At 68.7% G+C, this 112,800-nt stretch carries 97 protein-coding genes (2 of these 97 only partly in view); 50 read left to right on the plus strand and 47 right to left on the minus strand.

Annotated features, from left to right (window positions below):
* The 3 genes from cobN to AAN986_RS04385 form a co-directional block, all read left to right on the plus strand.
* Window positions 1-1,061, plus strand: partial view of a cobaltochelatase subunit CobN gene (gene cobN / locus AAN986_RS04375; protein ID WP_047219593.1) — the final stretch only. It extends 2,758 nt beyond the left edge of the window; the window shows 1,061 of its 3,819 coding nt (coding positions 2,759-3,819); the start codon falls outside the window, past its left edge; it ends in the stop codon at window positions 1,059-1,061.
* On the plus strand, window positions 1,058-2,191 hold the full coding sequence (locus AAN986_RS04380) for an AAA family ATPase (protein ID WP_349335580.1): 1,134 nt from the start codon (window positions 1,058-1,060) through the stop codon (window positions 2,189-2,191). The genes cobN and AAN986_RS04380 overlap by 4 nt, the downstream gene beginning before the upstream one ends.
* Window positions 2,192-2,400: 209 nt before the next feature.
* Complete coding sequence (locus tag AAN986_RS04385) at window positions 2,401-2,862, plus strand: VWA domain-containing protein (protein ID WP_235434683.1); 462 nt, start codon at window positions 2,401-2,403, stop codon at window positions 2,860-2,862.
* 18 nt (window positions 2,863-2,880) lie between these two features.
* On the opposite strand, the gene AAN986_RS04390 is transcribed toward AAN986_RS04385, so the two are convergent.
* Together AAN986_RS04390 and AAN986_RS04395 are read right to left on the minus strand one after the other, a co-directional pair.
* Window positions 2,881-3,954, minus strand: coding sequence for an ATP-binding protein (locus AAN986_RS04390; RefSeq protein ID WP_016448780.1), 1,074 nt, complete (start codon window positions 3,952-3,954; stop codon window positions 2,881-2,883).
* Window positions 3,951-4,685 carry a response regulator gene (locus tag AAN986_RS04395; RefSeq protein ID WP_016448779.1) on the minus strand — a complete coding sequence of 245 codons (735 nt, stop codon included), beginning with the start codon at window positions 4,683-4,685 and terminating at the stop codon, window positions 3,951-3,953. The genes AAN986_RS04390 and AAN986_RS04395 overlap by 4 nt, the downstream gene beginning before the upstream one ends.
* Window positions 4,686-5,065: 380 nt before the next feature.
* Between AAN986_RS04395 and AAN986_RS04400 the strand changes: the two genes are divergently transcribed.
* Both AAN986_RS04400 and AAN986_RS04405 read left to right on the plus strand, forming a co-directional pair.
* Window positions 5,066-8,206 (plus strand): efflux RND transporter permease subunit, encoded by a 3,141-nt coding sequence (locus AAN986_RS04400; protein WP_047218895.1) that lies wholly within the window; start codon window positions 5,066-5,068, stop codon window positions 8,204-8,206.
* Window positions 8,207-8,581: 375 nt separating this feature from the next.
* Window positions 8,582-10,201, plus strand: coding sequence for an ABC-F family ATP-binding cassette domain-containing protein (locus tag AAN986_RS04405; protein ID WP_047218894.1), 1,620 nt, complete (start codon window positions 8,582-8,584; stop codon window positions 10,199-10,201).
* Here AAN986_RS04405 and AAN986_RS04410 read toward each other — a convergent pair.
* Window positions 10,198-10,905: a Crp/Fnr family transcriptional regulator gene (locus AAN986_RS04410; protein WP_047218899.1), complete on the minus strand. Its 708-nt coding sequence runs from the start codon at window positions 10,903-10,905 to the stop codon at window positions 10,198-10,200. The two genes, AAN986_RS04405 and AAN986_RS04410, sit on opposite strands and share 4 nt — an antisense overlap.
* A 116-nt stretch (window positions 10,906-11,021) precedes the next feature.
* Between AAN986_RS04410 and AAN986_RS04415 the strand changes: the two genes are divergently transcribed.
* The 3 genes from AAN986_RS04415 (at window position 11,022) to AAN986_RS04425 (ending at window position 13,613) form a co-directional block, all read left to right on the plus strand.
* Window positions 11,022-12,674: an adenylate/guanylate cyclase domain-containing protein gene (locus tag AAN986_RS04415; protein WP_047218893.1), complete on the plus strand. Its 1,653-nt coding sequence runs from the start codon at window positions 11,022-11,024 to the stop codon at window positions 12,672-12,674.
* A 137-nt stretch (window positions 12,675-12,811) separates the two neighbouring features.
* Window positions 12,812-13,183 carry a DUF4148 domain-containing protein gene (locus tag AAN986_RS04420; RefSeq protein WP_047218892.1) on the plus strand — a complete coding sequence of 124 codons (372 nt, stop codon included), beginning with the start codon at window positions 12,812-12,814 and terminating at the stop codon, window positions 13,181-13,183.
* A gap of 7 nt (window positions 13,184-13,190) precedes the next feature.
* The gene (locus AAN986_RS04425) at window positions 13,191-13,613 is read left to right on the plus strand and encodes a DoxX family protein (protein WP_047218891.1); all 423 of its coding nucleotides are present in this window, start codon (window positions 13,191-13,193) and stop codon (window positions 13,611-13,613) included.
* A gap of 166 nt (window positions 13,614-13,779) precedes the next feature.
* Here the strand turns inward: AAN986_RS04425 and AAN986_RS04430 are convergent, their stop codons facing one another.
* From AAN986_RS04430 to AAN986_RS04445, 4 genes are all read right to left on the minus strand, one after another.
* On the minus strand, window positions 13,780-14,454 hold the full coding sequence (locus AAN986_RS04430; RefSeq protein WP_012207532.1) for a GntR family transcriptional regulator: 675 nt from the start codon (window positions 14,452-14,454) through the stop codon (window positions 13,780-13,782).
* Between the two features lie 70 nt (window positions 14,455-14,524).
* Entirely contained in the window at window positions 14,525-15,580 is a 1,056-nt protein-coding gene (locus AAN986_RS04435; protein ID WP_016454394.1) for a GntG family PLP-dependent aldolase, read from the minus strand.
* Complete coding sequence (locus tag AAN986_RS04440; RefSeq protein WP_047218890.1) at window positions 15,580-16,581, minus strand: tripartite tricarboxylate transporter substrate binding protein; 1,002 nt, start codon at window positions 16,579-16,581, stop codon at window positions 15,580-15,582. The genes AAN986_RS04435 and AAN986_RS04440 overlap by 1 nt, the downstream gene beginning before the upstream one ends.
* A gap of 68 nt (window positions 16,582-16,649) precedes the next feature.
* On the minus strand, window positions 16,650-17,816 hold the full coding sequence (locus AAN986_RS04445) for an ABC transporter substrate-binding protein (RefSeq protein WP_047218889.1): 1,167 nt from the start codon (window positions 17,814-17,816) through the stop codon (window positions 16,650-16,652).
* 406 nt (window positions 17,817-18,222) lie between these two features.
* On the opposite strand from AAN986_RS04445, the gene AAN986_RS04450 reads away from it, so the two are divergent.
* From AAN986_RS04450 to AAN986_RS04475, 6 genes are read left to right on the plus strand one after another with little or no spacing between them, the layout of a single operon-like run.
* Window positions 18,223-18,972 carry a DUF969 domain-containing protein gene (locus tag AAN986_RS04450; RefSeq protein ID WP_016448769.1) on the plus strand — a complete coding sequence of 250 codons (750 nt, stop codon included), beginning with the start codon at window positions 18,223-18,225 and terminating at the stop codon, window positions 18,970-18,972.
* Window position 18,973: 1 nt separating this feature from the next.
* Window positions 18,974-19,927 (plus strand): DUF979 domain-containing protein, encoded by a 954-nt coding sequence (locus AAN986_RS04455; protein ID WP_016454392.1) that lies wholly within the window; start codon window positions 18,974-18,976, stop codon window positions 19,925-19,927.
* Window positions 19,928-19,943: 16 nt separating this feature from the next.
* Window positions 19,944-20,612: a pyroglutamyl-peptidase I gene (gene pcp / locus AAN986_RS04460; RefSeq protein WP_016454391.1), complete on the plus strand. Its 669-nt coding sequence runs from the start codon at window positions 19,944-19,946 to the stop codon at window positions 20,610-20,612.
* Between the two features lie 33 nt (window positions 20,613-20,645).
* The gene (locus tag AAN986_RS04465) at window positions 20,646-21,404 is read left to right on the plus strand and encodes a 5-oxoprolinase subunit PxpA (protein WP_016454390.1); all 759 of its coding nucleotides are present in this window, start codon (window positions 20,646-20,648) and stop codon (window positions 21,402-21,404) included.
* Window positions 21,405-21,413: 9 nt separating this feature from the next.
* Window positions 21,414-23,021 (plus strand): urea amidolyase family protein, encoded by a 1,608-nt coding sequence (locus tag AAN986_RS04470; protein ID WP_047218898.1) that lies wholly within the window; start codon window positions 21,414-21,416, stop codon window positions 23,019-23,021.
* A gap of 10 nt (window positions 23,022-23,031) precedes the next feature.
* A complete protein-coding gene (locus AAN986_RS04475; protein WP_043791818.1) occupies window positions 23,032-24,759 on the plus strand; it encodes a biotin carboxylase N-terminal domain-containing protein in 1,728 nt (575 codons plus the stop codon).
* 710 nt (window positions 24,760-25,469) lie between these two features.
* Here the strand turns inward: AAN986_RS04475 and AAN986_RS04480 are convergent.
* Window positions 25,470-27,380, minus strand: coding sequence for a 5'-nucleotidase C-terminal domain-containing protein (locus AAN986_RS04480; protein ID WP_047218888.1), 1,911 nt, complete (start codon window positions 27,378-27,380; stop codon window positions 25,470-25,472).
* 149 nt (window positions 27,381-27,529) lie between these two features.
* On the opposite strand from AAN986_RS04480, the gene AAN986_RS04485 reads away from it, so the two are divergent.
* Complete coding sequence (locus tag AAN986_RS04485) at window positions 27,530-30,049, plus strand: heavy metal translocating P-type ATPase (RefSeq protein ID WP_047218887.1); 2,520 nt, start codon at window positions 27,530-27,532, stop codon at window positions 30,047-30,049.
* Between the two features lie 13 nt (window positions 30,050-30,062).
* Here AAN986_RS04485 and AAN986_RS04490 read toward each other — a convergent pair whose 3' ends face one another.
* From AAN986_RS04490 to AAN986_RS04500, 3 genes are all read right to left on the minus strand, one after another.
* Complete coding sequence (locus tag AAN986_RS04490; protein ID WP_012207520.1) at window positions 30,063-30,767, minus strand: riboflavin synthase; 705 nt, start codon at window positions 30,765-30,767, stop codon at window positions 30,063-30,065.
* A 100-nt stretch (window positions 30,768-30,867) separates the two neighbouring features.
* The gene (locus AAN986_RS04495) at window positions 30,868-31,743 is read right to left on the minus strand and encodes a hypothetical protein (RefSeq protein WP_043823815.1); all 876 of its coding nucleotides are present in this window, start codon (window positions 31,741-31,743) and stop codon (window positions 30,868-30,870) included.
* Between the two features lie 155 nt (window positions 31,744-31,898).
* On the minus strand, window positions 31,899-32,048 hold the full coding sequence (locus tag AAN986_RS04500; RefSeq protein WP_164474686.1) for a hypothetical protein: 150 nt from the start codon (window positions 32,046-32,048) through the stop codon (window positions 31,899-31,901).
* A gap of 196 nt (window positions 32,049-32,244) precedes the next feature.
* Here AAN986_RS04500 and AAN986_RS04505 point away from each other — a divergent pair, with 196 nt between their 5' ends.
* From AAN986_RS04505 to AAN986_RS04515, 3 genes are read left to right on the plus strand one after another with little or no spacing between them, the layout of a single operon-like run.
* Window positions 32,245-32,928 carry a DUF2760 domain-containing protein gene (locus AAN986_RS04505; protein ID WP_047218886.1) on the plus strand — a complete coding sequence of 228 codons (684 nt, stop codon included), beginning with the start codon at window positions 32,245-32,247 and terminating at the stop codon, window positions 32,926-32,928.
* Window positions 32,929-32,930: 2 nt separating this feature from the next.
* Window positions 32,931-34,796: an Hsp70 family protein gene (locus tag AAN986_RS04510; protein WP_047218885.1), complete on the plus strand. Its 1,866-nt coding sequence runs from the start codon at window positions 32,931-32,933 to the stop codon at window positions 34,794-34,796.
* 58 nt (window positions 34,797-34,854) lie between these two features.
* Window positions 34,855-37,707 (plus strand): Hsp70 family protein, encoded by a 2,853-nt coding sequence (locus tag AAN986_RS04515; RefSeq protein WP_206424542.1) that lies wholly within the window; start codon window positions 34,855-34,857, stop codon window positions 37,705-37,707.
* Between the two features lie 80 nt (window positions 37,708-37,787).
* Here the strand turns inward: AAN986_RS04515 and AAN986_RS04520 are convergent, their stop codons facing one another.
* On the minus strand, window positions 37,788-39,701 hold the full coding sequence (locus AAN986_RS04520; RefSeq protein ID WP_047218883.1) for a trypsin-like peptidase domain-containing protein: 1,914 nt from the start codon (window positions 39,699-39,701) through the stop codon (window positions 37,788-37,790).
* Between the two features lie 203 nt (window positions 39,702-39,904).
* Between AAN986_RS04520 and AAN986_RS04525 the strand changes: the two genes are divergently transcribed.
* On the plus strand, window positions 39,905-41,347 hold the full coding sequence (locus AAN986_RS04525) for an NAD-dependent succinate-semialdehyde dehydrogenase (RefSeq protein WP_349335581.1): 1,443 nt from the start codon (window positions 39,905-39,907) through the stop codon (window positions 41,345-41,347).
* Window positions 41,348-41,391: 44 nt separating this feature from the next.
* Here AAN986_RS04525 and AAN986_RS04530 read toward each other — a convergent pair whose 3' ends face one another.
* The 4 genes from AAN986_RS04530 to AAN986_RS04545 all read right to left on the minus strand — a co-directional run bounded on the left by AAN986_RS04530 (window position 41,392) and on the right by AAN986_RS04545 (window position 45,689).
* A complete protein-coding gene (locus tag AAN986_RS04530; RefSeq protein ID WP_047218881.1) occupies window positions 41,392-41,913 on the minus strand; it encodes a GNAT family N-acetyltransferase in 522 nt (173 codons plus the stop codon).
* Window positions 41,914-42,004: 91 nt separating this feature from the next.
* Complete coding sequence (locus AAN986_RS04535) at window positions 42,005-43,990, minus strand: FUSC family protein (RefSeq protein WP_047218880.1); 1,986 nt, start codon at window positions 43,988-43,990, stop codon at window positions 42,005-42,007.
* Window positions 43,987-44,448, minus strand: a complete 462-nt coding sequence (locus AAN986_RS04540) for a MarR family transcriptional regulator (protein WP_012207511.1) — start codon at window positions 44,446-44,448, stop codon at window positions 43,987-43,989. Before AAN986_RS04540 ends, AAN986_RS04535 begins: the two co-directional genes overlap by 4 nt.
* A gap of 155 nt (window positions 44,449-44,603) precedes the next feature.
* Complete coding sequence (locus AAN986_RS04545) at window positions 44,604-45,689, minus strand: YeiH family protein (RefSeq protein ID WP_013800637.1); 1,086 nt, start codon at window positions 45,687-45,689, stop codon at window positions 44,604-44,606.
* Between the two features lie 132 nt (window positions 45,690-45,821).
* Here AAN986_RS04545 and AAN986_RS04550 point away from each other — a divergent pair, with 132 nt between their 5' ends.
* On the plus strand, window positions 45,822-46,727 hold the full coding sequence (locus tag AAN986_RS04550) for a LysR family transcriptional regulator (protein WP_047218879.1): 906 nt from the start codon (window positions 45,822-45,824) through the stop codon (window positions 46,725-46,727).
* A 6-nt stretch (window positions 46,728-46,733) separates the two neighbouring features.
* Here AAN986_RS04550 and AAN986_RS04555 read toward each other — a convergent pair whose 3' ends face one another.
* The 3 genes from AAN986_RS04555 to cphA (AAN986_RS04565) all read right to left on the minus strand — a co-directional run bounded on the left by AAN986_RS04555 (window position 46,734) and on the right by cphA (AAN986_RS04565) (window position 52,059).
* Window positions 46,734-47,216: a CreA family protein gene (locus AAN986_RS04555; RefSeq protein WP_180318779.1), complete on the minus strand. Its 483-nt coding sequence runs from the start codon at window positions 47,214-47,216 to the stop codon at window positions 46,734-46,736.
* A 1-nt stretch (window position 47,217) separates the two neighbouring features.
* Entirely contained in the window at window positions 47,218-49,791 is a 2,574-nt protein-coding gene (gene cphA / locus AAN986_RS04560) for a cyanophycin synthetase (RefSeq protein WP_349335582.1), read from the minus strand.
* Between the two features lie 66 nt (window positions 49,792-49,857).
* Window positions 49,858-52,059 (minus strand): cyanophycin synthetase, encoded by a 2,202-nt coding sequence (gene cphA / locus AAN986_RS04565; RefSeq protein ID WP_016450863.1) that lies wholly within the window; start codon window positions 52,057-52,059, stop codon window positions 49,858-49,860.
* Window positions 52,060-52,277: 218 nt separating this feature from the next.
* On the opposite strand from cphA (AAN986_RS04565), the gene AAN986_RS04570 reads away from it, so the two are divergent.
* From AAN986_RS04570 to AAN986_RS04580, 3 genes are all read left to right on the plus strand, one after another.
* Window positions 52,278-54,572: an ABC transporter ATP-binding protein gene (locus AAN986_RS04570; RefSeq protein WP_016448747.1), complete on the plus strand. Its 2,295-nt coding sequence runs from the start codon at window positions 52,278-52,280 to the stop codon at window positions 54,570-54,572.
* A 3-nt stretch (window positions 54,573-54,575) separates the two neighbouring features.
* Window positions 54,576-55,079, plus strand: a complete 504-nt coding sequence (locus AAN986_RS04575; protein WP_016448746.1) for a DUF1854 domain-containing protein — start codon at window positions 54,576-54,578, stop codon at window positions 55,077-55,079.
* Window positions 55,080-55,234: 155 nt separating this feature from the next.
* On the plus strand, window positions 55,235-55,669 hold the full coding sequence (locus tag AAN986_RS04580; RefSeq protein WP_016450864.1) for a hypothetical protein: 435 nt from the start codon (window positions 55,235-55,237) through the stop codon (window positions 55,667-55,669).
* A 24-nt stretch (window positions 55,670-55,693) separates the two neighbouring features.
* Here the strand turns inward: AAN986_RS04580 and AAN986_RS04585 are convergent, their stop codons facing one another.
* The 17 genes from AAN986_RS04585 to gspG all read right to left on the minus strand — a co-directional run bounded on the left by AAN986_RS04585 (window position 55,694) and on the right by gspG (window position 70,845).
* A complete protein-coding gene (locus AAN986_RS04585) occupies window positions 55,694-56,167 on the minus strand; it encodes an EF-hand domain-containing protein (protein WP_133072741.1) in 474 nt (157 codons plus the stop codon).
* 62 nt (window positions 56,168-56,229) lie between these two features.
* The gene (locus AAN986_RS04590) at window positions 56,230-57,150 is read right to left on the minus strand and encodes a 5'-nucleotidase (protein ID WP_016450866.1); all 921 of its coding nucleotides are present in this window, start codon (window positions 57,148-57,150) and stop codon (window positions 56,230-56,232) included.
* A gap of 16 nt (window positions 57,151-57,166) precedes the next feature.
* On the minus strand, window positions 57,167-58,393 hold the full coding sequence (gspF, locus tag AAN986_RS04595) for a type II secretion system inner membrane protein GspF (RefSeq protein WP_013800646.1): 1,227 nt from the start codon (window positions 58,391-58,393) through the stop codon (window positions 57,167-57,169).
* 142 nt (window positions 58,394-58,535) lie between these two features.
* The gene (locus AAN986_RS04600; RefSeq protein WP_016448741.1) at window positions 58,536-59,180 is read right to left on the minus strand and encodes a glutathione S-transferase family protein; all 645 of its coding nucleotides are present in this window, start codon (window positions 59,178-59,180) and stop codon (window positions 58,536-58,538) included.
* A gap of 88 nt (window positions 59,181-59,268) precedes the next feature.
* Window positions 59,269-59,958 (minus strand): YafY family protein, encoded by a 690-nt coding sequence (locus AAN986_RS04605; RefSeq protein ID WP_013800648.1) that lies wholly within the window; start codon window positions 59,956-59,958, stop codon window positions 59,269-59,271.
* 4 nt (window positions 59,959-59,962) lie between these two features.
* On the minus strand, window positions 59,963-60,964 hold the full coding sequence (locus AAN986_RS04610; RefSeq protein ID WP_047218874.1) for an LLM class flavin-dependent oxidoreductase: 1,002 nt from the start codon (window positions 60,962-60,964) through the stop codon (window positions 59,963-59,965).
* A gap of 85 nt (window positions 60,965-61,049) precedes the next feature.
* The gene (locus AAN986_RS04615) at window positions 61,050-61,334 is read right to left on the minus strand and encodes a hypothetical protein (protein ID WP_223275171.1); all 285 of its coding nucleotides are present in this window, start codon (window positions 61,332-61,334) and stop codon (window positions 61,050-61,052) included.
* Between the two features lie 63 nt (window positions 61,335-61,397).
* Window positions 61,398-62,759, minus strand: a complete 1,362-nt coding sequence (locus AAN986_RS04620; RefSeq protein ID WP_047218873.1) for an ATPase, T2SS/T4P/T4SS family — start codon at window positions 62,757-62,759, stop codon at window positions 61,398-61,400.
* A gap of 14 nt (window positions 62,760-62,773) precedes the next feature.
* Window positions 62,774-65,140: a type II secretion system secretin GspD gene (gene gspD, locus AAN986_RS04625; RefSeq protein ID WP_349335583.1), complete on the minus strand. Its 2,367-nt coding sequence runs from the start codon at window positions 65,138-65,140 to the stop codon at window positions 62,774-62,776.
* A gap of 3 nt (window positions 65,141-65,143) precedes the next feature.
* The gene (gspN, locus tag AAN986_RS04630) at window positions 65,144-65,947 is read right to left on the minus strand and encodes a type II secretion system protein N (protein WP_016450868.1); all 804 of its coding nucleotides are present in this window, start codon (window positions 65,945-65,947) and stop codon (window positions 65,144-65,146) included.
* 2 nt (window positions 65,948-65,949) lie between these two features.
* Window positions 65,950-66,492 carry a type II secretion system protein GspM gene (gspM, locus tag AAN986_RS04635; protein WP_047218871.1) on the minus strand — a complete coding sequence of 181 codons (543 nt, stop codon included), beginning with the start codon at window positions 66,490-66,492 and terminating at the stop codon, window positions 65,950-65,952.
* Window positions 66,489-67,733: a type II secretion system protein GspL gene (gspL, locus tag AAN986_RS04640; protein ID WP_047218870.1), complete on the minus strand. Its 1,245-nt coding sequence runs from the start codon at window positions 67,731-67,733 to the stop codon at window positions 66,489-66,491. Before gspL ends, gspM begins: the two co-directional genes overlap by 4 nt.
* 44 nt (window positions 67,734-67,777) lie before the next feature.
* Window positions 67,778-68,755 (minus strand): type II secretion system minor pseudopilin GspK, encoded by a 978-nt coding sequence (gene gspK / locus AAN986_RS04645; RefSeq protein ID WP_016448733.1) that lies wholly within the window; start codon window positions 68,753-68,755, stop codon window positions 67,778-67,780.
* A complete protein-coding gene (locus AAN986_RS04650; protein ID WP_047218869.1) occupies window positions 68,752-69,459 on the minus strand; it encodes a prepilin-type N-terminal cleavage/methylation domain-containing protein in 708 nt (235 codons plus the stop codon). Before AAN986_RS04650 ends, gspK begins: the two co-directional genes overlap by 4 nt.
* Window positions 69,460-69,858, minus strand: a complete 399-nt coding sequence (gspI, locus tag AAN986_RS04655) for a type II secretion system minor pseudopilin GspI (protein ID WP_016448731.1) — start codon at window positions 69,856-69,858, stop codon at window positions 69,460-69,462.
* Window positions 69,855-70,310, minus strand: coding sequence for a GspH/FimT family pseudopilin (locus tag AAN986_RS04660; protein WP_034364466.1), 456 nt, complete (start codon window positions 70,308-70,310; stop codon window positions 69,855-69,857). Before AAN986_RS04660 ends, gspI begins: the two co-directional genes overlap by 4 nt.
* Window positions 70,311-70,392: 82 nt before the next feature.
* Window positions 70,393-70,845 (minus strand): type II secretion system major pseudopilin GspG, encoded by a 453-nt coding sequence (gspG, locus tag AAN986_RS04665; protein ID WP_174538848.1) that lies wholly within the window; start codon window positions 70,843-70,845, stop codon window positions 70,393-70,395.
* A 46-nt stretch (window positions 70,846-70,891) separates the two neighbouring features.
* On the opposite strand from gspG, the gene AAN986_RS04670 reads away from it, so the two are divergent.
* The gene (locus AAN986_RS04670) at window positions 70,892-71,365 is read left to right on the plus strand and encodes a type II secretion system protein N (protein WP_349335584.1); all 474 of its coding nucleotides are present in this window, start codon (window positions 70,892-70,894) and stop codon (window positions 71,363-71,365) included.
* Between the two features lie 6 nt (window positions 71,366-71,371).
* Here the strand turns inward: AAN986_RS04670 and AAN986_RS04675 are convergent, their stop codons facing one another.
* Genes AAN986_RS04675 through ilvA form a run of 3 tightly spaced genes read right to left on the minus strand, consistent with a single transcriptional unit; the run spans window position 71,372 to window position 74,359 of the window.
* Entirely contained in the window at window positions 71,372-71,974 is a 603-nt protein-coding gene (locus tag AAN986_RS04675; protein ID WP_047218867.1) for a histidine phosphatase family protein, read from the minus strand.
* Complete coding sequence (locus tag AAN986_RS04680; protein ID WP_047218866.1) at window positions 71,971-72,783, minus strand: adenosylcobinamide-GDP ribazoletransferase; 813 nt, start codon at window positions 72,781-72,783, stop codon at window positions 71,971-71,973. Before AAN986_RS04680 ends, AAN986_RS04675 begins: the two co-directional genes overlap by 4 nt.
* Window positions 72,784-72,805: 22 nt before the next feature.
* Window positions 72,806-74,359: a threonine ammonia-lyase, biosynthetic gene (gene ilvA, locus AAN986_RS04685; RefSeq protein WP_047218865.1), complete on the minus strand. Its 1,554-nt coding sequence runs from the start codon at window positions 74,357-74,359 to the stop codon at window positions 72,806-72,808.
* 366 nt (window positions 74,360-74,725) lie between these two features.
* On the opposite strand from ilvA, the gene AAN986_RS04690 reads away from it, so the two are divergent.
* Window positions 74,726-75,178 (plus strand): OsmC family protein, encoded by a 453-nt coding sequence (locus AAN986_RS04690; RefSeq protein WP_016448724.1) that lies wholly within the window; start codon window positions 74,726-74,728, stop codon window positions 75,176-75,178.
* Between the two features lie 118 nt (window positions 75,179-75,296).
* Here the strand turns inward: AAN986_RS04690 and coq7 are convergent, their stop codons facing one another.
* The gene (gene coq7 / locus AAN986_RS04695) at window positions 75,297-75,914 is read right to left on the minus strand and encodes a 2-polyprenyl-3-methyl-6-methoxy-1,4-benzoquinone monooxygenase (RefSeq protein ID WP_016448723.1); all 618 of its coding nucleotides are present in this window, start codon (window positions 75,912-75,914) and stop codon (window positions 75,297-75,299) included.
* A gap of 331 nt (window positions 75,915-76,245) precedes the next feature.
* Here coq7 and AAN986_RS04700 point away from each other — a divergent pair, with 331 nt between their 5' ends.
* From AAN986_RS04700 to AAN986_RS04710, 3 genes are all read left to right on the plus strand, one after another.
* Window positions 76,246-77,301 (plus strand): porin, encoded by a 1,056-nt coding sequence (locus AAN986_RS04700; RefSeq protein ID WP_016448722.1) that lies wholly within the window; start codon window positions 76,246-76,248, stop codon window positions 77,299-77,301.
* 182 nt (window positions 77,302-77,483) lie between these two features.
* Window positions 77,484-78,632, plus strand: coding sequence for a porin (locus tag AAN986_RS04705; RefSeq protein ID WP_016448721.1), 1,149 nt, complete (start codon window positions 77,484-77,486; stop codon window positions 78,630-78,632).
* A gap of 134 nt (window positions 78,633-78,766) precedes the next feature.
* Complete coding sequence (locus AAN986_RS04710) at window positions 78,767-79,993, plus strand: M20 aminoacylase family protein (RefSeq protein WP_016448720.1); 1,227 nt, start codon at window positions 78,767-78,769, stop codon at window positions 79,991-79,993.
* A gap of 15 nt (window positions 79,994-80,008) precedes the next feature.
* On the opposite strand, the gene AAN986_RS04715 is transcribed toward AAN986_RS04710, so the two are convergent.
* Window positions 80,009-80,611, minus strand: coding sequence for a TetR/AcrR family transcriptional regulator (locus AAN986_RS04715; protein WP_016448719.1), 603 nt, complete (start codon window positions 80,609-80,611; stop codon window positions 80,009-80,011).
* A 205-nt stretch (window positions 80,612-80,816) separates the two neighbouring features.
* Between AAN986_RS04715 and fabF the strand changes: the two genes are divergently transcribed.
* A complete protein-coding gene (gene fabF / locus AAN986_RS04720) occupies window positions 80,817-82,103 on the plus strand; it encodes a beta-ketoacyl-ACP synthase II (RefSeq protein WP_047218864.1) in 1,287 nt (428 codons plus the stop codon).
* Between the two features lie 27 nt (window positions 82,104-82,130).
* Here fabF and AAN986_RS04725 read toward each other — a convergent pair whose 3' ends face one another.
* Window positions 82,131-82,976, minus strand: a complete 846-nt coding sequence (locus tag AAN986_RS04725; protein ID WP_016448717.1) for an SIS domain-containing protein — start codon at window positions 82,974-82,976, stop codon at window positions 82,131-82,133.
* Between the two features lie 208 nt (window positions 82,977-83,184).
* Between AAN986_RS04725 and tal the strand changes: the two genes are divergently transcribed.
* The 3 genes from tal (at window position 83,185) to AAN986_RS04740 (ending at window position 86,893) form a co-directional block, all read left to right on the plus strand.
* The gene (tal, locus tag AAN986_RS04730) at window positions 83,185-84,138 is read left to right on the plus strand and encodes a transaldolase (RefSeq protein ID WP_046988172.1); all 954 of its coding nucleotides are present in this window, start codon (window positions 83,185-83,187) and stop codon (window positions 84,136-84,138) included.
* Window positions 84,139-84,142: 4 nt separating this feature from the next.
* Complete coding sequence (gene pgi, locus AAN986_RS04735; protein ID WP_047218863.1) at window positions 84,143-85,762, plus strand: glucose-6-phosphate isomerase; 1,620 nt, start codon at window positions 84,143-84,145, stop codon at window positions 85,760-85,762.
* A gap of 231 nt (window positions 85,763-85,993) precedes the next feature.
* Window positions 85,994-86,893, plus strand: a complete 900-nt coding sequence (locus AAN986_RS04740) for a transporter substrate-binding domain-containing protein (protein ID WP_016448714.1) — start codon at window positions 85,994-85,996, stop codon at window positions 86,891-86,893.
* Between the two features lie 18 nt (window positions 86,894-86,911).
* Here AAN986_RS04740 and AAN986_RS04745 read toward each other — a convergent pair whose 3' ends face one another.
* Complete coding sequence (locus AAN986_RS04745) at window positions 86,912-88,423, minus strand: PLP-dependent aminotransferase family protein (protein ID WP_047218862.1); 1,512 nt, start codon at window positions 88,421-88,423, stop codon at window positions 86,912-86,914.
* 242 nt (window positions 88,424-88,665) lie between these two features.
* Between AAN986_RS04745 and AAN986_RS04750 the strand changes: the two genes are divergently transcribed.
* Genes AAN986_RS04750 through AAN986_RS04780 form a run of 7 tightly spaced genes read left to right on the plus strand, consistent with a single transcriptional unit; the run spans window position 88,666 to window position 96,876 of the window.
* Complete coding sequence (locus tag AAN986_RS04750) at window positions 88,666-90,267, plus strand: ABC transporter substrate-binding protein (protein WP_349335585.1); 1,602 nt, start codon at window positions 88,666-88,668, stop codon at window positions 90,265-90,267.
* A gap of 17 nt (window positions 90,268-90,284) precedes the next feature.
* Window positions 90,285-91,262, plus strand: coding sequence for an ABC transporter permease (locus AAN986_RS04755; RefSeq protein ID WP_047218860.1), 978 nt, complete (start codon window positions 90,285-90,287; stop codon window positions 91,260-91,262).
* Window positions 91,263-91,266: 4 nt separating this feature from the next.
* Window positions 91,267-92,175 carry an ABC transporter permease gene (locus AAN986_RS04760; protein WP_047218859.1) on the plus strand — a complete coding sequence of 303 codons (909 nt, stop codon included), beginning with the start codon at window positions 91,267-91,269 and terminating at the stop codon, window positions 92,173-92,175.
* Window positions 92,175-93,203 carry an ABC transporter ATP-binding protein gene (locus tag AAN986_RS04765; protein ID WP_047218858.1) on the plus strand — a complete coding sequence of 343 codons (1,029 nt, stop codon included), beginning with the start codon at window positions 92,175-92,177 and terminating at the stop codon, window positions 93,201-93,203. The genes AAN986_RS04760 and AAN986_RS04765 overlap by 1 nt, the downstream gene beginning before the upstream one ends.
* Window positions 93,200-94,222 (plus strand): oligopeptide/dipeptide ABC transporter ATP-binding protein, encoded by a 1,023-nt coding sequence (locus AAN986_RS04770; protein ID WP_016450885.1) that lies wholly within the window; start codon window positions 93,200-93,202, stop codon window positions 94,220-94,222. The genes AAN986_RS04765 and AAN986_RS04770 overlap by 4 nt, the downstream gene beginning before the upstream one ends.
* Before the next feature lie 19 nt (window positions 94,223-94,241).
* Window positions 94,242-95,906, plus strand: coding sequence for an amidohydrolase (locus tag AAN986_RS04775; protein WP_047217175.1), 1,665 nt, complete (start codon window positions 94,242-94,244; stop codon window positions 95,904-95,906).
* A gap of 1 nt (window position 95,907) precedes the next feature.
* Window positions 95,908-96,876: a GTP-binding protein gene (locus tag AAN986_RS04780; RefSeq protein WP_047217174.1), complete on the plus strand. Its 969-nt coding sequence runs from the start codon at window positions 95,908-95,910 to the stop codon at window positions 96,874-96,876.
* Here AAN986_RS04780 and AAN986_RS04785 read toward each other — a convergent pair.
* Window positions 96,851-97,771, minus strand: coding sequence for a LysR family transcriptional regulator (locus tag AAN986_RS04785; RefSeq protein WP_012207461.1), 921 nt, complete (start codon window positions 97,769-97,771; stop codon window positions 96,851-96,853). The two genes, AAN986_RS04780 and AAN986_RS04785, sit on opposite strands and share 26 nt — an antisense overlap.
* A 166-nt stretch (window positions 97,772-97,937) precedes the next feature.
* Here AAN986_RS04785 and AAN986_RS04790 point away from each other — a divergent pair, with 166 nt between their 5' ends.
* Window positions 97,938-99,353: a VOC family protein gene (locus AAN986_RS04790; protein ID WP_047217173.1), complete on the plus strand. Its 1,416-nt coding sequence runs from the start codon at window positions 97,938-97,940 to the stop codon at window positions 99,351-99,353.
* A gap of 123 nt (window positions 99,354-99,476) precedes the next feature.
* Entirely contained in the window at window positions 99,477-100,754 is a 1,278-nt protein-coding gene (locus AAN986_RS04795) for a PLP-dependent aminotransferase family protein (protein WP_349335586.1), read from the plus strand.
* 108 nt (window positions 100,755-100,862) lie between these two features.
* Here the strand turns inward: AAN986_RS04795 and groL are convergent, their stop codons facing one another.
* Window positions 100,863-102,506: a chaperonin GroEL gene (gene groL, locus AAN986_RS04800; RefSeq protein WP_016445455.1), complete on the minus strand. Its 1,644-nt coding sequence runs from the start codon at window positions 102,504-102,506 to the stop codon at window positions 100,863-100,865.
* A 48-nt stretch (window positions 102,507-102,554) separates the two neighbouring features.
* Window positions 102,555-102,845, minus strand: a complete 291-nt coding sequence (gene groES / locus AAN986_RS04805; protein ID WP_016445456.1) for a co-chaperone GroES — start codon at window positions 102,843-102,845, stop codon at window positions 102,555-102,557.
* A gap of 946 nt (window positions 102,846-103,791) precedes the next feature.
* Here groES and AAN986_RS04810 point away from each other — a divergent pair.
* The 8 genes from AAN986_RS04810 to arsC all read left to right on the plus strand — a co-directional run bounded on the left by AAN986_RS04810 (window position 103,792) and on the right by arsC (window position 111,767).
* A complete protein-coding gene (locus AAN986_RS04810; protein WP_016445457.1) occupies window positions 103,792-104,313 on the plus strand; it encodes a sigma-70 family RNA polymerase sigma factor in 522 nt (173 codons plus the stop codon).
* The gene (locus AAN986_RS04815; protein WP_047217172.1) at window positions 104,310-105,311 is read left to right on the plus strand and encodes a FecR domain-containing protein; all 1,002 of its coding nucleotides are present in this window, start codon (window positions 104,310-104,312) and stop codon (window positions 105,309-105,311) included. Before AAN986_RS04810 ends, AAN986_RS04815 begins: the two co-directional genes overlap by 4 nt.
* Before the next feature lie 181 nt (window positions 105,312-105,492).
* On the plus strand, window positions 105,493-107,928 hold the full coding sequence (locus tag AAN986_RS04820) for a TonB-dependent siderophore receptor (RefSeq protein ID WP_349335587.1): 2,436 nt from the start codon (window positions 105,493-105,495) through the stop codon (window positions 107,926-107,928).
* A 689-nt stretch (window positions 107,929-108,617) separates the two neighbouring features.
* The gene (locus AAN986_RS04825) at window positions 108,618-108,941 is read left to right on the plus strand and encodes a helix-turn-helix domain-containing protein (protein WP_016445460.1); all 324 of its coding nucleotides are present in this window, start codon (window positions 108,618-108,620) and stop codon (window positions 108,939-108,941) included.
* A gap of 12 nt (window positions 108,942-108,953) precedes the next feature.
* A complete protein-coding gene (locus tag AAN986_RS04830) occupies window positions 108,954-109,454 on the plus strand; it encodes an ArsI/CadI family heavy metal resistance metalloenzyme (RefSeq protein WP_026062733.1) in 501 nt (166 codons plus the stop codon).
* 6 nt (window positions 109,455-109,460) lie between these two features.
* On the plus strand, window positions 109,461-109,967 hold the full coding sequence (locus AAN986_RS04835; protein ID WP_016445462.1) for an arsenate reductase ArsC: 507 nt from the start codon (window positions 109,461-109,463) through the stop codon (window positions 109,965-109,967).
* 54 nt (window positions 109,968-110,021) lie between these two features.
* A complete protein-coding gene (locus tag AAN986_RS04840; protein WP_016445463.1) occupies window positions 110,022-111,311 on the plus strand; it encodes an arsenic transporter in 1,290 nt (429 codons plus the stop codon).
* A gap of 24 nt (window positions 111,312-111,335) precedes the next feature.
* A complete protein-coding gene (gene arsC, locus AAN986_RS04845; protein ID WP_016450895.1) occupies window positions 111,336-111,767 on the plus strand; it encodes an arsenate reductase (glutaredoxin) in 432 nt (143 codons plus the stop codon).
* 101 nt (window positions 111,768-111,868) lie between these two features.
* Here arsC and AAN986_RS04850 read toward each other — a convergent pair whose 3' ends face one another.
* Window positions 111,869-112,447 (minus strand): TetR/AcrR family transcriptional regulator, encoded by a 579-nt coding sequence (locus tag AAN986_RS04850; RefSeq protein ID WP_047217170.1) that lies wholly within the window; start codon window positions 112,445-112,447, stop codon window positions 111,869-111,871.
* Window positions 112,448-112,531: 84 nt separating this feature from the next.
* Between AAN986_RS04850 and AAN986_RS04855 the strand changes: the two genes are divergently transcribed.
* Window positions 112,532-112,800, plus strand: partial view of a nuclear transport factor 2 family protein gene (locus AAN986_RS04855; RefSeq protein ID WP_016445466.1) — the 5' portion only. 199 nt of this gene lie beyond the right edge of the window; the window shows 269 of its 468 coding nt (coding positions 1-269); its start codon is at window positions 112,532-112,534; the stop codon falls past the right edge of the window.

The following is a 112,800-nucleotide window of genomic DNA, read 5'->3' on the forward strand; positions in this document are numbered from 1 at the left end:
CGGCCACCATGCGCACGGGCGGCGACGACATCGCCCAGGCCTTTGCGCTGATCGGCGTGCGCCCCAAATGGGCGCCCGGCAGCCAGCGCGTGGTGGACTTCGAGGTGGTGCCGCGCGTGGGCATGGGCCGGCCGCGCGTGGATGTGACGCTGCGCATCTCGGGCTTCTTCCGCGATGCCTTCCCGGGCGCCGTACAGATGTTCGACGCGGCCGTGCAGGCCGTGGCCGCGCTGGACGAAGACGCCGAGGACAACCCCATACGCGCGCGCATCCTGGCCGAGGCCGAGCAGCTGCAGGCGCAGGGCATGGACGCCGTGCAGGCCCGCCTGCAGGCCGGCTGGCGCGTGTTCGGCGCGCCGCCCGGCCACTACGGCTCGGGCCTGGGCGGACTGTTCCAGAGCGGCGACTGGCAGGGCGATGCCGACCTGGCCCAGGCCTACCTGGGCTGGAGCCAGCATGCCTACGGCCAGGACGCCGAGGGCGTGCCCGCAGGCGATGCGCTGCGCCGCCGCCTGGGCGAGCTCGACGTGGTGGCCCACAACCAGGACAGCCGCGAGCACGACATCCTCGACTCGGGCGACTACTTCCAGTTCCAGGGCGGCATGGCCTCGGCCGTGCGCCACCTCTCGGGCCGCCAGCCCGCGCTCTACCACGGCGACCATGCCAACCCGGCCCAGCCGCGCGTGCGCTCGCTCAAGGAGGAGATTGCGCGCGTGGTGCGCTCGCGCGTCACCAATCCCAAGTGGATGGACGGCGCCAAGCGCCACGGCTACAAGGGCGCCTTCGAGATGGCGGCCACGGTGGACTATCTCTTCGGCTTCGACGCCACCACGCAGCAGGTGGGCGACCACCAGTACGCCCTGGTGGCCGATGCCTATGTGCTGGATGCGGCCACGCGCGACTTTCTCGTGCAGCACAATCCGCAGGCCCTGCGCGACATGCTGGAGCGCCTGCTCGAAGCCATGCAGCGCGGCCTGTGGGAGCAGCCCGGCGACTATCGCCAGCAGCTGGAAGACCTGCTGCTGGAACATGAAAACCACCTCGAAGGATTGCGCGCATGACCGCATCTCCTGACCTGGGCAGCGGCGCCCAGCCCGCGCTGCCGCCGCTGTTTCCCTTTGCCGCCATTGCCGGCCAGCCCCTGCTGTGCCAGGCGCTGCTGCTGGCCGCCATCGACCCGCAACTGGGCGGCGTGCTGATCGAGGGGCCGCGCGGCACGGCCAAGTCCACGGCCGCGCGCGCCCTGGCCGAGCTCATCGATGCCGCGCCCTTCGTCACGCTGCCGCTGGGTGCCTCGCTGGAGCATCTGGCCGGCTCGCTGGACCTGGGCCAGGCCATGGCCGGCCATGCGCTCAAATTCGCGCCCGGCCTGCTGGCGCGCGCCCATGGCGGCGTGCTCTATGTGGACGAGATCAACCTGCTGCCCGATGCCCTGGTCGATGTGCTGCTGGATGCGGCCGCCAGCGGCGTCAACGTGGTCGAGCGCGACGGCATCTCGCACCGCCATGCGGCGCGCTTCGTGCTGGTGGGCACCATGAACCCCGAGGAAGGCCAGCTGCGCCCGCAGCTGCTGGACCGCCTGGGCCTGTGCGTGCGCCTGGCCAATGTGCAGGATGCGGCCCAGCGCCAGGCCATCGTGCGTGCGCGGCTGCTGTTCGATGCCGACCCCGCAGCCTTCCGCGCCCGCCATGCAGACGCCCAGGCCGCGCTGGCCGCGCAGCTGCGCACGGCACGCGAGCGCCTGCAGCCGGCCGGCGCGCTGCCCTGGTCCGACGCGGTGCTGCAGGCCGCAGGCGCGCTGTGCATTGCCGCCCAGGTGGATGGCCTGCGGGCCGACCTGGTGCTGCTGCGTGCCGCACGCGCCTGGGCCGCCTGGCTGGGCGATGCCGAGGTCACGCCCGACCATGTGCAGGCCGTGGCTGAGCTGGTGCTGGTGCACCGCCGCAAGCCGGGGGCGCCGCAGCAGCAGCCATCCCCACAGCAGGCGCCATCGAATCCGCCTTCGCAGTCGCCGGCACAAAGCCGGCCACCTGCCCAGGCCACGGCCAACGGCGAAAGCGGCAGCCAACCCTCCGAGGCCGACTGGGGCGCCATGCCGCCCGAGCCCGTGGGCCTGCTGCGTGTCGCCGTGCCTTCGTTGCTGGCCCGCGAGGCCGCAAAGCCCGGAGCACCCGCCGCAAAAAAAGCCTGAGCCCTCGCGGCCCCGCGCCACAGGCAAGGGATGCGAGGGCGGGCCAGCAGGCGGCCAGCCAGCCCCGGCTGGCCCAGGCGCAAGGCGGGCCGCCCACCGGCAGCTGGGACTGGCCACGCACGCTGGCCGCGCGCGGCGCCCAGGCGCTGGCGCCCGAACATCTGCAGCGCCGCCGCGAGCCGCCGCAGGCCACGCGGCTGCATTGCTTTGTGCTCGATTGCTCGGCCTCCATGGCCGCCAGCGGCGCGCTGGCGCGGGCCAAGGGCGTGCTGCTGTCGCTGATGGAAGAGGCCTACCGCCGCCGCGAGCAGGTGGCGCTGATCTGCTTTGCGGGCACGCGCGTGGAATTGCGCCTGCCGCCGCGCAAGGCTGCGGCCTGGAATGACGACTGGATCGCGCCCATCGGCGGGGGCGGCGGCACGCCGCTGCAGGCGGCCGTGGAGCATGCGGGCCAGTTGCTGCAGCGCCATTGCGGCGCAGAGGCCTCCTGCCAGGGCTGGCTGTGGCTGCTCACCGACGGCCGCACGCGCGAGCGGCCCGCGCGGCCTGCGGCGGCGCAGGAGGCAGGCATCGTGGACTTCGAATCAGGCCGCGTGCGCCTGGGCCGGGCGGCTGCGCTGGCCGCCGCCTGGGACGCACGCCATGTGCGGGCCGATGATTTCGCAGGCTGATCTGCGGCTCTGACGAGGTCAGGCCGGCCAGCTCAGCTCGAACAGCGCGCCGCCGCGCTCGCCCGGCAGGCATTGCGCCCGCCCGCCATGGGCCTGGGCAATGGCCTGGACCACGGCCAGGCCCAGTCCGCTGCCCTTGCTGGCCCCCACGCCGGCGTTTTTGCGGCTGCGGGCGCCTTCGCCGCGCTGGAAGGCGTCGAAGATGCGCGGCGCAAGGTCCGCCGCCACGCCGGGGCCGCTGTCTTCCACGCGCACGGTGCACAGGCCCTGGCGCACGCGCGCGGCCACCAGCAGGGGGCCGGGCTGCGCATACAGCATGGCGTTCTCCAGCAGGGCCAGCAGGGCCTGGCGTATGCGCACGGGGTCGCAGACCACGGGCTGCTCGTCCAGCTCCAGCGCCAGTTGCAGGCCCGCCTGCTCCAGCGCCGGCCCCACGGCCAGGGTCACCGATCGCACCTCGCCGGCCAGGCAGGTCTGGCGCAGCTCCAGATGCAGGTGGCCGTTGTCCTGCAGGCCCAGCAGGCGCAGATCGTCAATCAGGCGGGTCAGCCCCTCGACCTGGGTCATCAGGCTGGCCAGCATGTCCTTGCTGGGCAGGAAGACGCCGTCGGACAGGCCTTGCAGCCGTCCGCTGAGGATGGTCACGGGCGTGCGCAGTTCATGGGCGATGGCCGCGCTCCAGAAGGCGCGCTCCTGCGCCATGCCTTCCAGGCGCTGGGCCAGGCTGTTGAAGTCGTGCACCAGCTGGGCGGCCTCGTGCAGCGCGCTGTCGTCGGTGTGCGCGCGCGCCGAGAGGTCGCCCTGGGCCAGCTGGCGCAGGCTGATGGCCACCGAGTCCAGCGAGGGCAGGATGCGCCGCGACAGCCGCGTGGCCACGAAGATGGCGATCAGCAGGGCGATGACCAGGGTCAGCAGCACCCAGGCCAGCTCCACGCTGGAGGGCATCCAGCCGTCGGAGACGCTGGCCGGGTGAAAGGTCAGCAGCAGTGCATAGAAGGCGTACGAACCCAGCACGCACAGCACGACCACGGCCAGCGTGACGGCCGACATGGTCAGCACCACCTGCCGGCGCAGGCCCGGCACTGCGCTCATGGGTCCATCCCCAGCCGGTAGCCCACGCTGCGCACGCTGTCGGGCATGCCCTGCAGGCCCAGGCCTTCGAGCTTCTTGCGCAGCTTGCTGATGTGGCTGTCCACGGTGCGTTCCAGCGTGTGGCCTTCGGGCAGGCAACTGAGCAGCAGCTCGGCGCGGCTGAACACGCGCCGGGGCGAACGCACCAGGCTGGCCAGCAGGTTGAATTCGGTCACGGTGAGTTCGGGCACATGCGTGGCGCCCTGCACCTGCACGCTGACCTCGCGGCTGTCCAGGTCCACGCGAAAGGGGCCGGCCTGCAGCAGCTTGGTATCGCGGAGCCGGCCCTGGCCGCAGCGGCGCAGCACGGCCTGCACGCGCGCCACGACCTCGGCCGCATTGAAGGGCTTGCCCACGTAGTCGTCCGCGCCAATGCGCAGGCCGATGAGCTTGTCCACGTCCTGGTTGAGGGCGGTGAGCATGATGACGGGCGTGTCGCCGCGCCGGCGGATTTCGGACAGCACCTGCCAGCCGTCGAGGCGTGGCATCTGCACGTCGAGAAGAACGAGATCGGGTTTCAAGTGGTGGTGCAGTTCAAGGGCCTGCTGGCCATCGGCGGCATGGACGGTGCGCAGGTCGCTGCGGGCCAGGTAGGCGCACAGGATGTCTGCGATCTCGGGCTCGTCCTCGGCAACGAGGATGAGCGATGTCGATGGCTGGAAAGGCAAGGGCTGGGCAATGATAGAAGCCATTTTGGGTCGCGGCGGCGGCTGTGTTCATCTCCATCGTTCTTCCACATTTCCCGGGCCGAAATGCCATCGAAAGAACGCAAGCTGTTTCCCTGTGCCGCCGCCATTGGCCGGCATGCGAAACAAAGCGATGAATATGAAGTCACAGCGGCAGTGCCGTATGAGCGGGTGGAGCGGTCAGCTTTTGCAGCGGCTCCCTGAGTGAATGGCCCTTGCGGCAACACGCCGCAGGCCGAAGCCGCACCGGCAGGAGTTTCCATCATCCCCATGCCTCCTGGCAATCTGGATTTGCATCCGGATGACCCCTCAGATGATTCGGCGCCAGGCGCCGTATTTTTTCCGCAGCGCGCCCTGGCGCGCATTGAAAACCAGACCTCGCGTCCATGCCACAGTTCTTCATTCACCGGCCCGTCTTTGCCTGGGTCATCGCGCTGTTCATCGTGCTGCTGGGCGTGCTCGCCATCCCGCAATTGCCGATATCGCGCTATCCCACGGTGGCGCCGCCCACGGTGAGCCTGTATGCCACCTACCCGGGCGCCACGCCCAAGACGCTCAATGATTCCGTGGTCTCGCTGATCGAGCGCGAGCTGTCCAGCGTCCGCCACCTGCTGTACTTCGAGTCCTCGGTGGACACCTCGGGCTCGGCCGAGATCAAGGCCACCTTCAAGCCCGGCACCAACCCGGAGCTGGCCCAGGTGGATGTGCAAAACCGCATCAAGGCCGTGGAGCCGCGCCTGCCGCAGGCCGTGCGCCAGAACGGGCTGCAGGTGGAGTCGGCCACGTCGAGCTTTCTGCTGCTGGTGGGCCTGATCTCGCCGGGCGGCGAGTTCGACGAGCTGGCACTCAATGACTACATGGCGCGCAACATCGTGGAGGAGCTGCGCCGCATCGAGGGCGTGGGCCGCGTGCAGCTGTTCGGTACCGAGCAGGCCATGCGCGTCTGGGTCGATCCGGCCAAGCTGATTTCCTACGGGCTGTCCATGGGCGACCTCACCCAGGCCATACAGCAGCAGAACATGCAGATCGCCCCGGGCCGCGTGGGCGATGCGCCGACCGCGCCGGGCCAGCGCGTGACCACGCCGCTGACGGTGCAGGGCCAGCTGACCTCGCCCGCGCAGTTCGCGGCCATCGTGCTGCGCGCCCATGCCGACGGCTCCCGCCTGGTGCTGGGCGACGTGGCGCGCGTGGAGCTGGGCGCGCAGTCCTATGCTTTCTCCAACCGCGAGGACGGCAAGCCCGCCACCAGTGCCGCCGTGCAGCTGTCGCCCGGTGCCAATGCCGTGCGCACGGCCGCTGCCGTGCAAAAGCGCATGGCCGAGCTGGCCTCCATCCTGCCGCAGGGCATGCAGCACACCATCTCGTTCAACACCGCGCCCTTCGTCAAGATCTCCATCGAGAAGGTGGTGCAGACCCTGGTCGAGGCCATGGTGCTGGTCTTCCTGGTGATGTACCTGTTCCTGCAGAACCTGCGCTACACGCTGATCCCGGCCATCGTGGCGCCCGTGGCGCTGCTGGGCACCTTCGCCGTGATGCTGGTGGCGGGCTTTTCCATCAACGTGCTGACCATGTTCGGCATGGTGCTGGCCATCGGCATCATCGTGGACGACGCCATCGTCGTGGTCGAGAACGTGGAGCGCCTGATGGCCGAGGAGGGCCTGTCGCCGCGCGATGCCACGCTCAAGGCCATGAAGGAGATCACGGGCGCCATCATCGGCATCACCCTGGTGCTGACGGCGGTGTTCATTCCCATGGCGTTCGCCAGCGGCTCGGTGGGCGTGATCTACCAGCAGTTCACGCTGTCCATGGCCGTGTCCATCCTGTTCTCGGCCTTCCTGGCCCTGAGCCTGACGCCGGCGCTGTGCGCCACCTTGCTCAAGCCGGTGGCGGCAGGCCACCATGAGAAGAAAGGCTTCTTCGGCTGGTTCAACCGCGGCTTCGAGCGGCTGACGAACCGCTACGAGGCCCATGTCACGGGCCTGGTGCGGCGCACGGGCCGCATGATGCTGCTGTTCGCGGCCATCGTGGCCATCCTGGTGTTTGCGCTGCGCCAGCTGCCCTCGGCCTTCCTGCCCGAGGAGGACCAGGGCTACTTCATGACCTCCATCCAGCTGCCGGCCGATGCCACGGCCGAGCGCACGCTGGACGTGGTCAAGCGCTATGAGGAGCATGTGGCGCAGCGCCCCGGCATCGCCTCCAGCATCTCGGTGCTGGGCTTCAGCTTCGCGGGCTCGGGCCCGAACGCGGCCATGGCCTTCACCACGCTCAAGGACTGGGACCAGCGCAACGGCGCCACGGCCGGCGAGGAAGTCTCGCTCGCGCAAAAGGCCATGGAACACGCGCCCGAGGGCGCCATCATGGTGCTGCAGCCCCCGGCCATCGATGAGCTGGGCACTTCCTCGGGCTTCACCATGTACCTGCAGGACCGCACGGGCCAGGGCCATGCCGCGCTCAAGTCGGCCACCGACCAGTTGCTGGCGCTGGCCGGCAGCAGCAGCGTGCTGGGCTCGGCCTACCAGGACAGCCTGCCTTCGGGCACCAGCGTGCGGCTGGAGATCGACCGCGAGAAGGCTCAGGCGCTGGGCGTGGGCTTTGCCGCCATCAGCGAGACGCTGTCCACGGCCATGGGCTCGCTGTACGTCAACGACTTCCCCAACGCCGGGCGCATGCAGCAGGTCATCGTGCAGGCCGACGCGCCCGCGCGCATGCAGATCGATGATGTGCTCCGGCTGAACGTGCGCAACGCTGCGGGCGGCATGGTGCCGCTGGCCGAGTTCGCCACGCCCGTGTGGTCCGAGACGCCGCTGCAGCTGGTGCGCTACCAGGGCTTCCTGGCGTCGCGCATCTCGGGCACGCCTGCGCCCGGCGCCTCCAGCGGCGCGGCCATGGCCGAGATGGAGCGGCTGGTGGCCCAGCTGCCGCCCGGCTTTGCCGTGGCCTGGACCGGCCAGTCGCTGCAGGAGCGCCAGTCGGCCGCGCAGGCGCCCCTGCTCATGGCCCTGTCCATGCTGGTGGTCTTCCTGGTGCTGGCCGCGCTGTACGAGAGCTGGTCCATCCCGCTGTCGGTGATGCTGGTCGTGCCCCTGGGCCTGCTGGGCGCGGTGGCGGCCGTGCTGCTGCGCGGCATGCCCAACGATGTGTTCTTCAAGGTGGGCCTGATCACCATCATCGGCCTGTCGGCCAAGAACGCCATCCTGATCGTGGAGTTCGCCAAGCAACTGCGCGAGGAAGGCCAGGATCTGCGCGAGGCTGCCATCAAGGCCGCGCGCCTTCGGCTGCGGCCCATCCTCATGACCTCGCTGGCCTTTGCGCTGGGCGTGGTGCCGCTGATGCTGGCATCGGGCGCCAGCGCCGAGACCCAGCACGCCATCGGCACGGGCGTGTTCGGCGGCATGGTCAGCGGCACAGTGCTGGCCGTGTTCTTCGTGCCCGTCTTCTTCGTCTTCGTCCTTGAATGGCAGCGGCGCATCGCCGGGCCGCGCGGCAGCGCGCGCCGGCCGCCGCCCGCTGCGGACCCCGGAACATAAACACATGCCCCTCTGGATCGCGCTCAACGCCCTGTGCTTTCAGGTCCGCCCGCCGGCACAGTCTTCGAACCCTTGCGCGCCATCGGCGCCTGCAGCCCCCGCGCGGCAGGCCGGGCCCACCGGACCCGAGCCGCCGCGTGCAAACCCCGGTGCGCATGCCGGCCCCCTTGGCGCCGACGGCGCCGATGGCGCCCCCTCCGGCACGGCCAGCACGTCCGTCCCATGATTTCTATAATGGCGGCTTCGTTCGCCATTGCAGGAGGTATTCGTCCCATGCGCCATTGATGCTGCCGCTGTCCCAGCGGCCCGCTTTTCCCGACCCTGCCCACCGCACGCGCAATGCATGCAAAGCGGCAAGGAACTGCGTTGGCATCCATGAACCGCGATATGACGAATACCACGATCACGCTCGACGGCGTTTCCTGCGTGCTGCCCGATGGCAGCCCCCTTTTCTCCGATCTTTCCGAAACCCTGGACCACCGCCGCACCGGCCTGGTGGGGCGCAACGGCGTGGGCAAGTCGCGGCTGGCGCGCATCCTGGCCGGGCTGGATGCGCCCTCGCAGGGCCGCTGCCTGCGCTCGGGGCAGGTGCTGTACCTGGCCCAGCGCACGGACTGGCACGGCCAGCCTTCGGTGGCGGCGCTGGCCGGGCTGCAGCCCGCGCTGGAGGCGCTGGCGCGCATCGAGGGCGGCAGTTGCGAGCCCCGCGACTTCGAGCTGCTGGCCGACCGCTGGGACCTGCGCCAGCGCCTGCAGGCCCAGCTGGAGCTGGCGGGCCTGGGCCATCTGCGTGCCGATACGCCGGGCCACGCCCTCAGCGGCGGCGAGGCCATGCGCGCGGCCCTGGCGGGCGCGCTGCTGTCGGGCGCCGACCACCTGGTGCTGGACGAGCCCAGCAACCACCTGGACCGCGAAAGCCGCCAGGCCCTGGCCGCGCAGCTGCAGCGCTGGCCCGGTGGCCTGGTCGTGGTCAGCCATGACCGCAGTCTGCTGCAGGGCATGGAACGCATCGTGGAGCTGTCGCCGCAGGGGCTGCGCAGCTACGGCGGCGGCTACGCCTTCTATGCCGAAGCCAAGGCGCGCGAGATGGCCTCGGCGGTGCAACTGCTGGAGCAGCGCAAGCTGGAGCGGCGCCGCGAAACGCAGCAGCTGCGCGAGCAGCAGGAGCGCCAGCAGCGCCGCGAGGCGCGCGGCCGCCGCCAGGGCCAGGAGGCCAACCAGGCGCGCATTCTGCTGGACCGGCAAAAGGAGCGCAGCCAAGCGTCGGCCGGCCGCCTGCGCCGCCAGCATGCAGACACGCGCGAGGCGCTGGACCAGCGCGTGCGCGAGGCGGCGCGCCAGATCGACCTGCAGGCCGGCATCCGCATGCAGGCGCCGCCCCCGGCCGGTGCTCCCTGCGACGTGGTGGCGCTGCTGGACGATGTGCTGCTGCCGTTTTCCCCGGGGCCGCGCCTGAACCTGTCTCTGTACGGCGGCCAGCGCCTGGCCGTGACCGGTCCCAACGGCTGCGGCAAGACGCGCCTGCTCGATGTGCTGTCAGGCCGCCTTGCGCCCCAGGCGGGCGAGGTGCGCCGCATGCGGGCCTGTGCCTACCTGGACCAGCGCCTGTCCCTGTTGCAGCCCGGGCGCACGGTGATGGAGCAGTTGCAGGACGCCTGCCCCGGCACCCCCGTGGATGTGCTGCGCACGCGCCTGGCCTGGCTCGGGCTGGCGGCCCGGCAGGTGGAGCAGCCCGCGGGCCGGCTCAGCGGCGGCGAGCAGCTCAAGGCTGCCCTGGCCTGCGCGCTGCATGCCGAGCCGCCCGCGCCCCTGCTCCTGCTGGACGAGCCCTGCAACCACCTGGACCTGCCTTCCCTGCAGGCGCTGGAGGCCATGCTGCGCGGCTACGCCGGCACGCTGGTCGTGGTCTCGCATGACGAGGATTTTCTGCAGGCCATCGGGCTGACCGACCGCCTGGTGTGGTCGCCGCAGGGCTGGCGAATGGAGCCCGCCTAGCTTTCCTGCGCTATCAGCGCCTGCAGTGCGTTCACGTCGGTCACCAGCAGCGCCTGGCGCCCCTCCTTGCGCAGCAGGCCGCGCCGGGTGAGGGCTCCCAGCTCGCGCGTGACCTGCTCGCGGTTGGTGCTGATCTTGCTGGCCAGCACCGAGTGCGAAGGCACGGGGCTGATGAGGGCCGTGTGCTCGGGCGAGACGCCCGCCTCCCGGGCCAGGCGCAGCAGCTCCCTGTGCAGGCGCGTGGGCACGCCCAGGGTGCTCAGCTCCATGACGCGGTCGGTCAGCCGCCGCACCAGGCCGGCCAGGCCTTCCATCATGCGCAGGGCAACGGCGGGCTCGCGCGCCAGCAGGGCCAGGAAGTCCTGGCGCGAGAGGCTGGCCAGCAGCGAGGATTCCAGGGTGACCACATCGGTGGAGCGGGCCTGGCCGTCGATGGCCGCCAGGTCGCCGAAGTGCTCGCCGGGCCCGTAGTCGCGGAAGCTGACCTCGCGCCCGCCCGGCGAATAGGTGGTGATGCGCACGCGCCCGCTGACCAGGAAGAACACGTCGCTGCCCGTGGAGCAGCGGTTGAACACGGGCTGGCGGGCCTGCAGCGGGCGCCATTCGCAGTCGGCGGCGATGCGGTCCAGGCTGGCGGTGCCCAGGCCCTCGAACAGGGTGATGCCGCGCAGGGCGAAGCTGGAGGGCTGGGTGGGGTGGGCCATGGAACCAATAGCGGGCGGAATGTACAAAGATTCTGGATCGGGCTGCGCTGTCCCAAGTTCCTTCAAGCCGCCATTGTTCCTGTCTTGTCCTGCCGCCGGGCGCATCATCCGTTTCCATGGCCCGTGTCCTTCCTCTGTCCCTGCCGTCCCTGCGCAGTCTCCACTGGTCCACCGGCCTGGTGCTGTGGACCTATGCGGCGCTGCACCTGTCCAACCATGCCCTGGGCCTGGTCTCGCTGGCCACGGCCGAGGCCGTGCGCGAGCTGGTCCACGGCGTGTGGCGATCCCTGCCCGGCAGCCTGCTGCTCTACGGCGCGCTGGCCGTGCACATGGGGCTGGCGCTGCAGGCGCTGGCGCGGCGGCGCAGCCTGCGCATGCCGGCGCTGGAGGCCGTGCGGCTGCTGCTGGGCCTGGGCCTGCCGCTGCTGCTGGCCCTGCACGTGCCGGCCACGCGGCTGGCGCAGGAGGCCTGGGGCGTGGACCCCTCGTATGCGCGCATCGTGCGTTCTTCCTGGAATCCCTCCAGCATGGCCATCCAGCTGCTGCTGATGGCGGCCGCGTGGACCCATGGCTGCATGGGCCTGCACATGGCCCTGCGTGCGCGCGGCTGGTGGCGGCGCTGGCAGCCGCTGCTGCTCACGGCCGCCGTGCTGCTGCCCGTGCTGGCGGCGCTGGGCATCGTCTCCATGGCGCGCGAGATCGCGGCGGCCGGTGTGCCCGCGCCGGCCGGGCCTTCGCCGCAGGCGGCGCAGCTGCTGCGCGATCTGACATCGGGGCTGCGCCAGGGCTGGCTGGCCGGCCTGGCTGCCTTGCTGGCCGGCCCCTGGCTGTGGCGGCGCATGCGCCTGCGCGGCGCCCGCCAGGTGCTGCTGCACTATCCGGGCCGCACGGTGCAGGTGCCTCAGGGCATGAGCGTGCTCGAAGCCAGCCGCGAGCATGGCATTGCCCATTTGTCGCTGTGCGGCGGCAGGGCGCGCTGCTCCACCTGCCGCGTGCGCGTGTCCGGCCCGGCGGCCCACCTGCCTGCGCCGGGGCGCGATGAGCGCCTCACGCTGGAGCGCGTGGGTGCGCCGCAGGACGTGCGGCTGGCCTGCCAGCTGCGGCCCACGGGCGATGTGCAGGTGGCGCCGCTGTTCCGCTCGCCGGCAGCCGCCCAGGCCGGGCGCGCGGGCCAGGAGCGCGAGGTCCGCGAAGTGCGCGAGGTGGCCATCCTGTTCGTGGACCTGCGCCGCTGGTCCGGCCTGGCCGAGCGGCAATGGCCCGTGGACCTGTCCTGGGTGCTGGACCAGTATTTCGAGCGCGTGGGCCAGGCCGTGCACGACAGCGGCGGCATGGCCAACCAGTTCATCGGCGACAGCGTGATGGCCATCTTCGGCCTGGACACCGACCTGGACACGGCCTGCCGCCAGGCCGTGCAGGCCAGTGCCCTGATAGACCGGCGCATGCAGGAGTGGAGCGCGAGCTTCGAGGCGCAGTTCGGCCAGCCGGTGGATTTCGGCATGGGGCTGCACGCGGGGCGCGCCGCCGTGGGGCGCGTGGGCTTCGAGCACACCACCACCTTCACGGCCGTGGGCGAGGTGGTCAACACGGCCAGCCGCCTGCAGGAGTACACCAAGAGCGCCCAGGCGCGGCTGGTGCTGTCGCTGGAGGTGGCGCGCCGCGCGGGCGCGGCCGATGGCCTGGGTGAAGTCCGGCAGGTGCAGGTGCGCGGGCGCTCCGAGCCCTTGCCGGCCCTGCATGTGGCACGGCCCGGCCTGCAGTGGCCCTGAGCGTGGATGGTGAGCGTGGGAGCTGGAGAGTTTGCGCAAAGCTGTGCGTTTAGGCACTGACGCGCAGGCGGGCGAAGACGAGACTGCAGCCATGCAGAACGCAATCACGCGCTGCAGGATTTGACAAAGGATTCGCCATGAAGCACGCAAAGACCCTCTTCGCCATCACCGCCCTTTCTGCCGCACTTTCCTCCGCCTTGTGGTCGGGCATGGCCTCGGCCGCACCGGCCGCCACGGTATCTGCAGAAACCTGGTTCGGCGCCGAGCCCGCCAGCTCCGGCCCCGCGCTGTCGCGCGCCCAAGTGCAGGCCGACCTGGCCCTGTGGAACCGCGCCGGCCTCAACGTCTACCGCGAGTCCGATGTGAACCACTGGGATGCCGACTACCAGCAGCGCCTGGCCCAGTACCAGCGCATGCGCAGCGGCCCCGAGTACCTGGCCGAAGTGCAGCGCCTGGGCGGCTCGGTGAAAGCGACCGAAGACCAGGGTTCCGGTCGTGTCCCGGGTTGAGCCGACGATGCGCGCCGCCACGCATTCCACTGCCCATGCCGCAGCATCGCCCTGGGCCGACTTCGCACCGCTGCTGGCCCGGGTGCTGCTGAGCCTGCTGTTCATCTACAGCGGCATCGGCAAGCTGATGGGGCCGGAGGGCACCATGGCCTATATCGCCAAGGCCGGCCTGCCGCTGCCCATGCTGTCGTATGCCATGGCGCTGGTGGTGGAGCTGGGCGTGGCCACGGCCCTGCTGCTGGGCTGGCGAACCCGCGAGGCCGCGGCCGTGATGGCCGTGTTCAGCGTCATGTCGGCGCTGATGTTCCACAACCAGTTCGGCGACAAGGGCCAGCTGGTGCAGTTCCTGAAGAACCTGGCGATCGCCGGCGGATTCGTGCAACTGATGCTGGCGCCCGTGGCGCGCTGGAGCCTGGACGCGCGGCGTTGAATGCGAGCCAGTGTTGTGCACTGAACACTGCCTATGAAACCGGCGCTGCCCAAAGCCGGGGACACCGAGGAAGGGCCGCCCCGCCCCGAGGGTGTCGTCCCCCTCCCTCGCGAAGCGAGTAGAGAGGGGGAAGGCGCGTAAGCGCCTCAGGGGGTGTCTATTGTTTTCACACCTTGATGCCTTTTTCAGCCAGGCGTCGGGCGTAGGCGGCCAGGATCAGCCGCTCCGAATGCACCAGGTAGTCATTGAGCGCGGCAGCGGCCTCGGCCGGCTTGCCGTCCTCGAATTGCTGCAGGATGCGCGCATTCATGTCCACATAGGGCGCATGCAGGAAGTGCGGGTCGCGCAGCAGGCCGAAGGCCAGCCGCAGCTCGGCCAGCAGGTGCTCGAACATGGTGTCCAGGCGCTCGCTGTCGGCCAGTTGCACCACGGCCTTGTGGAAACTCATGTTGGCCGTGCCCACGCCCGACCAGTCCTGGGCCTCGCGGTGGCGCTGGGCCGCTTCCACGGCTTCGCGCATCAGGCTGCGAGCCGGGTGCATGGGATAGGCCTGGGCCAGGGCCTGGCACTCCACCATGCGGCGCACGCGGTAGATGTCGATGATGGAGGCGATGCTGGGCGCCGCCACCGACACGCCCTTGTTGGGCTCGTGCACCAGCAGGCCTTCCTTGGTCAGCAGCCGGAAGGCCTCGCGCAGCGTGTTGCGCGAGATCTGCAGGCTTTCGCTGAGCGAGGCCTCCGACAGCTTTTGCCCGGGCTCCCAGGCACCATCGATGAGCTTGCTGCGCAGCTGCTCGGTCACGCGGTCGGTCAGGTTGAGGATGTCGGTGCTGCGGGTCATGGTGGTCGGGATGCAAGGGCCAGAGCGCAGTGTAGCCAGCGCCGGACCGGTCGCCGGTTTCGTGCAGTGCTCAGGTGGGGTGTTGCAGCCGGGCGAAGGCCTGCAGCGTGCTGTCCACGGCGGCATCGTCGATATGGCGGTGCGTGACCAGGCGCAGCAGGCCGGCGCTGCCCGTGCGCACCAGCACGCCGGCCTGGGCCAGGCGTGCTTGCCACAGGCGCGCTTCGGCCGCGCTGGTGTCAACGCGAACCTGGACGATGTTGGTCTGCGGCAGTTCGGCCGCGCACCAAGCCGGGTCGATGGCGCGCAGGCCCTGGTGCAGGCGGCAGGCGCGCGCATGGTCGTCGGCCAGGCGCTCGACCATGTGCTCCAGCGCCACCAGCCCTGCCGCCGCAATCACGCCGGCCTGGCGCAGGGTGCCGCCGAGCATGCGCCGTATGGTGCGCGCCCGCGCGATGAAGTCGGCCGGCCCCATGAGCACCGAGCCCACGGGCGCGGACAGCCCCTTGGACAGGCAGACGGTGACCGAGTCCGTGTGCGCAGCCATCTCGCGGCAGGACAGGCCCAGGGCCACGGCGGCATTGAACAGGCGCGCGCCATCGGTGTGCACGGGCACGCCATGGCGGCAGGCCAGCGCATGCACGGCGGCCAGCGCCTGGGGCCCGGCCACGGTGCCGCCCCGCGCATTGTGCGTGTTCTCCACGGCCACCACCGCGCTGGGGCAGCGTGCGGAGATGGCGGTGTCCAGCGCCGCCTCCAGCGCGGGCAGGGCGATCAGGCCGCCGTCGCCGGCCAGGCTGCGGTAGTGCATGCCGGTCAGGCCCGCGGCGGCGCGCTCGGCGTTCAGCAGATGGCTGCCGGCCTCGGCCAGCACCTCGCCGGGCATGCGGCCATGGGCGAGCACGGCCACCAGATTGCCCATGGTGCCGCTGACCACGAACAGGCCCGCAGCCTTGCCGAAGCGCTGGGCTGCGGTCTCCTCGAGCGCGCGCACGGTCGGGTCGCCGTCCAGGCCGTCATCGCCCAGCGGGGCGCGGGCCATGGCTTCGAGCATCTGCGGCGTGGGGCGCGTGACGGTATCGCTGCGCAGGTCGATGGCGTCGGGAAGAGGGTGCAGGCTGGACATCAGTCGGCCTTGATGTTGCGTTCCTTGACGACGCGCGCCCAACGAGCCGCGTCGGTCTCCATCTGGGCGCCGAACTCTGCCGCAGTGCGGGGCGTCAGCTCCAGCCCCAGGGACTGCAGCTTGGCCTGCAGCGTGGGCGTGGCCATGGCGCGGGCCACGGCATCGTGCAGCGTGGTCTGGATGCCGGAGGGCAAACCGGCAGGCCCCAGCAGGCCGAACCAGTGCAGCACGGTCAGGCCGCGCACGCCGCTTTCGCCCAGCGTGGGAACCTGGGGGAGGGCCGGCGAGCGTTGGGCGCTGGTGGTGGCCAGGGCGCGCAGCGCACCGCTTCGGATATGCGGGATCACGGTGGGTGCCGAGGCGAACATGCTCTCGGTATGCCCGGCAACCACATCGGCAATGGCCTGCCCCGAGCCCTTGTAGGGGATGTGGGTGATGAAGGTGCCGGTCTGCTGCTTGAACAGCTCACCCGCCAGATGCGTGGCCGTGCCCGTGCCGCCCGATGCAAGGTTGAGCCGGCCCGGCTGCGCTTTGGCCAGGGCCACGAATTGCTTCACGCTCTGCGCCTTGAAATTCGGGTTGACGGCCAGCACCAGCGGCGATGATCCGATCAGGGCCACGGGCGTGAAGTCCTTGAGCGCGTCGTAGGGCGTCTTGTACAGGCTGGGCGTGATGGTGTGCGGCATGTCGGCCATCAGCAGCGTGTAGCCGTCAGGCGCGGCCCGCGCCACCATTTCTGCGCCCAGCATGGCCGAGGCCCCGGGCCTGTTGTCCACGACCACGGGCTGGCCCAGTTCACGCGACAGTTCCGTGCCCAGCGCGCGGGCGATGTTGTCCGAGCCGCCACCGGCCGTGTAGGGAACGATGATGCGCACGGGCTGCGCCGGCCATTTCTGCGCTGGCGCAAGGCCGGGCAGGGCAGCGGCGGCCAGGATGAGCAGGCGGCGTGGCACACCGCGGTGGGAAGCGCAGGGCACAAGGCGGTGGCGTTCGGCAGGCATGGCGAGAACTCCTTGGTGCGGCGAGAGAAAGAGACCATCGCGGCCCGGCCCGCAAGCCGCCACCGGCATCAACCGATGAAGCGCCCCGCGTTGCCCAGCACGCCCAGGTCGATGAAGCTGGAGCCCACATGCGGCGGCTGGCCGCTGTAGTCGATCACAAAGCCGCCCATGTCCCAGTTGCGCATGCCGGCCAGCGCCGAGCGCAGCCTGGCCTGGGTGGGGTCGCGGCCGGCGCGTTCCAGGCCCTCGGCCAGCACGCGTGCATTCACATAGGCTTCCAGCGAGCCCATGGAGAACTCCTGCTGGCCGTGGGCGCGCAGGGCCGATTGGTAGTCGCGCACCAGTTGCAGCCGGCCCTGATGGGGCGCGGGGACGACCATGGTCATGGCAAGGCCCCGGGCGTCGTCGCCCAGCGGCTTGAGGCTGTCGTTGGGCAAGGTCACGCTCAGGCCCGTGAGCAGCACGCCGGGCACGCTTTTGCGCAGGCCGCGCACCAGCGCGACCGACACCGTGCCGGCCGTGGCCAGCAACACGGCGGACGGACGGGCCGCATGCACTTTGTTCAACACTTCGGCCAGGTTCTTGCCATCGGTGGCAATGGCCGCCTGTACGGAGGGGGCCATCTTCCCGGCTTCCAGTGCGCGTGTGGCGTCTTCCAGTATTTCCCGGCCGTAGGCGTTGTCCAGGTAGACGATGCCGATGCCCTTGAGGCCCATGCCTGCAAGCCGCTGTATCAGTCTGTGGACCTCATTGGTGTAGCTGGCCCGGACATGGAAGACGTTGCGCGCGCCCTTGCGCAGCGACGAGGCGCCCGTGATCGGCGCCACGTAGGGAACGCCAGCCTCTTCGATCAGCGGAATGATGGCCGCATTGTTGGGCGTGCCGTTGCACGACAGCAGGGCGAAGGCCGTGCCCTTGGACAGCATCTGCCGCACGTTGTCGGCCGAGCGCTGGGGCACATAGCCATCGTCCACGATCTGCAGCTGCAGCGTGCGGCCGTGAATTCCGCCGCGGGCATTGATCTGCGCCATGGCCGCTTCCGTGCCCAGCTTGATGTCGGTGCCGTATGCGGCCAGCGGGCCGCTCAGGGACACCGTGGAGCCGATGGTGATGGCCTTGGCGGACAGGCCGGCCTCGTCGGCAAAGGCATTGCGCACGAAGGCCGGCGCCAGGGCCGGGACCGCTGCGATGGCCGCAGCGCGGGGAACCAGGGAAACAATCTGACGGCGTCGCATGGATTCAGGGCTCGGGCAAGGTGGGTTGGGAGCAGGAAGGGCCATTCACGACGCCTGCCGCGCATGCGCCCCGCGCTGGGAGCGCGGCCCATTGTAGGAGGCGGCCTTGCCGCAGGCGATACCGGCGCAGGGGCATTGTTGCATTCATGTCTTCTATCGGTATTCAATCATCGATAGTTTTTCTGACTTTGGCAAGAACCCTGTCAGTGCACATTGCGTAGGCAGGTGTATGCGGGTTTGTACTATCAGTATGCGTTGATTGTCTTAATCACAATTCGTTTCTGTAAGACAAATTACTAGTTTTGTTGAACAAAACCAGGTCGGCAGCGCACTCCTTGCCACCGGGTTGGGCATGCGGGGTGGCTCGACGGCCGTCGCGCACCGGGGGTGTGAAGGGGGAATCAACATGCTGACTGACGTCAATCTCTGGCCGCTTATCGGGGTGGCCATCATCGTTGCGGGCTTCGTGCTGCGCTTCAATCCCATGCTGGTCGTGATCGTCACGGCCATCGGCACGGCACTGGCGGCGGGCTTTCCCGTCGACAAGGTGCTGGCCACCATCGGCACGGGCTTCATCAAGACGCGCAACCTGCCGCTGATCATCCTGCTGCCGCTGGCCGTGATCGGCCTGCTGGAGCGCCATGGCCTGCGCCAGCATGCGCAGAACTGGATCAGCTCCATCAAGTCGGCCACCGCTGGCCGCCTGCTCATCGTCTACCTGGCGGCGCGCCAGCTGACGGCCGCCGTGGGCCTGACCAGCCTGGGCGGGCATCCGCAGATGGTGCGTCCGCTGCTGGCGCCCATGGCCGAAGGCGCGACCCAGTCGCGCTTCGGCATCCTGCCCGCCAAGGTGCGCGACAAGCTGCGCGCCTACTCGGCCGCCACGGACAACGTGGGCCTGTTCTTCGGCGAGGACATCTTCGTGGCCTTCGGCGCCATCGTGCTGATGACCACCTTCCTGAAGGAAGCCGGCATCGAGGTCGAGCCCATCCACGTCGCGCTGTGGGGCATTCCCACGGCCATCTGCGCCTTCGTGATCCACGCCTGGCGCCTGGGTCGCCTGGACCGCATGCTCGAGCGCGAGCTGGCCCAGTACAAGGCGGGCGTCGCAGCCGACGCGGCCAATGCCAACGCCACCCAAGCCAAGGGAGCCTGAAATGACGCTGACCATCCAACACCTGTACTACCTGGTCGGCTTCGTCCTGGCCGTCACGGCCGTGATGACGCTGCGCGATGCCAGCAATCCCAAGCGCTGGTCCAGCGGCCTGTTCTGGGCGCTGTATGCGGCCGTGTTCCTGGTGGGCCATGAGCTGCCCCCCATGGTGGTGGGCGTGATCGCCGTGGCCATGGCGCTGATCGCCGGCTTCGGCGGCGTGGGCAGCGGCCGCCACGCGCCGCGCAGCGATGCCGAATACCTGGCCAGCGCCAAGCGCCTGGGCAACAAGCTGTTCGTGCCGGCCCTGGCGATTCCGCTGATTACCATGGTCGGCACGTTGAGCGCCTCGCACCTGGTCTTCGGCGGAACGCCCCTGCTGGACCCCAAGGCCACCACGCTGGTGAGCCTGGGCGTGGGCTGCGTGCTGGCGCTGGGCCTGGCCTGCTGGCTGACCCGCGAGACGCCGGCCCAGGGCATGCGCGAATCGCGCCGCCTGACCGATGCGCTGGGCTGGGCCCTGGTGCTGCCCCAGATGCTGGGCATGCTGGGCCTGGTGTTCTCGGACGCCGGCGTGGGCAAGGCCGTGGCCTATGTGACCACCACCTATATCAACATGGACATCCGCTTCGTGGCCGTGGCCGTCTACGTGCTCGGCATGGCGCTGTTCACGGTGGTGATGGGCAATGGCTTCGCGGCCTTCCCGGTGATGACGGGCGGCGTGGGCGTGCCCATTCTGGTGGGCGTCTACCATGGCGACCCGGCCGTGATGGCGGCCATCGGCATGCTCTCGGGCTACTGCGGCACCCTGCTGACGCCCATGGCGGCCAACTTCAACCTGGTGCCCGCCGCGCTGCTGGAGATCGACAAGAATGCCGTGATCCGCGCCCAGGTGCCCACGGCCCTGGCCCTGCTGACGGCCAACGTCTTCCTCATGTATTTCCTGATGTTCCGTTAAAGGACGGACTGTTGCCATGACCGATTCCACTTCCCCGCGCATCCTGGTGACCGGCTTCGAGCCGTTCGAGCAGGACCCTGTCAATCCCTCGTGGGAAGTGGCGCGTGCCCTGCATGGAGAGATCGTGGAGGGCGCCACCGTCCACGGCCTGCAGCTGCGCTGCGTGTTCGGCGAATCGCTGCGCCAGCTGCAGGAGGCGCTTGCGCAGCTGCAGCCGGTGCTGGTCATCAGCCTGGGCCTGGCCGGCGGCCGCAGCGAGTTCACGCCCGAGCGCGTGGCCATCAATATCGACGACGCCCGCATTCCCGACCATGCGGCGCGCCAGCCCGTGGACCAGGTGGTGATCCCGGGCGCGCCCGCCGCGTACTTTTCCACGCTGCCCATCAAGGCCGTGGTGCACAACCTGCGTGCGCGGGGCATTCCGTCTTCCGTGTCCAACACGGCGGGCACCTTTGTCTGCAACCACGTGTTTTTCGCGCTCATGCACTGGCTGGCCCAGGGCAAGGCTGCGCCGGGTGCGCGGGGCGGCTTCATCCATGTGCCGGCCCTGCCTGAGCAGGCAGCGCGCAAGCCGGGCATGCCCAGCATGTCGCTGGCCGACCAGGTGGCTGCCGTGCGCGAGACCATCCGCACGGCCCTGACCGTGTCCCAGGATCTGAAGGAAAACGCCGGCCAGCTGCACTGAACCCCGTGCACCGAATCCGGCGAGGAGAGAACGATGAAAATTGACCTGAACAGTGATCTTGGCGAGAGCCTGGGTGGATGGCGCATGGGCGACGATGCCGCCATGCTCGACATCGTCAGCAGCGCCAACGTGGCCTGCGGATTCCATGCCGGCGACCCGGCAGGCATCCTGGAGACGCTCAAGGCCGCCCGCGCGCGCGGCGCCATCGTCGGCGCCCATGTGTCCTATCCCGACCTGGTCGGCTTCGGCCGGCGCAACATGGACGTGGCCAGCGCCGACCTGGTGGCCGGCGTCATCTACCAGATCGGCGCGCTGCAGGGCCTGGCCCGCGTGGCTGGCACCGAGGTGCGCTACGTCAAGCCGCACGGCGCGCTCTACAACACCATCGCCCACGACAGGCGCCAGGCCACCGACGTGATCACGGCCATGCGCGCCATCGACCCCAGCCTGGTGCTGGTGGCGCTGGCCGGCTCGCCCCTGATCGACTGGGCGCGCGACGCAGGCCTGACCGTGGTGGCCGAGGCCTTTGCCGACCGCGGCTACACGCCCGAGGGCACCCTGGTCTCGCGCCGCGATCCGGGCGCCGTGCTGCACGACGTGGACCAGATCGCCGCGCGCATGCTTATGCTGGTGCGCGAAGGGGTGGTCGAGGCCGTGGACGGCAGCCCCGTGCGCATTGCCGCCGACTCCATCTGCGTGCATGGCGACAGCCCGGGAGCCGTGGCCATCGCACGCCATCTGCGCGAGCGTTTCGAGCAGGAGGGCGTGCGCATTTCCTCCTTCGCGGGTTGAGGAGTGGCCATGCGCTTTCTACCTGTCAACCGCCAGGCCCTGCTGGTGGAGCTGGCCGACCTGGATGAAACCCTGGCCCTGCTGGGCTCGCTGCAGCGCGAGCCCATAGCCGGCGTGCAGGAGCTGGTGCCGGCCGCGCGCACCGTGCTTGTGCAGTTCACCCCCGCCCAGGTGGGCGTGGCCGAGCTGGTGAACCGCATCGCCGCGCGTGACCTGAGCCAGCGCGCCGAGCGCAGCGATGTGCTGGTCGAAATCCCCGTGCACTACGACGGCGAGGACCTGGCCGATGTGGCGCAGCTGCTGGGCATCACGCCCGAGGAAGTCGTGCGCCGCCACACGGGCAGTGAATACGCCGTGGCCTTCACGGGCTTTGCGCCCGGCTTCGCCTACCTCAGCGGGGGCGATCCGATCTTCAACGTGCCGCGCCGCACGACGCCGCGCACGCGCGTGCCGGCCGGCTCGGTGGCGCTGGGCGGCACCTTCAGCGCCGTCTATCCCCAGGCCAGCCCGGGCGGCTGGCAACTGATAGGCCGCACCTCGGCGCGCATGTGGGACCTTGCGCGCGAGCTGCCCGCGCTGCTGCAGCCCGGCTACCGCGTGCGCTTTGTCGATGCCGCAGGCATGGAGCAGGCGGATGCCGAACCTGCGCCCGCTGTCGTGCAGGCCGAACTGCCAGAGGGCAACGCGCTGCGCGTCAAGGCCACCGGGCTGATGACGCTGTTCCAGGACCGGGGCCGCCTGGGCCAGGCCGGGCAGGGCGTCTCGGCCTCGGGCGCCATGGACCAGGCAGCCTTCAAGGCCGCCAACCGCCTGGTCGGCAATGCCAGCGACCTGGCCGTGCTGGAGACCGTGGGCGGTGGCCTGTCGCTGCAAAGCCGGGGCGAGAACGTGGTGGCCGTCACGGGCGCCGATGCGCCCCTGACCGTGACCACCGGGTCCGGCCAGCGCTGGAGCGTGCCGCGCTACCAGGCCGTGGCCCTGGCCGATGGCGACCAGTTGACCATTGCCCAGCCCGTGGCCGGCGCGCGCTGCTATGTGGCCGTGCGCGGCGGTTTTGCCGTCACGCCCGTGCTGGGCAGCGCCTGCACCGACACCCTGGCGAATGTCGGCCCAGCCGCCCTGGCCGTGGGCCAGATCCTGCCCGTGCGGGCTGCGGACCGCACGGCCGTGTCCGCGCCCGAGCTGCCGCCCGAGTCCCTGCCCACCGCCGGGCAGGACGTGGTGCTGGACGTGGAACTGGGCCCGCGCACCGACTGGTTCACGCCAGAGGCCGTGGCCCTGCTGGCCGCGCAGCGCTGGCAGGTCACGCCGCAATCCAACCGCGTGGGCCTGCGCGTGGCGGGCGAGCAGCCCCTGGCGCGCGCCGTGGCCGGCGAGCTGCCCAGCGAAGGCACGCCGCTGGGCGCCATCCAGGTGCCTCCCAGCGGCCAGCCCGTGCTGTTCCTGGCCGACCATCCGCTGACGGGCGGCTATCCCGTCATCGGCTGCGTGGCGCCGCACCACCTCGATCTGGCCGGCCAGATTCCCGTGGGCGCCTGGATCCGCTTCAACCCCATTCGCGCCTTCGAGGAATATTCCCCCGGCGCGCAAGGCGCCCAGCGCCTGCAGAACAATTGAAGGTATTGCGATGAAAAAAGTCCTGATTGCCAACCGTGGCGAGATCGCCGTCCGCATCGCCCGCGCCTGCGCCGACTACGGCGTGAAGTCCGTGGCCGTCTACGCCGATGCCGACATCGACGCCCTGCACGTGCGCATGGCCGACGAGGCCTATGGCCTGGACGGCGAGCGCCCGGCCGACACCTACCTGAACATCGCCAAGCTCATCGCCATCGCGCACAAGAGCGGCGCCGACGCCGTGCACCCCGGCTACGGCTTCCTGTCCGAAAGCGAAGCCTTTGCGCGCGCCGTGCTGGATGCGGGCCTGCGCTGGATCGGCCCCACGCCCGAGACCATCGCCAAGCTCGGCGACAAGGTCGAGGCGCGCAAGATCGCCCTGCAGGTCGGCGCTCCCCTGGTGGCCGGCACGCCCGACCCCGTCAAGGATGCCGGCGAAGTGCTGGCCTTTGCCCAGCAGCACGGCCTGCCCATCATCATCAAGGCCGCCTTCGGCGGCGGCGGGCGCGGCATGAAGATCGCGTGGCGCATGGACGAGGTGGAGGAACTCTTTCACTCGGCCGTGCGCGAGGCCGTCACCGCCTTCGGCCGCGGCGAATGCTTCGTCGAGCAATTCCTGGACCGCCCACGCCATATCGAGGCCCAGGTGCTGGCCGACACCCACGGCAACGTGGTCGTGCTGGGCACGCGCGACTGCTCGCTGCAGCGGCGCAACCAGAAGCTGGTGGAAGAGGCCCCGGCGCCCTTCCTCAGCGACGATCAGCGCGCCCGCATCCACAGCTCCGCACGCGACATCTGCGCGGCGGCCGGCTACGTCAGCGCGGGCACGGTGGAATTCCTGCTGAGCCAGAGCGGCGCCATCTCCTTCCTCGAAGTCAACACGCGCCTGCAGGTCGAGCACCCCGTGACCGAGCAGACCACGGGCGTGGACCTGGTGATCGAGCAGCTGCGCGTGGCCGACGGCCTGCCCCTGTCCATCACCGAAACCCCGGCGCCGCTGGGCCACTCCATCGAATTTCGCATCAACGCCGAAGACGTGGGCCGGGGCTTCCTGCCCACGCCAGGCCCCGTGGTGCGGTTCGACCCGCCCTCGGGCCCCGGCGTGCGCCTGGACACGGGCGTGCAGACCGGCTCGGTCGTGCCCGGCAGCTTCGACTCGCTGATGGCCAAGCTCATCGTCAGCGGCGCCACCCGTGAACAGGCCCTGGCCCGCGCACGCCGCGCCCTGGCCGAGTTCCGCATCGAAGGCCTGTCCTCCGTCCTGCCCTTCCACCGCGCCGTCATCGGCCATGCCGACTTCGTGGGCAACGACGGCTTCAAGGTCCACACGCGCTGGATCGAATCCGACTTCGCCGAACCCCTGGCCGCCGCCGTGCGCGCCGAGCCGCTGCCCGACGCCAGCCTGGTGCGCTGCGCGGTCGAGATCGACGGGCGCCGGGTGTCGCTGGGCCTGCCTGCGGTGCTGCTGCAGGGGCTGGCATCGGCTGGCGGCGGTGTGGCTGCCGCGCCCGCTGCCGAATCTGCCGTGGACCCCGCTGCCGTCACCTCACCCATTGCAGGGAATCTGCATGCGTGGAAGGTGGCCGATGGCGATACCGTCCAGGAGGGCGATGTGATTGCCGTCATGGAGGCCATGAAGATGGAGATGCAGGTGACTGCGCATCGCAGTGGGGTGGTGGCGTTGGTGGCTGAGGCGGGGAAGGCGCAGGTGTTGGGGGCTGTGATTGCTCGGATTGGCTGATTTCTGGTTGACCTGTTTTTGATTCTGTTGTGCCTTTTGCGGCAGAGGCCGGGTCTCGCCCCGGCAGGCGACCCACTTTCTTATCGCGCGACCGGAGTGCCGGCCATAAGAAAGTGGGCAAAGAAGCGCGCCCCGAACTGCCCACGACCCTTCGCTTCGCTGCGGGCGACCTGCGTTGGGCAGAAGGGGGGGGAGGCTGGGGTAGCCAACAGCCAACAGCCAACAGCCAACAGCCAACAGCCAGCAGCCAGCAGCCAACAGCCAACAGCAAAATGCCAAAGGCCAGAAATGCAAACAGCCGACGCGCCACCGCTGCGCTCGGCTGTTTTCTCATAGAGGCCGAGCGAAGCGACGGCCCGGGCAAACTCCCCGTATGTCAGCGCCTGCGGCGTGGTGGTTGCGGGGGTGCAGTCCTGCCGAAGGACAGGACTGCTTCGTCAACTGACTCGCTGCGGTTGTTTGAGCGGAGTTCACGCAGTGAACGCAGCGAGTTCCGCAGCGAACCCCGCAACCGCCACGACGCAGGTTGCCCCGCAGCGAAGCGAAGGGGTCGCAGACATCCGGGTCGCCTTTTCTTGGCCTACGTTCTTTCGGCCGGCGTACCGGTGGCGAAGCAAAAGAAGGTAGGTCGGCCGCCGGGCCGAGACCCGGCCTCGAAAAACAACCCCCCGGCAGGGAACAAAACAGATCCCTGAACCCATCAGGAAGACTCAGCGCCCACCCTGAAAACTACGCGTACTGTACAGATCCGTCGCCAGCCGCGACAGCAGCGGCAGACCAGACACCGCATCCACCGGCTGCCTCTCGATGTAGTTGAAGAACACATCGGAATCGAGCACGCCAATGTCCAGACGGCGCGCATCAGGCACGGCCGCCAGCGTCTTGTAGCCATCGCCACCCGTGGCATTGAAGCTCAGCACGAACAGCTTGTAGGTGCGCGCCGTATCCAGCGGCTTCCACGACTTGCTCGCGTTGTCATACACCTCGATGCCCGACACGCGCTGGCCGGCCGCCGCTGCCGCGTTCACGTCAAAGCGCAGGCCGCCCGTGTAGGGGTAGGGGCCGGTCGTGCCGCTGGGGCCGTAGACGGCCTGCAGGCCGTCCTCGAGCATGCCCTTGACTTCCGTGCCGGTGATGTCGAGGCGGAACAGCTTGTTGCCGAAGGGCAGGACCTGGATGACCTGGGCGGCCGTGACCTGGCCCAGCAGCGGGATGCGCACGCCGCCGCCGCTTTGCAGGGTGATGTCGGCGCCGCCGTAGTGGCGGTTGGCTTCTTCCAGGTAGGCCTGGGCCACGAGCTGCTGGATGTCGCCGCCGCGCACGCTCACGCTGCCTTCGGCATTGCATGCGGCGCTGGACTGGCTGTAGTTCATGGTGCCGACGCCGCCGGGCACGCGGCGCGAGCACAGTTCCTGGGGCACGGTGGCGACCTGCTTGAGGTTGAACTGGGCAACCTTGTCCTTGAAGGGCTGCAGCGCGGCGGTGGCCTTGGCCGAGGGCGTGGTCACGCGCAGCACGCCGGTGGCGGCGGCGCTGGTCTTGAGGGCCGTCTTTTGCGCATCGGTGGCGGCCTTGCCGGCGATGGTGAAGCTGTCGCCGATCAGCACATGGGGCGTGCCCGTGCACTGGGTGACGCGGCCGTCGGCGTCGAACTGGACCTTGAGGTCGCCGACGACCTGGGCATACTCCCAGGCCTGGACCACGCAGACGGGGCTGCCGTCCCTGTCGGCCAGGCGCGTGGGGTAGGCGCCGCCCGGTGTGCCCACGCCGGTGGTGTTGAGCACGTCGGGGCCGAGCAGGGTGTGCGAGTCGCCGCCCACGACCACGTCCACGCCGCTGAGCTTGGGCACGATCTGGCGGTCGTACTCATAGCCCACGTGGCTCATGACGATGATCTTGTTGATGCCCTTGGCGCGCAGCGCGTCGATTTCGCGCTGGGCCGCCGTGGCCTCGTCCTCGAAGGTGGTGTCGGTATCGGGGCTGGACGATGCCTTGGTTTTGCCCGCAATGGTCAGGCCGACGATGCCGATCTTCTGGCCGCCGCGCTCCACCACGGTGGAGGGGTTCACATAGCCGGGCGCCTTGGCCGCGTTCAGGGCCGAGTTGGCGCCAAAGCGCACGTTGGCGCTGAGCACGGGCGTCTTGCAGGTGCCGGCGCGCAGGCGGTCCAGGAAGGACTTGAGGCCGCTGTCGCCCTTGTCGAACTCGTGGTTGCCCAGCGTGAAGGCGTCAAAGCAGACGGTGTTCATGAGTGCGGCATCGGCCTCGCCGTCGGCGCCTGCGCGATTGAAGTACAGCGTGCCGGTGAGCGCGTCGCCGGCGTGCAGCTTGAGCACGTTGGGCGACTGCGTGGCCAGCTCCTCGATGGCCTGGGTCACGCGCGCAAAGCCTGCGGCGTCCACGGACACGGCTTCGGCCTTGCCCGTGCCGGCGTCCAGCTGCAGGGTCTTGCTCTTGGACTCCAGCGTGGAGTGGTGATCGTTGATGTGCAGAATGCGCAGCTCCAGCGGCTGGCCTGCGGGCGTGTCGTTGCCGGAGCCGCCGCAACCGGCGATCAGGGCGGAGGCAGCCAGGGCCACGGCCAGCGGGCGCAGGGCGGGGCGATGGGAGGTCAAGGACATGAACGGGTTCTCTCTGTATCGGTTTGTCACGGCCGCCGATGCTGGGCAAGGCAGATGACATGGCGATGAAAGCGCCCTGCAGGGGGCTTGACCTTGACATGGTGGCAATCTCTAAAGTGCCTCCAATGCGAGAACAAAGGAGTCAGGCAATGAATGCATCGACCAAGGCCGGCATGGCCATAGACCTGCCCGTTCAGGGCATGACCTGCGCCTCCTGCGTGGGGCGTGTGGAGCGCGCGCTCAAGAAGCTGCCGGGCGTGCAGGAAGCCGTGGTCAACCTGGCCACCGAAAAGGCCAGCATCCGCTTCGAGGGCGGGGCCGACCTGCCCGCCGCCATTGCAGCCATCGAGAAGGCCGGCTACGAAGTGCCCCAGTCCAGCGTGGAACTGGAAGTGGAGGGAATGACCTGCGCCTCCTGCGTGGGCCGCGTGGAGCGGGCGCTGAAAAAGGTGGAAGGCGTGCAATCGGCCAGCGTGAACCTGGCCACCGAGCGTGCAGTGGTGACGCTGGCTGGCAGTGCAGATGTGGCGGCCCTTGTGGCAGCTGTGCACAAGGCCGGGTACGAGGCGCGTCCGCTGGGCGCCAGCGCGAACCCGGCCAGTGAAGGCGGCGCTGCGCAGTCGCCGGCCGAAGACGGCACGGAGCAGCGCCAGGCGCGCGAGCGGGCCTCGCTCAAGCGCTCGCTGATCGTGGCCACGGTGTTCGCGCTGCCGGTGTTCGTGCTGGAGATGGGCGGCCACATGGTGCCGGCCTTCCACCACTGGGTGGGGCAGGCCATCGGCACCCAGAACAGCTGGTATCTGCAGTGTCTGCTGTCGGCCATCGTGCTGTTCGGGCCGGGCCTGCGTTTTTTCCAGAAGGGCATTCCCGCGCTGCTGCGCGGCGCGCCCGACATGAATTCGCTGGTGGCCGTGGGCACCTCGGCGGCCTTTGCCTATTCGCTGGTGGCCACTTTCGTGCCGCAGTGGCTGCCGGCCGGCACGGTGAATGTGTATTACGAGGCGGCGGCCGTGATCGTGGCGCTGATCCTGCTGGGCCGCTTCATGGAGGCGCGCGCCAAGGGCAATACCTCGGAGGCCATCCGCCGCCTGGTGCGACTGCAGGCCAAGACGGCGCGCGTGCGCAAGGACGGCGCCGTGCAGGAGGTGGACATCGCCGCCGTGCGTGCGGGCGACACCATCGAGGTGCGGCCCGGCGAGCGCATTCCCGTCGATGGCGAGGTCATCGAGGGCAGCAGCTTCGTCGACGAATCCATGATCAGCGGCGAGCCCGTGCCGGTCGAGAAAACCCCGGGTGCCGAACTGGTCGGCGGCACGGTGAACCAGAACGGCGCGCTGGCCTTTCGCGCCACCAAGGTGGGCGCGGACACGCTGCTGGCGCAGATCATCCGCATGGTCGAGCAGGCCCAGGGCTCCAAGCTGCCCATACAGGCGCTGGTGGACCAGGTCACCATGTGGTTCGTGCCGGCCGTGATGGCCGTGGCCCTGCTGACCTTCGGCGCCTGGCTGGCCTGGGGGCCGTCGCCCGCACTGAGCTTTGCGCTGGTCAATGCCGTGGCCGTGCTCATCATCGCCTGCCCCTGCGCCATGGGCCTGGCCACGCCGACCTCCATCATGGTGGGCACGGGCCGGGCCGCGCAGATGGGCGTGCTGCTGCGCAAGGGCGAGGCGCTGCAGACCTTGAAAGACGCCCGCGTGGTGGCCGTGGACAAGACGGGCACGCTGACGCGCGGCCGCCCCGAGTTGACCGACCTGGTGCTGGCCCCGGGCTTCGAGGGCGAGCGCAGCCGCGTGCTGGCGCTGGTGGCGGCCGTGGAGGACCGCTCCGAGCACCCGATTGCGCGCGCCATCGTGGATGCTGCCAAGGCCGAGGATCTGCCGCTGGGTGCCGTGGATCGCTTTGAATCGGTGACAGGCTTTGGCGTGCGCGCCCAGGTGGACGGCGTGCGCGTGGAGATCGGCGCCGACCGCTTCATGCGCGAATTGGGCCTGCAGGTGGACACGCTGGCAGACGAGGCCGCGCGCCTGGGCGACGAAGGCAAGACGCCGCTGTATGCCGCCGTGGACGGCCGTCTGGCCGCCATGATCGCCGTGGCCGATCCCATCAAGGACAGCACGCCGGCCGCCATTGCCGCCCTGCACGCCTTGGGCCTGAAGGTGGCCATGATCACCGGCGACAACCGCCGCACGGCCGAGGCCATCGCCCGCCAGCTGGGCATCGACGAGGTGGTGGCCGAGGTGCTGCCCGGCGGCAAGGTCGATGCCGTCAAGCGCCTGAAGGCCGAACACGGCACGCTGGCCTATGTGGGCGACGGCATCAACGACGCGCCGGCCCTGGCCGAGGCCGATGTGGGCCTGGCCATCGGCACGGGCACGGACATCGCCATCGAGGCGGCCGACGTGGTGCTGATGTCGGGCGACCTGGGCGGCGTGCCCAATGCGATTGCGCTGTCCAAGGCCACCATGGCCAACATCCGCCAGAACCTGTTCTGGGCCTTTGCCTACAACGTGGCCCTGATCCCCGTGGCCGCTGGCCTGCTGTACCCCGTCAACGGCACGCTGCTGTCGCCCGTGTTCGCGGCCGGTGCCATGGCGCTGTCCAGCGTCTTCGTGCTCAGCAACGCGCTGCGCCTGCGGCGCTTCAATCCGCCGCTGGCGGCGGGGCGTTGAACGACGAAGGCAGTCAGCCGGGCAGCTTGGGGACGTCGATGAAGTCGTCCAGGCTCAGGCCCTTTTCTTTCAGCAGGGCCTCGAGCACGGGCTGCAGGCGGCCCAGGCTTTGCTGCACGGTCTCGCGCACCGTGTCCACCACGACCTGGGTGCTGCGGTCGATCTCCACATTGAGCAGGTCGCCCACGCCCTTGGACTCGAACACGGTCATGCGGCGCGTCTCGGGGATCAGCCAGACCTCGAACCAGCCGGCCTGGCGGTCCACCTCGGACACCGTGAGGCTGGCGCCGTTGATGGCGATGTAGCCCTTGGCGAACACGTAGTGGCGAAAGCCCTCGGGAATGCCGAAGCGGATGCGGTGGTTGGTGTCGCTGGAGGCTACTTCCAGCACGGGCGAGGTGAAGTCCACGTGGCCCGACAGCGGATGGCCGCCGATCTCGGCGCCATCCTTTGCCGCGCGTTCCACATTGACGCGCCCGCCCACGGCATAGCCGCCCAGCGTGGTGATGTTCAGGCTTTGCAGCATCACGTCGAACGTGGCGCGCGTGGGCGAGAGGATCTCCGTCACCGTCAGGCACACGCCGTCGGTGGAGACGCTGGCGCCGATGGCCAGGTCCTGGCAGAAGCCTTCGGGAAAGTCGAGGGTGAAGGTGCGCAGGCCGTTCTGGTCGCGCAGCGCGGCAATGCTTGCCACGGCCTGGATGATGCCGGTGAACACGATGTGGGATTCCTTGGAGCCGCCCGGGCGGCGGCGAAGCGGGTATTTTGCATCGCGGCGCTGCGCTGCGGGGGCGCAGGCCGGCGTGTCCCTGCGGGCATCAGGCCGGTGCCGCGGCCTCTTCCCACCAGCCGCTGAGGAGGGCGGGAGGGCGCTGCGCCGCATGCACCCAGGCACAGGACGGCCAGGCATCCTGCTGCACGTTCATGCCCGCATAGATGCCGTAGCCGGGGCCGGCCGCGATCTCGCCTTCGGCATGCAGGGTCTCGCCCGCGCGGATGCTGCAGGCCGCACGGATGTCGCCCAGCGCACGCATGCCCCAGTCCACCTCGATGTGGCTGCCGCCTTCCACGTCGGCGCCAGCGTACAGGCCATGGCCCAGCTCGATCAGGCCGCTGGCGCGGATGCTGCCGCCCGCGCGCAGGCCCTTGCCGCAGCGGATGGCGCCCTGCACCTCGATGTCCTGGCCGGCCTGTGCCCCTCCGCCCAGGCGCAGGTCGGCGCCGCAGCGCAGCTCCCAGCCGGCGCGCACGTCCTCGGCGCGCAGTTCCTCGTGCACGTCCACGCTCCAGGCGGCCTTGACCAGGCCGCCGGCCTGCAGCGGGCCGCTGCAGAAGATGGCGCCGCCGCTGTGCAGGTCCTGGCCGGCCTCGATGCGGCCCGCGTGGATGCCGGCGCCGGCCTGCAGCGTGCGGCCCACGGCCAGCAGGCCGGGCACGCGCAGCTCGCCATGCACGACGACGCTGCCCGCGAAGACCAGGGCATCGGCCTCCAGGTGATCGACCTCCAGCACGGCATCGGTGGGGCCGAACTGGTTCATGAGCCAGCGCGCATCCTCGACGCGGCCATCGCCCACCAGGGCGTCGAGCACGCGCTGGTAGTCGTTGCCGTCATGGCGGTTGCGCACAAACCAGCGAAAGCCCGCCGCGCAGGGGCTTTTGGCACGCAGAAAGTTTTGGGAGAGTTCCATGTCCATCATCGGCTCCGGGGTCAAGGCGGCTGCGCCATGCGGCGGCGCGGCCGAAAGGGCGTGCAGGCCAGGGAGGTGCGGGGCGTGGGCCGGCAGCTCCTGGCATGCGCTTCGCATGCGGGATTCGCTGCGGGGGCCGTGCGGGAAGCTGGGGGTGGACCTCAGGCTTTCCGCACGGCGGCGGAAAGCAGGGCCGTGAAGCCGCACAGGCTGATGAAGGCCGTGGGCACGCCGTGCACGCGCTGCGGCCGCTGCGCGCGCAAGGCGGTGCAGCGGGTCGGGGCGTGGCGGAAAAGGCGTGTAGGGGCCATGGACAGGGGCAGGAGCAGCCGCGATTATGCCGCGAGGCCATTTGCGCACGGGGGCATGGGGCCGTGTACAGGACGGGGCTTCGTTGCTTTGGGTAACATCACGGACCCTGCGGGCGCCCGGTGGAGGACCATCGGCGCCCGGTTGCCCTGCTGCGCGGCGATCGGCCCGGCAGGGTCCTCTCGCCAAGAGAAGCCCATGAATTCCAAGACTCCCCCCTCGTTCCTGAGCCGCATCGCCATCGCGATCGGCAGTTTCTTCGCCATCCTCGGCAACGGCCGCCTGGCCGCCGATGTGTCCCGGCTGCGCGACGGCGAGCCGCTGGCCGCTGACGTGCCGCCGCCCGCACCCAAGGAGGTGCGCGTGGAGGTGCCCGTGGACCGGATCGTCGAGGTCCGCGTCGAGGTGCCTGTCGAAAAGGTGGTCGAGAAAGTGGTTGAAAGGCGTGTCGAGGTGCCGGTCGAGAAGATCGTCGAAAAGACCGTCGTGGAGCCGGCCGCACCCGCTGGCACCGCCGCCCTGCAGCTGCTGGGCCTGCTGCAGCGCGAGGCGCGCTTCGTGGACTTCGTGCAGGAAGACGTGGCCGGCTACGCCGACGCCGAGATCGGCGCCGCCGCCCGAGTGGTGCACGAAGGCTGCCGCAAGGTGCTGCGTGAGCATTTCAGCATCGCCCCCGTGCGGACGGAGGCCGAAGGCAGCCGCGTCACGCTGGCCGCAGGCTTTGATGCCGCCGCCGTGCGCCTGACGGGCAACGTGGTCGGCCAGGCACCCTTCACGGGCACGCTGGGCCACCGTGGCTGGCGCGTGGACGATGTCCGCCTGCCCCAGCTCACCGATCACAAGGCTGCCGCCATCGTGGCCCAGGCCGAGGTGGAGCTGTGAGCATGGACCAGTCCCTTCAATCCTCCCAGGCGCGCTACAGCATCGGCATCGACCTGGGCACCACGCATTGCGCGCTCTCCTATGTGGACCGCCAGGCCAGCGATGGCGAGAAGGTGGAGCAGGGCGTGCTGGACATTCCCCAGCTCACCGGCCCCTCCAGCGTGGAGGCACGCCCGCTGCTGCCATCCTTCCTCTACCTGCCGCATGAAAGCGAGCTGACTGCGGCCGACATGGCCCTGCCCTGGGGCGCCAGCCAGGACTTCGTGGTGGGCGAGTTCGCGCGATCGCGCGGCGCGGCCACGCCGATACGGCTGGTCTCCAGCGCCAAGAGCTGGCTGTGCCATCCGGGCGTGGACCGCCGCTCGCCCCTGCTGCCGGCCGATGCGCCCGAAGAGGTGCACCGCGTCTCGCCGCTGACCGCCTCCATCCGCTACCTGTCGCACCTGCGCTGGGCCTGGGAACAGGCCCATCCCGAGGCGCCGTTCGATGCCCAGGATGTGACGGTGACCATTCCCGCATCGTTCGACCCGGCCGCGCGCGAGCTGACGGCCGAGGCCTGCCGCGCCGCGGGCTTCCAGAGGCTCACGCTGCTGGAGGAACCCCAGGCTGCGCTGTACAGCTGGATCCAGGCCAGCGGCGGCCAGTGGCGCAAGCAGGTACAAAGCGGCGAGATCATCCTCGTCGTGGACGTGGGCGGCGGCACCACCGACCTGTCGCTGATCGCCGTGCTGGAAAAGGACGGCGGCCTGGAGCTGCAGCGCGTGGCCGTGGGCGAGCACATCCTGCTGGGCGGCGACAACATGGACCTGGCCCTGGCCTACGGCGTGGCCCGCAAGCTGGCCCAGGAGGGCAAGCAGCTCGACGCCTGGCAGACCCGCGCCCTGGCCCATGGCTGCCGCCAGGCCAAGGAGCAACTGCTGGCCGACGCCTCGCTGCAGTCCGTGCCCGTGGTCGTGCCCAGCCGGGGCAGCAAGCTCATCGGCGGCAGCATCCGCACCGAGGTCACGCGTGACGAGGTGCTGCAGATGCTGGTGGAAGGCTTCTTCCCGCGCGCAGCCGTCTCCGACAAGCCCCAGACCCGCGCGCGCGCCGCGCTGACCCAGCTGGGCCTGCCGTATGCGCAGGACGCGGCCGTCACGCGCCACCTGGCGGCCTTCCTCTCGCGCCAGGCCGGCGCCACCGAGCAGATCGAAGGCCTCCAGGGCACGCAGCCCGAGGGCGCGTCCTTCCTGCATCCCTCGGCCATTCTGTTCAACGGCGGCGTGCTCAAGGCGCCGCAGATCGAGCAGCGCATCCTGGAAGTCGTCAACGGCTGGCTGGCCGGCGAAGGCGCGCAACCCGCGCGCCTGCTGGACGGCGCCAACCTCGACCTGGCCGTGGCGCGCGGCGCCGCCTACTTCGGCCATGTGGCGGCTGCGGGCCGTGGCGTGCGCATCCGTGGCGGCACGGCGCAGAGCTATTACGTGGGCGTGGAAAGCAACATGCCCGCCATCCCCGGCATGGAGCCGCCCATCTCGGCCCTGTGCCTGGCGCCCTTCGGCATGGAAGAGGGCACCGAGGTGGCGCTGGACACCCAGGAATTCGGCCTGGTTGTGGGCGAGCCCGTGCGCCTGCGCTTTTTCGGTTCCTCCGTGCGCCGCGCCGACCAGGTCGGCACCGTGCTGGACTTCTGGGGACCCGAGGAACTGGTCGAGCTGCAGGAAATCGAGGCCCACCTGCCCGCCGAAGGCCGTGCGCCCGGCGAGATCGTGCCCGTCACCCTGCATGCACGCGTGACCGACATCGGCACGCTGGAGCTCAACGCTGTGCCCGTGGGTGGCGAAGAACGCTGGAAGGTGGAGTTCGACGTGCGGGCCGATGTAGCGTAGCCCGCCCCGGCGGCAGGCCCGGTCCGGGCCGCGCACCGTGCCTTGTATGACTGCCGATATGCCTGATACTGCCGCCCCCGCCTCCGCCACCCCCTTCGCTCCCGACGCCGCCCACATCGTGGGCATCGACCTTGGCACCAGCCACACCGTGGTGGCGCATGTGCCCGTGGGCGGCACGGCGGCCGACATCGCCTTGCTGCCCGTGGCGCAGCGCGTCTCGGCCAGCGAGGTGGCGGCCCAGGTGCTGCTGCCCTCGGCGCGCTACCAGGCGGCGCCCGGCGAACTGGGCGATGCCTGGCAGCAGCCCTGGGTGGCACTGGGCGCCGATGCGCAAGCGCCCGCCGTCAATGGCCGCTGGGCGCGTGACCTGGGCGCGGCCGTGCCGTCGCGCCTGGTGGCCAGTGCCAAGAGCTGGCTCTCGCATGCGGGCGTGGACCGCACGGCGGCCATCCTGCCCTGGGGCGCGCCCGAAGAGGTGGCCCGGCTGTCTCCGCTGCAGGCCTCGGCCAGCTACCTGGACCATGTCCGGCAGGCCTGGGACCGCACGCACCCCGGCGCGCCGCTGCGGGACCAACTGGTCGTGCTGACCGTGCCGGCCTCATTCGACGAAGGCGCGCGCGCACTGACGCTGGAGGCCGCGCAGCTGGCCGGCCTGCCTGCGGTGCAATTGCTGGAGGAACCCAAGGCCGCCTTCCACGACTGGCTGGTGCTGCAGGGCAAGCATCTGGCGGCCGAGCTGGCGCACTGCCGCCTGGTGCTGGTGGTGGATGTGGGCGGCGGCACTACCGACCTGACCCTGATCCGCGTGCAGCCCGCTGAAGCTGGAGGCCTGCCCGTGCTGACACGCACGGCCGTGGGCGAGCACCTGATGCTGGGCGGCGACAACATGGACCTGGCGCTGGCCCATCGGCTGGAGCCGCAGTTCGCCCCGCCCGGCGAGCGTCTGCCCGCCGCACGCTTCGCCCAACTGGTGCAGCGCTGCCGCATGGCCAAGGAACAGTTGCTGGCCGACGATGCGCCCGAGTCCGTGGCCGTGACCCTGCTGGGCGGCGGATCGAAGCTGCTGGCGCAGACGCGCACGGCCACGCTGCGCCGCGACGAGGTGCGCGAGGCCGTGGTCGAAGGCTTCATGCCGCTGGCCGGCCTGCAGGATCTGCCCACCCGGCGCCAGGGCGCTTTGCGCGGCCTGGGGCTACCCTATCCTGCCGATGCGGCGATCACACGGCACCTGGCGCAGTTCCTCGCGCAGCACGCGGCTGGGGAGTTGCCCGATGCGGTCCTGCTCAATGGCGGCGTCTTCCACGCCCATGCGCTGGCCCAGCGGCTGGTGGCGCAGCTGCAGGCCTGGCGCGGCCAGCCGCTGCGCCTGCTGCACAACCCGCATCCCGACTGGGCCGTTGCACGCGGCGCAGCGGCGCATGGCCTGGCCATGCATGTCCAGAGCCGTCCGTCTGAGGATCTGCCGGAATCGGAAGATGCCCGGACTGTGCCCGCCCCGGTACCGCGCATCGGCGGTGGCTCGCCGCGCAGCTACTGGCTGGTCCTGCCCGAGAAGGCGGGTGCCGCACCACAGGGCATCTGCCTGCTGCCGCGCGGCACGGAGGAGGGCGTGCGCATCGTGCTCTCCGGCCGGCGCTTTGCGTTGCGCCTGGGCCAGGCCGTGCGCTTTTCGCTGGTGGCCAACAGCCTGGCGGCGGCGCCTGCGCAGGCCGGCCGTATCGCGGCGCTCGACGGCGAGGGCTGGGTCGAGCTGCCCGCCCTGTCCACCGTGCTGCCCGCGCCCGAAGGCCGGGACAAGGCCCAGGTCGAAGTGCAACTGCAGGCCTGCATGACCGAGGTCGGCACGCTGGAGGTGCGCTGCGTGGCCGCCGACGATGCGCAGCGCCAGTGGCTGCTGCCGTTCAGCGTGCGTGGTGCGCTGGCCGCAGATGCGCAGGACACCGGCGATCGTTCTGCCCGGCAGGGCCGGCTGGCGGACGCCGTGGCCCTGATCGAGCGCATCTTCGGCAGCCAGGCCCAGGAGGTGACGGCCAAGGAGGTCCGCCAGCTGCGCCAGTCGCTGGAGCGACGGCTGGGCCCGCGCGAGGACTGGGACCTGCCGCTGCTGCGCGCACTGTTCGACGCCCTGCTGGCCCGCGCCAGGCGCCGCCGCCGCACGGCCGAGCACGAGCGCGTCTGGCTGAACCTGGCAGGCTGGTGCCTGCGACCCGGCGTGGGCGCCGAGCTGGACGGCTGGCGCATGCAGCAGGTCTGGCAACTGCATGGCCAGGGCCTGGGCCATGGCGGTGAGGCGGCCAACCGCACCGAATGGTGGGTGTTCTGGCGCCGCGTGGCCGCGGGCCTGGACGAGGCCCGGCAGATGGAGCTGCTGGAAGAGGTTGCCGGCCACATGCAAAAGGCCGTGCAGCAGTCCACGCAGCGCAGCCAGGGCAAGTCCGCCCATGGCAGCTACGACGACATGCTGCGCCTGTTCGCCGCCATGGAGGCCGTGCCCTGGCAGTACCGCCAGGAAATGGGCCAGTGGATGCTGCAGCGGCTGAAGCACCCTGGTGAATCCGTGCAGACCTGGTGGGCCATAGGCCGGCTGGCCGCGCGCATGCCGCTGGCCGCCAACGCCCACCGCGTCATGCCGCCCGAGGCCGCGCAGGAGTTCCTCGACGCCACCCTGGCCCAGGACTGGCGCCGCAATGAAACCGCCATGTTCGCCGCCGTTCAGATGGCCCGCATGACGGGCGACCGTGCGCTGGACCTGCCCGATGCCCAGCGCGCCCTGGTGCTGGAGCGGTTGCGCGGCGCCGGTGCACCGCAGCGCTGGATCGACCTGGTGGAACAGGTCCAGCAGATGGACGCCCAGGATGCGAAGCGCAGCTTTGGGGATAGCCTGCCGCCGGGGCTGGTGCTGGTGGGGTGAGGGCTGTTGCCCAAGAAGAAGGCCCCGCAGTGCGGGGCCTTCTTCTTGGGGAGGCACTGCAGCAGGTGCAGTGCGCGTGCTTACTGGGTTTTCCAGACGTAGTAGCCCACACCCTCATATTTGAAGAAGGGATACTTGGTGATCACCTGATCCCGCTCTGCAATGTTGATGGTGTAGAAGTGCGCACCAGTCTGCTCGTTGAAGAAGCGGAATATGGGAACTGTTCCATTGACTGCAGTTGTGGCGGCATACCAGGCGATGCCTTCATCGATGAAGCCGGGATAGTAGATCTTCACCTGGTTGCGCTCGAAGGCGTCGATGGTGAAGAAATGCGCGCTTGTATTTCTATTGAAGAAGCGGAATACGGGATCCAGCCCTTGTTGCATTTGGGTGGATGCATAGAAGGCCACGTTTTCATACTGGAAGGCCGGATAGGTTGCAATCACCTGATCGCGCTCTTGTGCATTGGCTGTATAGAAATGCGCACCGGTGACCCGATTGAAGAAGCGATAGACGGGGGTACGTGTCTGGGAGGTGCCGGTAATCGGGTCTGCTGCAAGCCATTTCTGAACATTGGGAAACAGCAGATCGAAGCGTCCATAGATGGACATGCCGCCAGAGGCAGGGCAAGTCTGGTCGTCGCCGCCATAGAGGACCCCGGCCAAACGTCCTTCCACGAACATGCCCGAGCCGCTGCTGCCTCCTTGCGTCAGCCCTTGATCCCAGTTCACCAGGTTGAAGCCACCGCTGACATTGGCGCATTTCATCATCCCTTCGCTGGAAGGCTCGCATGAGACTGATCTGGAGACTGTGCCGAAACTGATTTTCTGCAGATCGCCTCGGGGATGGTGGATGCCCACCATGCTGGTGCCACCAGCCACTGTCTGGCTGGTCCAGCCTGCAAACACCGCACCGGCTGGGGGCGCATCGTTGAGGCGCAGCAGTGTGGAATCGTAGTCCGCCGTCGCATAGAGCAAGGTGGCACCGTTTCGCAGCACCCTGTTTGCGGATGACAACGTGCGACTGTTGCAGGAGGGCGTGCGATAGAACCAGGAGGTTTCCAGGGTGGAAGCCACTGTCTGGCTGCTGATGCAATGGTTGGCCGTAATGAAGTAAGGCGTGCCGGAAGCGGCCTTGTCATTGAGCAGCGTACCCGTGCACAAATAGCCCGCACCGTTCTTCACATAGAGCATGCGTGCTACGGCATTGCGTTGTGTGCTGTAGTTGTCGTAGCAGGTGGAGTCCAGATTGCAGGACAGGGACTCGTTGAGCTGGGCCGAGAACTGCATTTCGCTTTCCAGCGGAAGCGAAAGGTTCTCGTGGATATGCATCACGCGCGGGATGGCGATGCGCAGCGCGTCGGCGGGAATGCCGGGTGGCAGTTCGATCTCCAGCGTCACCTCGTCACCGCCAGTGTCCGGCGTCCACCAGGTGCGACCATCGGTGGTTTTGTCTCCCGCCTCCAGATTGGCCTGCAGACCCTGCAGCACGCGCTGGCCGGCGATCTCGTAGGCGCCCGCACGATGGTCACGCGCATAGACGCGCAGCAGCGCACTGCCTGGCAGTTGCTGCATCTCGACGCCCATGCGGATGCCGTAGGCGCCTTCCGAACGCAGGCTGACAGCGGCCACCAGGCCGCCCGAGGCCGTGGAGTGCCATTGCAACTGCGAGGCCAGCGCGTCGGTCGTGGCCGTCTGTGTGCTCAGTCGCTGCGCGCCCACCTGCATGGCGCCGTCCTGCGGGGCCGATGCGGCGTGGTACTCCTTCCATGCGCCCAGTTCCACGCGCAGTGGTGTGACCTCGGAAGGGGCGGCCAAGCTGCGAGATGCCAGAAATTCCCGAGGGGAGTTCAGAGGCTGGACATGGTGGTCCACGCTCATGGCGGGGTAGGCAGATTCCTGCCCCCAGGCCAGCCCCAGGCTGCCGGCCAGGGCGAGCGCCAGCGCGACGCTGCGCAAGCCCCTGCGCGCAGTGGTGTCGAAAAGATCGGTCATGAGCTCCCTCTCAACGGATTGGTGGATATTGCGAAACCCGGGCATTTTAGGTGTTGTGTGCGTGACAGCCCGGTGACGGCACCGCCGTCCGGCGCTTCCTAGAATGGTCGCTGCGCTGCAGCGGCAGCCGGGTGCGGACACTGCGAGCGCCGTGCCTGCCCCACACATCTGCCCCCTGTCATCTACCAAGGATCTGATCCAGCATGAGCCATTCCTACTCCGACACCCAACTCCTGATCGACGGCCAATGGCAGGACGCCGCCAGCGGCACGAAGATTCCCGTGCGCAACCCGGCCAGCGGCGAGGTCATCGGCCATGTGGCCCACGCCGACGTGGCCGACCTGGACCGTGCGCTGGCCGCAGCGCAGCGCGGCTTCGAGGTCTGGCGCAATGTCTCCGCCCATGAGCGCGGCGCGGCCATGCGCCGTGCCGCAGCCCTGCTCAAGGACCGCGCCGACGAGATCGCCGCCCTGCTGACGCAGGAGCAGGGCAAGCCCGTGGCCGAGGCCAAGGGCGAAATCCTGGCCGGCGTGGGCATCATCGAATGGTTTGCCGACGAGGCGCTGCGCGTGTACGGCCGCATCGTGCCCTCGCGCCGCCCCGAGGTGCAGCAGCTGGTGATCAAGGAGCCCGTGGGCCCCGTGGCTGCCTTCACGCCCTGGAACTTCCCCGTCAACCAGATCGTGCGCAAGATCGGCGCGGCGCTGGCCACGGGCTGCTCCTTCCTGTGCAAGGCGCCCGAGGAAACGCCGGCTGCGCCCGCCGCCCTGTTCAAGTGCTTTGTCGATGCGGGCGTGCCGGCCGGCGTGGTGGGCCTGGTGTTCGGTGATCCGGCGCAGATTTCCTCCTACCTGATCGCCCATCCCGTGATCCGCAAGGTCACGTTCACCGGCTCTACCGCAGTGGGCAAGCAGCTGGCGGCGCTGGCCGGCCAGCACATGAAGCGCTCGACCATGGAGCTGGGCGGCCACGCGCCGGTCATCGTGGCCGAGGATGCCGACGTGGCCCTGGCCGTGAAGGCCGCAGGCGCGTCCAAGTTCCGCAACGCGGGCCAGGTCTGCATCTCGCCCACGCGCTTTCTGGTGCACAACAGCGTGCGCGAGGAATTCACGCGCGCCATGGTCGCCCATGCCGAAGGCCTCAAGGTCGGCGATGGCCTGGCACAGGGCACGCAGATGGGCCCGCTGGCCAATCCGCGCCGCGTCACGGCCTTGTCCCATCTGATCGAGGATGCGCAAAAGCAGGGCGCCAAGCTGCTCACGGGCGGTGCCTCGCTGGGCGGCGCGGGCAACTTCTTCGCTCCCACGGTGCTGGGCGACGTGCCGTTGAGCGCCGAGATCTTCAACCAGGAGCCCTTCGGCCCCGTGGCCGCCATCCGCGGCTTTGACGATCTGGGCGAGGCCATTGCCGAGGCCAACCGCCTGTCCTACGGGCTGGCGGCCTATGCGTTCACGCGCTCCATCAAGACCGCTCACCAGCTGGCGCAGCAGGTCGAGGCCGGCATGCTGTGGATCAACCAGCCGGCCGTGGCCTCGGCCGAGATGCCGTTCGGCGGCATCAAGGACTCGGGCTACGGCTCCGAAGGCGGCCCCGAGGCGCTGGAGGCCTACCTGGTCTCCAAGGCCGTGTCCATTGCCGCCGTGTGATCATGGCCGGCTGAACGATGAACGGCCCCTGAGGGGGCCGTTTTTCATGGGTGCGGCTTGCGCGCGGGAATGCGGTAGATGACGGCCGCGTACTTGGGCCGCTGCTGCTGCTCCACGACGACCCCGCCCAATCCTTCGGCGATGCGCCGGCTGGCCGTGTTGGCCTCGGCCACCGGGTAGCTGAAGGACTGCGGGGCGAAGGTTTCCGCGGCCCAGGCGGCCAGGGCGGCAACGGCCTCGCGGCCATGGCCCTGGCCATGCGCGTCCTCGCGTATCCATATGCCGAGTTCGGGCTCGGCATCGCGCGCGCGGTGCAGGCCCAGCAGGCCGGTGAATCGGCCTGACGCGCGCTCGCGCAGCGTGAAGTTGAAGTCCGTGCCGGCTGCGATCTCCCGCAGCCATCCGCGCCAGACCGCCTCGAAATCGGCAGGCGCCGATGGCGGCTCGAACGACAGGTAGCGCGTCAACGTGGGCGTGATGCAGGCAAAGGCCTCATCGGCATCGGCGGCAGTGAAGGGGCGCAGCGCCAGGCGCTGTGAGGTGATGGTGGTGTCGCTCCACGTCATGGATGCTTTCCTCGCAACAGGGGGACAGAGAGCGTGGGGCGCTGCCGGCCTGGGCCGGCCTTAGCCGTTCATTCTGGCATGGGTCCGTGCTTCAGCCGGCATTGCGGAAGAAGGCTTCGTGCTGCGCGATCTCATGCGCGGCATGGCGCAGCTGGCGGGCCTGGTCGGGGTGGCGTTCGGCCACGCGCTGCGCCAGCGCGCGCAAAAGCGGCGGGCACTGGCCGGGGGACTGCTGCAGCCGCTGCAGGCGCAGCAGCGCGGCGCGCACGGCGCGGGCCGTGCCGTCGCCCAGCGCGGCTTCCTCGGACAGCTGGTGCAGCGCCTGGATGGCGCGGCCCACATGCAGCGCGGCCAGGCCGCACTCGGCCGCCTGCGCGCCCAGCTGCCCTCCAGCCTGCTCCGACATGCGCACCAGGCGCAGCAGCCGGTGGTACAGGCGGGCGCGCCAGATGCGGCCATCGCGCGCATGGCCCGGCGTGGCGGCCATGTCCTGCAGCTCGTGGACCATCATGGAGCGCAGGCCCTGCAGCCGTCCCTGCAGGGTGACCGGCAGGATGAATCGGTAGGCAGCCCAGCCGGCCAGCGGCCCGGATACCACGGCCAGCCCCAGGGCCAGCGCATGGCCGAAGCTGGCCGTCTGCGGGTAGTGGGGCTGCAGCAGGAGCAGCAGCACCATGTTGCAGTCATAGCCCGAGAGCGCGGTGCGCTGGTGCGAGAACAGCAGTGCGCCCACGTAGACGAAGGGCAGCATCAGCCACACCAGGCCCGCCTGGCTGCTGGCGAACGGCCAGACCAGCCACTGGCAGGCCAGGGCCACCAGCACGCCCATGGCCTGGCCCAGGGTCACATGGCGCATGGTGGCCGACGGGTTCTCGAAGCCCGAGAACACGGTCAGCATGATGGACATGCCCAGCAGCATGTAGGCGCCGCCGCTCCAGCCCGTCACCACCCACAGCAGGCCCACGATGGCGATGGCCGCGCTGGCACGCAGCATGGCGCGGCGCGCGCCCAGCCAATCGCTGTGCAGCACCACGGGCCATTGGCGCGCGCGGTGGCCGGGCGGCAGGGCCACGTCATGGGTGGCGGCCAGGTGGGCCTGCAGCGCAAAGCCCATCGGGGCCAGCATGTCGGCCGCGCCGGGCCAGGTTGCGGCGGACTCGCGTGCGCGTATCAGGGCCGCCGCGGCCTCGTGCAACTGCACGCGCGTCTCCAGTGCCACGGCGGCTTCGCGCAGCGCCTGCGCGGCAGCCAGGGCCTGCGCGTCGCCAAAGGCCGCAGGCGGCTCCTGCGACGGCGCGTCACGCAGCCACAGCAGGGCCGAGATCTGGGCATTCATGAGCCGGCGCAGCGCGTGCACGGCCTCGCGCGAGCGCTGCGATCCTGCGGCGTGCGGGTCCAGCCCCTCCTCGATCACCGCCATGGCCAGCAGGCGGGCGGCGATCTCCTGCGAGCCCAGTGACGAACGGCCGCGCGCCTGCAGGCTGTCGGCCAGATCGCGCAGCAGCCGGGCAAACAGCTGGCGTACCTCGGCATTGCCGGGAATGCCGCTGGCCTTGGGCGTGAACAGCCAGCCCACGAGCAGGGCTGCGAACACGCCGGTCAGCGCCGTGAACAGCCGGTCCCAGCCCAGGGCGAAGACCTGGTCGGGGTGGGCAAAGTCCAGCAGCGCGACCATGGCCGCCGAATAGCCGGACAGCATGGTGCCGTAGGCCACGAAGCTGCGCTGCAGATTGCCCACGCCCGCGCACAGGCCCAGCCACACGGCCAGGCCCAGCACCAGCCACAGCAGGTTTCCCTGGGCCAGCAGCACCAGGCCCACGCCCACGGCCGTGCCGGCCACGGTGCCTGCGACCCGGAAAAAGCTTTTTTCGAGCAGTTGCCCGCGCAGCGGCTGGGATGCGGCCCAGGTGGCCATGGCAGCCCACTGCGGATGCTCCAGCCCCAGCTGCCAGGCAGCCAGCAGCGCCAGGCAGGCGGCAAAGGCCGTGCGCAGATGCTGGCGCAGGCGCACGGGGTCGAAGCCCCAGCGGACCGAGGCCTGCAGCAGGCGGCCATAGGCATCGTGGAGGGCGTTCATGGCGCGCCTTCAGTGCGCAGCGCGGCCATGCGCGCCTGGATCTTGGCCATGCCGGCCAGCATGGCCTCGACCTCGGCATCGTCCAGGTCCTGCAGCATGGCCAGCTCGGCCTGCAGCATGGTGGCGCGCACGCGGTCCACGGCGCCGTTGCCTTCATCGGTCAGGAAGATGCGCTTGCTGCGCCGGTCGCCGGGGTCGGCGCGGCGTTCCACCCAGCCGTGGCCTTCCAGAATGTCGAGCAGGCGCACCAGGCTGGAGCCGTCCAGTCCCACGCGCTCGGCCAGTTCCTTTTGCGTGACACCGTCGCCCCAGGCGCGCAGGTGGATCAGCGGTGCCCAGGTGGCATCGGTCAGGCCGTCGGCCAGCAGTTGCTCCTCGACCTGGCGGCGCCACTGGCGTACCAGGGTGACCATGAGAAAGCCGAGGCGGGCGCGGGGAGGGGCAGAGGCAAAGGACATGCCTCGATTATCTTTGCAATGCAATTAATTTGCATTGCAAATTAATTGTGTCTGCATTTGATTCAAGGGTATTCCCTTGTCCAGGGGCGGGTAGTCCATGAAAAAGGCCCTGCAAGACGATGCTTTGCAGGGCCGGTCGATGGATGCGGACGGCTTCAGAGCAGGCCGGGCACCCAGCGGTTGAAGAGCAGGCCCGCCACCAGAAGCCATGCGAACAGCAAGGCGGCCAGCAGCAGGGGCTTCGTGCCTGCGGCACGCACGGCGCGGACATGGGTGGTCAGGCCCAGGGCCGCCATGGCCACGGCCAGCAGGGCGTTGTCCAGCTGCACGCCCACCTGCACCACGGCAGCGGGCAGCACGCCCAGGGAGTTCACGCCGGCCATGGCGACGAAGCCCAGCGCAAACCACGGAATGGTGATGCGGCGCGGCTGGCCGTCGCTCACCTGGCTGCTGCGGTTGCCGCGCGCCACGGCCATGGACAGCAGCAGCAGGAAGGGGGCCAGCATCATCACGCGCACCATCTTGGAGATCACCGCCACGTCGGCGGCTTCGGGGGCAATGGCTTCGCCGGCGGCCACGACCTGGGCCACCTCGTGCACGGTGGAGCCCACGTACAGGCCGTACTGCGCAGGCGACATGTCCAGCCAGCCGTGGGCGGCGTTCCAGTGGAACAGCGCGGGGTAGAGGAAGGTGCCCACGGTGCCGAAGACCACCACGGTGGCCACGGCCACGGCCACGTCTTCGGCGCGGCCCTTGATCACGGGTTCGGTGGCCAGCACGGCAGCGGCGCCGCAGATGGAGCTGCCCGCGCCGATCAGCACCGTGGTGCGCGCATCCAGCCCGAAGACGCGGCGGCCCAGCCACTGCGCCAGCAAGAAGGTGCTGCCCAGCACCAGGGCATCGACCACCACGCCGGCCATGCCCACATGACCTATGTCCTGGAAGGTCAGCCGCAGGCCGTAGAGCACGATGCCCGCGCGCAGCAGGCGCTGCTTGGCCAGGCCCACGCCGGCATGGCAGCTGGGCGCCAGGCGCGGATAGACGGTGTTGCCGATGACCAGGCCGATGCAGATGGCCAGCGTCAGTGCACTCAGGCCCGAGCCGGCCAGCAGGGGCTGGCGTGCGCCCCAGGTGGCGGCTGCGGCAATGGCGCCCGCCAGCAGCAGGCCGGGCGCAAGCTCGGTCAACTGGCGCAGCCAGCCGGACGGATGGGAGGAGCGTGGGAGGGATGTGGTGTTCATGGTGCCAGCGCGCCGCGTCAGGAGCGCGGTGCATGGGAGGCACTTTAGATTTCTTGGCTATATTCGTATAACGAATAGTTTTTGTAGCACCAACCGGGGAAACAGGTTGATGCCTCGTCCAGACTGCACGCCATGCTGCACCTCACCCTGCGCCAACTTGAAATCTTCTGCGCCGTCGCCCAGGCGGGCTCCACCGTGGCAGCGGCCGACGCCGTGGCCCTGTCGCAGTCGGCCACCAGCGCCGCGCTGCAGCAGCTGGAGCAGGCCATGGGCGCCCAGCTGTTCGAGCGCGTGGGCCGGAGGCTGGCGCTCAACGACGCGGGCCGCGCCCTGCTGCCCGAGGCACTGGCGCTGCTGGAGCAGGCCAGGGGCATAGAGCAGGCGTTTTCGGTGCGGGCCGCCAGCCTGCCCGTGCGTCTGCGCGTGGCAGCCAGCACCACCATAGGCACCTATGCGCTGCCGGCCGTGCTCGCGCACCTGGCGCGCAGCCATCCGCACCTGAGCGTGGACCTGCAGATCGCCAACACGCGCGAGGTGGGCCAGGCCGTGGAATCGCTGGACGTGGACCTGGGCCTGATCGAGGGCACCAGCCACTGGCCGGGGCTGGAGGTCGAGCCCTGGATGCGTGACGAACTCGTCATCGTGGCTGCAGCACAGGACCCGCTGGTGCAGGCCGCGGGCCAGCGCCCGCTGGGCGTGGCCGCCTTGCGCGGTGCGCGCTGGCTGCTGCGCGAGCCGGGCTCGGGCACGCGCGAGATGGTGGAGCATGCCTTGCTGCCGCATCTGCACCAGCTGCCGGCCGCCGCCACGCTGGGCAGCTCCGAGGCCATAGCGCGCTGCGTGGCCCAGGGCCTGGGCGTCAGCTGCCTGTCGCGCGTGCTGGTGCAGGCCCTGGTCGCCTCGGGAGAGCTGGCCGTGCTGCCGACCACGCTGCCGCGCATGTGGCGGGATTTCTCGCTGGTGCAGCGGGCGGGCAAGCGCCGCTCGCCGGCGCTGGCGGCCTTTGTGCAGGCCTGCCGCCAACACCCCCAGGACTGAGGCGGGTTATTTGCCCATCGGAATCGGCGTGCTGCGCGGCACGGGCACGGCGGTGACGCTGTTTTGCGGCGAGCCTTCGATCACGCGGTCCGAGTAGGTCATGTAGACCAGGGTGTTGCGCTGCGCATCGACCATGCGCACCACGCGCAGGCGCTTGAACAGCAGCGAGATGCGTTCGGTGAACACCTCGTCCTGCTGCTTGAGCGGCGCAGGGATCTGGATGGGTCCGGTCTGCACGCAGCTGATCGAGGCTTCGGCGCGGTCCTCGGCCAGGCCCAGGCCGCCCTTGATGCCGCCGGTCTTGGCGCGCGAGACGTAGCAGGTCACGCCCGCCACCTTGGGATCGTCATAGGCATCGACCACGATCTTGTGGTCCGGGCCTATGAATTTGAACACCGTATCCACCGCACCCACCTGCTCGGCGCGCGCACCGCAGGCGCCCAGCAGCAGCGTGGCCAGAGCGGCCGTGAGCAAGGCCCGGCCGTTCATGTCAGGCCTCACCCGCCACATGGCGGCGAAGATGCTCCAGGGCTTCCTCAACCTGGTCCACCAGCACCAGGCACAGGTCGCCGGGCGTCAGCCGCGCCAGCGCATGGTCGATGGCGTTGAACTCACCCTGGATCTGGGTCACGTAGTCGGTGCGCGGTGCGCCTTGCAGGCCTTGCTGCAGCAGGGCCAGGACTTCACCGTCGGCGCGGCCGCGCTGGCAGGCATCCTGGTAGAGGATGACGTCGTCGAAGGCCTTGCCCAGGATCTGGGTCTGCTCGGTGATGTCCTGGTCGCGGCGGTCGCCCGCGCCGCTGATCACCACGCTGCGGCGCTGGGCCGGCATGGCGTCCACGGCCTGGACCAGGGCGCGGATGGCGTCGGGGTTGTGGCCGTAGTCGGCTATCAGCGTGGCGCCACGGTAGTCCATGACGTTGAAGCGGCCCGGCGCGTTGTCGCTGTCGTTGACGAAGCCGGCCAGGCCACGGCGGATGGTCTGCCAGGGCATGCCCACGCCCCAGGCGGCGGCGATGGAGGCCATGACGTTCTCCACCTGGAAGCTGATGGTGCCGTTGCGCGTGATGGGGATCTCGCGCAGCGCGATGGTCTCGCGCCACGAGCTTTCGGCCGCGACGATGCTGTCGCCGTCCACGTAGACCACGCGGTTGCCCTGGGCACGGTGCGTGGCCATCACGGGGTGGTGGCGGTCGGCCGCGAAATAGATGACCTTGCCCGGCGAGGTGGAGGCCATGGCGGCGACCAGCGGATCGGCCGCGTTGAGCACGGCATAGCCGTCGGTGGCCACGTTCTGCACGATGACGCGCTTGAGTACGGCCACGTCTTCCACCGTGGTGATGTAGTTCAGGCCCAGATGGTCGCCCGCGCCCACGTTGGTGACCACGGCCACCTGGCAGCGGTCGAAGCCCAGGCCTTCGCGCAGGATGCCGCCGCGTGCGCATTCGAGCACGGCCGCATCGGTCTCGGGGTGGGCCAGGGCGTTGCGCGCGCTGCGCGGGCCCGAGCAGTCGCCGCTGTCGATCTGGCGGCCGTTGACGTAGACGCCGTCCGTGTTCGTCATGGCCGTGCGCCAGCCATGCGAGGTGAACAGGTGGGCGATCAGGCGCGTGGTCGTGGTCTTGCCATTGGTGCCGGTGACGGCCACCAGCGGGATGCGGCCGTCCTGGCCCGGCGCGAACAGCTCATCGACCATGGGCACGCCCACGTTGCGGGGCTTGCCGAAGGACGGCGCCAGGTGCATGCGCAGGCCCGGTGCGGCGTTGACTTCGACGATGCCGCCGTTTTGCTCTTCCAGCGGGCGCAGCATGGTCTCGCAGACCACGTCCACGCCGCAGATGTGCAGGCCGATGGTCTGGGCGGCCTCCACGGCACGCGCGGCGATGTCGGGGTGCACGTCGTCCGTCACATCGGTGGCGCTGCCGCCCGTGGACAGGTTGGCGTTGTTGCGCAGCACCACGCGCTGGCCCTGGGCCGGCACGGATTCGGGCGTGAGCCCTTCGGTGGCGATGCGCGCGATGGCGATGTCGTCCAGGCGGATCTTGGTCAGCGCCGTGCCGTGGCCCGAGCCGCGGCGCGGGTCCTGGTTGACCAGCTCGACCAGTTCGCGGATGGTGTGCTGGCCGTCGCCCAGCACCTGGGGCGGCTCGCGGCGCGCAGCGGCCACCAGCTGGCCGCCGACCACCAGCAGGCGGAAGTCGTGGCCCGGCAGGAAGCGTTCGACCATGATGTCGTCGCCGAATTCCGAGGCGGTGGCGAAGGCGGCCTTGAGCTGCTCGTGCGTGGTGATGTTGACCACCACGCCCTTGCCCTGGTTGCCGTCCTGGGGCTTGACCACCACGGGCAGGCCCACTTCCTGGGCCACGAGCCAGGCTTCTTCCACGTCCTTGACGGGGCGGCCCAGCGGCACGGGCACGCCGGCAGCGTGCAGCAGGCGCTTGGTCAGGTCCTTGTCCTGGGCGATGGACTCGGCCACGGCGCTGGTCTGGTCCAGCTCGGCGGCCTGGATGCGGCGGGCCTTGGAGCCCCAGCCCAGTTGCACCAGCGAGCCCGAGGTCAGGCGGCGGATGGGAATGCCGCGCGCCACGGCCGCATCGACGATGGAGCCTGTGGAGGGGCCGATGCGCTCGTCCTCGTCGAGTTCACGCAGCTCGGCCACCACCTTGTCGGCGTCGAAGGGCGTATCGGCCAGTGCCGACTGCAGCAGCGCACCGGCCTGTTCCATGGCCAGGCGACCCACGGATTCCTCGGTGTACTCCACCACCACCTGGTAGGTGCCGGCTTCCACGGTCTCGTGCGTGCGGCTGAAGGTCACGGGGCAGCCGGCCTGGGCCTGCAGCGACAGGGCCGCCACTTCCAGCACATGGGCCAGCGACAGGCGCTGGTCGGCACCGTGCGGCTGCAGCGTGCCGATCTTGGGAAAGCGTGCGCGCAGCCGGTCCTCGAACCCTGCCAGGGCCGAGTAGTCACAGTCGCCGGGCTCGCATTGCACGATGGCTTCGATGGCGGTGCTGCGGGTCCAGAGATTGGGGCCGCGCAGGGCTCGGATGCGGGTGATCTGCATAGTGTCTTCTTTCGGAGGGCAGGCCCGCGTCGCCGGGCCTGCCTGCATGTCATCGTGTGGTCGGGCTCAGGCGGCGGCGGTGGAAACCGCAGCGGCGGCCGGCGTGTAGTCGAAGGTCTTGATGCCGGCGACGATGAGGTCGGGGGCAATGTCCATGGACCACGCCGCGGCAATGGCAGCGAGCAGGGCCGGCGTGTCCGGGCGCAGGCCGCCGGGCAGGCTCAGCGCGTCCAGCGTGCCCAGCACGCGCTCGGCGGCGCCCGTGGCCAGGATCACCTGGTTGCCGCGCACGAAGACGGCACGGCCTTCGCTCTCGCAACGGTGGGCCGCTACCACGGGGCTGTCTGCCTGCATGGAATAGAACAGCACCTCGCCGTCGCACAGGCGGGCCAGGTCGGCCACCTGTTCGATGTCGGCATTGAGCACGCCCGCGCCTTCGTCCAGCACCACGTCGATCTGGGTGCGCATCACGCGCGTCATCTGTGACTGCTCGTGCACGTCATGGTCGGGCAACTGCTCGAAGCCGTCCATGTCGGTGACCACGCCGACCAGGCAGCGGTCGTAGGCCAGGCCTTCCTCCAGGATGGAGCGGGCCGTGGTCTGGATGACGGCGGCCTGGGCCAGGCGGTTGGTCAGCAGCCGGTGGGCGCCGGCCCAGTTGGCGGTATTGGTCTTCTGGGTCTGGCGGTTGGACAGGAACATGCCTTCGCTGCTGGCCACGCCCGTGAGCTTGCCCGACAACTGCAGCAGCCAGCCCACCAGGCGGGCCGTGAAACCGTTGTTGCGCGTGCCGGCAATGCCGACCAGGGGGATGCGGCCGGCGCCCGTGCCCTCTTCGGTGCGCGGGAACAGGTGGTCGGCGATGGCCATGCCCACGGGGCGCGGCGCGCCGCTGGTGGGCTTCAGATGCATCAGCAGGCCGGGGCCGGCGTTGACTTCGAGGATGGCGCCGCCCTGCTCCTTCATGGGGCGCGAGACGTCCTGCAGGATCATGTCCATGCCCGCGATGTCCAGGCCCACGATCTTGGCGGCCAGCGTGGCCATGTAGGCCACTTCGGGATGGACTTCGTCGGTGCAGTCGATGGCCATGTTGCCGTTGCGCTGCAGCAGCACGCTGGTGCCCTGGGCAGGAATGGTGTCGGGCGTGACGTTCTGGCGCTTGAGTTCCAGCTTCACGGCCGGGGCTTCGAGGTTGATCCAGTCCAGCGGGTATTCCTGCTCGGGGCCGCGGCGCGGGTCCTGGTTGACCACGGCGACCAGTTCGCGAACCGTGGACTTGCCATTGCCGGCCACGCTCACGGTCTCGCCACGGCAGGCGGCAACCACCTTGCCGCCCACGACCAGGATGCGGTGCTCGGTGCCGTCGATGAAGCGTTCGACGATGACGTCCGAGCCTTCGGGCTGGGCCAGCGCGAAGGCGGCCTTGATGTCGGCCTCGTCGCGCAGGTCCAGCGTCACGCCGCGTGCGTGGTTGCCGTCCGAGGGCTTGACGGTGACGGGAAAGCCGATGTCCTGCGCCACTTCCCAGGCTTCCTCGGGGCTGTGGACGATCTGGCCTTCGGGCACGGGCACGCCGCAGGCGGCCAGCAGGCGCTTGGTGAAGTCCTTGTCCTGGGCAATGCCCTCGGCGATGGCGCTGGTCTGGTCGCTCTCGGCGGTCCAGATGCGGCGCTGCGCGGCGCCATAGCCCAGTTGCACGAGGTTGCCGTCATTGAGGCGGATGTGGGGGATGCGGCGCTCGCCGGCCGCATCGACGATGCAGCCCGTGCTCGGGCCCAGGTAGCGGTCGTTGATCTCGGTCTTGATGGCCTTGATGGCGGCCTTCAGGTCGAAGGGCTCGTCATTGATGGCGGCCATGATCAGCCTGTGGCCATGGGCCAGGGCCGTGCGCGCCACGGTTTCCTCGGGGCAGCGGAAGACCATGCGGTACACGCCGCGCTGCGAGATCTCGCGGGTCTGGCCGAACTCGGCAGGCATGCCCGCCAGGTTCAGCAGCTCGATGATGATGTGCTCCAGCACGTGGCCGCACCAGGTGCCGCCTTCCAGGCGCTGGATGAAGCCGCCGCGCTCGCCCACGCCGCAGTGGTGCTCGACCAGGTCGGGCAGCCAGGCCGTCAGGCGCTCGTTGAAACCGGGAAGCTTGTTCGAGGGATAGTCCTCCAGCTCGCCCAGATCCAGCCAGACCTCCAGCACGGGACGGTAGGTCCAGACGCTGGGTCCACGCAGGTAGGTGGTGCGCAAGAGTTGGATGTCTTTGAATTTCGCCATGTCGGTCAACGGGTAAGCGTGAACGACGACCCGGATTCGGATCGCCGGAGAATGGGAGAGGATTGTGCGCCCAGAAAACCCATGCGCAGTGTTGTCAGCCTAAACCAGGGTTGGCGCGTTGAGCAGGGTATGCCGTGCAACGCGCGGGATATCCACCGGGGAGCTGCGGTTGCCCGCATGACACCAGGAGCCGCCAGGGGCGGGAAAAACAACTCAACATGCAAGAACACCATTCTGTGGACGTTTCGGCCTTCCTTGCCAGCCCCCGCGGGGCTGAGCTGCGAGCCAGGCTCGCTTCCAATGAAAACGTGCTGGCCCTCGCCACGGTTGACCTGACCCTGGATATGCGCTTCGGCGAAGGCTGGGTTGTCCTGACCAACCAGCGCCTCATCGCCTGTGATCCTGAGGATCAGCGATGGAGTGAGTGGATACTCTCTGTCGATCAGAATTTGCGTACGCTGGACCACGGCGGCGTGGGCAACCTCGAATTGCATGGTCCTGCGGCTCGGCTGGCGCTGTGGCGCTTCACCTTGCGCCACCAGGCGGGCGTATTGCGCCTGCTGCAACAGTTCGATCACCAGCGTGAGCGCATGGCGCGCGGCGAGGACTTCGACGGGCCCGAGGACGATGTGCCCCGCTGCCCGGCCTGCCAGACCGAGCTGCCGCCCGAGGCCGACGAATGCCCGGCCTGCGCGCGCCAGCAGGGTCCGCAGACCTCCACCTGGGTGCTGCTGCGCCTGTGGCGCTTTGCCCATCCCTACCGGCACCAGCTGCTGCTGGGCTTTTTGCTGACCCTGGCCTCCACGGGCGCCACCCTGGTGGCGCCCTACCTGACGATTCCCATCGTGGACAAGATCCTGATCCCGTTCCAGAACGGGCAGCAGATCGACAGCAGCCTGGTGGTCTTCTACCTGAGCGGCCTGCTGGCTGCGGCCCTGGTGGCCTGGGGCCTGGGCTGGGCGCGCACCTTCGTGCTGGCCAAGGTCTCCGAGCGCATTGGCTCGGACCTGCGCACGACCACCTACAACCACCTGCTGACGCTGTCGCTGGACTACTACGGCAGCAAACGCACGGGCGACCTGATGGCGCGCATCGGGGCGGAAACAGATCGCATCAATTTGTTTCTATCCTTGAACGCGCTGGATTTTGCGACCGATGTGCTGATGATCGTGATGACCTCGGTCATCCTGTTCTCCATCAATCCATGGCTGGCCCTGGTCACCCTGGTGCCGCTGCCCTTCATCGCCTGGATGATCCACCTGGTGCGTGACCGCCTGCGCACGGGCTTCGAGAAGATCGACCGCGTCTGGTCCGAGGTGACCAATGTGCTGGCCGACACCATTCCCGGCATCCGCGTGGTCAAGGCCTTCGCCCAGGAAAAGCGCGAGGCCGACCGCTTCGCCCAGGCCAATCTGGTCAACCTGCAGGCCAACGACAAGGTCAACAAGACCTGGTCGCTGTTCACGCCCACGGTGACGCTGCTGACCGAGATCGGCCTGCTGGTGGTCTGGGGCTTCGGCATCTGGCTGGTGGCGGGCGGCCAGATCACGGTCGGTATCCTGACGGCCTTCATCGCCTACATCGGCCGCTTCTACAGCCGCCTGGATTCGATGAGCCGCATCGTCTCGGTCACACAGAAGGCGGCAGCCGGCGCCAAGCGCATCTTCGACATCCTGGACCACGTGAGCAACGTGCCCGACCCGGTCAACCCGGTCAAGCTGCCGCGCGTGCAGGGTGCCATCACGCTGGACAACCTGACCTTCCGCTACGGCAGCCGCGCCGTCATCAAGAACCTGGATCTGCAGATTCGCCCGGGTGAAATGATCGGCCTGGTCGGCCACAGCGGCTCGGGCAAGAGCACCCTGGTCAACCTGATCAGCCGCTTCTACGACGTGAGCGAAGGCTCCATCCAGCTCGACGGCGTGGATATCCGCCGGCTCAAGGTGTCGGACTTCCGCAGCAACATCGGCCTGGTGCTGCAGGAGCCCTTCCTGTTCTTCGGCACCATTGCCGAGAACATCGCCTACGGCAAGCCCGACGCCACGCGCGAGGAAATCGTGGCGGCCGCGCGTGCGGCCCATGCCCATGAATTCATCCTGCGCCTGCCGCATGGCTATGACTCCCTGGTCGGCGAACGCGGCCAGGGCCTGTCGGGCGGCGAGCGCCAGCGCATCTCCATCGCGCGCGCGCTGCTGATCGACCCGCGCATCCTGATCCTGGACGAGGCCACCTCGGCCGTGGACACCGAGACCGAGAAGGAAATCCAGAAGGCGCTGGACAACCTGGTGCAGGGCCGCACGACGATTGCCATTGCCCACCGCCTGTCCACGCTGCGCAAGGCAGACCGCCTGGTGGTCATGGACCGGGGCGAGATCGTGGAAGTGGGTCCGCACGACGAACTGATGGAAAAGCAGGGCGCCTACTGGCGCCTGTACCAGGCCCAGGCGCGGCGCGCCGAAGAGGATGCCCAGGCCGCAGGCCTGACCCTGGTCGCAACCACCATCGAGGAATAAGCCATGTCCACTGCCCAACATTGCGCCGCCGGCGCCGATCTGAGCCGCGTACGCGTGGAGCGCAACGCCCATGGCCGCCTGGTGCTGATCCTGGCCGACGGCACGCGCCATGAATCCGTGGTGCCCGTGCGCGCCTTTCCCATTGCCGCGCCGCTGCAAGGCCTGTCCCTGGTCTGTGCCGATGGCAAGGAGGCGCTTTGGGTGGACCACATGGACCACCTGCCCGCGCAGGCCCGCACGCTGATCGAGCAGGATCTGGCCGTGCGCGAGTTCGTGCCCGTCATCCAGCGCATCCGCAAGGTGTCCAGCTATTCCACGCCCAGCACCTGGGACCTGGAGACCGACCGCGGTCCCGCGCAGCTCGTGCTCAAGGCCGAGGAGGATATCCGCCGCCTGTCGGGCCGCACGCACCTGATGATCACCAGCCAGGACGGCGTGCAGTTCAGCGTGCCCGACAGCACGGCGCTGGACCGTGCCTCGCGCAAGATGCTGGAGCGTTTCCTCTAGCGCCTGGTCAGGGTGGTTTCGGGGTTTACCCTTGGTTTGAGGCAGGCCTGGGCGTCTTTCAAAAAAAGCGCTTCAGTTCTTTCAGGTTCTGTCGATGATGAGGCGACGGCGGGAAATTCCCGCCCACAGCACACATCCAGCAAGAGGGTCGAGCCATGCCAATTCCACCTGTTGACCGATCGCCCATACCGTGGCGCCCGCAAAGCGCCGATCTGTACTCCACCGGCGCGTCGGGCGCGGTGCCCGTGCGTCCCGTGAACGCTGCCAATCCTGTCGAATCCACGGACCGCATCGGCGAAGGCCGTGTGATTCGCGATCCTGAAAAACCGTCCGTGGTGGACCAGGAAAACCGCGACTGGACGCTGGCCGAGGAGATCAAGCAGAAGGAAGAGGTCGAGGAGCCGCCCAAGGAGCCGATTTCCAAGCAGCTCATCGAGTTCATCCAGTCCATGTGGCGCGCCAGCGCCATGGCCGTGGAGCAGGCCCAGGAGGTCAGCAAGGCCGATGACGTGGCCCGCAACAAGCTGCAGGTGCGCGAGGAGCCGTTGACCTATTCGGAACCCAAGGTCAAGCGTACCGGCGGACTCTGAGTGTCAGTGGCTGAATGCGCAGGCTCAGTCCTTTGAGCCTTCGCCTTCCTCCGTGTCCCTGGCAGCGGACACGGCTGCGGCATGCTCGGCGGCCTTTGCCTCTTCGGCCTGCGCCTTGGCCTTTGCCTTGTCGCGCTCGGCGCGGTACTTGACGGCAAAGGCCTGCACCTCCGCATAGGAGACGTAGCCGTCCTTGTCAGTGTCGGCCTCGTCGAAGGCCGCCGCCAGGCGCGGGAACAGCGCCACTTCGGTGCGGCTGAGCTTGCCGTCCTTGTTGAAGTCCAGCATCTTGAATTCGCGCTGGGCCTTGATTTCCCCCTTGGTCAATGGCGCCGGGCTGGCCGAGGCCTGTCCGGTGGACGCCTTGTCGGCCGTCTCGGCCGCCTGCGCGCGCGCGGCGGGCAGCATGAAGGCGCTGGTCAGCAGGACGGCAGCGGCGGCCTGCAGCACAGGCGGCCGGCGCAGCAGGGCGGAGCGGTTCATGAGGGGAAAATGCATTGGCTTTATTTGGGCACGGAACCGGCATTTGCAAGCACGGCCGGCCCGCCCTTTGCAATTGTTTACTTCAGCGGATCGGCGTCCGGATTGGAGATGCCGCTGTTCACATGGCCTGCGGGCACATGGCGGGCCGCCGAGCTGACATGGCCCGATTGGTCGTCGAAGAAGAAATCCGGCTCGAACTCGCGCAGGAAGGGGCCTTTTTCCAGGCCGCCGAGGAACATGGCCTCGTCCACGGTGATTCCCCAATCGAGCAATGTGCGGATGGCGCGCTCGTGCGCCGGCGCACTGCGCGCCGTCACCAGGGCCGTGCGAATGCGCATGGTCTGGGACGAGTCCGCCTGCTGCTGAAGCCGGTGAAGGGCTTGCAGCAGGGGTTTGAACGGCCCTTCTCCCAGGGGCGTGGCGGCATGGGAGACCTCATGGCGCAGAAAGGCCGGCAGCCCGCCTTGCTGGTAGATGCGCTCGGCCTCGTCGGAGAACAGCACGGCATCGCCGTCGAAGGCAATGCGCACTTCCTGCGGGTAGCGGTCGCCTGCGGGCGTGGAGTCGACCATCACGCGCGCAGCAGGAAAGCCGATGGACAGGGCCTTGCGCACATCGACCTCGTTGGCCGAGAGGAACAGGTGGGCGCCCAGCGGCCGCAGGTAGGAAAACGGATCGCGCCCGCGCGTGAACACGCCGCGCTCTATGTGCATGTCGGCAGCCTTGGCCGAGGCGAACACGCGCATGCCGCTGGCCGGGTCGTTGCGCGAGAGCATCATCACCTCCACGCGCTGCACTTCGGGCGTATTGAAGGCCAGCAGCTTGCGCACCAGCGGGAAGGCGATGCCCGGGCGTGCCGGCTGGTGCACCAGGTCCAGCTGGCGGCGCATGTAGGCCTGCTCGTCGCCCGCATCGAACAGCCGGTTCTCTTCCTCGAAGTCGAACAGTGCGCGCGATGAGATGGCAACGACCAGCTTGTCTTGCAGGGTCACGGGCATGGCTTGGCGCTTGTCGCTATTTGACGAATTGGTTGAGCTGGATGATGGGCATGAGCACGGCCAGCACGATCAGGGCCACGACCATGCCCATGGCCACGATCAGCAGCGGCTCCAGGATGGTGGCCAGGTGCATGGCGCGGCGCTGCACCTCGGTGGACAGCTGGTTGGCCGCGCGCTGCAGCATCACGGGCAGCTGGCCGGTCTGCTCGCCCAGGCGGGCAAACATGGAGATCAGGCCCGGGAAGCGCTTTTTCTGCGCCAGGGCCGAGGCCAGCGGCGCGCCCTCGCGCACCAGGGCCAGCGCGTCCATGGCATCGGCGCGCAGCGCGCGGTTGCCCAGCGTTTCGGCGGCGGCCTGCAAGGCCTTGAGAATGGGCACGCCTGCGCCCGCCAGCATGGCCAGCGTGCCGGCAAAGCGTGCCGCGTTGTAGTTGCGCGCCAGCCGGCCGATCAGCGGCAGGCGCAGCCACCAGGCGTCGAAGCGCTCGCGCAGCACGGGGTTCTTCATGGACAGCCGGAATCCCACGGCGCCCAGCACCAGGGCGACCAGCGCGGCCCAGCCATAGCTGCGCACGAAGTCGCTGAGCGCCAGCATGGCCACGGTGAGCCAGGGCAGGGCGCGCTTGGTGCCCGCGAACACGCTGGCCACCTGGGGCACCACGTAGCTGACCAGGAACAACACGATGACGATGGCCACCAGGGTCACGATGGCCGGGTACAGGGCTGCGCCAATGAGCTTGGACTGCAGGGCCTGGCGCGATTCCAGGTCGTCGGCCAGCCGCTCCAGCACCGGGCCCAGGCTGCCGCTGGCCTCGCCGGCGCCGATCACGGCGCAGTAGATGTCGGAGAATTCGCGCGGGTGCTGGGCCAGTGCGCGGGCAAAGGTGGAGCCTGCGTTGACCTCGGCGCGCAGCGCGGCCACCAGGTGGTGCTGGCGCGGGTCGTCGGCTTCTTCGGACAGCGCGGCCAGTGCGCGCTCTATGGGCAGGCCTGATCCGACCAGCCCCGCCATCTGGCGCGTCCACACGGTGAGCCCTGTGGAGCCAAGGACGGGGCGGGTCAGCCAGCGCGAGGCGCCACCCTGCGGGCCGGACGCCGACCCCGAGGCCACGATCTCCACGGCCATGGGCACCAGGGCCTGGGCGCGCAGCTGGCTGCGCGCAGCGCGCGCGTTGTCGGCTTCGATCGTGCCCTTGCGGGTCTGACCTTGGGCATCCAGGGCTTCGAAGGAAAAGGCAGGCATGCGCGGCGGGAGTCGGGAGGGGCTGGGGAAGGATGGCGTTCAGGAAACGCCAGGCGGCGATCCAACCCCCGATGGTAGCCGCTGCCGGTGACGGCTGGATGGCGAGGCCGTCTCGGGCCTCGTCCCCAGGTCCCGGAGGTTCCTATGCCGGCTGGGCGGCCAGGTCCGCTTCGTTGAGCTGGATGGAGCGCAGCGAGGCCGGGCGTTCCATCAGCGGCTGGCCGTAGTCGCTGAACTCGGGCAGCGCGGGCAGCAGCTTCATCATCGTCCCCCAGCGCAGGTAGCTGGCCATGAGCACGTCGGCCGCGGTGAACTGGTCGCCGCACAGGTAGCGCCTGCCGGCCACGGCCTGGCGCAGCGTCTGCACCACGTCGTCATAGCGGCCATAGCCGGCGGACATGGCCTGGTCGGCCGTCTGCTGCTCCAGGTGGCCCTGGCTCTTGGCTGTCATCAAGGCGTCGACGGGGCCGGCCAGGAAGAACATCCAGCGGTGGTAGACGCCGCGCAGCGGGCTGTCCACGGCCGGCGCGAGCCTTCGTTCGGGGAAGATGTCGGCCAGATAGGCAAGGATGGCGGCCTGTTCGGTGATCACGGTCTCGCCATGCACCAGGGCGGGGACCTTGCCCATGGGGTTGATGGCCAGGTAGTCGGCAGCCTTCATGGTGCTGCCGAATTCCAGCCGCACGGGCTCATAGCGGGCGCCGCATTCCTCCAGCATCCAGCGCGCGATGACGGCGCGCGAGCGGGGGTGGAAGTAAAAGCGCAGAGGCTTGATCGAGTCGTTCATGAAGGCTCCCAGTGGTTTGAATGCATGGCGAGAAGGCCATGGGAGCGACTGTAGGAGGCCATGCTGACAGTTTTTGTCAGCAATGGTGTCAGCGGACCGTGTAGCCCAGTTGCCGCGACCAGCGTTCGATCAGGCCGCTGCGGTGGTCGGGATAGCGTTCCTGCAGATCGGTGACGGAGCGCACGCGGTCGGCGCGGAAATGGCGGAAGTCCTGGCGCAGTTCGCACCAGGCCGCAAGAATGCGCCGCTGATCGAAGAAAGCCATGGCAAAAGGCCAGATCTGGCGCTCGGTCGGCTGGCCCTTCTCATCCGTGTAGTGCAGCAGCACCCGGTGCTGGCGCCGTATCGCCAGGCGCAGCGCGGTCTGCCAAGGCTCGGTCACGGATTCGTGGCAGATGGGCGGCACCAGCAGGCCGCTGGTGTCCACCTCGATGCGCAGCTCCAGCGGCAGCGCGCTGCGTATGCGGTCCAGCGCGGCGGTGGCGGCCTGGGCGAGCTCGGGGTCGGCCTGGCGGCTGGCCCAGCGCGCGCCCAGCAGCAGGGCTTCCAGCTCATCGGGCGTGAACATCAGCGGCGGCAGCAGAAAGCCGGGCCGCATCTCGTAGCCCACGCCCGGGTCGCCCGCAATCGCGGCACCCTGTTCGCGCAGGGTGGCGATGTCGCGGTAGAGGGTGCGCAGGCTCACGTCCAGCTGCCGGGCCAGCACCGGCCCGGCCTGGGGCAGGCGCGCGCGGCGCAGCAGGTCGATCAGCTGCAGCAGCCGGGCGGAGCGGCTCATGCCTTCAGCGGCCCATGACGCCGGCCGTGATCTCCAGCGAGCGCAGGCGCAGGTCGCGGTCATACACGTCGCTGACCAGGATCAGCTCGTCGGCCTCGGTGTCGGCCTGCAGCTTCTGCAGGCGCGTGCGCACCTTGTCCGGGCCGCCGATGGAGGCCACGGCCAGGAAGTCGCCGATGGCGCGGCGCTCCTGCTCGCCGAGCTGGGCCGCATAGTTCTCGATGGGGCGCGGCAGCAGTCCGCGCCGGCCCGTGATGATGCCCAGCACGCGCTGGTAGGTGCTGCTGGCCAGGTACTCGGCCTCGTCATCGGTGGGCGCGGCGATCACGGGTGCGCCGACGATCACGTAGGGCTTGGCCAGTTGGGCCGACGGCTTGAACAGGCTGCGGTACAGCTGTACGGCCTGGTAGAGCATGCGCGGCGCGAAGTGCGAGGCAAAGGCGTAGGGCAGGCCCAGATGGGCTGCGAGCTGGGCCGAGAACAGGCTGGAGCCCAGCAGCCAGATCGGCACGTTGGTGCCCGCGCCGGGCGTGGCCACCAGCTTTTGATCCGGCGTGGCCGGGCCCAGCAGGCGCTGCAGCTCCATCACGTCGCGCGGGAAGTCTTCCTCGGTCTCGACGCGGTCGCGGCGCAGGGCGCGCATGGTGGCGCCATCGGTGCCGGGCGCACGGCCCAGGCCCAGGTCGATGCGGCCCGGGTACAGCTCGGCCAGCGTGCCGAAGGCTTCGGCCACCACCAGCGGGGCATGGTTGGGCAGCATGATGCCGCCCGAGCCCACGCGGATCTTCGAGGTGCCGCCTGCGATGTGGCCGATCAGCACGGCCGTGGCCGAGCTGGCGATGCCGGGCATGTTGTGGTGCTCGGCCAGCCAGTAGCGCTCGAATCCCAGTTCCTCGGCCTTGCGGGCCGTGGCCAGCGCAATGTCCAGGGCCTCGGCGACGGTGCCGCCTTCGCGCACGGCCACGAGGTCGAGCATGGACAGACGGACTTCATTGAATGATGTCATGGCAGGTTCCAACTTCCAGTTCACGGTGGGTGGGGGCGGCGCGGGCCTTGCCGCGCCAGGGCATTCCTGGTGCGCGTTCGCGCACTCAGTTTCTTCTGGACATTTCCCGCGCGCAGGTGATGCCCAGCACCACGCACCAGACCAGGGGGAGGATGGCTGCCGCCAGATGGTTCTCGCCCTGCTGGATGGCCAGCCAGGACAGCGGCAGCGCCACCAGCGCCGACAGGCGGATGACGCGGCGCAGCTGGCTGGTGGACAGCCGTGACTTGAACCACCACAGGGCGATGTAGCTGATCAGGCTCAGCGTGGCGACCCACAGGAACAGGTCGCCGCCATAGGGAGCGCTCCAGGCGCGTAGGGATTCCAACATGCCGACCATTGTGGCAAACAGGGATGCCCCGTGCTGCGCAGGGTCGGGCGTGGCCGCCTGCGCCTAGTCGCGCGTGACGCGCAGCACTTCCTCGGGCGTGGTGATGCCCTCGCGCACCAGGCGCTCGCCGTCGTCGCGCATCAGGCGCATGCCCGCGGCCAGCGCGGTGTCGCGGATCTCGGCCTCGCTGGCCTGGCGGTGGATCTGCGCGCGGATGGTGTCGTCCACCACCAGCATCTCGAAGATGCCGGTGCGCCCCCGGTAGCCGCTGGGCTCGGTGGTGTCGATCTTGCGCACCAGGCGCTGGGCCAGCACACCCAGCAGGGAGGACGACAGCAGGAAGGGTTCCACCCCCATGTCGATCAGGCGCGTGACGGCGCTGGAGGCATCGTTGGTGTGCAGCGTGGCCAGCACCAGGTGGCCGGTCAGCGAGGCCTGGATGGCGATCTGCGCGGTCTCGAAGTCGCGGATTTCGCCGATCATGATCACATCCGGGTCCTGGCGCAGGATGGCGCGCAGGGCCTTGGCGAAGGTCAGGTCGATCTTGGCGTTGACCTGGGTCTGCCCCACGCCGGCCAGCTCGTACTCGATGGGGTCCTCCACCGTCATGATGTTGCTGTGGCTGGCGTCCATGCGCGACAGTGCCGCATACAGCGTGGTGGTCTTGCCCGAGCCCGTGGGGCCGGTGACCAGCACGATGCCGTGCGGCTGGGCCGTCAGGTGGGTGAATCGCCTCAGCGTCTCGCCCTGCATGCCCACGGCCTCCAGGCTGAGCTTGCTCTCGCTCTTGTCCAGCAGGCGCAGCACGGCGCGCTCGCCGTGGGCGCTGGGCAGGGTGGAGACGCGCACGTCGATGGCGCGCGTGCCCAGGCGCAGGCTGATGCGGCCGTCCTGGGGCAGGCGCTTTTCGGCGATGTCCAGGTCGGCCATGATCTTCAGTCGCGAGATCAGCGCTGCATGCAGTGCGCGGTTGGGCTGCACGACTTCGCGCAGGTCGCCGTCCACGCGAAAGCGCACGCTGGAGTGGCGCTCGTAGGGCTCGATGTGGATGTCGCTGGCGCCGTCGCGCGCGGCCTGCGTGAGCAGGGCGTTGAGCATGCGGATGATGGGCGCGTCGTCTGCAGTCTCCAGCAAGTCCTCGACGGCGGGCAGCTCCTGCATCATGCGCGAGAGGTCGGCGTCGGACTCGACCTCGCTGACCACCAGGGCCGCGCTGGACTCGCCCTGCGAATAGGCGGCGCTGATGCGGTGCGCCAGCGTGCCCGCATCCAGCATCTGCCAGCGCTGCACCGCATGCTTGCGCTGGACTTCGGACAGTGCCTGCCAGTCGGGCGAGGGGCCGTGCCAGAGCAGGGGCTCGTGGCCGTCGTCCTCGATCAGCAGCTGGCTGGTGCGCGCAAACGAATAGGGCAGGGGATAGCGCATGGGGCCTTCCTGCCTCAGAGCGCGCCGGGGGCTGTCGGCACGGCGGGAGCGGCGGGCTGCGGCTGGGTGAAGTCGATCAGCTCGGGCCTGGCGCCCGGCACGTTGACGATGGCGGCCGGGTTGGTGAACGAGCCGGGGTCCGGCTGCGGCGTCAGCGTGGGCAGCACGGGCGCGGCATTGACCGAGCGCAGCAGGGCGCTGGGCTCGGGCTGCAGGCTCTGTTGCTGCGCGCGGATGGCTTCGTAGCGCTCGGAAGAGACCTGGTTGGTCGCAGTCGCATCGCGCATCACCACGGGGCGCAGGAAGACCATCAGGTTGGTCTTGTTGCGCTTGCGGTTGGTGTTGCGGAACAGGTTGCCCACGACGGGAATGTCGCCCAGCAGAGGCACCCGGTCCTCGGCCTGGGAGTAGTTGTCGTCGATCAGGCCGCCGAGCACGACGATGTTGCCGTCCTCGACCAGCACGTTGGACTCGATGGAGCGCTTGTTGGTGGTCAGGCCGTTGGTGTCCTTGCGCGTGGACTCGTCCACCGAGGAGACTTCCTGGAACACGGCCAGCTTCACCGTGCCGTTCTCGTTGATCTGCGGGCGCACGCGCAGCATCAGGCCCACGTCCTTGCGCTCCACGGTGGTGAAGGGGTTGACCGTGCCGCCCGTGGAGTTGCTGGCGTACGAGCCCGTGACCATGGGCACGTTCTGGCCCACGATGATGCGCGCCTCCTCGTTGTCCAGCGTCATCAGGTTGGGCGTGGACAGGATGTTGGCGTCACCGCTGTTTTGCAGGAAGTTGGCCAGAAAGCCCAGCGTGTCCTTGCCGTTGACGCGCTGCGTGAAGCCGAGGTTGGTGCCTCTCAGGCTGGACAACGTGTCTCCCGTGATGGCGCTGCCGTCGAGGCCTCCATCCTTGACCAGGCCGAGCAGGTTCAGGATGTTGGCGCCCGCCACATTGGAGTTCGTGCCCAGGGTGCCGATCACGCGGTCGTTGTTGCTGAGCATGGCCTGCCACTGGATGCCGAACTGGGCCAGCCGGTTGTCCTTGATTTCGACGATCAGGCTTTCGATCAGCACCTGGGCGCGGCGGCCGTCGAGCTTGTCGATCACGGCGCGCAGTTGGCGGTAGACGGGCGGCGGTGCCGTGATGATCAGCGAGTTGGTCGAAGGATCGGCCTGGATCATGCCGCCCGTGGAGGGCTGCTGGGCCACGCCCAGCGCGCCGCCCCCGCCGCCGCTGCCCAGGCCCGAGGACGAGCCCATGCCCATGGATGCCGTGCCGCTGGAGTCGCGCGAGACCACGGGCTGCGAGGTGGGGATGGAGGACATGCCGCCGCCCTGCGGCAGGGTGCCGCCCGCACCGGGCTGGCCGCTGGCCGTGCCGGCGGCCGTGGCCTGGGCGCCGATGGCGGCGCGCAAGGTGGCGGCCAGCGCCACGGCGTCGGCGTTCTTGAGATAGACCACGTGGATGTTGCCCTGGTCGCCGCCGCCGTTCATGGCGGGCTGGTCCAGCCGCGCGATCAGCGAGCGCACCTGGGCCAGGCGTGCCGGGTTGGCCGCGCGCAGCACGATGGAGTTGCTGCGCGGCTCGGCCATCAGCGAGGTCTTGAAGGCGTTGTCGCTCTGGCCCGGAATATTGGCGCCGCCTGCGGTCACCGTGAGGCCGCCGGGGCTGGCCGTGCCGCCTTCGATCAGGCGCGAGACCAGGGCCACCATGTCGGTGGCCACGGCATGGCGCAGCGGGATGATTTCGACATCGGTGGCGTTGGATACGTCCATGGTCGCCACGATGCGCGAGATGCGCTGCAGGTTGTCTGCGTAGTCGGTGATGACCAGCGAGTTGTTGCCCGGGTTGACGTTGATGGTGTTGTTGGGGCTGATCAGGGGGCGCAGCACGGGCACCAGGTTGGCCGCGTTCTCGTAGTTGAGCTTGAAGATCTGGGTGACGATCTGGCTGCCCGCGCTGCTGCGGCTCGCGCCCACGGCCACTTCGCTGGCCTGCAGCTTGGCGTCGGCCTCGGGGATGACCTTGTACAGGCCGGCCGATTCGACGATGGTGAAGCCCTGCAGGCGCAACGCGGCCAGGAACTGCTGGTAGGCGGTGGCGGGCGGCACGGGCTTGTCGGTCAGCAGCGTGATCTGGCCCTTGACGCGGGGGTCGACCACCACGTTGCGGTTGGTGATGGCGCCGATGGCACGCGAGACGGCCTCGATGTCTGCACCCGAGAAATTCAGCGTCACAGGCTCGCCCGGACGCAGGCTGGGCGTGGCGCCTGCCGGTGCATTGGTCTGCTGGGCCTGGGCGGTGCCAGCGGTGCAGGCCAGCATGGCGCTGACGGCCAGCGTGTGCAGGGTGTTGCGCCAGAACGGGGTCGTGTGCTGCTGAGTCATGGATCAACCAAAGGAAATGATGGACCGGGGCCCCTGGCGCCGTCCCAGAATGTTGAGCAAGTTGGACAGCGCGGTTTCGCGCTCGGGGCTGGCCGAGGCCTCGCCCTGGAAGTGCAGCCGCTGGCCTACCCATTGGCCCTGGCCGCTCAGGCGCAGGTCGCCGGTCAGGGTACTGAGCTGCAGCTGCGGACTGTCGCCCCCGAGGATGTCGAGCCGGTAGCTGCCCAGCGGGCGCAGAGGGGACAGCCGCGAGGATACGGCCAGCGCCTCCAGCCGCGTGCTGCCGTCGCTGCGCCAGCGCCCCGATTGCCACAGCAATTGCAGTTGCAGGGCCTGCGTGGCCAGCCGCAGCTGGCCTTGCAGGTCCACCGTGTTCCAGGGCGTGCCCAGGCCGGACAGCAGCGAGGCGGGCCAGCGCGTGTCGCTGTCGTGCACCACGGCGCTCAGGCCCTGCCAGCGCGGCAGCAGGTCCAGCACCACGGGCGTGGGTGTGCAGCATTCGCTGCGCAGCTGAATGCGGGCACCGTCCAGGCGCGGGCGCAGCGTCCATTCCAGCCGCGTGGGCAGGGCCGTGCGGTCGCGGCTGCCGGCGCCTCCGGTGAAGGCCAGGGAGGCCGAGCCGTTCCACAGCGTGCCGCGCGGTTGCAGCAGCAGTACCTGGCCCTGTGTGGCGGAATCCACGCCGCGTGCCAGCCAGGCGGCGGGTGCCCAGACGACGGTGGTGGCCACCAGGCCGCACAGGGCGCCTGCCAGCGCCCACCCGCGCGGTGAGCGCAGGACAGGCTGGGAGCGGGGCTGGCGGCGCATGCTCAAGGTGCCCGCGACGGATCGACAGGCAGGTCCAGCACCAGGCTGCCATCCCAGCGCACGGCTTCGGCAGCGCCTGAGGCGCTTGCAGATGCACTGCGGGCCAGCTTCATCTCGGCGGGAACGGCGTGCGTGTTGCTGCGGACCTGGGCCAGCCAGCGCGCCAGCGCGGCGGCGGGCGCGGCCTTGAGCGTGATCTGTGCGCGGTCGCCCATCCAGTTCAATTGGGCAGAGGCGCCCAGTTCGGCGGACAGCGAGCTTTGCAGCAGCGCCTTGGCATCGCCGACCACGGGGCGTGCGTTGCTGCGCAGCTGCTCGGCCTCGGCCTGCAGCAGCTGCATCTGGCGCAACTGGCGGTCTGCCTGGGCATGGCGTTCGGGCGCGGTGCGCAGGCTGTGCAGGGCGGGGGCCAGGGCCAGCCACCACAGCAGGGCCAGTGCCACCACGCCACCGGCCAGCAGCGTCATGTTCTGTTCACGCGGCGCCAGGGCATTCCAGCGCGCGCGCAGTGGGGCCAGGCTTTGGCGGGATGCGCGCATGTTCATGGCCGGGCCTCCTGGGCAAGCAGCAGGTCGGCACCGTCGCGCTGCAGTCGCAGGCCGCTTGCGGCCAGATGTTGTTGTGCCTGCTCCAGTGCCTCGGCCTCCAGCGAGACGCCCTTGAGGCGCAGCTGACGGTCCTGGTAGTCCATGGCCTGCGGCAACTGGCCGGCAGGCAGGGCCCGGGATGCGGCGGCCAGCAGGGGTTCCAGGTCGCCCTGCGTCAGCGCGCCGGCGCTCTGGCGCAGCGTGGCGACTTCGCGCTGCATTTGAACGGGCGCATCGACGATGACGGGAACGCGCGGAAAGCTGGTGGCCAGCGTGGAGCGCACCTGGACCTGCTTGGCCGCGATGGCGCGGTTTTCGGTCCAGGCCCAGGCATTGAGGCCCACCACCTGGGCCAGCAGTGCGAGCGCGGCACCCCAGCGCGCGGCCTTCCATTGCGGCCCGCGCAGAAAGCTCTGCCAGCCGTCGAGCATGCGCCGGCGGGTGCGGCTGCCGCCGCCCAGGTCGAGGTCGAACTGGGCCAGGTCCCAGTTTTGTGCGCGGGCCGCCAGGCCGCGCTGGGCGTCCGTCAGCAGGCTGACGGGGCGCTGCAGGGCCTCGGCGGCGCGGGCCAGCGCCGGGTCCGCCTGGATCGGGGTGTCGGGGGGCAGGGCCTGCAGCAGGGCGGCCAGCATGGCGGGGTCGGCACTGTCGGTGCGCAGCGGCAGGCAGGCCAGCGAGTCCATGCCTTGCGGGGCCGTGCTCAGGCCGGTGGCCAGCAGCCAGGCCGATTCAGGCGTGCCCACGGCCCACAGCTGGGGCGTGGACTGGGGCGGGCATTCGGGCACGATGCGGCCCACGGGCCGGCCTGCGGACTCCAGGGCCTGCAGATGGGCATGGAGCCAGGCCTTGTCGCAGGCGGCAACCCAGCAGGGCTCGCCCGCGCGTGCCTGAGGCTGCAGCGCCAGATGCAGTTGGGAGGGGTCGTCGAGCAGGCGCTCTTCCAGCAGCCCGTCGAGCACGGCACGCAGGCGCACATGTCCACGCCGGCTCCCCGTAGGCACGCCATGGGGGAGGCTGACCAGATGCCAGGACAAGGCCTGGTGCGGCACCACGGCAACCGTCTGGCCGGTGCGGCCAGGATCGGGCAGCAGGCCTGCTGCGGCGTGGCCATGCCGGTCGGCGCGCAGGCCGTCGCTGCTGAGTGCGTAGGCGTATTCGCCAGCGGGGCCCGCAGGCAGATGAAGAATCAAGGTGCTCATGGACGGAAGCGGGCATTGTAGGGGCCGAGTGTGACAGGCATCTGTCACGGCGCGGGAGCTTCGGGCAATCCCCAGTCCCCCCTCTCGCGCCAGATGGTAGTGACTGTCATGTTGTTGCGCCGCAACATGGAGCGTTCGCTGGCCACGATCTCGCCCAGGCGCATGCGGCCACGCGCCTCGAAGAAGCTGGTGGCGACCGACAGGTTCTGTCCCTCGAATTTCTGCGGCAGGCCCAGCGCGTTGGAGGCATCGGCCAGGCTGCGCAGCGGGCGCGATGCGCGCAGCTGCACCAGCTGGCTGGCCTGGGACCAGGTCAGGTCCTCCACGCTGGCCCAGATGACTTCGGCGCTGGCGGTGTTGAGGTTGACGGGCGTGTTCTCGGGCAGCAGGGTGATGTAGGGCTCCAGGCGCGAGACGACCTCGGGCGGCAATCCCAGCCAGCCGAGCTGGCTCAGCGTGCGCGGCATCAGGAACTGCGCGCCCTCGCCGGCGGTGGCCGCTGCGCGCAGGGCCTGGACGATCTGGGCGGCATAGGCAGGGGGCAGGTTCAGGCGTTCCAGCAGGCGGGCCAGCGGGCGCAGGGTTTCGGGCTTGTCGGGTGCGCCCAGCAGGTTGCGCAGGTTCAGGCGCGACTGCAGGTCGATGATCTGGCCCGAGAGAAAGGCGTCCTGCATGTCGGCCATGCCGTCATCGACCTGGCTGACGTTGTTCTGCGCCGCCAGGAAGGTGGACAGGCGCGCCTCCTGCAGCGGCACGGCCCAGGGTTCGGCCAGGTGGTCCACCTGCAGGCTGGTGCGCGCATCCTCGGCCAGCACCACGCGCGACCAGTCCAGCGCACCCAGCAAAATCCAGGCGGCCTGCATGCGGTTGCGCTCGGCGGTCTCGACCTCCACGCTGCGCCACTGCTGCCACAGTGCGGTGGCAGCAAAGGTGGCGACCAGCGTGACCGTGAGCATGGCGGCCAGCAGGGCCACGCCGCGATGGCGGCGGCGGACGGGCAGGGTGCGGGGTGCGCGCATCATGATCGGCTGTTGGATCGCAGGGGGTTGACCCAGTCCATGGTGACGCGGCCGGGGACGGCGCTGTCGGGCGGCAGGGTCAGTTCGACGCGTATGCCGTCAGGAATCGCGGGCAGCTGTGCGCTGCTGTTGGTGCCGCCGGATGGTGGATTGGGCGTGCCCGTGCCGTTGTCCGAGCCGCTGGACTGCGGGTTGCTCCAGGCGTTGTCGCGGTAGTAGTACAGGCGCCACTGGTCCAGGGGCAGCAGCACGGTTTCGCGGCGGCGCTGGTCGTCCGAAGGATTGCGTCCCCATTGCGCCCCCTGGTTCCAGGCCTCGCGCCACTGGGCGCGCGTGCGCAGCGGTGGCGACTGCCAGCGCAGCCACTGGTCGCGTCCGGCTGTCTGGCGGCGGGCCCAGGCCACGACCACGGCGCCATCGTCCACGGCGGCACTGCTCTTGCGGGTCATGCGCAGCACCTGGCCATCCCAGTCGATGACCTGGGCGTGCTCCAGCGGCATCAGTGCTTCGAGGTCGGCATTCCACTGGGCGATCACGGTCTGCAGCACGATCTGCTGCTCGTTGCGCGCGCGAATGGTCTCCTGCGAGCGCACCATGCTGTCCAGTCCGCGCCAGCTCACCAGGGCCAGCAGGGCCATGACGGCGATGGCCACCATCAGCTCCACCAGGGTGAAGCCTTGCGTGCGGGAGAAAGTGCGCAAACGCATCTAGAAGCGGCCCACGATGGTCGATACCCGCAGCACCGGATGCTCGGCCGTGACGACCAGGGCATCCACGCGGCGGAAGCTGGGGTTGGGCGTGGGGCGCACGCTGAGCTGGACCTGCAGCTGCCGGCTGCCCTGCTCGCAAGTGAAGCTGTTGTCGCCCACGGGCGGCATCTGGCGCGACAGGCGCAGGCGCACCAGTTCGTTTTGCGCGCACAGCTGGGCCAGCAGCACCTCGGACTGGCGCTCGGCATTGCGAGTCAGGGCCGATGTGGCCTGCAGGCCTGCCATCAGGGCAATGCCCACGATGCCCAGGGCCACCAGCACCTCGATCAGCGTGAAGCCGTGCGGCAGGCGCCTTGGCGCGCCGTGCCTGCGGCGTGGTCCGTGGATGCCTGTCATGGCAGGGATTGCACGGCAAAGGGCCGCAGTCCATCCGTGGCCACGCGCAGCGGCGGGCTGTTGGAGTCGCGCAGCGTCAGCGTGACGGACTGGGGAGGAATCAGTGGCTCGGGGCCGAGGATCAGCGGCGTCGCCGGCTGTGCCTGCACCCCGGGCTGCAGCCATTGCGAAGGCAATTGCGCGCTGGCCGGCAGGCCCTCGAAGCGAAAGCCTTGCGGCATGGGCCGCCAGCGCACGGGCACGCCGTTGGCTCGTGCCTGTGCGCGGGCCGATTCCAGCAGTGCGGCCAGGCGCTCGGCCTCGCGTTCCAGCTGGGCCTGCCCGCTGTCGCGCAGAGACAGGCTTGCGCCGGCAGCGGCAATCGCCATGATGCTGATGACCACCAGCAGTTCCAGCAGGGTGAAGCCGCGCGAAGGAATGGTCAGGGTGGGCGCAACCGTCTGGCGGGGCATGAGAGCAGGCAGGCCCGCCGGGAGTGCGGGCCTGTGGTGCGGTGCAGCGCGGCGCTTGCGGGCCATCGCCCGGGCCATCGACTTACTGCCAGCTGCCGATGTCGGCATCCTTGCCCTCTCCGCCGGCCTGGCCGTCGGCACCGAAGGACATGATGTCGATGGGGCCCTTGATGCCCGGATTCAGGTACTGGTACGGACGGCCCCAGGGATCATTGGGCAGCTTTTCCAGATAGGGCTTCCAGTTGTTGGGCAGCGGTCCGCTCGTGGGACGGATGATCAGCGCCTGCAGGCCCTGCTCGGCCGTGGGATAGCGCTGGTTGTCGAGGCGGTAGAGCTTGAGCGCCTGGGAGATGTTGGTGATGTCGGTGCGTGCAGCCGTGACGCGGGCATCGTCGGCGCGGTCCAGCACGTTGGGCACGATCAGGGCCGCCAGCACGCCGATGATGACCAGGACCACCATCAGCTCGATCAGCGTGAAGCCGCGCTGGACGGCGGTGCGCAGGGCAGGCAGCGGACGGCGGGGAAGGCTGGTCATGGAACGGTGCAGCAAATTGGACATATCGCTCCATCATAATCGCGCGATGGTGACACTTTCATTGAACCGGGGCCAGGCCCGGACCTGGCACGTCAAGGCGGCCACATTCGTGCTCTGGCTGCTGGCGGCCGGCATCGTGGCTTTCTGGGCCATGCGCCTGGGCAATGGCGGCGCGGGGGCGCCCGTGCCACCGGCTCCCCCCGAGGCACTGCAGGTCGATGCGCCCGCGCTGGCGCAGGCCCTGGGGGGCGTGGCCGCTGCTCAGGGTGTTGCTGTGCCGGTCGCGGCGCCTGTGGTCTCGCGCTATGCGCTGGTGGGTGTGCTGGCCGGTCGCGACAGCGGCGGCGGCGCGGCGGTCATCGTCGTGGGCAACCAGCCGGCCAAGCCGTTTCGCGTGGGGCGTGCCGTGGAAGAGGGCGTGGTGCTGCAGTCGGTTTCGGGCCGCGAGGCGCGCCTGGGCCCCAGCGTCGATGGCCCCGCCTCCATCACGCTGCAGCTGTCCCTGCCCGACAAGCGCTGAGTCCGGTCAGTGCGGCGGCTGCAGTTCCAATACCAGCCAGCCGCCAAAGTCAGGCGCCGGCAGCGTCCACTGGGCCGCCTGAGGCAGGGCGTTGCCTTCACGCATCAGCCATTGCACGCAGCGCGCCACGCCGGCATGGGTGATCCAGACGATGTCGCGCCCGGCGCCATCGCCCACCGAGCCCCTGCTCGCCTGCTGCAAGGCCTCGTCCACCCTGCGCAGCATGGTCGCCAGGGACTCTCCCCGGCCCGGCGCGTGCCCGGCAAGGTCTGCCGCCCAGGCATCGATGGCGCTGCGGTCCAGCGCATCCCATGGCTGGCCTTCCCACTCGCCGAAGTCCATCTCCAGCAGGCGGCTGTCCGCCGCCGATGCCAAGCCGGGCCGCAGTGCCTGCAGGGCCTGTGCCAATTGATGGCATCGGCGCAGTGGCGAATGCGCCAGCAGGCAATCCGCAGGCAGGGCGAGGTGCAGGGCCTGCGCCGCATCGGCCGTGGCCTGGGCATCGGCTTGCATGTCGAGTCGGCCATAGCAGATGCCGGGCGCCACCAGGGGGCGGGCATGGCGTACCAGCCAAAGGCGTGGCGCCGGGTTGGCGCAGGCGGAGTTCATGGCACGCGCACCAGTACGGCGGCAGCCCCCAGCAGCATGGCCAGTTCACAGACCTGCTGGGCAGCGCCCAGGCAATCTCCCGTCATGCCGCCCAGCCGGCGGCGCAGCCAGCGCACCATGGTGGCCGTGGCCAGGGCGCCGGGCAGTACCAGGCCGATGACGAGCGGCAGGCCCGCCAGCCAGCCTGTCAGCGCCAGGGCGGGCAGGCACCAGAGGATTGCCGCGACCAGGCCCCTGGCAGCCAATGGCCGACCCGCGGCGTGCAAGGCCTTGGAGTGGGCGGCCTGGCCCACATAGGGAAGGCATTGCATGAGGGCCAGCGGCGCCATGCGCGACAGCACATGGATGCTGCACAGCAGCAAGGCCGCCCATTGCACGTGGATGTCGACCAGCAGCGCGACCAGGGATAGCTTGGCCAGCAGTGCCATCACCAGGGCCATGGCGCCGTAGGCTCCCAGGCGCGAATCCTTCATGATTTCCAGCGCGCGCTCGGGCGGGACAAAGCCGCCCAGGCCGTCGGCCACATCGGCCAATCCGTCTTCATGCAGTCCCCCGGTCAGCCACAGCGTGGCCACGGTGGAGAGAACGGCAGCCACCAGAGGCATCCAGGGGCTGGGTGCCAGCAGCCAGCCTGCGGCCAGCAGCCACGCCGCGCCCCAGGCGCCGACCAGCCAGCCCACGCCCGGCAGATGGGCCACGCTGGCGTGCTGCATTGCCGGACTCCAGCCGGCCCAGGCCGCAAGCCGCCCGGTGACCGGAATGCGGCTGAAGAACTGCAGGGCCAGCAGGAAATGGCGTATGGGCTGCATGTCTGGACAGCCGAGGCGGGGCCTACTTCAGGAAGAGCTGGTAGGCAGGGTTGCCGGTTTCCTCGACCCAGGGGTAGCCCAGATTGCTCAGGAAGGCGTCGAATTTCTTGCCATCCTTGGCAGGCACCTGCATGCCGACCAGGATGCGGCCGTAGTCCGCACCCTGGTTGCGGTAATGGAACAGCGAGATGTTCCAGGTCGGCGCCATCAGGCTGAGGAACTTGAACAGTGCGCCGGGGCGCTCGGGGAAGACGAAGCGCAGCAGGCGCTCCTCCTGGGCCAGCGGCGAATGGCCGCCGACCATGTGGCGCAGATGCTCCTTGGCCATGTCGTCGAAGGTCAGGTCCAGCGCCTCGAAGCCCTGCTTCTCGAAGTTCCTGGCGATCTTCTCGGACTCGCCGCGCGCTGCCGTGGTCAGGCCCACGAAGACATGGGCCTTGTTCTCGTGGCTGATGCGGTAGTTGAACTCGGTCACGTTGCGCGGGCCGCCAGGCAGCTTGCCCACGACTTCGCAAAAGCGCTTGAAGCTGCCGCGTTCCTCGGGGATGGTCACGGCAAAAAGCGCCTCGCGCTCCTCGCCCACCTCGGCACGCTCGGCCACGAAGCGCAGCCGGTCAAAGTTCATGTTGGCGCCGCACAGGATGGCGGCATAGGTCTCGCCCCTGGTCTTGTTCTTCGCGACGTACTGCTTGATCGCCGCCACGGCCAGGGCGCCGGAGGGCTCGACGATGGAGCGCGTGTCCACGAAGATGTCTTTGATCGCGGCGCAGACGGCATCGGTATCGACCACCACGTAGTCGTCCACCAGGCCCTGAGCGATGCGGAAGGTCTCCTCGCCCACCAGCTTGACGGCCGTGCCGTCGGCGAACAGGCCCACGTCGGCCAGCTCCACGCGGTGGCCGGCGCGCACGGACTGCAGCATGGCGTCCGAATCCTTGGTGTGCACGCCGATCACCTTCACGTCGGGGCGCACGGCCTTGATGTAGTTGGCCACGCCCGAGATCAGGCCGCCGCCGCCGATGGCGACAAATACGGCATCCAGGCGCGGGCTGCCCAGCTTTTGCAGCTGGCTCAGCATTTCCATGGCAATCGTGCCCTGGCCGGCGATCACATAGGGATCGTCGAAGGGGTGCACAAAGGTCAGGCCCTTTTCCTTTTGCAGCTTGACGGCGTGCTTGTAGGCGTCGGAATAGCTTTCCCCGGCCAGTTCCACCTCGCCGCCCAGCGCCTGTACCGCATCGATCTTGACCTGCGGCGTGGTGGTGGGCATCACGATCACGGCGCGGCAACCGAGCTTGCGTGCGCCCAGCGCCACGCCTTGCGCATGGTTGCCGGCCGAGGCGCAGATCACGCCTTTTTCCAGCTGCTCGGCGGACAGGTGTGCCATCTTGTTGTAGGCGCCTCGCAGCTTGAAACTGAACACCGGCTGCTGGTCCTCGCGCTTGAGCAGCACCTTGTTGTGCAGGCGGCGGCTCAGCGCCTTGGCGGGCTCCAGGTCCGACTCCACGGCCACGTCGTACACGCGCGCGGTAAGGATCTTGGTCAGGTAGTCGGCAGGGGTCAGGGGGTGGTTCATCGTCGGCGAAAGGCTGGAGAGCAGCAGGCCGGGAGGCGGCCTGTCGGTGTCAGGCGGCCATCATAGGCGCTTGTGACTCATGCTGCAGTGCAGCGTCCAGGCTGGGCCAGGGACGACGAAGGCAAAAAAAAGCCCCAGGCTGTAAAGCCGGGGGCTGAATCCACCAATAGAGGAGGTGGAGGAGACAACTGGTGCGATGCAGGGTGAAGTTGGTTCACAATCTGCAGTCCATCTGGAGGGGTGTCCGGGTTAACCCTTCAGATAACGCTTGGGTGCATTGTATGCACGGCAGGTGCTGCGTTGCAACAAAATCAGGGTTTTTGTGTAGTTGATGCAAAATAGCAACAGTTTTTTGAGGACGCAACAATGGAATGCACAGTGAGTTGGACAGGCGGCACGACCGGCATGCGCTCGGGCATGGGCTTCGTGGCGGAAACGGGCAGCGGCCATGTGGTCAATATGGACGGGGCGCCGGATGCGGCCAATCCTGCCAATGGAGGCCAGAACCAGGCACCCCGCCCCATGGAAATGCTGCTGGCAGGCGCAGGCGGCTGCACGGCCTACGACGTGGTGCTGATCCTCAAGCGCGGCAGGCACGCGGTCAAAGGCTGCAGCGTCAAGCTCACTTCGGAGCGCGCGGACACCGACCCCAAGGTGTTCACCAAGATCCACATGCAGTTCACCGTCAGCGGCACCGGCCTGCCAGCGGGCGCGGTGGAGCGGGCCATTGCCATGAGCCACGACAAATACTGCTCGGCCACCATCATGCTGGGCAAGACGGCCGAGATCACCACGGGGTTCGACATCGTCGAGGCCTGATGCGTCTGGGGGCTTGGGTCCGTGCCTCGGCAGGGACTCGCCAAGAATGAAGAAAGCGGGCCGGGCCCGCTTCTTTTTTGGCTGGATGCAGCTCCCGTCGTTTCAGAAGCTTCGGATCTCAGATGCGGTGAGCGGTCGTCGTCATGACCTTGGCGGCCAGGCGCATCAAGGCGCGGGCGGGGGGCGGCAATTCCAGGGCACCGGCTTCGCGCGCAGCGGCGGCATGGCGTTCCTCGTCATCCTTCATGCGGGCCACCACGGCCAGCGAAGGGCGGTCCTCCTCGGGCAGACGGCCCAGATGGGATTCCAGGTGGGCGGAAACCTGCTCCTCGGTCTCCACCACGAAGCCCAGGCTGGCGGCGTCACTGATCTTGGCGGCCACCACGCCGATGGCGAATGCCCCGGCGAACCACAGCGGGTTCAGCAGGCTGGGTCGGTCGCCCAGGGCGTTGAGCCGGTCGCGGGTCCATGCCAGATGGTCGGTTTCCTCGCGGGCCGCCTCCAGCAGATGCTCGCGCAGCACCATGTCGCGCGTCACCATGGCCTGGGCGTTGTACAGCGCCTGGGCGCAGACCTCTCCGACATGATTGACGCGCATCAAGGCGCCCGACAGGCGGCGCTGTGCCTCGGTCAGCTCACCCTCCGCGATGCCGGTGGCGGGAGAGCGCTCGGCCGCGGAAGGCTGTGCAAACAGGGTGCGAAGCGCCGCATCGGCGGCAGTCAGTATCTTGTCCATGGGCGGTCCCTAGAGCGGAAAATCTTGGCAAATTCAGGGTCTGAACGGTACACCAGGACGACATGCCCTCTCTTTGTGCAAGCGCAACAAGGCCGGCGCGATGTTCGGGTTGGGCCTGATTGTGTTGGTCTGCAGGTTTGTTGCGGCAGTGCAACGAAAAACGGGGGTTCAAGCCCGTTTGTGGGTGAATTTCTTTGCATGGGCAGCGGCGGTCTGGTGCAATAGGCCCTAACTTCCCCACCAGGAGGTTGGCGCGGGAAACCGGTGGAGCCTCAGGCCAAGCCTCTCTTCCTCACGACCGGCGCCCTTCTAAACCTTGGAGTAACTCGTAATGAAAAAATCTCTGATTGCCCTGGCAGTGCTGGCTGCTTCCGGCGCCGCAATGGCTCAATCCTCCGTGACCCTGTTCGGTATCGTGGACACCAACGTTGCCTACGTGAACAAGGACGCAGCTGGCGACAGCCGTTATGGTCTGGGCACCAGCGGCGCTTCCACGAGCCGTCTGGGCCTGCGCGGCACGGAAGACCTGGGTGGTGGTCTGAAGGCTGGCTTCTGGCTGGAAGGCGAAATCTTCGGTGACGATGGCAACGCCAGCGGCTTCAACTTCAAGCGTCGTTCCACCGTGAGCCTGTCGGGCAACTTCGGTGAAGTGCGCCTGGGCCGTGACCAAGTTCCGACCTTCCAAAAGCTGACCTCCTACGACCTGTTCAGCGCCACCGGTATCGGCCAGTTCATGGGCTTCCGTAACTGGGCTGCTGGCCAAGGCGCCGACGACAACGGCATCCGCGCTAACAACCTGATCTCGTACTACACCCCCAACTTCGGCGGTTTCAACGCCGGCTTTGGCTACGCTTTCGACGAAAAGCAAACCATCGGTACTGCTGACAGCGTCGGCCGTTACATCGGCGGTTACGTTGCATACGACAACGGCCCCCTGAGCGCCAGCCTGGGCGTTGCCCAGCAAAAGACTGCCGTTGGCGGCCTGGCTACCGACCGTGACGAAATCACCCTGGGTGCTTCGTACAACTTCGGCGTTGCCAAGCTGAGCGGCCTGCTGCAACAGACCAAGTTCAAGCGCGACATCGGCGGCGACATCAAGACCAACTCCTACATGCTGGGCGCTTCGGCTCCCGTGGGCGGCGTGGGCGAAGTCAAGCTGCAGTACGCTCTGTACGACCAGAAGGCCATCGACTCCAAGGCTCACCAGATCACTCTGGGCTACGTGCACAACCTGTCCAAGCGCACCTCTCTGTACGGCAACCTGGCATTCCTGAAGAACAAGGATGCTTCGACCCTGGGCCTGCAAGCCAAGGGCGTGTACGCTGGTGGCGTGCAAGCTGGCGAAAGCCAGACTGGCGTGCAAGTCGGTATCCGCCACGCTTTCTAATGAATGGCTGGCGTAAGCCAGTTGCCATTTGAAGCAAAAAAGAGCCAGTCTTCGGACTGGCTCTTTTGTTTTGTGCTAGGGAAAGACCTGTGTTGTGCTTGTGCCAACGGTGACGAGGCGGGAAAAGCGTTTCTAGAATGAAATTTCCACCAACCAATCGTTAACAAGAGAGAGACAACACAATGAATTCTTCATTCGTGAAAAAGAGCGTGGCACTGGCGGTGTTGGCAGCAACGGCACCCTTGGCAGCATTCGCCCAGCAAAGCAGCGTACAGCTGTACGGCATCGTCGATGCCGGCGTGCGCCACACCACCAATGAAGGCCCGACCAAGAGCGGCAAGACCCAGATGATCGGCGGCGGCATGTCGCAAAGCCGCTGGGGCATCAACATCACCGAGGACCTGGGCGGCGGTCTGGCAGCCATTGCCAACCTGGAAGCCCGTTTCCTCACCGACACCGGCGAGCAGGCTGCGGCCAGCTACTTCCAGCAATCCTGGGTGGGCCTGCGCAGCAAGAGCTTCGGCCAGATCACCCTGGGTCGCCAGTACAACATGCTGTTCGATCTGGTGACGTCCACCTATGCCTCCTTCCCGTATTCGCCGTACATGGAGGCCTACAAGCCTGAAATCGGCATGTCCATGGGCGCGCGCGCCAGCAACATGGTCAAGTACCTGGCCGAGTTCGGCCCCGTGCGCGGCGCATTGCAGTATTCGTTCGACGAGAACAACACCTTCGACAAGGTCGGCACTGGCGTGGTGCCCGGTGGCGCCATCAAGACGGCCGGCGGCTATCTGCGCTACTCGCAAAGCGGCATTTCCGCAGGCGCCGGCTACCTGGGTACGACGCTGCCGGCCGGCACCAAGGTCGATGCCTATACCCTGGGCGGCTCCTACCGCGTGGGTCCCTGGTACGTCAACCTGGGCTACGGCCTGAACAAGCGCAAGGACGCATTCCCGGCGGCAACCGCAGGCGGTGGATTCGACCAGGCCATCCTCAACTCCTTCTGGACGGGTTCGTCCAACGGCGGCTTCGTGGCCGGCGACGCCAACAAGCGCCAGATGTACAAGATGGGCTTCGGCTACCAGATCACGCCCCAGATCAATGTGGGCGCGCATTACTACCATGCCAAGCAGTCGGGCTCGGGCACGGGCAATTTCAATGGCAAGGCAGACTTCCTGGTGGCGGTGCTCGACTACGCCTTCTCCAAGCGTACGGATGCCTATGTGGCCCTGGACCACACCAAGACCAGTGGCGGCTCGGGCGTGATGCTCGACGCCAATGGTGCCACCAAGCGCACGGGCTTCACCGTCGGCCTGCGCCATCGCTTCTGAGCGCGCGGCGTTTGCGCAACGGATGGCCTCCTTCGGGAGGCCTTTTTGTTTCCTGTCGATGGGCTGACGGTGGGCGGGCGCGATTTCCTGCGTTAAGGTAATGCGCAGGCCAATGAAGCGAAAGAACCAAGGCGATGGAAGCCACTCGATACAAGGCAGGCGGTCGGGTCTTTGCCCAGATCGCTCAGTACCACCCCGAGCTGACGGCGCTGCGCCGCGAGCTGCATGCGCATCCTGAGCTGGGGTTCGAGGAGCGCTTCACGGCTGCGCGCGTCAAGGAGGCCTTGCGGCAATGCGGCGTGGACGAGATCCACGAAGGCCTGGGCACCACGGGCCTGGTGGCCGTGATCCGTGGCCAGGGGCATAGCTCGGGAGCGATGGTAGGCCTGCGTGCCGACATGGATGCACTGCCCATGGTCGAGCACAACGAATTTCCCTGGAAATCGGGCAAGCAGGGGCTGATGCACGGCTGCGGGCATGACGGCCATACGGCCATGCTGGTGGGCGCCGCCCGCTACCTGGCTGCGACACGGCGTTTCGACGGCTCGGCCGTGCTGGTCTTTCAGCCTGCCGAGGAAGGGCGCGGCGGCGCGCGGGCCATGATTGCCGATGGTCTTTTCGACCGCTTTCCGATGCAGGCCGTGTACGCCATGCACAACTGGCCCGCCATGCGTGCGGGCACGGTGGGCATCAACATGGGCGCGATGATGGCGGCTGCCGACCGCATCACCATCGAGATCACGGGGCGCGGCGGCCACGGCGCCCATCCCTACCAGACGGTGGACGTGGTGCTGGCGGCCGCGCACATCACCACGGCGGTGCAGAGCATCGTCTCGCGCAATGTGCGCGCCATCGACAGTGCCGTCATCAGCCTGTGTGCCGTGCAGGCCGGGGACCTGGGCGCCTTCAGCGTGATGCCGGGCACGGCAACGCTGGTGGGAACCGTGCGGACCTTCGATCCCGCCGTGCAGGACCGTGTCGAGCAGCGACTGCAGGAGTTGTGCAGCGCGGTGGCGCTGGGGCTGGGTGCCACGGCCAAGGTCAACTACGAGCGCATCTATCCCGCCACCATCAATTCCCCCACGGAGGCCGCCTTTGCGGCCGACGTGGCCCAGGCGCTGGTGGGCGTGGAGAACCTGGACCGGCAGCTGGAGCCCAGCATGGGCGCGGAGGATTTTTCCTTCATGCTGCAGCACAAACCCGGCGCCTACCTGCGCCTGGGGCAATCCACGGGCGCCCAGCCCGGGGTGCCGCTGCACAGCAGCCGGTATGACTTCAACGACGAGGTGCTGCCGCTGGGCGCTGCCCTGCACGCCAGCCTGATCGAGCAGGCCATGCCGCTGCCTTCGCAGGACGTATAGCGCAGGCGGAGCCGGTCAGCGGGGCTGTCCCTCGATCGCAAGAAGGTGGGCCTTTACCGTTTCCAGGATCTCGTCGGACAAGGCTGGATTGGCGGCGACCGTGGCACGTGCCAGGACCAGGGCGCCCACCATGCTGCTGAGCATGGCCATGGCCTGGGCGCGCTGTGCGGCATCGGGTGCCTGATCGTCGCCAAGTGTGCCGATCACGCGCGCAAACCTGCCGATGTTGCGTTCCACCCCTTCGGCGAACACCGCTGAAAGATCACCACCTGCCCGAGCCACGTCCACGGCCAGCGCCGCAGCGGGGCAGCCCTCGCCGGGGCTGTCGCGGTGCTGCGGCGACAGATAGGACTGCACGCGCGCGGCAAGGCTGCCGGCCTGTTCACCCTGCAGGCCGTCCAGCGGCGCGATGGACCAGTCGAAGGCGCGTGCGCAGGCTTCGCGCACCAGCGCGTCCTTGGATTCGAAGTGGCGATAGAGCCCGCCGTGGGTGAGTCCCGCGCCGCGCGTCACCTCGGCCACGCCGACGCCGTCCAGCCCGTGCTCGCGGTACAGCCGCGCAGCGGCTTCGAGGATGTCCTGCCGGTTCTGCGCGGCCTGGGCTTTCGTGACTTTCATGTGCACTGTCCAATGATTATGGTTGTCATCAAAATGCGTTTATGATGACGGCCATCATCATAAGTCCGTGCCTGCAGGCAATGCTCACCATCTGCGGCAGGGGCTGTGCACTCTACAGGGAAGAACCGATGAACGCCTCTTCAATCCCGAGCAGCCTGTGCCCCGTGCGCGCTGCAGTCTCTGCATGGTCCATCAGGGAGCGTTCATGAGCACGGGTCCTCTCGCACGCCGCGTGGTCATCACGGGCATGGGCATGGTCTCGCCGCTGGGTCGGGGCACTGAATTGGCCTGGCGCCGGCTGCTGTCCGGCGCATCGGGCCTGAGCCGGCTGCCCGAGGATCTGGCGCCTGATGTGCCGGGCCAGGTGGCAGGCCAGGTGCCCGACCTGGCCCGCGACCCGGAAGGCGGCTGGGACATCGATGCCGTGGTCTCGCCCAAGGACCAGCGCAAGATGGACCGCTTCATCCCGCTGGCGCTGGACGCATCGGACCAGGCGCTGGCCCAGGCCGGCTGGCAGCCGGCCAGCGAGCAGGAGCGCACGCGCACGGCCTGCATCATTGGCTCGGGCATCGGCGGCTTTGGCGCCATTGCCCAGGCCGTGCGCACCACGGACAGCCGGGGGGTGTCGCGCCTGTCGCCCTTCACCGTACCGTCTTTCCTGGTCAATCTCGCGGCCGGGCATGTGTCGATACGCCATGGGCTCAAGGGACCGCTGGGTGCACCGGTCACCGCCTGCGCAGCCAGCGTGCAGGCCCTGGGCGACGGCCTGCGCATGATCCGTTCGGGCGAGGCCGACGTGGCGCTGTGCGGCGGCGCCGAGGCAGCCATCGACCGCGTGAGCCTGGGTGCGTTCGCGGCGGCCAAGGCCCTTTCCACGGGATACAACGACCGGCCCGAAGAGGCCTCACGCCCCTTCGACGCGGGCCGCGACGGCTTTGTCATGGGCGAGGGCGCGGGCGCCCTGGTGCTGGAGGGGCTGGACCACGCCCTGGCGCGCGGCGCCGTGCCGCTGGCCGAAGTGGTGGGCTACGGCACCAGTGCCGATGCCTATCACATCACCTCGGGCCCGGAAGATGGCGACGGCGCGCGCCGCAGCATGGCACAGGCGCTGGCCATGGCCGGGCTGTCGCCGGATCAGTTGCAGTACCTCAATGCCCACGCCACCTCCACGCCCGTGGGCGACCGGGGCGAGCTGGCAGCCATGCGCTCCCTGTTTGGCGAGGGCAGCGGCGTGGCGATCAGCTCCACCAAGTCGGCCACGGGCCATTTGCTGGGCGCGGCGGGCGCGGTGGCGGCCATCTTCACGGTGCTGGCGCTGCGCGACCAGATGGCGCCGGCCACGCGCAATCTCGTGGAGCCCGATCCCCTGGCCCAGGGGCTGGACCTGATCGCCGGCGCGGCCAGGCCCTGGGCCATGGAGCATGCCCTGGTCAACGGTTTCGGCTTTGGTGGCGTCAACGCCTCGCTGGTGCTCAGGCGCTGGCAGGGCTGAACGAGGCGGGTGGGCCTGGGGCCGGTGCTACGTGTAGCGCTTGGCCCGCAGGTTGTTCTTCATCTGCTCCAGCGCAGGCTGCAGGGCCGGGCCGATGCGCAGCGCCACGCAGGTGGCCAGCACGTCGATGACCAGCAGGTGCAGCAGGCGCGACACCATGGGGCTGTAGCGGTCGTAGCCCTCGGGATGGTCGGCGGCCAGATGGATGTGGCAGGCCGAGGCCAGGGGCGAGCCGCTGGCGGTGATGGCAATCGTGGTGGCGCCGTTCTTGCGCGCGATGTCGGCCGCGTCCATCAGGTCGCGCGTGCGGCCCGAGTTGGAAATGATCACCGCGCAGTCGCCGGGTCCCAGCAGGGTGGCGCTCATCACCTGCATGTGGCCGTCGCTGGTGGCCAGGCTGGTCACGCCCAGGCGAAAGAACTTGTGCTGCGCGTCCTGCGCCACGATGCCCGAGTTGCCCGCGCCGTAGAACTCGATGCGCCGGCCTGTCTGCCAGGTCGAGGCGATGGCCTGCGCCGCCTGCTCTATGGCCGTGGTGCTGGCGGCATTGCGGTATTGCAGGAAGGCGGCCACGGCGTTGTCCACCACCTTGACCATCACGTCGCTGGTCTTGTCGTCGGTGTCCACGCTGCGGTGGATGAAGGGCACGCCCTCGCTGACGCTGCCGGCCAGCTTGAGCTTGAAGTCGGCCAGGCCGTCGTAGCCCATGCTGCGGCAAAAGCGCACCACCGTCGGCTTGCTGACATGGGCTCGCTCGGCCAGTTCGCGCACCGGCTGCCGTGCGAAGGCCCGTGGATCGGCCAGCACCAGGCGGGCCACGCGTTGTTCGGCGGGAGCAAGCGAGGGCAGCGAGGCGGTGATGCGGTCCAGCATTAGGCGGTGGGCGTTGTTCTATGGGTAAAGGGAAGCGGTTGCCGCAAGGCAGGTCCAGCGCGCATTTTGCATGAGCGGCAGCCTTCGCTTACTTTCCTGACGCCAATGCAAACCATGCGCGCGCATACACTCGGAGGATTTGCCGGTACAACCGCACCGCCCTGGTGCGATGCCGCCCCTCGCCAGGCTCCCGCCCAAAGGATGTTCCATGAACCAGCTTGATGCGCTTCGACAGTACACGACCGTGGTGGCCGATACCGGCGACTTCCACCAACTGGCCCAGTTCCAGCCGCGGGATGCGACCACCAATCCCTCGCTCATCCTCAAGGCGGTGCAAAAGCCCGAGTACGCACCGCTGATGCGCGCCACCGTGGCCCAGTACAAGGGCCGCCGCCTCGACGAAGTCATGGACCGCATGCTGGTGCGCTTCGGCTGCGAGATCCTGAACACCATTCCGGGCCGCGTCTCCACCGAAGTCGATGCGCGCCTGTCCTTCAATACCTCGGCCACCGTGGCACGTGCCGAGCGCCTGATCGAGCTGTACCAGGCCGAAGGCGTGCACATCGACCGCGTGCTCATCAAGATCGCCTCCACCTGGGAAGGCATCGAGGCGGCGCGCCAGCTGGAGCTGCGCGGCATCCACACCAACCTCACCCTGCTGTTCTCGTTCTCCCAGGCCGTGGCCTGCGGCCAGGCCAAGGTGCAGCTGATCTCGCCCTTCGTGGGCCGCATCTACGACTGGTACAAGAAGCAGGCCGGCGCCCAGTGGGACGAGGCCGCCATGGCCGGCGCCAACGATCCCGGCGTGCGCTCCGTGCGCGCCATCTACGAGCACTACAAGCACTTCGGCATCGCCACCGAGGTCATGGGCGCGAGCTTTCGCAACACGGGCCAGATCGTGGCGCTGGCGGGCTGCGACCTGCTGACCATCGCCCCCGAACTGCTGGCCCAGCTGGGCGCCAGCGATGCGCCCCTGGCGCGCGCCCTGGACCCCGAGGCCGCGCGGACCCTGGCCCTCGATCCCGTGCACTACGACGAGGCCGGTTTCCGCCTGGCCCTCAACGAGGACGCCATGGCCACCGAGAAGCTGGCCGAAGGCATACGCGCCTTCGCTGCCGACACCCGCAAGCTCGAAGCATTGATGCAGCAGGCCGCAGACTGATTGGATGAAGATCTTGCCCGTTTTGTGCAACACCTTGCCGGCCTGGTCGGCACTTGAACGCCATTTCAACGAAGACATCCGGTCCCTGGATCTGCGCCAGGCCTTTGCCGCGGACGCGGGCCGGCTGGACGCGCTGAGCCAGCAGGCCCCGCATGTCTTCGCCGACCTGTCCAAGAACCTCTGGACCGAAGCCACCGAGACGCTGCTGCGCGAGCTGGCGCAGCAGACCGGCGTGCTGGCCCAGCGCGACGCCATGCTGGCCGGCGAGCCCGTCAACTGCACCGAAGGCCGTGCCGTCATGCACTGGCTGCTGCGCATGCCGCGTGACGGCGGCCAGCTGCGCCACTGCGCCACCGTGCAGCAGTGGCAGCCGGCCATGCACGAGGCGCTGGGCCAGGTGCACGAGACGCTGGACGCCATGCTGGCCCTGGCCGAGCAGGTGCGTGGCGACGAGGGCATCACCGACATCGTGAACATCGGCATCGGCGGCTCGCACCTGGGCCCCGAAGTGGTGGTCAATGCGCTGGAGGACTGGGTCGATGCGGGCAAGAATTTCCATTTCGTCTCCAACGTCGATGGCCATGAGCTCGGCCATGTGCTGCGCCGCGTGCGCCCGCACAGCACGCTGTTCCTGATCGCCTCCAAATCCTTCACCACGGCCGAGACCATGCTCAACGCGCACTCGGCGCGCCGGTGGTTCCTGGAGCAGGGCGGCAGCGAGGACCCGCAGGCCGCATGCTCCATCGACCGGCACTTCGTGGCGCTCACCACCAATGTGCAGGCCGCAGCCGACTTCGGCATCCGCCGCACGCTGGGTTTCTGGGACTGGGTGGGCGGCCGTTTTTCGCTGTGGTCGGCCATCGGCCTGCCGGTGGCCATCGCCATCGGCGCGGCGCAGTTCCGTGCGCTGCTGGACGGCGCGCATGCCATGGACGCGCATTTCTTTTCTTCGGGCGTGGAGGGCAACCTGCCGCTGCGCCTGGGCCTGCTGGATGTCTGGTACCGCGATTTCTGCGGCTTCTCCAGCCGCTGCATTGCCCCCTACAGCCATGGCCTGCGGCGGCTGACCGCCTACCTGCAGCAGCTGGAGATGGAGAGCAACGGCAAGGGCGTGACGCGCGACGGGCAGACACTGCCCGTGCGCACGGCGCCCGTGATCTGGGGCGAGCCCGGCACCAATGGCCAGCATGCCTTCTTCCAGATGCTGCACCAGGGCCAGGACGTGATTCCCGTGGAGTTCATCGCGCTGCGCGACGGCGGCAAATACCTGGGCGCCCACCACCAGAGCCTGGTCGTCAACGCCATTGCCCAGGCCCAGGCCCTGATGGAGGGGCGCCACGGCGAGGGTGCGGAGCGCCATTGCGCGGGCAACCGGCCCAGCAGCTTCCTGCTGCTGCAGCAGCTCGATCCGGCATCGCTGGGTGCCCTGATCGCACTGTACGAGCACCGTGTCTTCTCGGCCGGTGCGGTCTGGGGCATCAACAGCTTCGACCAATGGGGCGTGGAGCTGGGCAAGCACCTGGCGCGCCAGCTGCATGCGCGCCAGGACAGCGGCGACTGGCAGGGCGTCGATGCCTCGACGCAGGGCCTCATGCACCGGCTTGCGGCAGGGTCGGCCGGCTGACCGGGCGCTGCGGGCCTGTGGCCCCCGCAGCGCACCAGCAGGGTGCCGGGTCATGTGGGTGGAGCATGACCTTCTTCCATTTCATCGTTATGCACAGGCGCCTGATTGCTCGATAGTTGATGCAATCGCCTTGACGGCGGCCCTGCTTGCATGCAGCCAGTGACGGCGGCTCGGCAGGGTGGAGGCGCAGCGCGCCTTCGGACCTGCAACAACTATCCAAGGAGACCCTCGATGCGATTCGTACTGGCCCATGTGGCGATGGCATGTGTGGTGGCGGCAACTGGCGCTGCCCATGCACAGGAAGCGGCCGGCACGCTGGACAAGATCCAGAGCACAGGCAAGGTGGTGATGGGCGTGCGCGAAAGCTCGGCGCCCATGGCCTATGCCTTCGGGACCACGCAGAAGTACGTGGGCTACCACGTCGAGCTGTGCGAGAAGGTGCTGGCCCAGATCGTGCCCAAGGCCAAGATCGAGTACATGGCCCTGACCTCGCAGAACACCATGCCCCTGGTGCAGAACGGCACCGTGGACATCGGCTGCGGCCCGACCACCAACAACCTCGCGCGCCAAAAGCAGGTGGCCTTTGCCGTGACCACCTACGTGAGCCAGGTGCGCATGGCCGTGCGTGCCGACTCGGGCATCACCTCCTTCAAGCAGCTCGACGGCAAGCCCGTGGCGGCCTCGGCCGGCACGACCGCCGTGCAGCTGCTGCGCAAGTACGGGCGCGACAATGGCGTGAACCTGCCCACCTCGCTGGGCAAGGACCATTTCGAGAGCTTTCTGATGCTCGAATCGGGCCGTGCCGATGCCTTCGTGCTGGACGACAACCTGCTGGCCGGCGTCATCGCCAACTCCAAGAACCCTGCAGGCTTCAAGATCGTGGGCGAGGTGCTGGGCTCCGAACCCATCGCCATCCTGTTTCGCCGCGACGATCCCGCCTTCAAGAAGGCCGTGGACGACGTGCTGGTGGGCATGATGGCCTCGGGCGAAGTGGCGAAGATCTACGACAAGTGGTTCGTGCAGCCCATTCCGCCCAAGAATGCCCCGTTGAACCTGCCCATGAGCGACATGCTCAAACAGCTGCTGCAAAAGCCCAACGACAAGCCGCTGGAGTCCTACGCGCAGCAGTGACCACGGGCCCGGACCCGGTCATCGCGACCGGGCCAGTTCGGCCACCGCCTGTGCCAGTGCCGCAATGCCTGCATCGATCTGATCGATGGCAATGGAGGACAGGCGCAGCCGGAAAAAGGGGCAGGGCTGGCGCGGCGTCGCAAAGAACGCGCTGCCCGCCTCGATCAGCACGCCGTGGCGGCGCGCCACGGCGGCCAGCGCATCGGCGTCCAGCCAGGCCGGCGCCTGCACCCACAGCGATGCGCCGCCCTGGGGCTGGCGGAAGATGAAATCCGGCAGGTGTGCGCGCAGCGAGCGGTCCACCTGCGCCACGCGTTCCAGCATGGCCTGGTTCACGCGGCGCGCATGGGCTTCATGGTGGCCCAGCGACAGGAACAGCGCATAGGCGTGCTGCAGAAAGGCGCTGGGGTGGCGCACCATGGCATGGCGCAGCACGCGCAACTCGTCGATCAGCGCGCGCGGCGCGACGATATAGCCCAGCCGCAGCGCGGGCGACAGGCTCTTGGACAGCGAACCCACATAGATCACACGCCCGCCCTTGTCCAGGCTCTTGAGCGCGGGCATGGGCGTGCCCTGGTAGAGGTTCTCAGCCTCGTAGTCGTCCTCGATGATCACGAAATCGCCCTGCTCGGCGCGGCGCAGCAGCTGCTCGCGCCGCTGCAGGCTCAGCGTCACGGTGGTGGGGCTCTGGTGCGAGGGCGTGACGAACAGGTAGTCCAGCGGCGGCAGGCCATCGACCACCACGCCTTCCTCGTCCACGGCCACGGGCACCCAGTGGGGGCGGCGCAGCGAAAAGGTGTTGCGCGCATGCGGGTGGCCCGGCTCCTCGAAGCCCAGCCGCTGCGAGGGGTCCAGCAGCGCGTCGGCCAGCAGGTAGAAGGCCTGCTGCGCGCCCACGGTGACCAGGATCTCTTCCTTGAGCGCGAACACCCCGCGCCGGGGCAGCAGGCGCAGGCGGATCTGCTCGATCAGGTCGGGCACGTCGTCGGTCTCGAAGTCCGGCGTCCAGTGCGGCAGCTGGGCGCGCGCCAGGCTGCGCGTGCAGCATTCCCGGAAGCCTTCGGTGGGAAACAGCGCGGGATCGTGCATGCCGTAGACGAAGGGGTAGGGGTACTCGCGCCACTGCAGCGGCTTGGACAGCGTGTGCCTGTCCGTCAGCGAGCGCAGCACGCGTGCAGACCAGTCCGGTGCGGGCTCCCCGGGACTTGCCGCAGGCAGGGCCACGGCGCCGTCCACACCGGCCAAGCGCGAATCCCGGGCCACGAACACGCCGCTGCGCGGGCGGGCTTCCAGAAAGCCTTCATCCACGAGCTGCTCGTAGACCGTGGTCACGGTATTGCGCGACACCTCCAGCAGGCGCGACAGCTCGCGTGAGGGTGGCATGGCCGCGCCGGGCGGCAGGCGGCCTTCGAGGATGGGCTGGACCAGGGCCAGGCGCAGGCGGTCCTTCAGGGGAAGGCCGGGCTGCTCGGGCAGCGCGAACAGGCGGGCCCACTGGTGGCGTGGGTCTGTGGCGGAAGGGGTGCTCATGGCGCAACGGAGGCAATCGGGGGGCGTTCTTGGCGCGGCCGGGCAGAGGGCGCGCGGTCGGCGCCATGTTGCGGTGCGGGTGCGGGCAAGTAAAGGTTTGGGCCGGCCGACGCGGGTAAACACCGGGCCTCTGGCTCCTACGTTTGGACGGCTGTGGCCCCCGCGGCCCGCGCCCTTGTTGCGTATTCTGGATTGAAGGCAGCGAGCCGCGCGGCCTGGCGATCCAACGAGGGAGACAGTCCATGCACACCATCACTTTCCGACGCCGCGCCCTGGCGGCCCTGGCCCTGGCCGGCGCGCTGGCGGGCCTGGCGGCCACGCCGCTGCAGGCCCAGGCCCAGGAGCCGCAGCGCGGCGGCACCCTGATCGTGGGCAGCACCCAGGTGCCACGGCACCTGAACGGCGCCGTGCAATCGGGCATTGCCACGGCCATGCCTTCCACCCAGCTGTTCGCCAGCCCGCTGCGCTTCGATGACCAGTGGAAGCCCCAGCCCTACCTGGCCGAGTCCTGGAAGCTGGCCGAGGACGGCAAGTCGCTGACCCTGAACCTGCGAAGGAATGCCGTGTTCCACGACGGCAAGCCCATCATCTCGGCCGACGTGGCCTTCTCCATCATGGCCATCAAGGCCAACCACCCGTTCCAGACCATGCTGGGGCCCGTGGAGAAGGTGGACACGCCCGACCCCTACACGGCCATCATCCGCATGAACGCGCCGCATCCGGCCATCCTGCTGGCCATGAGCCCGGCGCTGGCGCCCATACTGCCCAGGCACATCTATGGCGACGGTGCCGACCTCAAGACCCATGCGCGCAACAGCGCCGACGTGGTGGGCTCGGGGCCGTTCAAGCTGACCGAGTTCCGCGCGGGCCAGCGCATCGTGATGGAGCGCTTCGACAAGTTCTTCCTGCCCGGCCGGCCCTACCTGGACAAGCTGGTCTTCAACATCGTGCCCGACTCCTCCAGCCTGCTGCTGAGCCTGGAGCGCGGCGACGTGCAGATGGTGCCCTACCTGCAGGCCTCCATCGACCTGAAGCGCCTGTCCACCAATCCCCAGATCACGCTGACCGGCAAGGGCTTCGAGGGCATAGGCTCGATCAACTGGCTGGCCATCAACACCGACAGGAAGCCGCTGGACGACGTGCGCGTGCGCAAGGCCATTGCGCATGCCATCGACAAGAACTTCATCACCAAGGCGCTGATGGGCGGCTTCGCCAGCGTGGCCGACGGCCCCATCGTGGCGGCCAGCCCCTTTGCCTCGGCCGACCTGGTGCGCTATCCGCTGGACCTCAAGAAGTCGGCGGCCCTGCTGGACGAGGCCGGCCTCAAGCCCGGCGCCAATGGCGAGCGCTTCAAGATCACCATCGACTACCTGCCGGGCACGGACGAGCAGCAAAAGAACGTGGCCGAGTACGTGCGTGCCCAGCTCAAGAAGGTGGGCATCGCGGTCGAGGTGCGCGCCTCGGCTGATTTCCCGGCCTGGTCCCGGCGCCTGGCCACGCACGACTTCGACCTGTCCATGGACATCGTCTTCAACTGGGGTGATCCGGTCATCGGCGTGCACCGCAGCTACCTGTCCACCAACATCAAGCCCGTGGTCTGGACCAACACCCAGTCCTACCGCAATCCCAAGGTGGACGAGCTGCTGAACACGGCCAGCAGCACGCTGGACACGGCCGAGCGCAAGAAGCTCTATGCGGCCTTCCAGAAGACCGTGACCGACGAGCTGCCGGTGATCTTCATCAACAACTCGCCCTACCACACGGCCGCGCGCAAGAACGTGGGCAACCTGCCGACCACGGTCTGGGGGCCGGCCTCGCCCTATGACGAGATCTTTCTGAAGTAGTCGGGGAGGTGCAGTCCATGGCTTTTCTTCGCACACTCCTCAAGCGGCTGCTGCAGGGCCTGGCGCTGGTGCTGGCCGTGGTGGTGCTGAACTTCATGCTGGTGCATGCGGCGCCCGGCGATCCCGTGGAGACCATTGCCGGCGCCAGCGGCGGCATGGAGCCCGAGCTCATGGCCGAGCTGCGCACACGCTACGGGCTGGACCGGCCGCTGCCCGTGCAGCTGGGCATCTACCTGGCGCGCGTGGCCAGTGGTGATCTGGGCTACTCCTACTTCTTCAACCTGCCGGTGGCGCAGATGATTGCCGAGCGCGTGCCCGCCACCTTGCTGCTGGTGCTGGCCGCCGTGCTCACGGCCTTCGTGGTGGGCACGCTGCTGGGCGTGCTGTCCTCGCGCCGGCCCAACGGCCTGCTGTCGCAGTGCATCACCGTGCTGTCCCTGGTGGGCTTTGCGGCGCCCGTGTTCTGGACCGGCATGCTGCTGGTGCTGGCCTTTGCCTCCTGGTGGCCCGTGCTGCCGGTGTCGGGCATGCGCTCGGCCGATGCCGCAGGCGGCGCGGGCCTTGCCGACCTGCTGGACGTGGCCCGGCACCTGGTGCTGCCTGCGCTGACACTGGCCCTGGTCTACCTGGCGCAGTACAGCCGGCTGTCACGCTCGTCCATGCTGGACGTGCTGGGCGCCGACTACATCCGCACGGCGCGCGCCAAGGGGCTGGCCGAGCATGTGGTGCTCTACCGCCATGCGCTGCGCAACGCGCTGCTGCCCGTGGTGACCATGCTGGGCCTGCAGTTCGGCAACGTCATGGCCGGCGCCATCATCGTCGAGACGGTCTTCAACTGGCCGGGCCTGGGCCGGCTGGCCTTCGACTCGGTGCTGCGGCGCGACTACCCGACCGTCCTGGGCGTGCTGCTGTTCTCCTCCATCGTCGTGGTCGTGATGAACCTCGTCACCGACCTGTGCTACCGGCTGATCGATCCCCGCATCAAGGCGGCCTGAGACCATGAATGCCATCACACCACCTTCCGTGTCCGTGGCGAGCGTCGCCGCGCCGCAGGCCGCAGCCCATGCCGAGCACCCGGCGCGCGAAGCGCTGCGCATGTTCCTGCGCAACCCCTCGGCCATTGCCGGCATGGCCATGCTGCTCATCGTGCTGCTGGTGGCCATCGCCGGCCCCTGGATCTGGCCTGCGGACCCGTTCGAGATCCGCACCATGCCGCTGAGCCCGCCGTTCAGCGAGGAGGCCTGGCTGGGCAGCGACCAGCTGGGGCGCGACGTGCTCACGGGCATCATCCACGGCGGCCGCGCCACGCTGATGGTGGGCGCCTTCGCGGCTTTGCTGTCGGTGTGCATCGGCGTGACGCTGGGGGCGATGGCCGGCTACTACGGCGGCCGCGTCGATGCGCTGCTGATGCGCGTGACCGAGTTCTTCCAGGTGCTGCCTGCGCTGCTGTTCGCCATGGTGGTGGTGACGCTGTTCTCGCCCTCGCTGGTGACGGTCACGCTGGCCATCGGCAGCGTGAGCTGGCCGGCCACGGCGCGGTTGACGCGGGCCGAGTTCATGCGCATCCGCCAGCTTGAATTCGTGCGCGCGGAGAGCGCCATCGGCGCGCGCCACGGCCGCATCATCTGGAAGGTGATCCTGCCCAATGCGCTGCCGCCGCTGGTGGTGTCGGCCACGCTGGCCGTGGGCGCCGCCATCCTGTTCGAGGCCGGCCTGTCCTTCCTGGGCCTGGGTGACCCCAACCAGATGAGCTGGGGCCTGATGATCGGGTCGGCCCGCCAATACCTGCTGTCGTGCTGGTGGGCCGTGGCCTTTCCCGGTGCCGCCATCTTCGTCACCGTGCTGGCCGTCAGCCTGATCGGCGACGGCCTCAACGATGCACTCAACCCCAAGCTGAGGGAGCGCTGATGGACACCGATACCCCCCTGCTGCAAGTCAGCGGCCTGCGCGTGGCCTTCCAGGGCCGGCGCGGCCAGGCGATGGTGCTCAACGGCGTGGATTTCGATCTGCGCGCGGGCGAGACCCTGTGCGTGGTCGGCGAATCCGGCTGCGGCAAGAGCATGACGGCGCTGGCGCTGCTGCGCCTCATTCCCTCGCCTCCGGGCCGCATCACGGGCGGGCAGGTGCGCTTCCAGGGCGAGGACCTGGTGGCCGCCGGCGAGGCCCATATGCGCCAGGTGCGCGGCAACCGCATCTCCATGATCTTCCAGGAGCCGATGACCTCGCTGAACCCGGTGCTCACCGTGGGCGAGCAGATCGCCGAGCCGCTGCGCCTGCACGCTGGCCTGAACGCGGGCGCCGCGCGCCAACGCGCCGTGGAAATGCTCCGGCAGGTCGGCATCCCCGCGCCTGAGCGGCGCGTGCACGAGTACCCGCACCAGTTGTCGGGCGGCATGCGCCAGCGCGTGATGATCGCCATGGCCCTGGCCTGCCGGCCCGACATCCTGATCGCCGACGAGCCCACCACGGCGCTGGACGTGACCGTGCAGGCGCAGATCTTCGACCTGCTGCGCGAGCTGCAGCGCGACAAGGGCACGGCCATCGTGCTGATCACGCACGACATGGGGGCCGTGGCCGAGATGGCCGACCGCGTCATGGTCATGTATGCGGGCCGCGTGATCGAGCAGGGCCGCTGCGAACAGGTGCTTTCAGCGCCCGCCCATCCGTACACGCGCGGCCTGATCGCCTGCCTGCCCGAGCTGGGCAGCAGCCAGTCAGGCGGGCGCACCGAGCTGCCCGAGATCCCCGGTGTCGTGCCCTCGATCTGGGAGTTGGGCAGCGGCTGCGCCTTTCGTGCGCGCTGCCGCGAGGCCCAGCCGCGCTGCGCCAGCGAGGCGCCGCCGCTGACCGCGCTGGATGATCCATCCCACGGCGTGGCCTGCTGGCTGCACGCTCCCGCTTCCCGCATTCGCGCCCACACGGAGGCCCTGGCATGAACGCACGCATGGACGATACCCTCTTGCAGGTGGACGATCTCCAGGTCCACTTTCCGCGCCCGGGCAAGGGCCTGTTCGGCAGGCCCGAGGTGGTCAAGGCCGTGGACGGCGTGTCCTTCAGCCTGCGGCGCGGCAGCACGCTGGCCGTGGTGGGCGAGTCGGGATCGGGCAAGACCACCACGGCGCTGGCCGTGATGCGCCTGGCGCCCGTGACGGCGGGCCGCATGCAGCTGGGCGATACCGACCTGGGCGGCCTGTCGGGCGAGGCCCTGCGCCAGGCGAGGCGGCGCATGCAGATCGTGTTCCAGGACCCGTTCTCCTCGCTGAATCCGCGACAGCGCGCGGGCGATGCGGTGCGCGCTCCGCTGGACCTGATGGACGTGGGCACGCCGGCCGAGCGCGAGGCGCGCGTGGCCGAGCTGTTCACCCAGGTGGGCCTGCGGCCCGAGCAGCGCCAGCTGTTCCCGCACCAGTTCTCGGGCGGCCAGCGCCAGCGCATCAACATCGCGCGCGCCCTGGCCACGCGGCCCGAACTCGTGGTCTGCGACGAGCCCGTGTCGGCGCTGGACATCGCCATCCGCGCCCAGATCCTCAATCTGCTGGCGCGGCTGCAGCGCGAGCTGGGCCTGAGCTACCTGTTCATCTCGCACGACATGGCCGTGGTCGAGCACATCTGCGACGACATCGCCGTCATGTACCTGGGCCAGATCGTGGAGCGCGCACCGCGCCAGGCTTTCTTCGCGCGGCCGCTGCATCCCTACAGCGTGGCCCTGATGTCGGCCGTGCCCACGGTGCGCGGCGGGCGCGAGCGCGCGGCGCGGCGCATCCGGCTGGCCGGCGACCCGCCCAGTCCCATCGACCCGCCCGCGGGCTGCCGCTTCGCCGGGCGCTGCCCCGTGGCCGTGCCTGCGTGCTCGGCCGAGGCGCCACCGCTGCGCGAAGCCGCCCCCGGCCATTGGGTGCGCTGCATCCGCGTGGACCACATCGATGGCGTGCCGCGCGCGCCGCTGGCCCTTTGAACCCGGAGCACCCGCCACCATGAGCATCACCGTCTACGCCGCCCGCAAGATCATCACCATGAACCCCATGCAGCCCGAGGCCACGCACGTGGCCGTGCGCGACGGGCGCATCCTCGCGGTCGGGGACCTGGCCCGCTGCACGGCCTGGGGCGAGTGCCGCATCGACGAGCGCTTTGCCGACCAGGTGCTGCTGCCCGGGCTGGTGGAGGGCCACTGCCACCTCAAGGAAGGCAGCATGTGGGACTGGACATACACGGGCTGGTTCGACCGGCGAGACCCCGATGGCAAGACCTGGCCCGGCCTGCGCTCCATGGATGCCGTGGTGGACCGCCTGGCCGAAGTGGCGGCGCGCATGGATGCGCAGGGCCTGCCGCCCGGCCAGCCGCTGATCGCCTGGGGGTTCGATCCCATCTACTTCGGCGGCGAGCGCATGACGGTGGAGCACCTGGACCGGGCCGCAGGAGGCCGTCCCGTCGTGATCTCGCACGCCAACGGCCATTTGATGAATGTCAACAGCGCCATGCTGCGCCTGGCCGAGATCACGCGCGACAACGAGGTCGAGGGCGTGGTGCGCTTTGCACCCGGCCACGCCCTGGCCGGCGAGCCCACGGGCGAGCTGCAGGAGCCGGCCGCCATGTTCCTGGTGCTGCGCAAGATCGGCAACGCCGGGCTGCTGGCGCCCATGACCGAGGCGGGCGTGCGCTCCTTCGCCCGCCTGGCCTGCCGCCAGGGCGTGACCACGGCCACCGACCTGGTCAACAGGCTGGGCGAGCAGGACTGCCGCGTGCTGGAGGCCGCGCTGGCCGACGACCAGGTGCCCATCCGCATCCTGCCGGCCTTCCAGGCGTTTCACGGCACGCATGGCGCCGAGGCCGGTGCCGGGCATGTGCGCGCGCTCATGGCGCGCAACACCGACCGGCTGCGCTACGGCCTGGTCAAGATGATGCTGGACGGCTCCATCCAGGGCTTTTCGGCGCGCCTGCGCTGGCCCGGTCACTACAACGGCGCGCCCAACGGCATCTGGGTCACCGCGCCCGCGCAGTACGAGGCCGATTTCGAGACCTACCACCGCGCGGGCCTGCTCATCCATACGCACACCAATGGCGACGAGGCCAGCGAAGCCGCCATCGACGCCATAGGCCGCGTGCTGGCCCGCGCGCCCCGGCCCGACCATCGCCATACGCTGCAGCATGGCCAGATGATCGATGCGCCGCTGTTTCGCCGCATGGCGGCGCTGGGCCTGTGCGCCAACCTGTTCGCCAACCACCTCTGGTACTGGGGCGACCAGCACTACGAGATGACCATGGGGCCGGACCGGGCCATGCGGCTCGATGCCTGCGCCAGCGCGCTGTCTGCCGGTGTGCCGCTGGCCATTCACTCGGATGCGCCCGTCACGCCGCTGGGGCCGCTGTTCACCGCCTGGTGCGCGGTCCACCGGCTCACGCCCAAGGGCCGCGTGCTGGGCGCGGCCGAGCGCCTGACCGTGGCCCAGGCCCTGCATGCCGTCACGCTGGGAGCGGCCTGGACACTGAAGCTGGACCACGAGATCGGCAGCATCGAATGCGGCAAGCGCGCCGACTTCTGCGTGCTGGAAGACGATCCGCTGTCCCTGGACCCCATGGTGCTCAAGGACCTCAGGGTCTGGGGCACGGTGCTGTCGGGGCGCGTCTTCAAGGCGGCATGACATGGGACAGCGGTTGCCGTTCTCGGTCATCGGCGGCTTCCTGGGCGCCGGCAAGACCACGCTGCTCAACCACTGGCTGCGCCATGCGGATGGCCAGCGGCTGGCGGTGCTGGTCAATGACTTCGGTGCGCTCAACATCGATGCAGGCCTGATCAAGGCCCACAGCGGCGACACCATTGCACTGACCAATGGCTGCGTGTGCTGCCAGATCGGTGACGACCTGTCCATGGCCCTGATCGGCGTGCTGCAGCAGCGCGATCGCTTCGACGCCGTGGTGGTCGAGGCCAGCGGCGTCTCCGACCCCTGGCGCATTGCCCAATTGGGCTTGGCCGATCCCGCACTGGCGCTGGACGGCGTCATCGTGGTCGTCGATGCCGCTGCCCTGCCCGGGCAGGCGGCCGACCCGCTGCTGGCCGACACGCTGCAGCGCCAGGTGGCCCGGGCTGATCTGGTCATCGTCAACAAGACCGATCTGGCCGATGCCCGGACCCTGGAGCGCGTGCACGGCTGGATAGCCAGCCACGCGCCAGCCGCGCAACGCTGCGATGTGCACGAAGCCCGGGTGCCCGTGGAGCTGCTCAGTGGCGCAGCCCTGCTGCGTGGCGTGCGGGAGGTTTCATGGGGTGCCAGCACTGCGCGCCCCATGCATGGCCGGCAGTTCGAGACCTGGTCCTGCCAGCCGCCCGGGGTGCTGTCCGAGACGGCCCTGCAGGCGTGGCTGCAGGCCATGCCGGCCGGCGTGCTGCGGCTCAAGGGCGTGGTGCAGACCGGGGCGGGCCAGTGGAGCGAGCTTCAGTTTGCCGGGCGCAGCGGCCGGCTGCGTGCCGCATCAGCGCCCGCGCCCGCGCCCGTGCAGCAGCAGGTGCCCGCCATCGTGGCCATCGGCCTGGCCGGGCAGTTGCCGGTGGCGGCGCTGCAGGCGCTGGTGGCAGGCGCTGCGGGCGTCAGGGCTGCGGGCCGTCCCGCATGAAATCCTGGGCTGCCTGCTGCAGCCACTCGCGCAGGCTTTGCAGCGGCGGGTAGTTGCCGCGGCTCGTGGGCCAGGCCAGGTAGTAGCGCTCGGCGCTTTCCATCTCGGGCAGATGGGGCAGGGCACGCACCAGATCGCCCTGGGCCAGTTCCCGCTCGATCAGAAAACGCGGCAGCAAGGCCACGCCCACGCCGGCGATGGCGGCCTGGGCGGCGGTGGCGAACTGGTCGAACAGCATGCCCTGGCCCTCGGCCATGGGCGCATGGTGCACGGACAGCCAGCGCTGCCAGGCATCGGGGCGCGATGCCAGGTGCAGCAGCGGCGCCTGCAGCAGGTCCTGGGGCTGGGCAAAGCCATGCTGGGCCAGCAGGGCGGGGCTGCAGGCAGGCACCACGGTCTCGCTCATCAGAAAGGCCAGCTCGGCGCCAGGCCAGTGCGGCAGGCCGAAATGGATGGCGGCGTCCACGGCTTCGAGCTGGAAGTCGAACTGGGACAGCCGCGTCGTCAGGTTGATGGTGATGCCCGGGTGGGCGCTGAAGAACTGCGGCAGGCGCGGCGCCAGCCAGCGCGTGCCGAAGGTGGGCAGGATGGCCAGGTTCAGGCTGCCGCCGCGCGGGTTGGCCCGAAAACCCAGCGTGGCCGTGGAGATGCGCATCAGCGCGCCCCGGATTTCCTGCGCATAGGCCTGGCCGGCCGGGCTCAGGCGCACGGTCTGGCGCTCGCGCACAAAGAGCTCCGCCTCCAGCCGCTCCTCCAGCGCTCGGATCTGGCGGCTGACGGCGCTTTGCGTCAGGTGCAGCTCGGCCGCAGCTGCCGTGAAGCTCTGGTGCCGGGCCGCCGCCTCGAAGGCGCACAGCAGGGACATGGGGGGCAGGAAACGGCGGGACAGCAGCATGGCAGGGAGCGGTGGGGCAATCGTGGGAGGGGCCATTCTGTTTGGGAATGACCTATGGGCCCGATTATCGTTTGACCAGGCTCAAGGCGCAGACCTAGCATGCGTGCCAGGAATTCACCATGCCGCAGGCTGATCTGCGGCCCCACCATCAGTCCCCACGAGCACCATGTCCTCTACGTCCGCCAACGCCTTCGTGCCTTCCGACGAGATCCGCGCGCGCTTTTCCAGCGCCATGTCCGAGATGTACCGCGATGAAGTGCCCCAGTACGGCACGCTGATCGAGCTCGTGGCCGACATCAACCAGCGCACCCTGCAGGCCGAGCCTGAGCTGCTGGCCCGTATGCAGCGCAGTGGCGAGCTGGCCCGCCTGGGCGTGGAGCGCCACGGCGCCATCCGCGTGGGCACTGCCGCCGAGCTGTCCATGCTGCGCCGCCTGTTCGCCATCATGGGCATGGAGCCCGTGGGCTACTACGACCTGTCGGTGGCCGGCGTGCCCGTGCACTCCACGGCCTTCCGTCCCGTGGGCGATGCGGCGCTGCTGGCCAACCCTTTCCGCGTCTTCACCTCGCTGCTGCGCCTGGACCTGATTGCCGACGAGGCGCTGCGCGCCCAGGCCGCCGCCATCCTGGCGCGCCGCAACATCTTCACCGAACGCGCGCTCGCGCTGATCGCCCAGTCCGAGGCCAACGGCGGCCTCACCGATGCCGAGGCCGATGAATTCGTCGGCGAGGCGCTGGAGACCTTCCGCTGGCACAGCGAGTCCACCGTGGACGGCACCACCTACGACGCGCTGCACAAGGCCCACCGCCTGATCGCCGACGTGGTCTGCTTCAAGGGCCCGCACATCAACCACCTGACGCCGCGCACCCTGGACATCGACGCGGCCCAGGCCGCCATGCCCGCACGCGGCATGGATGCCAAGGACGTGGTCGAAGGCCCGCCGCGCCGCGCCTGCCCCATCCTGCTGCGCCAGACCAGCTTCAAGGCGCTCAAGGAGACCGTGCGTTTTGCCGGCGATGCCACGGGCGCAGGCTCGCACACGGCGCGCTTCGGCGAGATCGAGCAGCGCGGCGTGGCGCTCACGCGCAAGGGCCGCGCGCTCTACGACCAGCTGCTGGCCCAGGTGCGCGACATGGGCAGCGCGGGCAGTGCCGCACCCGACTACGGCAGCCGCCTGGCCCAGGTCTTCGAGGCTTTCCCCGACACCCATGAGCAACTGCGCCGCCAGGACCTGGCCTTCTACCGCTTCACGCTGAGCGACGAGGGAGCCGCCCTGGCCGCAGGCGAGGCCGCCGCGGCCGCCGCCTCGGACCTGGACGCCCTGATCGCCCGCGGCCTGGCCCAGGCCGAGCCCATCGTCTACGAAGACTTCCTGCCCGTGAGCGCGGCCGGCATCTTCCAGTCCAACCTGGGCGGCGAAGAGCAAAAGCAGTACGCAGCCCATGCGGCCCAGCAGGCCTTCGAGGCCGACCTGGGTGCGCGCGTGCATGACGAGATCGCGCTGTACGAGCAGGCGCAGCAGCGATCCATCGACCAGCTGCGCAGCGCGCTGCGCGGCCAGGCCGCCCAGGCTGTGGCCTGACCGGCTGCCTGGATGCCGGCTTTGGCCGGCATCCACCCTGTATCCCCTTTCCCGGGGCGCATGCGCAGGCGCCAGGCCTGTGCACGCGCCCCTTTGTTTTTTGCAAAGCCGCAAGAGGCCTTCATGAGCACTGCAGACCTGGGAATTCAGTCGCCCACCGCCCATCTGTTCAACCCGCTGTTCGCGCACCCCGAAGGCTCGCCCATACGCGAGCTGTTTCCCTATCTGAGCCGCCCTGGCATGCTCTCGCTGGCGGGCGGCTATCCCTCGCCCAGCCTGTTCGATGCCGAAGGCCTGCAACAGGCCGCGATGGCCGCTTTGCAGCAGGACGCTGCCGCCAGCCTGCAGTACGGCGCCAGCGAAGGCCAGCTGCCGCTGCGCGAAGCCCTGGCCGCGCTGTGCGCCACGCGCGGCATTGCCTGCACGCCGGCCGACATGATCGTGACCACGGGCTCGCAACAGGCCTTCGACCTGCTGGTCAAGGTGCTGGTGGAGCCTGGCGATCCGGTGCTGGTCGAGGTGCCCGCCTACCCGGCCACGCTGCAGACGCTCAAGCTGGCCCAGGCACAGGTCGTGGCCGTGCCCACGGACGAGCAGGGCCTGGACACCGAGGCCCTGGCCCGCCTGCTGGCGCAGTGGCCCCATGCGCGTGCCCCCAAGCTGCTCTATACCGTGCCCAACTTCTCCAACCCGGGCGGCACCCTGCTGCCCGCGGCGCGGCGCACGGCCCTGGTGGCGCTGGCACGCCAGCATGGCTTTGTCATCGTCGAGGACGACCCCTATGGCGAGCTGCGCTTTACCGGCCAGCGCGAGCCGTCGATCTACGAAACGGGCCTGGCGCAGTGCGGTGCCCAGTCCAACCCCGTGGTCTACCTGTCCAGCCTGTCCAAGACCGTGGCACCGGCGCTGCGCATCGGCTGGATGCTGGCCGACGCCCAATTGCTGCGCCGCTGCACCATCGCCAAGCAGACGGCCGACCTGTGCACCTCGCCGCTGGCGCAGATGATCGCCGCGCACTATCTGCGCTCGGGCCGCTATGCACCCCAGCTGGCCCAGGCCTGCGCCGAGTACGCGGCGCGCATGGATGCGCTGTGCTCGGGCATGCAGTCGGCCCTGGGCGAGCAGATCCGCTTCGTGCGGCCTGCGGGCGGCATGTTCGTCTGGGCGCAGCTGCTGCCGCCACAACGGCATGCGGGCGAGCCCGAGGCCCTGGCCCGGGCGCTGTTCACGGCCGCTGTGGAGCAGGGCGTGCTCTATGTGCCAGGCAAGGCCTTCTTCCCGGCCGAGGCGGCGCAGCAGGCCGGCCTGTGCATGCGCCTGTCGTATGCGGCGCCCACCGTGCCCCAGATCACCGAGGCCGTGGCGCGCCTGGGCCGGGCCTGGGGCCAGGCCGTGTCCTGAGGACATCGGCAACAGCGTTCATGCAATGAAAAAGGCCGCCCGAGGGCGGCCTTTTTCTTGCGGGGCAAACTGGGCATGGCGCAAGGCCTGCCCGGTTGCGGCGGGCAATTACATGCCCATGCCGCCCATGCCACCCATGCCGCCCATGTCGGGCATGGCGGGGGCGCCTTCAGCCTTGGGGGACTCGGCGATCATGGCTTCGGTCGTCAGCAGCAGCGATGCCACGGAAGCGGCGTTCTGCAGGGCCGTACGCGTCACCTTGGTCGGGTCCAGGATACCCATTTCCAGCATGTCGCCGTAGGTGTCGTTGGCAGCGTTGAAGCCGTAGTTGCCCGAGCCGTTCAGCACGGCGTTGACCACCACCGAGGGCTCGCCACCGGCGTTGGCCACGATTTCGCGCAGGGGCGCTTCGATGGCCTTCATGATCAGCTTGATGCCGGCGTCCTGCTCGGCGTCGCCGGTCTTCAGTTCGCCCACGGCTTGCTTGGCACGCAGCAGAGCCACGCCGCCGCCGGCCACGATGCCTTCTTCCACAGCAGCGCGGGTAGCGTGCAGGGCGTCTTCAACGCGGGCCTTCTTTTCCTTCATCTCGACTTCGGTGGCAGCGCCGACCTTGATCACGGCCACGCCGCCGGCCAGCTTGGCCACGCGCTCTTGCAGCTTTTCGCGGTCGTAGTCGCTGGTGGCTTCTTCGATCTGGATGCGGATCTGCTTGACGCGGGCTTCGATTTCAGCAGCTTGGCCAGCACCGTCGATGATGGTGGTGTTTTCCTTGCCGATTTCGATGCGCACTGCCTGGCCCAGGTCTTCCAGGGTCACCTTGTCCAGCGCCAGGCCCACTTCTTCAGCGATGACCTTGCCGCCCGTCAGGATGGCGATGTCTTCCAGCATGGCCTTGCGGCGGTCGCCGAAGCCAGGAGCCTTGACAGCCACAACCTTCAGGATGCCGCGGATGGTGTTGACCACCAGCGTTGCCAGGGCTTCGCCTTCGACGTCTTCTGCAATGATCAGCAGGGGACGGCCGGCCTTTGCCACGGCTTCCAGCGTGGGCAGCAGGTCGCGGATGTTGCTGATCTTCTTGTCGAACAGCAGCACGAAGGGGTTGTCCAGCAGGGCAACCTGCTTTTCGGGGTTGTTGATGAAGTAGGGCGACAGGTAGCCGCGGTCGAACTGCATGCCCTCGACGACGTCGAGTTCGTTGGCCAGCGACTTGCCTTCTTCAACGGTGATCACGCCTTCCTTGCCGACCTTGTCCATGGCTTCGGCAATGATGCTGCCCACGGATTCGTCGGAGTTGGCGGAGATCGAGCCGACCTGGGCGATTTCCTTGGAGGTGGTGGTGGCCTTGGATTGCTTCTTCAGCTCTTCCACCAGGGCGGCGACAGCCTTGTCGATGCCGCGCTTGAGGTCCATGGGGTTCAGGCCGGCGGCCACGTACTTGATGCCTTCGCGGACGATGGCCTGTGCCAGCACGGTGGCGGTGGTCGTGCCGTCACCGGCGATGTCGTTGGTCTTGGAGGCCACTTCCTTCACGAGCTGGGCGCCCATGTTCTGCAGCTTGTCCTTGAGTTCCACTTCCTTGGCGACCGACACGCCGTCCTTGGTCACGGTGGGGGCGCCGAAGGAGCGCTCCAGCACCACGTTGCGGCCCTTGGGGCCCAGCGTGACCTTGACCGCGTTGGCCAGGATGTTCACGCCTTCAACCATGCGGGCGCGTGCTTCGCCGCCGAAAACTACGTCTTTTGCTGCCATTTCAATTCTCCGGATTCAGTTGGAAAGTGCGGTTTCGAAGCGCGTGGATTACTTTTCGACGACCGCGAACAGGTCGTCTTCCTTCATCACCAGCAGTTCGTCGCCATGGACCTTGACGGTCTGGCCGCTGTACTTGCCGAACAGAACGCGGTCGCCGACCTTCACGTTCAGGGCGATCACTTCACCCTTGTCGTTCTTCTTGCCGGGACCCACTGCCAGCACTTCGCCCTGGTCGGGCTTCTCGGCGGCGTTGTCGGGGATCACGATGCCCGAAGCCGTCTTGGTTTCGTTTTCGAGGCGCTTGACGATCACGCGATCGTGCAGGGGACGCAGGTTCATACCAACTCCTAAATCATCAACAAAGTTGAAACAAAGACTTGCCGGCCCGGCGGGCCGGCATTCGAAGCAATGTGGGACAGAGGATTGTTAGCACTCATACCCAACGAGTGCTAATAATAAGGCAATTCGGCCAGGTTTCAAGGGGTAGGGCCGGATGTGCCGCAAGACGGCACATCCGGCGCGGAGTGCGGAACGCCACTGATCTTTAGTTTTTTCGGGGCGCGCCCGCGCTGGCCAGCGGCGAAGCGCGGCCTGCAGGAGCACACAGAACTTCCGGCGAAAGGCTGTCGCTGAATCACCATGCAGCCTGCGGGCTGTGACCTGACGTCGCATCGAAGGCGCCCTGGCCGTGGTGCTGAGCGCACCCAAGATCAGCCAGCCGTGCAGAGTGACTGTCCTTGATCAGGCGCGGATGAGGAGCGAAGCATCTGGCGATGCCGCCAGCCCTGAAGCTTGGATGACCACCATGTGGCTGCAACTGATAGGTCACGAGGTGGCCGTGAGCAGCAGCAATCGCTGCGGAGCAGTTGGCAACTGCAGACTTTCTAACGATGGCCTCAGGCTGATCTACGCCCTTCACTGTGCAAAGCGAGAGTGACAGGGACGACCAACACCGGCCGTTGAAGGCTTCCATTGTTGGACGACCGCTTCACCGTTTGGAAGTGGCCAGTCGATTCTTCGGTGCGCCGTGCTTCGCCTCGAAGGCCCCATTTCGCGCTGCACCGCTGATTCCTGTCGACTCAATGCCGTCGCTCCGACTGGTTTCAACGAAGGTGGAATCAGCCCACGATGGTGCTCGCGCCGAGCGTCCGCACTCAGGCGTTGGTGCGCAGGTTGGTGCAATGACGATGTAGGATTTGGATACAATGAAAATAAGAAGCATTCTTGTTTGCCGCTGCATATTGCCCCGGTGCCTTTCCTCCTGCTTCACTCGTGCCGCTTTCCCATGCCCGCCGCCGACCGCGCCCTTGTTCCCGATGTCGCCACTCTCTACTCCGACCACCACGGCTGGCTGCTGGGCTGGCTGCGCAAGCGCCTGGGCAATGCCTTTGATGCGGCCGATCTGACCCAGGACACCTATGTGCGCCTGCTGGGCCGTAGCGGCGCCGAGATCCAGGCCATTCGCGAACCGCGTGCCCTGCTGATGACCATTGCCCAGGGTCTGGCCGCCAACCTCTACCGCAAGCGCTGCGTGGAGCAGGCCTATCTGGACGCCCTGGCCCTCATGCCCGAGGCCGTGGCCCAGTCCCCCGAGCACCGCGCCATCGTGCTGCAGACCCTGGTCGAGGTGGACCGCCTGCTGGCCCTGCTCCCACTGCCCGTGCGCCAGGCCTTTTTGCTGTCGCAGATCGACGGCATGAGGCAGGCCGACATCGCGGCTGAACTGGGCCTTTCCGTGCCCACCGTGCGCCGCCATATCGCGCGGGCCGTGGTGCAAGTCTGCTTTCTGGACGACGACGGCGCATGAGCCTGCCCATTCCTCTTGCGGTGCGCGAGCAGGCCGCCGAATGGCTGGTGGAGCTGCAGTCCGATGATCACAGCGCCGGCACGCGCGAGATGCTGGTGCAGCGCCTGCAGCACTGGCGCGAATCCCATCCCGACCATGAGCGCGCCTGGCTGCGCATAGAGGCCATGGGCGCACGCCTGCAGCCGCTGTCCGGTACGCCGGCCAGCGTGGCCCTGGCCCAGGCCGCGCGCACGGCACGCGGGCGCGGGCGGCGCTTGGCGGTGCGCAGCCTGACCGTGCTGCTGTTCACGGGCGCGGGTGCCGGTGCCGTGGCATGGAGAGGTCCGGCATCCTCGGGCGACTGGCTGGCCGGCCTGGGGGCGGACCTGCGCACGGGCACGGCCCAGCGGCGCAGCCTGCGCCTGCCGGACGGCACCCAGCTGCAGATGAATGCCGACAGTGCGGTCGACCTGGATTTCAGCCCGCAGCAGCGCCTGGTGCGCTTGCGCGGCGGCGACATCGAGGTGGCCACGGCCCAGGGCCTGAAGGATAGTGCGCCGCCCTTGCTCGTCGAAACCCGCCATGGCCGCATACGTGCCCTGGGCACGCGCTTCGTCGTGCGCCAGCGCGGCCAGGGGCCCAGCCGGGTTGCGGTCTTTGAAGGCGCCACGGAGATCGCGCCCCGCGAACGGCCCGGCCACCTCCATCTGCTGCAAACAGGCCAGCAGGCGCATTTCGACACCCAGGCCACCACGCCGGCCGGGCTCGCCGATCCGGCCCTGGCAGCCTGGACGCGCGGCATGCTGGTGGCCCAGGACATGCCGCTGGCCGAGTTCCTGGACCAGCTGTCGCGCTACCGGCCCGGCCACCTGGGCTGCGATGGCGCCGTGGCGCAGCTGCCCGTCAGCGGCACCTATCCGCTGGCCGACACCGACCAGGTGCTGGCCATGCTGCTGGCCACCCTGCCGGTGCGCCTGCGCACGGCCACGCGCTACTGGGTGGTGGTCGAGCCGGCCTGATTTCCTGGCTCTTGTCGATCCTGGCTGATCGCTTTTCGCGTCTCGCGGGGCAATGGAGATGAAGCGCTTTTTTCTGCGCCCGCATTCCATTGCCAACCATCCAGGACCGAGGGACACGCACACCATGGGCCATCACCCGACTTTTCGCGCCACACGACTGGCATTTCAACTGCGGCAGGCCTTGCGCCCCGCCGTTCTGGCACTGCCGCTGGTGGCGGTGCTTGCCCCGGCGCAGGCCCACGCACAGGCACAGCCCCACGCCCAGGCAGTGCAGCGCTACGACATTCCTGCCGGGCCGCTGACCGCCACGCTCAATCGCTTTGGCGCCCAGGCGGGCATCCTGCTGTCCTTCTCCACCGCCCAGACCGCAGACAGGACCAGCCCCGGCGTGCAGGGTGATCGAACCGTGGACCAGGCCCTGTCCGCGCTGCTGGCCGGCACGGGCCTGCAGGCCCTGCCGCGCGAGGGCGGCGGCTTTGTGGTGCGACCGTCCCTGGCCGTGGGAACGCCCACCGGCGCGGCCACGCTGGCCGAGGTGCGCGTCACCGCCCAGGCCGAGCGCAGCGCCGTCACCGAGGGCACGCAGTCCTACGCCGCCAGCGAATCGCGGGCCGCCACGGGCCTGTCCCTGTCGCTGCGCGAGACGCCGCAGTCGGTCAGCGTGATCACGCGCCAGCGCATGGACGACCAGGGCATCGTGCTGCAGGAAGACATCGCCCGCCAGACCACGGGCCTGAGCTATGCGCAGTACGGTCCCACGGGCGGCGACACCAACCAGTTCTTCGCGCGGGGCTTTCAGATCAAGAACTTCCAGGTCGATGGCGTCAACCGCCTGTTCAGCGACTACCCGGCCATCTTCCAGACCAGCGACATGGCCATGTTCGACCGCGTCGAAGTCGTGCGCGGCGCCTCGGGGCTGATGAGCGGCGCGGGCACGCCCGGCGCCACCATCAACCTGGTGCGCAAGCTGCCCACGGCCGAGTTCCAGGGCAGCGCCAGGCTCACGGCAGGCTCCTGGGATTTCGCACGTGCCGAGGTGGATCTGTCATCTCCGCTCAACGCCTCCGGATCGGTGCGCGGGCGCATCGTGGCCGTGTCGCAGAACCGCCATTCCAAGGTCGACTACGAGCAGGACCGCAGCCGCTCGCTGTACGGCGTGGTGGAGGCTGACCTGTCGCTGTCCACGCTGGCCACCGTGGGCTTTTCCGCGCAGGACTACGACGCTTCTGGCGTAGGCAGTGGGGGCCGGCCTTTCTTCTACACGGATGGCACGCGCATCGATTGGAGCCGCTCCGCGTCCTCGGGCGCGCGCTGGGCCTCGGCACGGCGGGACTACCGCAGCGTCTTCGCCTCGCTCGAGCACCGCATGGCCAGCGACTGGCGCCTGAAGGCCATCTACACGCTCGACCGCAGCAGCTATGACGAGATTCCGGGCTGGACCAATGAACAGCCTGTGGACCGCACCACCGGCACAGGTGCCGGCCTGTGGGCCGCCTGGTGGACGGGGCGGCCTCGGCAGGACACGCTGGACCTCACGGCTTCCGGTCCCTTCCAGCTGCTGGGACGCCAGCACCAGGCCGCCTTCGGCGCCAGTGTGGCGCGCACGCGCAACGACAGCGGCTCGCATGGCCGCTGGGCCTTCCCCGGCTGGGACAACACCATAGACAACCTCTTCACCTGGGATGGCCGCACGCCGGTGCAGCCCGACAACCCGGTACTAGGCCGCAGCGCGGCCGTGGAACGCAGCAGCAGTGCTTACGGATCGCTGCAGCTGCGCCCCACGGACCGGCTGTCCGTCATCGCGGGCGCACGCATCACGAACTGGAAGCGTCGCGACAGCTACACCGATTTCGCCAGCGGCGAGACCAGCGGCAGCGCCATGGCCGAAAACGGCAAGCTCACGCCCTTCGCCGGCCTGGTGCTGGACGTGGGCCGCGATTGGTCGGCCTATGCCAGCTATACCGATATTTTCCAGGCGCAGAGCAGCCTGGACATCCACGGCAAAAAGCTCGATCCCCTCCTGGGCCGCAGCTACGAGCTGGGCCTCAAGGGCGAGCTGCTGGACAAGCGCCTGCAGGTGGGCGCCGCCGTCTACCGCCTGCTGCAGGACAACGTGGCCCAGGCCATCACGGGCAGCTACGCGCCCAATGGCGAGCAGGCCTACCGTGCCGTCAAGGGCGCCGAAACGCGTGGCTTCGAGGTGGAGATGACCGGCGAAATCCGCCGCCACTGGAACGCCTCCGTCGGCTTTGCCCGCAACATCGCGCGCGACGCCGAGCGCAACCGCCTGAACCCCGAAATCCCGCGCAACACCCTCAAGCTGTTCACCACCTACCGCCTGCCTCACATAGGCCACGGCCTGACCGTGGGCGGCGGCGCGCGCTGGCAAAGCGGCACCTGGAGCGACCTCTCCTTCCTGGGCCTGCCCAACGTCAGCCGTGTCGAGCAGAAAAGCTATGCTGTGGCCGACCTGATGGTGCAATACGCCATCAATCCGAAGCTCACGGTCTCGGCCAACCTCTACAACGTCTTCGACCGCAAGTACCAAGGGGTTTCGACCTCGTCGTACTACGGGGAGGCGCGGAATATGCGCGTGGCGGTGTCTATGAAGTTCTGAAATGTTTTCAGCTGCGCCCCGTGTGAACGTCGTCAGCATCAGTGGATGTGCTGTCCGCCGTTGATGGCGATGTTTGCGAGGGTAGAGCTGTCAGGGTGTCATGGCGAGCCTGGCCGTCCATCCGTGTTTCGGGACTGCAAGTTTGAGTGGGGGTGAGACGATCACTGGCACGGGGCGAGCGCCCGGAGAATGTCCTAGCCTTCGAGTAGCCCCACCATTTGGGCCAGCGCTTGTCGCAGGGGCTAAGGACTGCTTGGCGCCATGCAGCGTGAGTTCGCCCGGCGGCGGGGGGGCGGCAGCTGCCGAGGCAAAGCCGACACCGACAGGCCAGCGACAAACGACTGCAACGGGTCGGTAGCTGCCACACAAGAGCCCATGGCAACGCGCGACGCCGCCGCACATCGGCCCTGAGCCCTTGCGCCTCGGCCGATAGCTCGCTCCTCAGCCTTGCTGGCCAAAAAACTAAAGTGCAGTGGCGCGTTTTCCGTACAGACGAAAGTTCAGTGGCGCATCTCTCTAAGGATCGATGGTGCATGGCTTGCGAGGACGTGAGAAATCAACGAGTTATCTGCGTGACGCGCGGCGTGTTCAGTGGCGTTCCGCATTCGGCGCGGAGCTTGCGCAATGGAGCCGCACGGCCGCCCTCATTTTTTTCAACAACAATTCAACAATAGTTGTATTATTGATGCATGCAAGAAACCCAAGTCATCCGATCGCTTTCGGCCCTGGCCCATGAAGCGCGCCTGCGCGTTTTCCGCGCCCTGGTAGTCGCCGGCCCTGCGGGGCTTACGCCCAGCGCCTTGGCCGAACAGTTGGGTATCGCACCCAACGCGCTGTCGTTCCACCTCAAGGAGCTGTCCCATGCCGAGCTGGTCAGCCAGGAGCGCCTGGGCCGCAATGTGCTGTACCGGGCGTCCTTTGCGGCGATGAACGACCTGCTCGCCTACCTCACCGAAAACTGCTGCCAGGGCGCCGCATGCGCCACGGTGGATGCCTTGCCCTGCAACTGCTGAACGGAGTCCACGATGAAACGCTTCCATGTCCATATGCACGTCGACGATCTGGCCAAGAACATCGCGTTCTATTCCCAGCTGTTTGGTGCCGAGCCCGCCCGCGTGGAAAGCGACTACGCGAAGTGGATGCTGGATGAGCCCCGGGTGAACTTCGCCATTTCGACGCGAGGCGAGAAAGCCGGCCTGGACCACCTGGGCTTCCAAGTGGATGAGGCCGAGGAGCTGGATGCGCTCAAGGCACGCGCCAGGGCCGCCGACCTGGCGATGCTCGACGAAGGCGCCACCACCTGCTGCTATGCACGCAGCGACAAGCACTGGATCACCGATCCCCAGGGGATTGCCTGGGAGCACTTTCATTCGCTGGAGAACATTCCCGTGTTTCACGAGGCCCCTGATGCAGCCGTCGGAGCCAGCGGCGCGTGCTGCGCGCCGACGGCCCCGCGCCAGGCGGCCGCATCTGCCTGCTGCGCCCCAGGCACCGCAGCTGCCTCTTCCTCCAAGTCCTGCTGCTAAGCCACCATGTCTGATTCCATCACCCCCCTGAATGTCCTGTTCCTGTGCACTCACAACTCGGCGCGCAGCATCCTGGCCGAAGCTTTGCTCAACGACATGGGCAATGGGCGCTTCAAAGCGTATTCGGCCGGCAGCAGCCCCCGCGCGAATCAGCAGCCCAATCCCTTGAGCTTGCAGGTGCTGCAACGTGCCGGCGTATCTGTGCAGGGGCTGCGCAGCAAGAGCTGGGATGAGTTCGCGGCCCCGCAGGCGCCGCAGATGGACCTGATCATCACCGTCTGCGACAACGCAGCTGGCGAGGTCTGCCCGATCTGGCCCGGCCACCCCGCCACCGCCCACTGGGGATACGCCGATCCCTCGCAGGGAGACGCATCTGAAGAGGTCAAGCTGGAAGCATTCCGACAGACTCTGCACATGATGCGTCGTCGTCTGGAGCTGCTGGTCAACCTGCCCGACGACAAGCTGGAAAAGGCAAGGCTGCAGGGCACCGCCCGCGAACTGGCCTCCCACTGACGCCCCCCTTCGTCCACGAATGCGCGCCTTCTGAAACCCGAATCTCCCAGCACCATGCTCATGGCAGTCCTGATCTTCATCTCCACCCTTGTGCTGGTTATCTGGCAGCCGCGCGGCCTGGGCATTGGCTGGAGCGCCTCGCTGGGCGCGGTCGTTGCCCTGCTGGCCGGCGTGGTGCATCTTTCCGACATTCCAGTGGTCTGGGGCATCGTGTGGAATGCGACCGCCACCTTTGTAGCCGTCATCATCATCAGCCTGCTGCTTGACGAGGCCGGCTTCTTCGAATGGGCCGCGCTGCACTTCGCACGCTGGGGCGGCGGCCGGGGCAGCAAGCTGTTCGCGTTCATCGTGCTGCTGGGTGCGGCTGTGTCCGCCTTGTTCGCCAATGACGGCGCCGCCCTGATTCTCACGCCCATCGTGATGGCCATGCTCGTGGCGCTGGGCTTTTCGCCCTCCGCCACGCTGGCATTCGTCATGGCGGCAGGCTTCATCGCCGACACGGCCAGCCTGCCGCTGATCGTCTCCAACCTGGTCAACATCGTCTCGGCCGACTTTTTCAACATCGGCTTCAACGAATACGCCTCGGTAATGGTGCCGGTCAATCTCGCCTCGGTGCTGGCCAGCCTCGCCATGCTGATGCTGTTCTTTCGGCGCGGCATTCCCGCAACCTATGACCTGGCCCAGCTCAGGCGCCCGGCCGATGCGATCCGCGATCCGGCGACCTTTCGCGCGGGCTGGGTGGTCCTGGTCCTGCTGTTGGTCGGCTTCTTCGGGCTGGAGCCGCTGGGCGTGCCTGTCAGCGCGGTCGCGGCCGCAGGTGCCGCCCTGCTGCTGGCCGTGGCGGCACGCGGCTGCGTCATCAGCACCCGCAAGGTACTGCATGGCGCGCCGTGGCAGATCGTCGTGTTCTCGCTGGGCATGTATCTGGTGGTCTACGGATTGCGCAATGCCGGGCTGATCACCTCTATCGCATCCGTTCTGGACCGCTTTGCCCAAGGCGGCGTCTGGGGCGCAGCCATCGGCACGGGAGTGCTCTCGGCCCTGCTGTCGTCTGTGATGAACAACATGCCCACCGTGCTGGTGGGTGCGCTGTCGATCGATGCCTCCAGTGCCACCGGCGTGGTCAGGGATGCCATGGTCTACGCCAACGTGATCGGCTGCGACCTGGGCCCGAAGATTACGCCCATCGGTAGCCTGGCCACGCTGCTGTGGCTGCATGTGCTGGCCAGCAAAGGCATGACCATCGGATGGGGCTACTACTTCAGGGTCGGTACGGTTTTGACGGCCCCCGTGCTGCTCATCACGCTTGCCGCCCTTGCGCTGCGCCTGAGCGTGGCTGCCTGAATTCCCTCACAGAACCCACCTGCCATGAGCACCATCACGATCTATCACAACCCCGCCTGCGGCACATCGCGCAACGTGCTGGCCCTGATCCGCAACAGCGGCGAGGAGCCCGCCGTCATCGAATACCTCAAGACACCGCCCGACCGGGCCACGCTGGAGCGGCTGCTGGCGGACCTGGCCCTGCCTGTGCGGGAGGTTCTGCGGCAAAAAGGTACGCCGTATGACGAGATGGGCCTGGGCGACCCGGAATGGACCGATGCCCAGCTGATCGACGCCATGCTCCGGCACCCTATCCTCATCAATCGCCCCATTGTGGTGACGCCACTGGGCACGCGCCTGTGCCGGCCATCCGAGGTGGTGCTGGACATACTGCCGCGTCCCCAGCAAGGGGCATTCTCCAAGGAGGACGGCGAAGCCGTCATCGACGCGGCAGGACAGCGTGTGGCAAAGCACTGACTTGCCAGATCCGGCCCCTGCGTGGCCAAAGGTGGCGAGGCAGCAACGACCTGCCGCTGTGGCGCGCCGAAGCCTCAGCGGCGCCCCGCTCCTGAGCCTCCTCAAGACCCTGGGCGGCTCACAACCCCCTTGGCCGCTGCCTTGAAGTTCTCCATGACTTCATCGATTGGCTGACCCATCTGCGCATGGACGATGGCGCCATCCGCCACCAGGGTGAGCGCAGCGCCCACGGACACGGGATGGCCACCGAACAGGCGATCCAGCACGGACGACATTTCCTGCTTGTGCCGACGGACCGTCGCCAGGATCTCAGGGTCGGACGAGCCCAGTTCGGCAGCGGCATTGAGAAAGGCGCAGCCCCGAAAGTCGGGCTGGCCGAACCAGCTCCTGAGGGTGGTGGACAGGGCATCCAACGCTGACGAGCCCCCGGCGGCCTCCTGCGCCAGGCTGGCCTGGAACCAGGAAATCCACCGTTCATGGCGGTAGTCGAGGTACGCCCGGATCAGGTCGTCCTTGCTGGCGTACTGGCGGTAGAAGGTGACTTTGCTGACCGACGACCGCTCGATGATCCGGTCCACGCCCGTGGCCCGGATGCCCTCTGCGTAGAAAAGGCCATGGGCTGCCACCAGGATGCGCTCGCGGGGCGGCAATGACTCGAGAGATGGCTGGGAAGTTTTCATGAAGACATTGTAGACAGATCGTTCCACCTCCGTTAGAGTGGCGCATGTAGACAGATCGTTCTACATCTTTTCAAAGGTCACATCATGGAAACTCGCCCACCCCTGCCCCCGTTCTCTCTCGCAAGCGCCGTCCAAAAGGTCCGTTTGGCCGAGGATGGATGGAACACACGCGATGCGGCCAAGGTCGCGATGGCCTATACCCCCGACACGAAATGGCGCAACCGGGCGGAGTTCGCCAACAGCCGCGCCGAGGCCCAGGCCCTTCTTGAGAGGAAGTGGAAGAAGGAGCTGGACTACCGGCTGATCAAGGAGCTTTGGCTGTACGCGGAAAACCGGATCGCAGTCCGCTACGC

Source organism: Delftia sp. DS1230 (assembly GCF_040112715.1).
In the GTDB taxonomy this organism is placed as follows: Bacteria; Pseudomonadota; Gammaproteobacteria; order Burkholderiales; family Burkholderiaceae_C; genus Comamonas; species Comamonas tsuruhatensis.

Excerpts from the sequence above, each read along its gene's own strand:
- AAN986_RS04380 (WP_349335580.1), top strand. The coding sequence starts at position 1,058 with ATGACCGCATCTCCTGACCTGGGCAGCGGCGCCCAGCCCGCGCTGCCG.
- AAN986_RS04390 (WP_016448780.1), bottom strand. The coding sequence starts at position 3,954 with ATGAGCGCAGTGCCGGGCCTGCGCCGGCAGGTGGTGCTGACCATGTCG.
- AAN986_RS04395 (WP_016448779.1), bottom strand. The coding sequence starts at position 4,685 with ATGGCTTCTATCATTGCCCAGCCCTTGCCTTTCCAGCCATCGACATCG.
- AAN986_RS04400 (WP_047218895.1), top strand. The coding sequence starts at position 5,066 with ATGCCACAGTTCTTCATTCACCGGCCCGTCTTTGCCTGGGTCATCGCG.
- AAN986_RS04405 (WP_047218894.1), top strand. The coding sequence starts at position 8,582 with ATGAACCGCGATATGACGAATACCACGATCACGCTCGACGGCGTTTCC.
- AAN986_RS04410 (WP_047218899.1), bottom strand. The coding sequence starts at position 10,905 with ATGGCCCACCCCACCCAGCCCTCCAGCTTCGCCCTGCGCGGCATCACC.
- AAN986_RS04415 (WP_047218893.1), top strand. The coding sequence starts at position 11,022 with ATGGCCCGTGTCCTTCCTCTGTCCCTGCCGTCCCTGCGCAGTCTCCAC.
- AAN986_RS04420 (WP_047218892.1), top strand. The coding sequence starts at position 12,812 with ATGAAGCACGCAAAGACCCTCTTCGCCATCACCGCCCTTTCTGCCGCA.
- AAN986_RS04425 (WP_047218891.1), top strand. The coding sequence starts at position 13,191 with ATGCGCGCCGCCACGCATTCCACTGCCCATGCCGCAGCATCGCCCTGG.
- AAN986_RS04430 (WP_012207532.1), bottom strand. The coding sequence starts at position 14,454 with ATGACCCGCAGCACCGACATCCTCAACCTGACCGACCGCGTGACCGAG.
- AAN986_RS04435 (WP_016454394.1), bottom strand. The coding sequence starts at position 15,580 with ATGTCCAGCCTGCACCCTCTTCCCGACGCCATCGACCTGCGCAGCGAT.
- AAN986_RS04440 (WP_047218890.1), bottom strand. The coding sequence starts at position 16,581 with ATGCCTGCCGAACGCCACCGCCTTGTGCCCTGCGCTTCCCACCGCGGT.
- AAN986_RS04445 (WP_047218889.1), bottom strand. The coding sequence starts at position 17,816 with ATGCGACGCCGTCAGATTGTTTCCCTGGTTCCCCGCGCTGCGGCCATC.
- AAN986_RS04450 (WP_016448769.1), top strand. The coding sequence starts at position 18,223 with ATGCTGACTGACGTCAATCTCTGGCCGCTTATCGGGGTGGCCATCATC.
- AAN986_RS04455 (WP_016454392.1), top strand. The coding sequence starts at position 18,974 with ATGACGCTGACCATCCAACACCTGTACTACCTGGTCGGCTTCGTCCTG.
- pcp (WP_016454391.1), top strand. The coding sequence starts at position 19,944 with ATGACCGATTCCACTTCCCCGCGCATCCTGGTGACCGGCTTCGAGCCG.
- AAN986_RS04465 (WP_016454390.1), top strand. The coding sequence starts at position 20,646 with ATGAAAATTGACCTGAACAGTGATCTTGGCGAGAGCCTGGGTGGATGG.
- AAN986_RS04470 (WP_047218898.1), top strand. The coding sequence starts at position 21,414 with ATGCGCTTTCTACCTGTCAACCGCCAGGCCCTGCTGGTGGAGCTGGCC.
- AAN986_RS04475 (WP_043791818.1), top strand. The coding sequence starts at position 23,032 with ATGAAAAAAGTCCTGATTGCCAACCGTGGCGAGATCGCCGTCCGCATC.
- AAN986_RS04480 (WP_047218888.1), bottom strand. The coding sequence starts at position 27,380 with ATGTCCTTGACCTCCCATCGCCCCGCCCTGCGCCCGCTGGCCGTGGCC.
- AAN986_RS04485 (WP_047218887.1), top strand. The coding sequence starts at position 27,530 with ATGAATGCATCGACCAAGGCCGGCATGGCCATAGACCTGCCCGTTCAG.
- AAN986_RS04495 (WP_043823815.1), bottom strand. The coding sequence starts at position 31,743 with ATGGACATGGAACTCTCCCAAAACTTTCTGCGTGCCAAAAGCCCCTGC.
- AAN986_RS04500 (WP_164474686.1), bottom strand. The coding sequence starts at position 32,048 with ATGGCCCCTACACGCCTTTTCCGCCACGCCCCGACCCGCTGCACCGCC.
- AAN986_RS04505 (WP_047218886.1), top strand. The coding sequence starts at position 32,245 with ATGAATTCCAAGACTCCCCCCTCGTTCCTGAGCCGCATCGCCATCGCG.
- AAN986_RS04510 (WP_047218885.1), top strand. The coding sequence starts at position 32,931 with ATGGACCAGTCCCTTCAATCCTCCCAGGCGCGCTACAGCATCGGCATC.
- AAN986_RS04515 (WP_206424542.1), top strand. The coding sequence starts at position 34,855 with ATGCCTGATACTGCCGCCCCCGCCTCCGCCACCCCCTTCGCTCCCGAC.
- AAN986_RS04520 (WP_047218883.1), bottom strand. The coding sequence starts at position 39,701 with ATGACCGATCTTTTCGACACCACTGCGCGCAGGGGCTTGCGCAGCGTC.
- AAN986_RS04525 (WP_349335581.1), top strand. The coding sequence starts at position 39,905 with ATGAGCCATTCCTACTCCGACACCCAACTCCTGATCGACGGCCAATGG.
- AAN986_RS04530 (WP_047218881.1), bottom strand. The coding sequence starts at position 41,913 with ATGACGTGGAGCGACACCACCATCACCTCACAGCGCCTGGCGCTGCGC.
- AAN986_RS04535 (WP_047218880.1), bottom strand. The coding sequence starts at position 43,990 with ATGAACGCCCTCCACGATGCCTATGGCCGCCTGCTGCAGGCCTCGGTC.
- AAN986_RS04540 (WP_012207511.1), bottom strand. The coding sequence starts at position 44,448 with ATGTCCTTTGCCTCTGCCCCTCCCCGCGCCCGCCTCGGCTTTCTCATG.
- AAN986_RS04545 (WP_013800637.1), bottom strand. The coding sequence starts at position 45,689 with ATGAACACCACATCCCTCCCACGCTCCTCCCATCCGTCCGGCTGGCTG.
- AAN986_RS04550 (WP_047218879.1), top strand. The coding sequence starts at position 45,822 with ATGCTGCACCTCACCCTGCGCCAACTTGAAATCTTCTGCGCCGTCGCC.
- AAN986_RS04555 (WP_180318779.1), bottom strand. The coding sequence starts at position 47,216 with ATGAACGGCCGGGCCTTGCTCACGGCCGCTCTGGCCACGCTGCTGCTG.
- cphA (WP_349335582.1), bottom strand. The coding sequence starts at position 49,791 with ATGCAGATCACCCGCATCCGAGCCCTGCGCGGCCCCAATCTCTGGACC.
- cphA (WP_016450863.1), bottom strand. The coding sequence starts at position 52,059 with ATGGCGAAATTCAAAGACATCCAACTCTTGCGCACCACCTACCTGCGT.
- AAN986_RS04570 (WP_016448747.1), top strand. The coding sequence starts at position 52,278 with ATGCAAGAACACCATTCTGTGGACGTTTCGGCCTTCCTTGCCAGCCCC.
- AAN986_RS04575 (WP_016448746.1), top strand. The coding sequence starts at position 54,576 with ATGTCCACTGCCCAACATTGCGCCGCCGGCGCCGATCTGAGCCGCGTA.
- AAN986_RS04580 (WP_016450864.1), top strand. The coding sequence starts at position 55,235 with ATGCCAATTCCACCTGTTGACCGATCGCCCATACCGTGGCGCCCGCAA.
- AAN986_RS04585 (WP_133072741.1), bottom strand. The coding sequence starts at position 56,167 with ATGCATTTTCCCCTCATGAACCGCTCCGCCCTGCTGCGCCGGCCGCCT.
- AAN986_RS04590 (WP_016450866.1), bottom strand. The coding sequence starts at position 57,150 with ATGCCCGTGACCCTGCAAGACAAGCTGGTCGTTGCCATCTCATCGCGC.
- gspF (WP_013800646.1), bottom strand. The coding sequence starts at position 58,393 with ATGCCTGCCTTTTCCTTCGAAGCCCTGGATGCCCAAGGTCAGACCCGC.
- AAN986_RS04600 (WP_016448741.1), bottom strand. The coding sequence starts at position 59,180 with ATGAACGACTCGATCAAGCCTCTGCGCTTTTACTTCCACCCCCGCTCG.
- AAN986_RS04605 (WP_013800648.1), bottom strand. The coding sequence starts at position 59,958 with ATGAGCCGCTCCGCCCGGCTGCTGCAGCTGATCGACCTGCTGCGCCGC.
- AAN986_RS04610 (WP_047218874.1), bottom strand. The coding sequence starts at position 60,964 with ATGACATCATTCAATGAAGTCCGTCTGTCCATGCTCGACCTCGTGGCC.
- AAN986_RS04615 (WP_223275171.1), bottom strand. The coding sequence starts at position 61,334 with ATGTTGGAATCCCTACGCGCCTGGAGCGCTCCCTATGGCGGCGACCTG.
- AAN986_RS04620 (WP_047218873.1), bottom strand. The coding sequence starts at position 62,759 with ATGCGCTATCCCCTGCCCTATTCGTTTGCGCGCACCAGCCAGCTGCTG.
- gspD (WP_349335583.1), bottom strand. The coding sequence starts at position 65,140 with ATGACTCAGCAGCACACGACCCCGTTCTGGCGCAACACCCTGCACACG.
- gspN (WP_016450868.1), bottom strand. The coding sequence starts at position 65,947 with ATGCGCCGCCAGCCCCGCTCCCAGCCTGTCCTGCGCTCACCGCGCGGG.
- gspM (WP_047218871.1), bottom strand. The coding sequence starts at position 66,492 with ATGAACATGCGCGCATCCCGCCAAAGCCTGGCCCCACTGCGCGCGCGC.
- gspL (WP_047218870.1), bottom strand. The coding sequence starts at position 67,733 with ATGAGCACCTTGATTCTTCATCTGCCTGCGGGCCCCGCTGGCGAATAC.
- gspK (WP_016448733.1), bottom strand. The coding sequence starts at position 68,755 with ATGATGCGCGCACCCCGCACCCTGCCCGTCCGCCGCCGCCATCGCGGC.
- AAN986_RS04650 (WP_047218869.1), bottom strand. The coding sequence starts at position 69,459 with ATGCGTTTGCGCACTTTCTCCCGCACGCAAGGCTTCACCCTGGTGGAG.
- gspI (WP_016448731.1), bottom strand. The coding sequence starts at position 69,858 with ATGACAGGCATCCACGGACCACGCCGCAGGCACGGCGCGCCAAGGCGC.
- AAN986_RS04660 (WP_034364466.1), bottom strand. The coding sequence starts at position 70,310 with ATGCCCCGCCAGACGGTTGCGCCCACCCTGACCATTCCTTCGCGCGGC.
- gspG (WP_174538848.1), bottom strand. The coding sequence starts at position 70,845 with ATGACCAGCCTTCCCCGCCGTCCGCTGCCTGCCCTGCGCACCGCCGTC.
- AAN986_RS04670 (WP_349335584.1), top strand. The coding sequence starts at position 70,892 with ATGGTGACACTTTCATTGAACCGGGGCCAGGCCCGGACCTGGCACGTC.
- AAN986_RS04675 (WP_047218867.1), bottom strand. The coding sequence starts at position 71,974 with ATGAACTCCGCCTGCGCCAACCCGGCGCCACGCCTTTGGCTGGTACGC.
- AAN986_RS04680 (WP_047218866.1), bottom strand. The coding sequence starts at position 72,783 with ATGCAGCCCATACGCCATTTCCTGCTGGCCCTGCAGTTCTTCAGCCGC.
- ilvA (WP_047218865.1), bottom strand. The coding sequence starts at position 74,359 with ATGAACCACCCCCTGACCCCTGCCGACTACCTGACCAAGATCCTTACC.
- AAN986_RS04690 (WP_016448724.1), top strand. The coding sequence starts at position 74,726 with ATGGAATGCACAGTGAGTTGGACAGGCGGCACGACCGGCATGCGCTCG.
- coq7 (WP_016448723.1), bottom strand. The coding sequence starts at position 75,914 with ATGGACAAGATACTGACTGCCGCCGATGCGGCGCTTCGCACCCTGTTT.
- AAN986_RS04700 (WP_016448722.1), top strand. The coding sequence starts at position 76,246 with ATGAAAAAATCTCTGATTGCCCTGGCAGTGCTGGCTGCTTCCGGCGCC.
- AAN986_RS04705 (WP_016448721.1), top strand. The coding sequence starts at position 77,484 with ATGAATTCTTCATTCGTGAAAAAGAGCGTGGCACTGGCGGTGTTGGCA.
- AAN986_RS04710 (WP_016448720.1), top strand. The coding sequence starts at position 78,767 with ATGGAAGCCACTCGATACAAGGCAGGCGGTCGGGTCTTTGCCCAGATC.
- AAN986_RS04715 (WP_016448719.1), bottom strand. The coding sequence starts at position 80,611 with ATGAAAGTCACGAAAGCCCAGGCCGCGCAGAACCGGCAGGACATCCTC.
- fabF (WP_047218864.1), top strand. The coding sequence starts at position 80,817 with ATGAGCACGGGTCCTCTCGCACGCCGCGTGGTCATCACGGGCATGGGC.
- AAN986_RS04725 (WP_016448717.1), bottom strand. The coding sequence starts at position 82,976 with ATGCTGGACCGCATCACCGCCTCGCTGCCCTCGCTTGCTCCCGCCGAA.
- tal (WP_046988172.1), top strand. The coding sequence starts at position 83,185 with ATGAACCAGCTTGATGCGCTTCGACAGTACACGACCGTGGTGGCCGAT.
- pgi (WP_047218863.1), top strand. The coding sequence starts at position 84,143 with ATGAAGATCTTGCCCGTTTTGTGCAACACCTTGCCGGCCTGGTCGGCA.
- AAN986_RS04740 (WP_016448714.1), top strand. The coding sequence starts at position 85,994 with ATGCGATTCGTACTGGCCCATGTGGCGATGGCATGTGTGGTGGCGGCA.
- AAN986_RS04745 (WP_047218862.1), bottom strand. The coding sequence starts at position 88,423 with ATGAGCACCCCTTCCGCCACAGACCCACGCCACCAGTGGGCCCGCCTG.
- AAN986_RS04750 (WP_349335585.1), top strand. The coding sequence starts at position 88,666 with ATGCACACCATCACTTTCCGACGCCGCGCCCTGGCGGCCCTGGCCCTG.
- AAN986_RS04755 (WP_047218860.1), top strand. The coding sequence starts at position 90,285 with ATGGCTTTTCTTCGCACACTCCTCAAGCGGCTGCTGCAGGGCCTGGCG.
- AAN986_RS04760 (WP_047218859.1), top strand. The coding sequence starts at position 91,267 with ATGAATGCCATCACACCACCTTCCGTGTCCGTGGCGAGCGTCGCCGCG.
- AAN986_RS04765 (WP_047218858.1), top strand. The coding sequence starts at position 92,175 with ATGGACACCGATACCCCCCTGCTGCAAGTCAGCGGCCTGCGCGTGGCC.
- AAN986_RS04770 (WP_016450885.1), top strand. The coding sequence starts at position 93,200 with ATGAACGCACGCATGGACGATACCCTCTTGCAGGTGGACGATCTCCAG.
- AAN986_RS04775 (WP_047217175.1), top strand. The coding sequence starts at position 94,242 with ATGAGCATCACCGTCTACGCCGCCCGCAAGATCATCACCATGAACCCC.
- AAN986_RS04780 (WP_047217174.1), top strand. The coding sequence starts at position 95,908 with ATGGGACAGCGGTTGCCGTTCTCGGTCATCGGCGGCTTCCTGGGCGCC.
- AAN986_RS04785 (WP_012207461.1), bottom strand. The coding sequence starts at position 97,771 with ATGCTGCTGTCCCGCCGTTTCCTGCCCCCCATGTCCCTGCTGTGCGCC.
- AAN986_RS04790 (WP_047217173.1), top strand. The coding sequence starts at position 97,938 with ATGTCCTCTACGTCCGCCAACGCCTTCGTGCCTTCCGACGAGATCCGC.
- AAN986_RS04795 (WP_349335586.1), top strand. The coding sequence starts at position 99,477 with ATGAGCACTGCAGACCTGGGAATTCAGTCGCCCACCGCCCATCTGTTC.
- groL (WP_016445455.1), bottom strand. The coding sequence starts at position 102,506 with ATGGCAGCAAAAGACGTAGTTTTCGGCGGCGAAGCACGCGCCCGCATG.
- groES (WP_016445456.1), bottom strand. The coding sequence starts at position 102,845 with ATGAACCTGCGTCCCCTGCACGATCGCGTGATCGTCAAGCGCCTCGAA.
- AAN986_RS04810 (WP_016445457.1), top strand. The coding sequence starts at position 103,792 with ATGCCCGCCGCCGACCGCGCCCTTGTTCCCGATGTCGCCACTCTCTAC.
- AAN986_RS04815 (WP_047217172.1), top strand. The coding sequence starts at position 104,310 with ATGAGCCTGCCCATTCCTCTTGCGGTGCGCGAGCAGGCCGCCGAATGG.
- AAN986_RS04825 (WP_016445460.1), top strand. The coding sequence starts at position 108,618 with ATGCAAGAAACCCAAGTCATCCGATCGCTTTCGGCCCTGGCCCATGAA.
- AAN986_RS04830 (WP_026062733.1), top strand. The coding sequence starts at position 108,954 with ATGAAACGCTTCCATGTCCATATGCACGTCGACGATCTGGCCAAGAAC.
- AAN986_RS04835 (WP_016445462.1), top strand. The coding sequence starts at position 109,461 with ATGTCTGATTCCATCACCCCCCTGAATGTCCTGTTCCTGTGCACTCAC.
- AAN986_RS04840 (WP_016445463.1), top strand. The coding sequence starts at position 110,022 with ATGCTCATGGCAGTCCTGATCTTCATCTCCACCCTTGTGCTGGTTATC.
- arsC (WP_016450895.1), top strand. The coding sequence starts at position 111,336 with ATGAGCACCATCACGATCTATCACAACCCCGCCTGCGGCACATCGCGC.
- AAN986_RS04850 (WP_047217170.1), bottom strand. The coding sequence starts at position 112,447 with ATGAAAACTTCCCAGCCATCTCTCGAGTCATTGCCGCCCCGCGAGCGC.